This window comes from Leekyejoonella antrihumi (assembly GCF_007845645.1).
In the GTDB taxonomy this organism is placed as follows: Bacteria; Actinomycetota; Actinomycetes; order Actinomycetales; family Dermatophilaceae; genus Leekyejoonella; species Leekyejoonella antrihumi.
This window is the reverse complement of record NZ_VCQV01000005.1, coordinates 57,672-171,530: the sequence shown is the minus strand read 5'-3', so window position 1 is coordinate 171,530 and position 113,859 is coordinate 57,672. Positions and strand designations below refer to the sequence as shown.

105 protein-coding genes, 4 tRNA genes, 1 pseudogene and 1 riboswitch (1 of these 111 cut by a window edge) are annotated in these 113,859 nt (G+C 68.0%); of the genes and pseudogenes, 61 read left to right on the top strand and 49 right to left on the bottom strand.

Annotated elements, in window-relative coordinates; all coding sequences use genetic code 11:
• Nucleotides 1–29 precede the first annotated feature (29 nt).
• Nucleotides 30–623 (bottom strand): oligoribonuclease, encoded by a 594-nt coding sequence (orn, locus tag FGL98_RS05735; RefSeq protein ID WP_146315800.1) that lies wholly within the window; start codon nt 621–623, stop codon nt 30–32.
• A gap of 183 nt (nt 624–806) precedes the next feature.
• Between orn and FGL98_RS05730 the strand changes: the two genes are divergently transcribed.
• A complete protein-coding gene (locus tag FGL98_RS05730; protein ID WP_186526000.1) occupies nt 807–1,892 on the top strand; it encodes a PrsW family intramembrane metalloprotease in 1,086 nt (361 codons plus the stop codon).
• Nucleotides 1,893–1,908: 16 nt separating this feature from the next.
• On the opposite strand, the gene FGL98_RS05725 is transcribed toward FGL98_RS05730, so the two are convergent.
• Complete coding sequence (locus tag FGL98_RS05725) at nt 1,909–2,604, bottom strand: helix-turn-helix transcriptional regulator (RefSeq protein WP_146315763.1); 696 nt, start codon at nt 2,602–2,604, stop codon at nt 1,909–1,911.
• A gap of 114 nt (nt 2,605–2,718) precedes the next feature.
• On the opposite strand from FGL98_RS05725, the gene folE reads away from it, so the two are divergent.
• Entirely contained in the window at nt 2,719–3,363 is a 645-nt protein-coding gene (folE, locus tag FGL98_RS05720) for a GTP cyclohydrolase I FolE (protein WP_146315762.1), read from the top strand.
• Here folE and FGL98_RS05715 read toward each other — a convergent pair.
• Entirely contained in the window at nt 3,354–4,307 is a 954-nt protein-coding gene (locus tag FGL98_RS05715) for a glycosyltransferase family 2 protein (protein ID WP_186525999.1), read from the bottom strand. The two genes, folE and FGL98_RS05715, sit on opposite strands and share 10 nt — an antisense overlap.
• Here FGL98_RS05715 and FGL98_RS27055 point away from each other — a divergent pair.
• Both FGL98_RS27055 and FGL98_RS05705 read left to right on the top strand, forming a co-directional pair.
• The gene (locus FGL98_RS27055) at nt 4,218–4,712 is read left to right on the top strand and encodes a putative quinol monooxygenase (RefSeq protein WP_146315760.1); all 495 of its coding nucleotides are present in this window, start codon (nt 4,218–4,220) and stop codon (nt 4,710–4,712) included. The two genes, FGL98_RS05715 and FGL98_RS27055, sit on opposite strands and share 90 nt — an antisense overlap.
• The gene (locus tag FGL98_RS05705) at nt 4,657–5,649 is read left to right on the top strand and encodes a glycosyltransferase family 2 protein (protein WP_146315759.1); all 993 of its coding nucleotides are present in this window, start codon (nt 4,657–4,659) and stop codon (nt 5,647–5,649) included. The genes FGL98_RS27055 and FGL98_RS05705 overlap by 56 nt, the downstream gene beginning before the upstream one ends.
• 400 nt (nt 5,650–6,049) lie before the next feature.
• On the opposite strand, the gene FGL98_RS25265 is transcribed toward FGL98_RS05705, so the two are convergent.
• Nucleotides 6,050–6,126, bottom strand: a tRNA-Trp gene (locus FGL98_RS25265).
• Between FGL98_RS25265 and FGL98_RS25260 the strand changes: the two genes are divergently transcribed.
• The 3 genes from FGL98_RS25260 (at nt 6,093) to FGL98_RS05685 (ending at nt 8,679) form a co-directional block, all read left to right on the top strand.
• Entirely contained in the window at nt 6,093–6,542 is a 450-nt protein-coding gene (locus FGL98_RS25260) for an LLM class flavin-dependent oxidoreductase (protein ID WP_186525996.1), read from the top strand. The genes FGL98_RS25265 and FGL98_RS25260 overlap by 34 nt on opposite strands.
• Nucleotides 6,543–6,781: 239 nt before the next feature.
• The gene (locus FGL98_RS26200) at nt 6,782–7,471 is read left to right on the top strand and encodes a YciI family protein (RefSeq protein ID WP_246136387.1); all 690 of its coding nucleotides are present in this window, start codon (nt 6,782–6,784) and stop codon (nt 7,469–7,471) included.
• Entirely contained in the window at nt 7,468–8,679 is a 1,212-nt protein-coding gene (locus tag FGL98_RS05685; protein ID WP_222432029.1) for an RNA polymerase sigma factor, read from the top strand. The genes FGL98_RS26200 and FGL98_RS05685 overlap by 4 nt, the downstream gene beginning before the upstream one ends.
• Before the next feature lie 446 nt (nt 8,680–9,125).
• Here the strand turns inward: FGL98_RS05685 and FGL98_RS05680 are convergent.
• Nucleotides 9,126–9,199, bottom strand: a tRNA-Arg gene (locus FGL98_RS05680).
• 129 nt (nt 9,200–9,328) lie between these two features.
• Between FGL98_RS05680 and FGL98_RS05675 the strand changes: the two genes are divergently transcribed.
• The 4 genes from FGL98_RS05675 (at nt 9,329) to ettA (ending at nt 15,043) form a co-directional block, all read left to right on the top strand.
• Nucleotides 9,329–11,047: a GTPase family protein gene (locus FGL98_RS05675; protein WP_246136386.1), complete on the top strand. Its 1,719-nt coding sequence runs from the start codon at nt 9,329–9,331 to the stop codon at nt 11,045–11,047.
• The gene (locus FGL98_RS05670) at nt 11,044–12,693 is read left to right on the top strand and encodes a GTP-binding protein (RefSeq protein ID WP_146315757.1); all 1,650 of its coding nucleotides are present in this window, start codon (nt 11,044–11,046) and stop codon (nt 12,691–12,693) included. The genes FGL98_RS05675 and FGL98_RS05670 overlap by 4 nt, the downstream gene beginning before the upstream one ends.
• Before the next feature lie 143 nt (nt 12,694–12,836).
• Nucleotides 12,837–13,316: a single-stranded DNA-binding protein gene (locus FGL98_RS05665; protein ID WP_186525995.1), complete on the top strand. Its 480-nt coding sequence runs from the start codon at nt 12,837–12,839 to the stop codon at nt 13,314–13,316.
• A gap of 44 nt (nt 13,317–13,360) precedes the next feature.
• Nucleotides 13,361–15,043, top strand: a complete 1,683-nt coding sequence (gene ettA / locus FGL98_RS05660; RefSeq protein ID WP_146315755.1) for an energy-dependent translational throttle protein EttA — start codon at nt 13,361–13,363, stop codon at nt 15,041–15,043.
• 121 nt (nt 15,044–15,164) lie between these two features.
• Here ettA and FGL98_RS05655 read toward each other — a convergent pair whose 3' ends face one another.
• On the bottom strand, nt 15,165–15,758 hold the full coding sequence (locus FGL98_RS05655; protein ID WP_146315796.1) for a GNAT family N-acetyltransferase: 594 nt from the start codon (nt 15,756–15,758) through the stop codon (nt 15,165–15,167).
• Nucleotides 15,759–15,851: 93 nt separating this feature from the next.
• Between FGL98_RS05655 and pdxR the strand changes: the two genes are divergently transcribed.
• Nucleotides 15,852–17,279 carry a MocR-like pyridoxine biosynthesis transcription factor PdxR gene (gene pdxR, locus FGL98_RS05650; RefSeq protein WP_186525994.1) on the top strand — a complete coding sequence of 476 codons (1,428 nt, stop codon included), beginning with the start codon at nt 15,852–15,854 and terminating at the stop codon, nt 17,277–17,279.
• Here the strand turns inward: pdxR and FGL98_RS05645 are convergent.
• On the bottom strand, nt 17,276–18,244 hold the full coding sequence (locus tag FGL98_RS05645) for an acyl-CoA thioesterase (RefSeq protein WP_246136385.1): 969 nt from the start codon (nt 18,242–18,244) through the stop codon (nt 17,276–17,278). The genes pdxR and FGL98_RS05645 overlap by 4 nt on opposite strands.
• Nucleotides 18,245–18,293: 49 nt before the next feature.
• Between FGL98_RS05645 and FGL98_RS05640 the strand changes: the two genes are divergently transcribed.
• Nucleotides 18,294–18,752 carry an acyl-CoA thioesterase gene (locus FGL98_RS05640; protein ID WP_146315752.1) on the top strand — a complete coding sequence of 153 codons (459 nt, stop codon included), beginning with the start codon at nt 18,294–18,296 and terminating at the stop codon, nt 18,750–18,752.
• Nucleotides 18,749–19,384: a DUF8185 domain-containing protein gene (locus tag FGL98_RS05635; RefSeq protein WP_146315751.1), complete on the top strand. Its 636-nt coding sequence runs from the start codon at nt 18,749–18,751 to the stop codon at nt 19,382–19,384. Before FGL98_RS05640 ends, FGL98_RS05635 begins: the two co-directional genes overlap by 4 nt.
• A gap of 37 nt (nt 19,385–19,421) precedes the next feature.
• On the opposite strand, the gene FGL98_RS05630 is transcribed toward FGL98_RS05635, so the two are convergent.
• From FGL98_RS05630 to FGL98_RS05595, 8 genes are read right to left on the bottom strand one after another with little or no spacing between them, the layout of a single operon-like run.
• Nucleotides 19,422–21,212: a 1-deoxy-D-xylulose-5-phosphate synthase gene (locus tag FGL98_RS05630; protein WP_146315750.1), complete on the bottom strand. Its 1,791-nt coding sequence runs from the start codon at nt 21,210–21,212 to the stop codon at nt 19,422–19,424.
• Nucleotides 21,212–22,213 (bottom strand): adenosyl-hopene transferase HpnH, encoded by a 1,002-nt coding sequence (hpnH, locus tag FGL98_RS05625; protein WP_146315749.1) that lies wholly within the window; start codon nt 22,211–22,213, stop codon nt 21,212–21,214. Before hpnH ends, FGL98_RS05630 begins: the two co-directional genes overlap by 1 nt.
• Nucleotide 22,214: 1 nt before the next feature.
• Nucleotides 22,215–23,678, bottom strand: a complete 1,464-nt coding sequence (gene ispH, locus FGL98_RS05620; RefSeq protein ID WP_146315748.1) for a 4-hydroxy-3-methylbut-2-enyl diphosphate reductase — start codon at nt 23,676–23,678, stop codon at nt 22,215–22,217.
• Nucleotides 23,678–25,612 carry a squalene--hopene cyclase gene (shc, locus tag FGL98_RS05615; RefSeq protein WP_146315747.1) on the bottom strand — a complete coding sequence of 645 codons (1,935 nt, stop codon included), beginning with the start codon at nt 25,610–25,612 and terminating at the stop codon, nt 23,678–23,680. The genes ispH and shc overlap by 1 nt, the downstream gene beginning before the upstream one ends.
• Nucleotides 25,613–25,615: 3 nt before the next feature.
• Nucleotides 25,616–26,626: a polyprenyl synthetase family protein gene (locus tag FGL98_RS05610; RefSeq protein ID WP_146315746.1), complete on the bottom strand. Its 1,011-nt coding sequence runs from the start codon at nt 26,624–26,626 to the stop codon at nt 25,616–25,618.
• Nucleotides 26,623–27,969 (bottom strand): hydroxysqualene dehydroxylase HpnE, encoded by a 1,347-nt coding sequence (hpnE, locus tag FGL98_RS05605; RefSeq protein ID WP_146315745.1) that lies wholly within the window; start codon nt 27,967–27,969, stop codon nt 26,623–26,625. The genes FGL98_RS05610 and hpnE overlap by 4 nt, the downstream gene beginning before the upstream one ends.
• Nucleotide 27,970: 1 nt before the next feature.
• On the bottom strand, nt 27,971–28,834 hold the full coding sequence (gene hpnD, locus FGL98_RS05600; protein ID WP_146315744.1) for a presqualene diphosphate synthase HpnD: 864 nt from the start codon (nt 28,832–28,834) through the stop codon (nt 27,971–27,973).
• On the bottom strand, nt 28,831–29,694 hold the full coding sequence (locus FGL98_RS05595; protein WP_146315743.1) for a squalene/phytoene synthase family protein: 864 nt from the start codon (nt 29,692–29,694) through the stop codon (nt 28,831–28,833). Before FGL98_RS05595 ends, hpnD begins: the two co-directional genes overlap by 4 nt.
• Nucleotides 29,695–29,869: 175 nt before the next feature.
• Here FGL98_RS05595 and FGL98_RS05590 point away from each other — a divergent pair, with 175 nt between their 5' ends.
• On the top strand, nt 29,870–31,126 hold the full coding sequence (locus FGL98_RS05590; protein WP_146315742.1) for a PucR family transcriptional regulator: 1,257 nt from the start codon (nt 29,870–29,872) through the stop codon (nt 31,124–31,126).
• Here the strand turns inward: FGL98_RS05590 and FGL98_RS05585 are convergent.
• From FGL98_RS05585 to FGL98_RS05560, 6 genes are all read right to left on the bottom strand, one after another.
• Entirely contained in the window at nt 31,018–33,117 is a 2,100-nt protein-coding gene (locus FGL98_RS05585) for a bifunctional phosphatase PAP2/O-acyltransferase family protein (RefSeq protein WP_146315741.1), read from the bottom strand. The genes FGL98_RS05590 and FGL98_RS05585 overlap by 109 nt on opposite strands.
• A 32-nt stretch (nt 33,118–33,149) precedes the next feature.
• On the bottom strand, nt 33,150–33,815 hold the full coding sequence (locus FGL98_RS05580) for a DUF3159 domain-containing protein (protein WP_146315740.1): 666 nt from the start codon (nt 33,813–33,815) through the stop codon (nt 33,150–33,152).
• A gap of 37 nt (nt 33,816–33,852) precedes the next feature.
• Nucleotides 33,853–34,638, bottom strand: coding sequence for an SDR family NAD(P)-dependent oxidoreductase (locus FGL98_RS05575; RefSeq protein WP_146315739.1), 786 nt, complete (start codon nt 34,636–34,638; stop codon nt 33,853–33,855).
• Nucleotides 34,639–34,670: 32 nt separating this feature from the next.
• Nucleotides 34,671–36,407, bottom strand: coding sequence for a glycoside hydrolase family 13 protein (locus tag FGL98_RS05570; protein ID WP_146315738.1), 1,737 nt, complete (start codon nt 36,405–36,407; stop codon nt 34,671–34,673).
• Between the two features lie 90 nt (nt 36,408–36,497).
• Entirely contained in the window at nt 36,498–36,893 is a 396-nt protein-coding gene (locus FGL98_RS05565; protein ID WP_281289151.1) for a globin, read from the bottom strand.
• Nucleotides 36,894–36,922: 29 nt separating this feature from the next.
• The gene (locus tag FGL98_RS05560; RefSeq protein ID WP_146315737.1) at nt 36,923–37,840 is read right to left on the bottom strand and encodes a mechanosensitive ion channel family protein; all 918 of its coding nucleotides are present in this window, start codon (nt 37,838–37,840) and stop codon (nt 36,923–36,925) included.
• Between the two features lie 75 nt (nt 37,841–37,915).
• On the opposite strand from FGL98_RS05560, the gene malQ reads away from it, so the two are divergent.
• Nucleotides 37,916–40,036 carry a 4-alpha-glucanotransferase gene (malQ, locus tag FGL98_RS05555; RefSeq protein WP_146315736.1) on the top strand — a complete coding sequence of 707 codons (2,121 nt, stop codon included), beginning with the start codon at nt 37,916–37,918 and terminating at the stop codon, nt 40,034–40,036.
• 58 nt (nt 40,037–40,094) lie between these two features.
• On the opposite strand, the gene pepN is transcribed toward malQ, so the two are convergent.
• Nucleotides 40,095–42,674: an aminopeptidase N gene (pepN, locus tag FGL98_RS05550; RefSeq protein ID WP_146315735.1), complete on the bottom strand. Its 2,580-nt coding sequence runs from the start codon at nt 42,672–42,674 to the stop codon at nt 40,095–40,097.
• Between the two features lie 116 nt (nt 42,675–42,790).
• Here pepN and FGL98_RS05545 point away from each other — a divergent pair, with 116 nt between their 5' ends.
• From FGL98_RS05545 to FGL98_RS05535, 3 genes are all read left to right on the top strand, one after another.
• The gene (locus FGL98_RS05545; protein ID WP_281289153.1) at nt 42,791–43,399 is read left to right on the top strand and encodes a mycothiol-dependent nitroreductase Rv2466c family protein; all 609 of its coding nucleotides are present in this window, start codon (nt 42,791–42,793) and stop codon (nt 43,397–43,399) included.
• Between the two features lie 14 nt (nt 43,400–43,413).
• Nucleotides 43,414–43,881: a ribose-5-phosphate isomerase gene (locus tag FGL98_RS05540; RefSeq protein ID WP_146315734.1), complete on the top strand. Its 468-nt coding sequence runs from the start codon at nt 43,414–43,416 to the stop codon at nt 43,879–43,881.
• Nucleotides 43,882–44,020: 139 nt separating this feature from the next.
• Nucleotides 44,021–45,127: a PP2C family protein-serine/threonine phosphatase gene (locus FGL98_RS05535; protein WP_146315733.1), complete on the top strand. Its 1,107-nt coding sequence runs from the start codon at nt 44,021–44,023 to the stop codon at nt 45,125–45,127.
• Between the two features lie 3 nt (nt 45,128–45,130).
• Here FGL98_RS05535 and FGL98_RS05530 read toward each other — a convergent pair whose 3' ends face one another.
• Both FGL98_RS05530 and crcB read right to left on the bottom strand, forming a co-directional pair.
• Nucleotides 45,131–45,487 (bottom strand): fluoride efflux transporter FluC, encoded by a 357-nt coding sequence (locus FGL98_RS05530; protein ID WP_146315732.1) that lies wholly within the window; start codon nt 45,485–45,487, stop codon nt 45,131–45,133.
• Nucleotides 45,484–45,969 (bottom strand): fluoride efflux transporter CrcB, encoded by a 486-nt coding sequence (gene crcB, locus FGL98_RS05525; protein ID WP_222432028.1) that lies wholly within the window; start codon nt 45,967–45,969, stop codon nt 45,484–45,486. The genes FGL98_RS05530 and crcB overlap by 4 nt, the downstream gene beginning before the upstream one ends.
• A 449-nt stretch (nt 45,970–46,418) precedes the next feature.
• On the opposite strand from crcB, the gene FGL98_RS05520 reads away from it, so the two are divergent.
• Nucleotides 46,419–46,928, top strand: a complete 510-nt coding sequence (locus tag FGL98_RS05520; protein WP_186525993.1) for a universal stress protein — start codon at nt 46,419–46,421, stop codon at nt 46,926–46,928.
• A 59-nt stretch (nt 46,929–46,987) separates the two neighbouring features.
• Here FGL98_RS05520 and FGL98_RS05515 read toward each other — a convergent pair whose 3' ends face one another.
• Nucleotides 46,988–47,239 (bottom strand): antitoxin, encoded by a 252-nt coding sequence (locus FGL98_RS05515; protein WP_146315729.1) that lies wholly within the window; start codon nt 47,237–47,239, stop codon nt 46,988–46,990.
• A gap of 203 nt (nt 47,240–47,442) precedes the next feature.
• Nucleotides 47,443–47,513 (bottom strand) — tRNA-Gly (locus FGL98_RS05510).
• Nucleotides 47,514–47,631: 118 nt separating this feature from the next.
• Here FGL98_RS05510 and FGL98_RS05505 point away from each other — a divergent pair.
• The 5 genes from FGL98_RS05505 to clpX all read left to right on the top strand — a co-directional run bounded on the left by FGL98_RS05505 (nt 47,632) and on the right by clpX (nt 52,204).
• A tRNA-Pro gene (locus tag FGL98_RS05505) sits at nt 47,632–47,705 on the top strand.
• 120 nt (nt 47,706–47,825) lie between these two features.
• Nucleotides 47,826–49,241: a trigger factor gene (gene tig, locus FGL98_RS05500; RefSeq protein ID WP_146315728.1), complete on the top strand. Its 1,416-nt coding sequence runs from the start codon at nt 47,826–47,828 to the stop codon at nt 49,239–49,241.
• A 174-nt stretch (nt 49,242–49,415) separates the two neighbouring features.
• Nucleotides 49,416–50,003: an ATP-dependent Clp protease proteolytic subunit gene (locus tag FGL98_RS05495; RefSeq protein WP_146315793.1), complete on the top strand. Its 588-nt coding sequence runs from the start codon at nt 49,416–49,418 to the stop codon at nt 50,001–50,003.
• 32 nt (nt 50,004–50,035) lie between these two features.
• On the top strand, nt 50,036–50,689 hold the full coding sequence (locus tag FGL98_RS05490) for an ATP-dependent Clp protease proteolytic subunit (RefSeq protein WP_146315792.1): 654 nt from the start codon (nt 50,036–50,038) through the stop codon (nt 50,687–50,689).
• Between the two features lie 228 nt (nt 50,690–50,917).
• Nucleotides 50,918–52,204, top strand: coding sequence for an ATP-dependent Clp protease ATP-binding subunit ClpX (gene clpX, locus FGL98_RS05485; RefSeq protein ID WP_146315727.1), 1,287 nt, complete (start codon nt 50,918–50,920; stop codon nt 52,202–52,204).
• 294 nt (nt 52,205–52,498) lie between these two features.
• Here the strand turns inward: clpX and FGL98_RS05480 are convergent, their stop codons facing one another.
• Genes FGL98_RS05480 through FGL98_RS05460 form a run of 5 tightly spaced genes read right to left on the bottom strand, consistent with a single transcriptional unit; the run spans nt 52,499 to nt 56,690 of the window.
• Nucleotides 52,499–53,101, bottom strand: a complete 603-nt coding sequence (locus tag FGL98_RS05480) for a hypothetical protein (protein ID WP_146315726.1) — start codon at nt 53,099–53,101, stop codon at nt 52,499–52,501.
• On the bottom strand, nt 53,098–54,414 hold the full coding sequence (locus FGL98_RS05475) for a DUF58 domain-containing protein (protein WP_146315725.1): 1,317 nt from the start codon (nt 54,412–54,414) through the stop codon (nt 53,098–53,100). Before FGL98_RS05475 ends, FGL98_RS05480 begins: the two co-directional genes overlap by 4 nt.
• A gap of 7 nt (nt 54,415–54,421) precedes the next feature.
• The gene (locus tag FGL98_RS05470; protein WP_222432027.1) at nt 54,422–55,414 is read right to left on the bottom strand and encodes an AAA family ATPase; all 993 of its coding nucleotides are present in this window, start codon (nt 55,412–55,414) and stop codon (nt 54,422–54,424) included.
• A complete protein-coding gene (locus FGL98_RS05465; protein WP_146315724.1) occupies nt 55,411–55,932 on the bottom strand; it encodes a hypothetical protein in 522 nt (173 codons plus the stop codon). Before FGL98_RS05465 ends, FGL98_RS05470 begins: the two co-directional genes overlap by 4 nt.
• Nucleotides 55,929–56,690: a DUF4129 domain-containing protein gene (locus tag FGL98_RS05460; protein WP_146315723.1), complete on the bottom strand. Its 762-nt coding sequence runs from the start codon at nt 56,688–56,690 to the stop codon at nt 55,929–55,931. Before FGL98_RS05460 ends, FGL98_RS05465 begins: the two co-directional genes overlap by 4 nt.
• 226 nt (nt 56,691–56,916) lie before the next feature.
• Between FGL98_RS05460 and FGL98_RS05455 the strand changes: the two genes are divergently transcribed.
• A complete protein-coding gene (locus tag FGL98_RS05455) occupies nt 56,917–57,993 on the top strand; it encodes a hypothetical protein (protein WP_146315722.1) in 1,077 nt (358 codons plus the stop codon).
• Nucleotides 57,994–58,030: 37 nt separating this feature from the next.
• Here the strand turns inward: FGL98_RS05455 and valS are convergent, their stop codons facing one another.
• A complete protein-coding gene (gene valS, locus FGL98_RS05450) occupies nt 58,031–60,682 on the bottom strand; it encodes a valine--tRNA ligase (RefSeq protein ID WP_146315721.1) in 2,652 nt (883 codons plus the stop codon).
• Nucleotides 60,683–60,915: 233 nt separating this feature from the next.
• On the opposite strand from valS, the gene FGL98_RS05445 reads away from it, so the two are divergent.
• The 11 genes from FGL98_RS05445 to ndk all read left to right on the top strand — a co-directional run bounded on the left by FGL98_RS05445 (nt 60,916) and on the right by ndk (nt 74,012).
• Entirely contained in the window at nt 60,916–62,796 is a 1,881-nt protein-coding gene (locus FGL98_RS05445) for a peptide ABC transporter substrate-binding protein (protein WP_146315720.1), read from the top strand.
• A 100-nt stretch (nt 62,797–62,896) separates the two neighbouring features.
• Entirely contained in the window at nt 62,897–63,841 is a 945-nt protein-coding gene (locus FGL98_RS05440; RefSeq protein WP_146315719.1) for an ABC transporter permease, read from the top strand.
• Nucleotides 63,841–64,794 (top strand): ABC transporter permease, encoded by a 954-nt coding sequence (locus FGL98_RS05435; RefSeq protein WP_246136384.1) that lies wholly within the window; start codon nt 63,841–63,843, stop codon nt 64,792–64,794. The genes FGL98_RS05440 and FGL98_RS05435 overlap by 1 nt, the downstream gene beginning before the upstream one ends.
• Nucleotides 64,794–66,872 (top strand): ABC transporter ATP-binding protein, encoded by a 2,079-nt coding sequence (locus tag FGL98_RS05430; protein ID WP_146315718.1) that lies wholly within the window; start codon nt 64,794–64,796, stop codon nt 66,870–66,872. The genes FGL98_RS05435 and FGL98_RS05430 overlap by 1 nt, the downstream gene beginning before the upstream one ends.
• Before the next feature lie 28 nt (nt 66,873–66,900).
• Entirely contained in the window at nt 66,901–67,491 is a 591-nt protein-coding gene (locus FGL98_RS05425) for a GAD-like domain-containing protein (protein WP_146315717.1), read from the top strand.
• Between the two features lie 271 nt (nt 67,492–67,762).
• Entirely contained in the window at nt 67,763–71,056 is a 3,294-nt protein-coding gene (gene ileS, locus FGL98_RS05420) for an isoleucine--tRNA ligase (protein WP_146315716.1), read from the top strand.
• Entirely contained in the window at nt 71,053–71,565 is a 513-nt protein-coding gene (locus FGL98_RS05415) for a GNAT family N-acetyltransferase (RefSeq protein ID WP_146315715.1), read from the top strand. Before ileS ends, FGL98_RS05415 begins: the two co-directional genes overlap by 4 nt.
• A complete protein-coding gene (locus FGL98_RS05410; protein ID WP_146315714.1) occupies nt 71,562–72,950 on the top strand; it encodes a bifunctional folylpolyglutamate synthase/dihydrofolate synthase in 1,389 nt (462 codons plus the stop codon). The genes FGL98_RS05415 and FGL98_RS05410 overlap by 4 nt, the downstream gene beginning before the upstream one ends.
• Entirely contained in the window at nt 72,947–73,339 is a 393-nt protein-coding gene (locus FGL98_RS05405; protein WP_146315713.1) for a DUF4233 domain-containing protein, read from the top strand. Before FGL98_RS05410 ends, FGL98_RS05405 begins: the two co-directional genes overlap by 4 nt.
• A gap of 15 nt (nt 73,340–73,354) precedes the next feature.
• Nucleotides 73,355–73,564 carry an undecaprenyl-diphosphate phosphatase gene (locus FGL98_RS05400; protein WP_146315712.1) on the top strand — a complete coding sequence of 70 codons (210 nt, stop codon included), beginning with the start codon at nt 73,355–73,357 and terminating at the stop codon, nt 73,562–73,564.
• Nucleotides 73,565–73,598: 34 nt separating this feature from the next.
• Complete coding sequence (gene ndk, locus FGL98_RS05395) at nt 73,599–74,012, top strand: nucleoside-diphosphate kinase (protein ID WP_146315789.1); 414 nt, start codon at nt 73,599–73,601, stop codon at nt 74,010–74,012.
• A 27-nt stretch (nt 74,013–74,039) separates the two neighbouring features.
• Here the strand turns inward: ndk and FGL98_RS05390 are convergent, their stop codons facing one another.
• Nucleotides 74,040–74,552 carry a MarR family winged helix-turn-helix transcriptional regulator gene (locus FGL98_RS05390; RefSeq protein WP_146315711.1) on the bottom strand — a complete coding sequence of 171 codons (513 nt, stop codon included), beginning with the start codon at nt 74,550–74,552 and terminating at the stop codon, nt 74,040–74,042.
• Nucleotides 74,553–74,728: 176 nt separating this feature from the next.
• On the opposite strand from FGL98_RS05390, the gene rpsO reads away from it, so the two are divergent.
• From rpsO to FGL98_RS05370, 4 genes are all read left to right on the top strand, one after another.
• Entirely contained in the window at nt 74,729–74,998 is a 270-nt protein-coding gene (rpsO, locus tag FGL98_RS05385; protein ID WP_146315710.1) for a 30S ribosomal protein S15, read from the top strand.
• A 169-nt stretch (nt 74,999–75,167) separates the two neighbouring features.
• A complete protein-coding gene (locus tag FGL98_RS05380; RefSeq protein ID WP_146315709.1) occupies nt 75,168–77,579 on the top strand; it encodes a polyribonucleotide nucleotidyltransferase in 2,412 nt (803 codons plus the stop codon).
• A 140-nt stretch (nt 77,580–77,719) separates the two neighbouring features.
• On the top strand, nt 77,720–78,730 hold the full coding sequence (locus FGL98_RS05375; RefSeq protein ID WP_146315708.1) for a TRM11 family SAM-dependent methyltransferase: 1,011 nt from the start codon (nt 77,720–77,722) through the stop codon (nt 78,728–78,730).
• 434 nt (nt 78,731–79,164) lie between these two features.
• Entirely contained in the window at nt 79,165–79,989 is an 825-nt protein-coding gene (locus FGL98_RS05370; protein ID WP_146315707.1) for an Fpg/Nei family DNA glycosylase, read from the top strand.
• A gap of 86 nt (nt 79,990–80,075) precedes the next feature.
• On the opposite strand, the gene FGL98_RS05365 is transcribed toward FGL98_RS05370, so the two are convergent.
• Complete coding sequence (locus FGL98_RS05365; protein ID WP_146315706.1) at nt 80,076–80,735, bottom strand: HD domain-containing protein; 660 nt, start codon at nt 80,733–80,735, stop codon at nt 80,076–80,078.
• Complete coding sequence (locus FGL98_RS05360) at nt 80,735–81,709, bottom strand: cytochrome c oxidase assembly protein (RefSeq protein ID WP_146315705.1); 975 nt, start codon at nt 81,707–81,709, stop codon at nt 80,735–80,737. The genes FGL98_RS05365 and FGL98_RS05360 overlap by 1 nt, the downstream gene beginning before the upstream one ends.
• 95 nt (nt 81,710–81,804) lie before the next feature.
• Here FGL98_RS05360 and dapB point away from each other — a divergent pair, with 95 nt between their 5' ends.
• A complete protein-coding gene (gene dapB, locus FGL98_RS05355; protein ID WP_146315704.1) occupies nt 81,805–82,554 on the top strand; it encodes a 4-hydroxy-tetrahydrodipicolinate reductase in 750 nt (249 codons plus the stop codon).
• A gap of 54 nt (nt 82,555–82,608) precedes the next feature.
• On the opposite strand, the gene FGL98_RS05350 is transcribed toward dapB, so the two are convergent.
• The 6 genes from FGL98_RS05350 to FGL98_RS05325 form a co-directional block, all read right to left on the bottom strand.
• A complete protein-coding gene (locus FGL98_RS05350) occupies nt 82,609–82,809 on the bottom strand; it encodes a hypothetical protein (RefSeq protein WP_146315703.1) in 201 nt (66 codons plus the stop codon).
• A 325-nt stretch (nt 82,810–83,134) separates the two neighbouring features.
• The gene (locus FGL98_RS05345) at nt 83,135–83,488 is read right to left on the bottom strand and encodes a hypothetical protein (RefSeq protein WP_146315702.1); all 354 of its coding nucleotides are present in this window, start codon (nt 83,486–83,488) and stop codon (nt 83,135–83,137) included.
• Nucleotides 83,489–83,658: 170 nt separating this feature from the next.
• Entirely contained in the window at nt 83,659–84,294 is a 636-nt protein-coding gene (locus FGL98_RS05340; protein ID WP_146315701.1) for a LutC/YkgG family protein, read from the bottom strand.
• Nucleotides 84,291–85,820, bottom strand: a complete 1,530-nt coding sequence (locus FGL98_RS05335) for a lactate utilization protein B (protein WP_222432026.1) — start codon at nt 85,818–85,820, stop codon at nt 84,291–84,293. Before FGL98_RS05335 ends, FGL98_RS05340 begins: the two co-directional genes overlap by 4 nt.
• Nucleotides 85,817–86,518, bottom strand: coding sequence for a (Fe-S)-binding protein (locus tag FGL98_RS05330; RefSeq protein ID WP_146315787.1), 702 nt, complete (start codon nt 86,516–86,518; stop codon nt 85,817–85,819). The genes FGL98_RS05335 and FGL98_RS05330 overlap by 4 nt, the downstream gene beginning before the upstream one ends.
• A gap of 92 nt (nt 86,519–86,610) precedes the next feature.
• Complete coding sequence (locus FGL98_RS05325) at nt 86,611–88,257, bottom strand: L-lactate permease (RefSeq protein ID WP_146315700.1); 1,647 nt, start codon at nt 88,255–88,257, stop codon at nt 86,611–86,613.
• A gap of 154 nt (nt 88,258–88,411) precedes the next feature.
• Here FGL98_RS05325 and FGL98_RS05320 point away from each other — a divergent pair, with 154 nt between their 5' ends.
• Nucleotides 88,412–89,131, top strand: coding sequence for a FadR/GntR family transcriptional regulator (locus tag FGL98_RS05320; RefSeq protein WP_246136383.1), 720 nt, complete (start codon nt 88,412–88,414; stop codon nt 89,129–89,131).
• A gap of 316 nt (nt 89,132–89,447) precedes the next feature.
• A complete protein-coding gene (locus FGL98_RS05315) occupies nt 89,448–89,630 on the top strand; it encodes a hypothetical protein (protein ID WP_146315699.1) in 183 nt (60 codons plus the stop codon).
• A 63-nt stretch (nt 89,631–89,693) separates the two neighbouring features.
• Here the strand turns inward: FGL98_RS05315 and FGL98_RS05310 are convergent, their stop codons facing one another.
• Nucleotides 89,694–90,245 carry a GNAT family N-acetyltransferase gene (locus FGL98_RS05310; protein WP_246136382.1) on the bottom strand — a complete coding sequence of 184 codons (552 nt, stop codon included), beginning with the start codon at nt 90,243–90,245 and terminating at the stop codon, nt 89,694–89,696.
• Nucleotides 90,246–90,330: 85 nt separating this feature from the next.
• Between FGL98_RS05310 and paaA the strand changes: the two genes are divergently transcribed.
• From paaA to FGL98_RS27045, 8 genes and pseudogenes are all read left to right on the top strand, one after another.
• The gene (gene paaA, locus FGL98_RS05305) at nt 90,331–91,371 is read left to right on the top strand and encodes a 1,2-phenylacetyl-CoA epoxidase subunit PaaA (protein WP_146315697.1); all 1,041 of its coding nucleotides are present in this window, start codon (nt 90,331–90,333) and stop codon (nt 91,369–91,371) included.
• Nucleotides 91,368–91,667 carry a 1,2-phenylacetyl-CoA epoxidase subunit PaaB gene (gene paaB / locus FGL98_RS05300; RefSeq protein ID WP_146315696.1) on the top strand — a complete coding sequence of 100 codons (300 nt, stop codon included), beginning with the start codon at nt 91,368–91,370 and terminating at the stop codon, nt 91,665–91,667. The genes paaA and paaB overlap by 4 nt, the downstream gene beginning before the upstream one ends.
• A gap of 72 nt (nt 91,668–91,739) precedes the next feature.
• A complete protein-coding gene (gene paaC, locus FGL98_RS05295) occupies nt 91,740–92,522 on the top strand; it encodes a 1,2-phenylacetyl-CoA epoxidase subunit PaaC (RefSeq protein ID WP_246136381.1) in 783 nt (260 codons plus the stop codon).
• Nucleotides 92,523–92,527: 5 nt separating this feature from the next.
• Nucleotides 92,528–93,022, top strand: coding sequence for a 1,2-phenylacetyl-CoA epoxidase subunit PaaD (paaD, locus tag FGL98_RS05290; protein ID WP_342779947.1), 495 nt, complete (start codon nt 92,528–92,530; stop codon nt 93,020–93,022).
• On the top strand, nt 93,019–94,140 hold the full coding sequence (paaE, locus tag FGL98_RS05285; protein WP_146315693.1) for a 1,2-phenylacetyl-CoA epoxidase subunit PaaE: 1,122 nt from the start codon (nt 93,019–93,021) through the stop codon (nt 94,138–94,140). Before paaD ends, paaE begins: the two co-directional genes overlap by 4 nt.
• A 347-nt stretch (nt 94,141–94,487) precedes the next feature.
• Nucleotides 94,488–94,754: a type II toxin-antitoxin system Phd/YefM family antitoxin gene (locus FGL98_RS05280; RefSeq protein ID WP_146315692.1), complete on the top strand. Its 267-nt coding sequence runs from the start codon at nt 94,488–94,490 to the stop codon at nt 94,752–94,754.
• Nucleotides 94,742–95,035: pseudogene (locus FGL98_RS27050) on the top strand (PIN domain-containing protein); the annotation flags it as partial. The gene FGL98_RS05280 and the pseudogene FGL98_RS27050, both read left to right, overlap by 13 nt.
• A gap of 94 nt (nt 95,036–95,129) precedes the next feature.
• Nucleotides 95,130–95,414: a hypothetical protein gene (locus tag FGL98_RS27045; RefSeq protein ID WP_146315785.1), complete on the top strand. Its 285-nt coding sequence runs from the start codon at nt 95,130–95,132 to the stop codon at nt 95,412–95,414.
• A 254-nt stretch (nt 95,415–95,668) separates the two neighbouring features.
• On the opposite strand, the gene FGL98_RS25765 is transcribed toward FGL98_RS27045, so the two are convergent.
• Nucleotides 95,669–96,604, bottom strand: coding sequence for a dihydrofolate reductase (locus tag FGL98_RS25765; RefSeq protein WP_222432024.1), 936 nt, complete (start codon nt 96,602–96,604; stop codon nt 95,669–95,671).
• Nucleotides 96,605–96,678: 74 nt separating this feature from the next.
• Nucleotides 96,679–97,491, bottom strand: a complete 813-nt coding sequence (locus FGL98_RS05255; protein WP_146315691.1) for a thymidylate synthase — start codon at nt 97,489–97,491, stop codon at nt 96,679–96,681.
• 199 nt (nt 97,492–97,690) lie between these two features.
• Between FGL98_RS05255 and dapA the strand changes: the two genes are divergently transcribed.
• Complete coding sequence (dapA, locus tag FGL98_RS05250) at nt 97,691–98,578, top strand: 4-hydroxy-tetrahydrodipicolinate synthase (RefSeq protein WP_146315690.1); 888 nt, start codon at nt 97,691–97,693, stop codon at nt 98,576–98,578.
• Nucleotides 98,575–100,257, top strand: a complete 1,683-nt coding sequence (locus FGL98_RS05245; RefSeq protein ID WP_146315689.1) for a ribonuclease J — start codon at nt 98,575–98,577, stop codon at nt 100,255–100,257. The genes dapA and FGL98_RS05245 overlap by 4 nt, the downstream gene beginning before the upstream one ends.
• Nucleotides 100,258–100,280: 23 nt before the next feature.
• Here the strand turns inward: FGL98_RS05245 and FGL98_RS05240 are convergent, their stop codons facing one another.
• The 3 genes from FGL98_RS05240 to FGL98_RS05230 are packed head-to-tail and all read right to left on the bottom strand — an operon-like array spanning nt 100,281 to nt 103,140.
• Nucleotides 100,281–101,033: a hypothetical protein gene (locus FGL98_RS05240; protein WP_146315688.1), complete on the bottom strand. Its 753-nt coding sequence runs from the start codon at nt 101,031–101,033 to the stop codon at nt 100,281–100,283.
• Nucleotides 101,030–101,683, bottom strand: coding sequence for a SatD family protein (locus FGL98_RS05235; protein ID WP_146315687.1), 654 nt, complete (start codon nt 101,681–101,683; stop codon nt 101,030–101,032). Before FGL98_RS05235 ends, FGL98_RS05240 begins: the two co-directional genes overlap by 4 nt.
• 56 nt (nt 101,684–101,739) lie before the next feature.
• Complete coding sequence (locus FGL98_RS05230) at nt 101,740–103,140, bottom strand: aminotransferase class V-fold PLP-dependent enzyme (protein WP_146315686.1); 1,401 nt, start codon at nt 103,138–103,140, stop codon at nt 101,740–101,742.
• Between the two features lie 43 nt (nt 103,141–103,183).
• A riboswitch (SAM riboswitch) is annotated at nt 103,184–103,302 on the bottom strand.
• A gap of 357 nt (nt 103,303–103,659) precedes the next feature.
• Here FGL98_RS05230 and FGL98_RS05225 point away from each other — a divergent pair.
• Both FGL98_RS05225 and FGL98_RS05220 read left to right on the top strand, forming a co-directional pair.
• The gene (locus FGL98_RS05225; protein ID WP_146315783.1) at nt 103,660–106,176 is read left to right on the top strand and encodes a DNA translocase FtsK; all 2,517 of its coding nucleotides are present in this window, start codon (nt 103,660–103,662) and stop codon (nt 106,174–106,176) included.
• A gap of 15 nt (nt 106,177–106,191) precedes the next feature.
• Nucleotides 106,192–106,791, top strand: coding sequence for a hypothetical protein (locus FGL98_RS05220; protein ID WP_146315685.1), 600 nt, complete (start codon nt 106,192–106,194; stop codon nt 106,789–106,791).
• A 12-nt stretch (nt 106,792–106,803) separates the two neighbouring features.
• On the opposite strand, the gene FGL98_RS05215 is transcribed toward FGL98_RS05220, so the two are convergent.
• Nucleotides 106,804–107,997, bottom strand: coding sequence for a dipeptidase (locus FGL98_RS05215; protein ID WP_146315684.1), 1,194 nt, complete (start codon nt 107,995–107,997; stop codon nt 106,804–106,806).
• Nucleotides 107,998–108,058: 61 nt separating this feature from the next.
• On the opposite strand from FGL98_RS05215, the gene rimO reads away from it, so the two are divergent.
• The 5 genes from rimO (at nt 108,059) to FGL98_RS05190 (ending at nt 112,226) form a co-directional block, all read left to right on the top strand.
• Nucleotides 108,059–109,537 carry a 30S ribosomal protein S12 methylthiotransferase RimO gene (gene rimO / locus FGL98_RS05210; protein WP_146315683.1) on the top strand — a complete coding sequence of 493 codons (1,479 nt, stop codon included), beginning with the start codon at nt 108,059–108,061 and terminating at the stop codon, nt 109,535–109,537.
• Nucleotides 109,534–110,193, top strand: coding sequence for a CDP-diacylglycerol--glycerol-3-phosphate 3-phosphatidyltransferase (pgsA, locus tag FGL98_RS05205; RefSeq protein ID WP_146315682.1), 660 nt, complete (start codon nt 109,534–109,536; stop codon nt 110,191–110,193). Before rimO ends, pgsA begins: the two co-directional genes overlap by 4 nt.
• Nucleotides 110,180–110,683 (top strand): CinA family protein, encoded by a 504-nt coding sequence (locus FGL98_RS05200; RefSeq protein WP_146315681.1) that lies wholly within the window; start codon nt 110,180–110,182, stop codon nt 110,681–110,683. The genes pgsA and FGL98_RS05200 overlap by 14 nt, the downstream gene beginning before the upstream one ends.
• Before the next feature lie 149 nt (nt 110,684–110,832).
• Nucleotides 110,833–111,129, top strand: coding sequence for a helix-turn-helix domain-containing protein (locus FGL98_RS05195; protein ID WP_146315680.1), 297 nt, complete (start codon nt 110,833–110,835; stop codon nt 111,127–111,129).
• Nucleotides 111,130–111,260: 131 nt separating this feature from the next.
• Complete coding sequence (locus tag FGL98_RS05190) at nt 111,261–112,226, top strand: SGNH/GDSL hydrolase family protein (RefSeq protein WP_146315679.1); 966 nt, start codon at nt 111,261–111,263, stop codon at nt 112,224–112,226.
• Nucleotides 112,227–112,281: 55 nt separating this feature from the next.
• Here the strand turns inward: FGL98_RS05190 and FGL98_RS05185 are convergent, their stop codons facing one another.
• On the bottom strand, nt 112,282–113,859 hold the 3' end of the coding sequence (locus tag FGL98_RS05185; protein ID WP_146315678.1) for an ATP-dependent helicase. It continues 3,114 nt past the right edge of the window; the window shows 1,578 of its 4,692 coding nt (coding positions 3,115–4,692); the start codon falls outside the window, past its right edge; it ends in the stop codon at nt 112,282–112,284.

Below are 113,859 nucleotides of genomic sequence, written 5' to 3'. Positions count from 1 at the left end.
CTGTACCCGGTTGGGCGTGACTGTCGAAATCAGGTTCCGGAGGTGGGGTTGACTGCGGTCGCGGCGCCCTCGTACTTTGCCGCAATCTTGCGGGCCTGTGAGCTGTCGGGGCCGGGTGGCGCCACGAAGACGGCCTCCCGGTAGTAGCGCAGCTCCGCGATCGACTCGCGGATGTCGGCGAGTGCGCGGTGGCCGCCGTTCTTGGCCGGGGCGTTGAAGTAGGCCCGGGGGAACCAGCGACGGGCCAGCTCCTTCACGGACGACACGTCGATGATCCGGTAGTGCAGGTGCCCTTCGAGCTCGGGCATGTCCCGCTCGAGGAACCCGCGGTCGGTGGCGACGGTGTTGCCACCGAGCGGCCAGCGCCCGGCATCCGGTGCGTGCTCACGCACATAGCTGAGCACCTGCTCTTGCGCCTGCGCCATCGTCAGACCGGAGTCGAGCTCCTCCAGGAGACCGCTCTTGGTGTGCATGTTGCGCACGAAGTCGTCCATGTGGTCCAGGCCGGTCTGCGGTGGCTTGATGATGACGTCGACGCCATCGCCCAGCTGGTTCAGATCGAAGTCCGTGACCAGGGCCGCCACCTCGACCAGAGCGTCACGCTGCAGGTCGAGGCCGGTCATCTCACAGTCGATCCACACGATGCGGTCGGAGTGCTGCTTGTTGTCGCTCACCCCAACACCATATGGGGATCGCTTATCCTCTGGCTCATGACATCGGGAACTGGTCTATCACCACGTCCCGATCCGCCGGGTCCGGCGGGCCCGATGCCCCACCGGGCAGGACGGCGACGGCGGCTGAGACGGGTGCTGCTGATCAGCGCGCTGACGGTGCTCTTCGGGTTCTCGGGCGCCGCGGTGCTGGAGATGATCGGTTCGCACGCCGGCGTCGCCGCGACGATCCTGGGGGTCGCGCTGTCGGTGGTCGTGCTCGGGATCGTCGTGCCGCTGTTCCTCTGGCTGGACCGTTACGAGCGCGAGCCGGTCGGCATGCTGCTGTTTGCCTTCGGGTGGGGAGCCTGCGTCGCCACTCTCGCCGCCGCGACCCTCAACGACGTCATTGCCCACGATCTGGGCCGAGGTTCGAGTAACTCGCTGATCGCACTCGTCACGGCACCGGTGGTGGAGGAGACCCTGAAGGGGCTGGGCCCGTTGCTGCTCTTGTGGTTCCGCCGCCGCGAGGTCGACGGCATCGTCGACGGCATCGTGTATGCCGGGCTGTGCGCGGCCGGGTTCGCGGCGGTCGAAGACGTGCTCTACCTGGCCAACGGCTATGCGAGCTCGGGTGAGCACGGGCTGCTGTCGACCGCGCTGGTGCGGGTCGTGATGTCGCCCTTCGCGCACCCGATGTTCACCGTGTGCACCGGCGTCGGGATCGGCATCGCAGCGACTCACCGACGGTGGACGCATCGCGTCGGAGCCGTGCTGCTGGGCTGGTTGTGCGCAGTCGCGCTGCACTCGCTCTGGAATGCCGGGGCGGTGCTGTCCGAACGCGGCTGGCTCGTCTTCTACGTCGGGCTGCAGGTGCCGCTCTTCATCGCGTTCCTGACGACGATCGTGCTCGCCCGGCGGCACGAGGCTCGCGCGCTCGCCGAGCATCTGCACGCCTACGTCGTCGCCGGCTGGCTGAGCGACCCCGAGGTCGGGATGCTGTGCTCGATGGAGGCGCGGCGGTATGCCCGGGCGTGGGCGAACGCTCATGGTGGCAGGGACGGCCAGCGGCAGATGCATGACCTGCAGGACTCGGCGAGCGAGCTGGCCATGCTGCGAGCACGGATCGAGCGAGGTCAGGGCGACGCGGTCGTGCTGCAGGAGGAGCAGCGGCTGCTCGCGCACATCGCGCGCCTGCGCAGGCCGTTCGTCGGCACGGCGCTCTACCGCTGGCCGATGTGAGCCGGAGTCGAGCGGGTCAGGTCGGCGGGTCGGCCGCCAGTCGCACGCAGCATCGATCCGGTGCCGGGTCGAGGCGGGCGTGCATCCCGGTGTCGCCGAGACCGCGGAGAAGTCCGCACATGAGGTCGAGGTTCATGCCGCATACCAGGTCGGTGTGCGTCTGCGCCAGGACATGGAACGGGCAGTTGCCCAGCAGCAGATCGGCGCCGTCCCGGCGCGGCTCGAACCCGTGCTCCTCGAGCACGCGCAAGAGGCGGCCCGGCTCGGCCGCAGAATTCTGGTCCGGGCCTGCTCCCTCGCCGAGCTGCACGCCGGCGTCGTAGGCCTGCTGTGCCAGGAGGCCGCGTGCGGACTGTCCGGTGCGCTCGGACTCCTCGATCGCACTGGCGAGCAACCGGCCCACCAGGTCGTAGCGTCGCTCGGGCAACGACACGGCCAGATCCCGCTTCGATCGGCGATAGAGCTTCGCCGGCCGGCCGGCGCCCGGGCCGCTGCGCCCGGTGCGCCGTGCGTAGCTGACGTCGAGCAGACCCTCGTCGACCAGCTTGTCGAGGTGGAACGCGACGGTCGCCCGCGCCACGCCGAGCTCACCGGCCACCTCGTCCCGGCTGACCGGATCGACCTGCCGGATGACGTGCTCATAGAGCCGTCGTCGGGTCGGCTCGTCGAGCACGGCGAGGGCCGCAACCTGACTGAGCTGAGGTTCACGCATACCAACATTCTAAAACAGATCAGAGTTGACGAAAACCGCGAACCCTTCTAAATTTGTCTTGCGTTGACTTTAGAGGTCACCGGGTGCCGAACATCACTTTCCAGGAGGACGAGGATGAGCCTGAACGAGCTGAGCGAGGTGGACCTCGACGGTCAACGGCGGGCCCCGTCCGGACGCCATCTCGAAGTGGTCCATGACCGCGACGCGGTCGACCTGCCCGCCGCGGCGCGGGCCGTGTCCGACCTGCTGGTGGCGCTCGGCAGGGACCCGTCGTCGGCGCACCTACAAGACACGCCCCGAAGGGTGGCGCAGTCCTACGCCGAACTGCTCACGCCGCGGAAGTTCGCGCTGACGACCTTCCCCAACGACGAGGCATACTCCGAGCTCGTGCTCGTCAAGGACATTCCGGTGCAGTCGCTGTGCGAGCACCACCTGCTGCCGTTCCAGGGTGTCGCGCACGTGGGTTATGTGCCGGGGGAGCGGATCCTCGGGCTGTCCAAGCTCGCCCGAGTGGTTGAGCTGTTTGCCCGTGACCTGCAGGTGCAGGAGCGTCTGACCGAGCAGGTCGCCGACTGGCTGCAGGACAATCTCGCACCTCAGGGCGTGGGTGTGGTCATCGAGGCGGAGCACCTGTGCATGTCGCTGCGGGGCGTGCGCGCGACGGGTGCGCATACGGTTACCTCAGCCACCCGGGGAAGCCTGCACGATGACAAGGATGCGCGCCACGAGTTCCTCGCGCGCAGCGGGATCTACAGCTGACGAGCAGGTTCGTCGGATCGATTCAGATCCTTGTTCGTCTCGTGCGCGTCGACGTGGTCCACCTCGAGGCGGACCATCGTGCGCTGGACCGGCCAGGAGGTGGGTTGACCCGTCCAGCTCGCCGCGCTGAGCAGTCGGCCGCGTTCGTAGGTGATGTGACGAACCAGCGGTTCGAGGTCGGCGAAGCCGACCTGCGTGGTCATCTGCTCGGGGTGCGCGCGGTAGGTGTACACCACCTGGTCGAGCATCATGCCGGCAGCACGGCCGGTCACTGCCAGGACCATGCCGAGGTCCTCTGCCTGCGGTAGTCCCTGCCACCCGCCGACGCTGCGAAGCAATCCGGCTTCGATCAGCATCGTCGTCGGGCCGATGGGGAAGTCGAGGCATGGGCAGGCCCATGCCCGCCAGACACTGCCGGCAGGGCTGGGGCCGGCGGGCACAGGTGAGGCATACACGACGACCTCGCCGTCACGCAGGTGGGCCAGACGGCCCGCAACCCAGCCCACCCCGTTCGCCGCCGCGGCGGTCAGACGGCACTCCAGCGATCCGATCGGTAGGTGGTCGTCATCGTCGGCCGAGGTCACGTATACACCGCGCGCCATGCCCAGTGCAAGGTTGCGTGCGCTTGCGGTGCCGACGGGTTGCCCGATCTGAAAGCTGTGCACCCGCTCGTCGGCGAGGAGAGCGGGTGGTACGCGTCGGTCGTGTTCGCCGTCCACCGCGACAATCCACTCCCAGTCCACCTCGGAGGCACACAAGTCGGTGTGTAGCTGCTGCAGGAAGTCGATGCGCTGCGGGAGCAATCTGGTGGGGGTCAACACGCTGACCAGGGGCCGAGCGGGCTGGCTGGAACAATGGACGGCGGCCGGGCGCAACGCACGATGTGGCCGCTGCATCGGGAGATCCGATTCCGAGTGCGCTTCGAGGGCGCGTGGCCTGCTCACACCTCCCATTCTACGGTTTGGGGCGATTGCCCTCGGCTCACCCGCCCCGATTGTCCGGGTCGTAGGGTGGAACCGGGCTCGGAAGCGAGGGGTGAGATGGACCGGTGCGCAGGCCTTGTGCGGGTCAGCACATTTTGTGCCAGGCCCGGCCAGACGGCAGCGCTGCTTGCTGCGGCAGCGGACAACGTGCGGGCCGCTCGACAGGCTTCGGGGTGTCTGTCCGCCCAGGTGTGCACCGCGCCAGGCGACCCACGAACCGTGCTCGTGATCTCACGATGGGAGTCGGAGTCCGCTGTTCGAGCCTTCCTCAACTGGCACGAGCGACTGGCTCACGGCGCAGTCTCACCGTATGCGGTGGGCCGGCCGCAATCCGTGCATTACCCAGTGGTGGCCTGCGACGAGTAGCCCCGCGGCTGGACAGCGACGGGCGGCTCCCGCGGACTCCGCTCCGCCGGTCAGCGTCATTGTCCCGGCGTACAACGCGCAGTCGTTCCTGCCCGAGCAGCTCGCTGCACTGATGAGCCAGGACGCCGCAGTGGTTCGTGAGATCGTCGTTGCCGACAACGGGTCGACCGACCGGACCCACGATGTGGCGGTGCACGTGGCCCTGCAAGATCGGCGAATCCGAGTGGTGGACGCATCCGGCCGGCGGGGCGCGGCGCACGCCCGTAACGTTGGAGCAGCGGCTGCTAGCGGTGATTTCTTCGCGTTCTGCGACGCCGACGATGTGGTGGCGCCCGGCTGGGCCGCAGCGCTCTACGCCTGCGCGCGACGGACCGGCGCACAGTTCATCGCGGGGGTCAACGATCACGACACGCTCTACCCGTACCCGGTGCGACGCTGGCGTCCAGCCATCCACCCATCCCGCCCGTCGAATGACACTGACGGGAACGGCTTCGCCGAGGCCTGCAACCTCGGGGTGTCCCGGGCCGCGTTCGATTCCGTCGACGGCTTCGACGAATCGCTGGCCTTCGCGGCTGAGGACGTTGAGCTGTCCTGGCAGCTGCAGCGGGCGGGCTTTCGGCTGGAGCGCTGCACCGACGCCGTCGTCTACTACCGGGACCGGGTCACCGCGTCGGCGGCGGCCGGTCAGGCCTACCGCTACGGGCGCGGCAACACGGTTTTCCTGCGCGCCCGGGACACCGCCGTCTCACCGTGGTGGCGACTGATCACCGCGGCGCTGCCGTTGATGGCGCGGACACCCGCGCTGTTCGGCTCCCGGCGTGCCCGAGTGACCTGGCTTCGTCAGGCTGCATTCTGGGCGGGCGGCGTGCGTGGCCTGTTCGACACCGAACCGCCGCACACACGGCACGGGGTCTCCGGCCAGGCGGGCCTCCGGTGACATCCCCACCATTGTTCGGGCTGTGGCTGAATGCTGCGTCCGCGGATCTGGTGGCCTGGGCCACGGCGGCCGAGGAGCACGGTTATGACCTGGTTGCGGTGATGGACGACCCGTATGACGTCGACCTGTTCGAGGCGTACACGGCACTGACCGTCGCGCTGGCCCGCACCACTCGAGTCCTTGGCTATGTCGGGGTGACCAACTTGCCGCTACGTCCGGCCCCGGTCCTCGCGCGCATCGTGTCGACCCTGTCCGCGCTCTGTGACGGACGCGTCGTGCTCGGGCTCGGCGCGGGCGGCGACCTCGACCGCGCAGCCGCCTTTGGTGGGCCAATACTCACCCCGGGGCAGGCGGTCGACGCGCTCGAGGAGGCGATCCGCCTCGTGCACGCCCTCACCGGTGGCGGGATCGAGCCGGTCCGATTCACTGGCCGGCACTACCGCGTGGACGGCGCGCTACCGGCTGCGCAACCACCCCCGCCGGTCTGGACCGGCGCCGGCGGGCCGAGAGCGCTGCGGATCACCGGTCGGCTCGCCGACGGGTGGATCCCGCAATACGGTGACGACTGGCGATCCGCGGCGGTGCGCGAAGCCCGGGCAGTGATCGACGACGCTGCCCTCCGGGCCGGCCGTGACCCGGCCGAGGTCGGCACCTGCTACAACATCTCCGCCACCCTCACCAGCCGCGATCTCGCTCGCACCCGTGACGAGGATGGCCGTTGGATCGGAGGGTCGGCACGCCAGTGGGTCGATGAACTCGTCACAGCGGTGACCGACTACGACGCGGGCGGGTTCACCACCACCATCACCGACCGGTCCGGGCAGGCGACGCTCGACCTGGCAACCCGCTTCGCCCAGGACGTCATCGGCCCGGTGCGCGACGCTACTCGGTGAGCCGGGCCCGACTTTGTGCCCCGTGCGGGACGATGGTGGGGCACACAGCGAAGCGGGGAGACGTCTGCATTGACTGCCTGACCACCCCAACGAGGAGAACGCAGCTAGCCGCCGGCATCCTGCACCGAGACCTGAGCCGGAAGCGACGCCGAGCTGGAGCTGTCCTGGTGGGCAGATTCCGTTCGTCCCCTGGGTGTGACGGCCTACGGTAGGTCGTGCGGTGAGAGCTGGAGGAGAAGATGAAGTTCATGCTGATGTACCTGGCCGACCAGGTAGGAGACCCGTGCCCGGTCGACCAGGAGCCGTTGAGGTCGTGGCTGGAGGAGATGGACACCCGCGGGGTGCTGCTTGACGGCGGCCCGCTGCGCGGCCCGGAAACCTCGACCACCGTGCGGAATCAGGACGGCACCGTGACGGTGCTGGACGGCCCTTTCGCGGAGACCAAGGAGCAGATCGCCGGCTTTGACCTGATCGAGGCCAGGGATCTCGACGAGGCGATCGCGGTAGCAGGCGCCCACCCCGCGGGCGACGTTGAGGTGCGTCCGCTTGCGCCGGGTATGCCGACGCCCGCATCATCCGAGCAGAAACCGGGGACGCAGCGCTATCTGATGTTCGTCTGCTGGGACCAAACCGGTGAGGGTGAGATCCGCGAGACCCGCGCGACCGATGCCGACGACCCGATCAACGGATGGATCGAGGAGGCCGGCCCTCGCAGGCTGCACGGGTGGCAGCTGCAGCCACCGTCGCTGGCCCGCACCGTCCGCAACGTCGACGGCACTGTCACGGTGACGGACGGGCCGTTCGCGGAGACCAAGGAGCAAATCGGCGGCTACGACATGCTTGAGTGCGCCGACCTGGACGAAGCCATCGGGATCGCCGCCCGGCACGGTGCCCCGGTGCTCGACCTGAGGCCGATCCCCGCCGGGTGAGTGAGCAGTCCGACCCGGTCGCCCCCGTATTCCACGCGCAGTGGGGGCGGCTGGTCGCCGGCCTGATCGGCTGGTGTGGCGACTTCGACCTGGCCGAGGAGGGTGCTGCGGACGCCTTCGAGGCAGCCGTCGTCGCCTGGCGGCGAGATGGCCCACCGGAGCGACCGCTGGCGTGGCTGACCACGGTCGCTCGCAACCGGGTGCGGGACCGACTGCGCCGCCGTACCACCGAGTTGGCGAAGCTGGCGATCTTGGAGGCGACGCCAACCGACGAGGTGGCGGGGCCGGATGGGTTCCCCGACGAGAGGCTCCGGCTGATCTTCACGTGCTGCCATCCGGCCCTGCCGATGCCGGCCAGGGTGGCACTGACCCTACGCACCCTGTGCGGACTGACCAGCGCCGAGATCGGGCGGGCGTTCCTCGTGACCGGGCCGACCATGGAGAAGCGGCTGGTCCGGGCCCGGGCGAAGGTCCGGGACGGCCGGATCCCCTACCGCGTGCCTCCGCCGCAGTTGCTGCCCGAGCGGCTGAACGGAGTTCTGGCGGTGCTCTACCTGATGTTCAACGAGGGCTACGCGGCGTCCTCGGGCGACTCGCTGGTGCGGACGGACATCACCGCGGAGGCGGTCCGGCTGGCGCGTCTGCTTCACCGGCTGCTGCCCGACGACGAGGTGACCGGCCTGCTGGCACTCATGTTGCTCACCGACGCCCGTCGCGCCGCCCGGATGCGCGATGGAGAAGTGGTGCGTCTTGCCGAACAGGACCGCACACGATGGGACCGGGCGCAGATCACCGAGGGCGCGACCCTCCTGGCGGGGCTCGACGGCCGACCCGTTGGCGCCTACCAGGCCCAGGCCCGGATCGCGCTCGAGCACGACTCGGCGGCAACCCCAGAGGCGACCGACTGGGCCGGCGTCGCGGCGCTGTACGGGCTACTGCCCGCCACCCCGGTGACACAACTCAACCAGGCGGTGGCCATCTCGATGGTGGATGGACCAGCCGCCGCGTTGGCCCACATCGAGCCGCTCACCGACAGCCTGTCCGGCTACCACCTCTACCCCGCCACCCGAGCCGACTTCCTCGCCCGGCTCGGCCGGGTCCAGGAGGCCATCACCGCACTGGACCAGGCCATCGCACTCGCTCCCACCGGCCCCGAGAGACGACTGCTCGTCCGACGCCGCGGCGAGTTGAGGAACGGGCCACAGTAAGCCCGGGCTGCGGGAGCTTGACCGCGCCTACGGAGTCGCGCATGTCACTGACCGGCTCACCCCGGAAGGATGGCAAGTAGGCGATGGACAATCGACGCACGACCCCCGTCCCGCGTTCGTCGACCCGAGTTGCGTGCTCGTTCTGCATCCGGCGACATGGTCACCGCAGCCGGTTCGATGAACGGGTGCGTCTGAACAGGACATGCCACAGATCACCGACTCCGGTGTTGTCGCCAGGGCGCCGCGGCGACGCCTCGCGGCATGCTGCAGTGGCGACCTCACGAGGCTCAGGACCCAGGACGACCACCGCACGACAGCCCGCCCCGTGCCATTCATGGGCGATCGACCGTTGGCCAGGTTCTCGACAACAAGCGTCAAACGCGCGTCAAGCGCGATTTTCGAGTGCCTCCGACCCGACATGATGCCTGGCCAGGCGGCAATTCTCGCGCCCCCGGCAGGACTCGAACCTGCGACCTAGAGATTAGAAGGCTCTTGCTCTATCCAGCTGAGCTACGGGGGCAATGGCGTGACAAGTGTATGAGGCGTGGACGATGCTGCGAGCGCACCCCATCGGCCGTGGGCGCGGCGAGATCCGCGACATGGTGGACCCGAGGTTGAGTCCGTCGCGCAGACAGGGGATGCTGTGCCAGTGACTGGTGGCGATCAGGGGACCGAGCTGCTGGCCGCGCTGCATACGTTGCGGGACACCGCGGGCGTCACCTCGTTGCCGCTGGACATTCCGGGCGTCGAACGTGCCCGCCGCGGTCAACGGGAGATGCTGGCGCAACTGGACGACTACATCATCCCGCGAGTCAGCTCGTTGGATGCGCCGCTGCTGGCGGTCGTCGGTGGTTCGACGGGTGCCGGCAAGTCCACGCTGGTCAACTCGGTGGTCGGGGAGACCGTCACCCGCAGCGGCGTGCTTCGCCCGACCACCCGCGGGTCGACCCTGATCCACAATCCGGCCGATGCCCGGTGGTTCACCGGCACCCGGGTGCTGCCGGGCCTCGCCCGTCAGACCGGGACGACGGCGCCGGCGAACGATCCGGACACCCTGCGACTCGTCTCGTGCAACGCTGTGCCAGTCGGCATCGCGCTCCTGGATGCTCCCGACATCGACTCGGTGGTCTCGGCCAACCGCGATCTTGCGCGGCAACTGTTGTCCGCAGCGGACCTGTGGATCTTCGTCACGACGGCCTCGAGGTATGCCGATGCCGTCCCGTGGGAGCTGCTGCACCAGGCGATCGGGCGCGGCACCTCGGTCGCCGTCGTGCTCAACCGCGTCCCCATGGATGCCATGCAGGAGGTCCGAGCCGACCTCGCCGGCATGCTGATGGAGCAGGGGCTGGGCCAGTCGCCGGTCTTTGCCATCGCCGAGACCTCCCTGTCCCGCGACGGACTGCTTCCGGTGACCGAGATGGGTCGCGTTCGCAGCTGGTTGAGGTCGCTGGCCTCCGACGCGCACGCCAGGGGGCTGGTGATCCGCCGCACCCTGGACGGGGCCCTGGACTCGTTGGCCGCCCGCACGGCCGAGCTGCGGGCTGCACACGAGGCCCAGGTGCGCGGCGCCGGCGACCTCACGGGCCAGGCGGCCGCGGCATACGACCGCGCCGTCGGCGGTGTGCAAGAGGGGATGCGGGACGGCTCCCTCCTACGAGGTGAGGTCCTGGCCCGCTGGCAGGAGTTCGTGGGCACCGGCGAGCTGCTTCGACAGCTCGATGCCGGCGTGGGCCGGATGCGCGACAGGGTCACCGCATTCATCAGTGGCCGCGGCAAGGCACAGCCGGCGGATGACCTCGGGCACGCTCTTCAGACCGGCGTGGCCGCCCTGCTTCAGGCGCACGCCGAAAGTGCCGCCATTGCCGTGAGTCGCGGCTGGCGCAACACGCCCGGAGGCGCCCCGCTCGTGGATGCACATCGCGAGCTTGCCTCTGTCTCACCGGATTTCACTCAGAAGGCCGAGAAGCTGGTCCGCAGCTGGCAGGATGATGTGCTGCAAATGGTTCGAGAAGAGGCCGGTGGGAAGCGCGCGACAGCCCGCTTCCTCGCGTTCGGCGTCAATGGAATCGCGGTGATGCTGATGCTGCTGGTCTTCTCGGCGACGGCAGGGCTGAGCGGCGCCGAGATCGGCATTGCCGGAGGTTCGGCGATCCTTGCCCAGCGGCTGCTGGAGGCGGTCTTCGGGGATCAGGCGGTGCGCACCCTCTCCGCGCGTGCCCGCACCAGGCTCCTGGAGCTGACGACGGAGCTCTACGACGGGGAGCGGCAGCGCTTCGACGACGTGCTCGACGAGGCCGTCGGCGGTCAGGACGGGCTCGGCTCGGGAGCGCTGGACGCTGCAGTGTCGGCAATTGAGCAGGCCCGATGAGCCGCAACACCTTCCGCAGCAAGGTGCCCGACACCGTCTCCCGGCAGGACCTTTCCGCGCGCACCCAGGCCATTCGGACGGCGTTGGAGCACGCCGGAGACCGCCTCCCGGCCGACCAGGTCCGAGCCGCGCGGGAGCTCGAGACGAAGATCGGCGGGCGCACCAGGGTCGCCGGCACCCGCACCGTGGTGTCGCTGGCCGGCGCAACAGGAAGCGGCAAGTCGAGTCTGTTCAACGCGCTGGTGACTGAACCGGTTTCACGGATCGGAGCTCGCCGGCCGACGACGTCGGCGCCGGCGGCCGCGATCTGGGGCGAGGAGCCGAGCGGGGAGCTGCTCGACTGGCTCAAAGTGGGGGCGCGCCACCACGTGCCGGCGTCCGCGAAGGACGCGGACCATCTCGACGGGCTGGTGCTGCTCGATCTGCCCGACTTCGACTCTCGGGTCGCGGCGCACCGGGCGGAGGCCGACCGTGTGTTGGAGCTGTCGGACGTGTTCGTCTGGGTCACCGATCCGCAGAAGTACGCCGACGCGGTCCTGCACGACCAGTATGTCCACCGGATGGCGTCGCACTCGGCGGTCACGATCGTCGTCCTCAACCAGATCGACCGGCTGGGCCGCGGTGAAGTGGCCGAGTGCGCCGAGGACCTGCAGCGGCTGCTGACGCAGGACGGCCTCGACGCGGTGAAGGTGATATCGGCCTCCGCCCTGCGAGGCGAAGGCGTCGCGGACCTGCTCCAGGCGATCTCGCAGGCGGTGCAGACCAAGAATGCCGCGGAGCGACGGCTGATGGCAGATCTTCGAGCTCAGGCAGCGAGGCTGCGCGCCGGTGTCGCCGACGGTGAGCCGCCGGTGGATGAGCGGGCAGCACCACAGCTGGTGGAGGCCCTGAGCACGGCCGCCGGTGTGCCGATCGTCGAGGACGCGGTGGCGCGCGACTACCGAATGCAGGCCGCCGCTCGCGGCGGCTGGCCCTTCGTGCGGTGGATCCACCGGCTGCGGCCGGCACCATTGCGGCGGGTGGGTCTGGACCGCGTGACGGGAGGTTTGTTGAGCCGCAAGGACGCACGGATCGCCCTCGGGCGATCGTCACTGCCTACGCCCACGCCGGCGGCACGTGCCGCGGTGGATGTGGCAACCAGACGTCTGGGCCAGGCAGCGGCGGAGGGGCTGCCGCAGCGGTGGGCGGACAGCGTCTACGACGCCGCCTCGCCCGATGACGGCAGTCTCTACGACCAGCTCGACCAAGCCATCCTGGCCACGGCTCTGCGCGAGCGCGATCCGTGGTGGTGGATGCTCGTCTGGGTGCTGCAGTGGATGTTCGCGGCAGTCGCGATCGCCGGGCTGGTCTGGCTACTGGTCCTCGCGGGACTGGGGTTTGCACAGATCAGCGCGAGCGCGCCGACGTGGGGCATCTTGCCGGTGCCGCTGCTGATGCTCGTCGGTGGGGCGATCCTCGGGCTGCTGCTCGCGCTGCTTGCCCGATGGTTCGCGGCCCGAGGAGCGCGGCACCAGGCGCGGATCGTCGGCAAGCGGTTGCGCAAGTCGGTGGCAGCGGTCAGCGGTGAGCAGATCGTGGCCCCCGTGCACAAAGTGCTGCGGGATCATGCGCTGACGCGAAAGTCCCTCGATGAGGCGATGCACTGACCCCGTCGTGGTCCCCACCCCGTCACCGTATGCGGCGTTGTCCACACCCGGTGACGGACGTCCTGCCGAGTCCCTCCGTGGGAGGCAGTCTGGTCAGCACACGTGATGCGGGTGAGACCGCACCGGCTGATGGGAGTGGATCCATGAACGAGATCACCGTGTCGTTGGCGGGCAACCTGGCGACCGAGCCGGAGCCTCGGACGACCAAGACCGGTGAGCCGGTCGTGAGCTTTCGCATCGTCGTCAACGAGCAGCGTTACGACGCCTCGCAAGGCACCTACACCGATTCGGCCAGCACCTTCATGACGGTGACGGCCTGGCGCAGCCTTGCCGTGAATGTCGCGGCCAGCCTGCACAAGGGGGAACCGGTCGTGGTCACCGGCCGACTGCGCGTGAACAAGTGGACCACGCAGGAGGGGGAGGCGCGCTCGACCGCCGAGGTGACGGCATACCACGTGGGTCACGACCTGAAGTTCGGCCGAAGCAGCTTCAGCAGACCGCAGCGGGCGGCCGGCTGGGGTGGACCGGTGCCGGCGGCCTCGCCGCCTGCGGAACCAGGACCGGGCGAGGGTTTCAATGCCGGACCGCTCACCCCTGCGGCAGAGCCGGCGCAGACCGGATGATGCCGATTCGGTGAACGGCGGTCGCCACAGATAGCCTTCGCACTATGGCCGAGTTCATCTACACCATGACCAAGGCACGCAAGGCGGTCGGGGACAAGCTCATCCTCGACGACGTCAGCATGTCCTTCTACCCAGGCGCCAAGATCGGCGTCGTCGGACCCAACGGTGCCGGAAAGTCCACGATCTTGAAGATCATGGCCGGACTGGACCAACCCTCCAACGGCGAGGCTCGTCTCTCGCCCGGCTTCAGCGTCGGCATCCTGCTGCAGGAGCCGCCGTTGAACGAGGAGAAGGACGTCCGCGGCAACGTCGAGGAGGGGCTCGGCCAGAGCAAGGCCGACCTGGACCGGTTCAACGCCATCTCGGAGGAGATGTCGTCGCCGGATGCCGACTTCGATGCGCTGATGGACGAGATGGGCAAGCTCCAGGAGAAGATCGACCACGCCGACGCGTGGGATCTCGACTCCCAGCTCGAGCAGGCGATGGACGCGCTGCGGTGCCCGCCAGGTGATGCGGACGTCACGGTGCTCTCCGGCGGTGAGCGCCGCCGGGTCGCGCTGTGCAAGCTGCTGCTGTCCAAGCCGGACCTGCTGCTGCTCGACGAGCCCACCAACCACCTGGACGCCGAGTCGGTGACCTGGCTGGAGCAGCACCTCGCGGCCTACTCCGGCACCGTCCTCGCCGTGACCCACGACCGGTACTTCCTGGACAACGTCGCGCAGTGGATCGCCGAGGTCGATCGCGGGCGGCTGTACCCCTACGAGGGCAACTACTCGACCTACCTGCAGAAGAAGAGCGAACGTCTCCAGGTGCAGGGCAAGAAGGATGTCAAGCTCGCCAAGCGGCTGAGCTCCGAGCTCGAGTGGGTTCGCTCCAACGCGAAGGCGCGCCAGACCAAGAGCAAGTCCCGGCTGGCCCGATACGAGGAGATGGCCGCCGAGGCCGACCGCACTCGCAAGCTGGACTTCGAGGAGATCGCGATCCCGCCGGGTCCGCGGCTGGGTTCGCAGGTCATCGAGGTCAACGACCTCAACAAGGGTTTCGACGACCGGGTCCTGATCGACGGACTGTCCTTCACCCTTCCGCGCAACGGCATCGTGGGCGTCATCGGCCCGAACGGTGTCGGCAAGACGACCCTCTTCAAGACCATCGTCGGGCTCGAGGAGCCCGACGCCGGCAGCGTCAAGGTGGGCGACACGGTCTCGATCAGCTATGTCGACCAGAGCCGCGGGGGACTGGATCCGAACAAGTCGCTGTGGGAGGTCGTGTCTGACGGGCTCGACTACATCCAGGTCGGCAAGGTCGAGATCCCTTCTCGCGCCTACGTTTCCCAGTTCGGGTTCAAGGGTCCGGACCAGCAGAAGAAGGCCGGGGTGCTCTCCGGTGGTGAGCGCAACCGCCTCAACCTGGCGCTGACCTTGAAGCAGGGCGGCAACCTGCTGCTGCTCGACGAGCCGACCAACGACTTGGACGTGGAGACGCTTGGCTCCCTGGAGAACGCGCTGCTGGACTTCCCCGGCTGCGTCGTGGTCACCAGCCACGACCGGTGGTTCCTCGACCGCGTGGTCACCCACATCCTCGCGTGGGAGGGCACCGACGAGAACCCGGGGAGCTGGTACTGGTTCGAGGGCAACTTCGCGTCCTACGAGCAGAACAAGATCGAACGACTCGGCCCGGAGGCCGCCCGCCCGCACCGCGTCACCCACCGCAAGCTGACCCGCGACTGAGCGCAACCACCACCGAGCAACCATCACCGGTGATGCGGACGCACGGCGAGTTGTGCACGTTCTCGCCAAGGGCGCAGCCACAGCTGCACCCTTGGCGCGAAAGCGCACATTTGGGTGGGGCTCAGTGGCGGTGGCGTAGGCGGTGCTCCAGGCCGGCCTTGACCATCGGCCACTCCCGGGCCACGACGGAGTAGACCACCGTGTCGCGCAGGCGACCGGCGGCATCGATGCTGTCGCAACGCAGCACACCGTCGAGATGCGCGCCCAGCCGTTCGATCGCGGCGCGGGACTGCTGGTTCATCCAGTGGGTCTGGAACTTCACGCACTCGCAGCCGAGGGCCTCGAAGGCGTGCGTCATCAGCAGCAGCTTGCTCTCCGCGTTCGTGCCCGTGCCGTGCACGGACTCTCGGTTCCAGGTGTAGCCGATCTCCACTCTCGGCACGCTCGGTTCGATGTCACAGAACGTCGTGGCACCGATCACCGTGTTGTCGGACTGGCGAACCGTCGTGAACGGCAGCATCCAGCCGGTCTTCTGCAGGCGCAGGCGTTCCTCGATCTGGTCGGTCATGTCCTCGGGGGAGGCCACGCCCGTGTACCAGCGGTCCCACAGCTGACCGTCCCGGGCGGCCGCCACGAGCCCGTCGAGATGATCCTGGTGCAGTGGCTCGAGGCGAACCAGTCGACCGGTCAGGGTGAGCGGGCGAAGCGGCGTCATCATCGTCATACGCCCATCTCACTGCATTTCTGGTCCGACTTCTAGGTCCAGAATGGCCTTATTCCGCAGTCCGGTATGGGTTACGGTGGACCGGTGCCTCGCTCTCGCCGCATCAGCAACCTGTGCCTCGACAAGAGTGAGGCGCGCAGCGTGGCCGGTCTGTCCGCCGCCATCGCCGCGCAGATCGGACCCGGGCGCCTCGGCAGGGGAGACGCCTTGCCGTCCACCCGCACGCTCGCCGCCGATCTCGGTGTTGCGCGATCACGCGTCGTGATGGCGTATGACGAACTCATCGCTGCGGGGCTCGTCGAGACCCGTGGCGGATCCGGCGCAGTGGTGGCGGTGGATGACGCCGAGGTCGTGCCAGACGATTCGCGGATCGCGGCCGGTCGGCCGCGGCTGGCACCAAGGCATTTCCGCGACGACCGTCCCGGCCCCGAGCGGGTTCGATTCAACCTGGCGCCGGGCGCTCCGGACGTCTCGCTGATCGACCGGCGGGACTGGCGACGGGCCTGGCGGGCGGCGTCTGCCACGGTGCCGGAGGTGGACTGGTATCGGCCGTTGCACCACCCCGAGCTCCAGGCTGCGCTCGTCACCTACCTCCGCCGGGCCCGCGGGATCACGGCCGCCGCGGAGGATGTGGTGATCTTCCCCGGGGTGTCCGCGGCCATCTCCGCCGTCGCAGACGCGCTCGGTGTCAGACGGGCTGCGATGGAGGACCCGGGCTATCCGATGGCACGGATTCCATTGCAGGAGAGCGCAGCACACCTTGATCTGCTCGCAGTGGATGAAGATGGGCTCCGCGTGGATCAGCTGACGGCGGAGCACGACCTCGCGTATGTGACTCCTGCTCACCAGTACCCCCTTGGCGGTCGCATGCCGGCCGGCCGCCGCCAACGACTGCTCGAGTGGTCGCACGACGCCGACGCGGTGATCATCGAAGACGACTTCGACGGGGAGTTTCGGCACGAGGCCGGGCCGCTCGGACCGTTGCGGGCGATGAAGGGCGGCGCCCAGCGGGTCGTCTATCTCGGCACGGCGTCCAAGATCCTGACACCCGACCTGCGGATCGCCTGGGCAGTGGTCCCGAGCTGGATGTCCGATGCGGTGCGGGTCTCCGGCGCGCGTCGGCGCACGGATGGCAGCCGGGTCGCCTCCCGGGCGATGTCGCGAATGATGGAGGACGGCAGCCTGACCCGGCATCTCACCCGCGCGCAGCGCACCTACTCTGCGAGGCGGACCCGCCTGGTGACCGCTCTGTCCGAGCGGTGTCCGGACATCGAGGTGCTCGGCGTGGCCACCGGCATCCATGTGGCCATTCGTTGGGGCTGCGGGGCCAGAGACACCGATGTCGTCGACCGCTGCGCCGAACGGGGACTGGTGGTCTCCGCCCTGTCGTCGTATGCCGTGGCGCATCCGGTCAACGGCCTCCTGCTCGGCTATGCGCAGTTGCCTGAGACGGCGGCGCGGCCGGTCGTGGACGAGATAGCCTGCGTGCTGGAGCAGCTCGGATGGTCCTAGTCCTGCTTGACGCGGACCATTCCCTCCTGTGCGACCGAGCAGATCAGGGTGCCGTCGATCGAGAAGATCTTGCCGAGCCCGAGTCCGCGACCGCCCGACGCGGACGGCGACTCCTGCTCGTAGAGCACCCAGTCGTCGATGCGCCCCGGCCGGTGAAACCACATCGCGTGATCCAGGCTCGCCGGACGCAGCCTGCGGTCGCCCCACACGAGCCCGTGGCGACGCAGGATCGACTCCAGGAGCGAGTAGTCCGAGCTGTAGGCGAGTACGGCGGCGTGCAACAGCGGGTCGTCGGGGAGCTGTTCGATCGCCTTCATCCAGACGTTCTGATGAGCCGAGTGCTGGCGTCCGGGCACGAGGTACAGCGCACCCTCGACGGTCCGCACATCCATCGCCCGACGCAGCCAGTGCCGCACCGCCGGGTGGTCGACCCCGGCGAGCTCCTCGGCGGCCGTGCGCACCCGGTCGGGGTCGGGCACGGAGTTCATGGCCGCCTGGTGGTCGAGCCCGTCGGCAGGAGTCTGGAAGGACAGCGTGGCAGACAAGATCGTGTGGCCGTACTGCATCGCGTGGACGCGCCGGACGGAGAACGACCTGCCGTCGCGCAGGTTCTCGACGGCGAACCGGATGGGATGGCTGGAGTCGCCGGGGCGAATGAAGTAGGCGTGCAGGGAATGGATCGGACGCTCACCCAGGCCCTCCACGGATCGCACGGTCCGTCCCCCCGCCATGACGGACTGGGCCAGCACCTGACCACCGAAGACCCTGCCGTGCGGGGTCACCTGGCTCCGACCGACGAACACGTCCAGGTTGCGCTCCGAGACGTCCGCATCCGTCGCGTCGCCCGTGACCTCGGGGCTGACCTGGGCACGCCCGGCCGGCTGCAGGTCGAGCACGTCCAGCAGGTCACGGACCGGGTTGTCCAGGGCGTCGGCGGTCGGGTCAGTGCTGTTGTCATCGCTCACCTGGCAGACTCTATCGAGTCCGTTCACGAAGACTTGCGAGGATGTGCCCATGCAGAACGAGCGACCGTACTCTGTCGACATCCCGTTGCGCTGGTCGGACATGGATGCGCTGCGGCACATCAACAACGTGCAGGTGGCACGGTTGCTGGAGGAGGCTCGTGTGCTCGGCCTCGCGGAGTGGTTCGGGTTCGACGCCGAGGGGTCGCGGGTCCCGCGGCTGCTGATCGCTCGCACCGAGATCGACTACCGCCGTCAGCTGCACTACCGACATCAGCCCGTGACCATCACCATGTGGGTCAGCAAGATCTCGGGCGCGTCGTTCGACCTGGACTACGAGGTGTTGTCGTCGAACGACCAGGACGCGCACGTCTGCTGCACGGCGCAGACCACCGTGGTCCACTTCGACATGGAGACCCAGCGACCGCAGCGGATCGACCCGGACACGAAGGCGGTGCTGGAGAAGTTTCAGGGTGAGCCGGTCGAGATGCGGCGGCGGGCGCGGCAATGAGCTCACTCAAGCTGGCGGACGACGAGTCCAGGTCCGACCTGACGACGTATGTGGCTCGGGCGCGTCAGGCGCGTCCCGACGGTGCCATCCGGTTGCAGGCCGTGGGAACGACCCTGGCCGCCTGGGTCGGGGTCCTGGACGGTCGCGGTCTCCTGGGCGAGGGCACCACCATAGGCCTGCGCACGCTGGCACTGCGGGAGGAGTCGACCGTCGACGTGACGGTGCCCCTGGCGGCGGTAGCCGACCGGTTGGCACGTGCCGACGTCGAGCCGGACCTCGACATCCCACCCCAGACGGTGGCCGCCGCCTGGGCCGCGCTGACCCCGCCGCGCACCGGGTGGCAGTCCGTCACGCAGGTGTCGATCGAAGCGCTCCGAAGCGCCGCCAGTCAAGGCATTGAGGAGATCACCCAGGGCGCGCCGGAAGGCTCGGGATCGGCCGCGGTCGCCACCCTGCGCTGGCGAGTGTGGACACGGCCACTGCCGACCTCGCTGGGCGCGGAAGGACTGCCGAGCAGCGTGGCGTTCGCGGTGCACGCCCTGGGGTTCGGCGTAGGCACAGTGGCGCAGGTGCATCGTGCCGCCTCCTGGCACCGCGTGAGCACACCCGCGGGCTTCGTGCTCGCGCGTTGAGACGCGGGTCGCCTTCTCGGACGCCTCGAACGGCGGACTAGCCAGGTAGTGAGCGCAGACTGCCCACCAGCGACGGTGATGGCCAGTGCACCGCCTGAACGGTCTCCGCGATCCCTCGCGGGTCCAGCCCGGCGGCAGCCAGGATGTCCTCGCGTGAGCCGGCCGCAATGTATCCCGGCTCCAGGCCGAGCGGCACGACCCGGGTCGTGATCCCGGCCCGTTGCGCGCTGTGACTGAGTGTCTCGCCGAAGCCACCCGGTAGGGCGTTGTCCTCCACCGTGACGGCGACGCGGTGATCTGCCACGATATTGAGCAGCTCGGGTGAGATGGGGAAGACCCAGCGAGGATCCACGACGGTCACCGAGACCCCGTGGGCGCGCATCAGGTTCGCCGCCGCGACGGCGGGCGCTGCCATGGCGCCGGTGGCGACCAGCAGGAGGTCGGCCCGGGTGGGTCGTGGTGTCAGCACGTCGACCGTGCCGATGCGCGCCCGTGCTCCCACCGGTGCCGGGCACTCTCCCGTGGGGAAGCGGATCGCGGTCGGCCCCGCGTCGTAGCCGATGGCCTCCCGAAGCAGATCCCGTAGCCGGACCGCGTCGCGTGGAGCCGCCACCCGCATACCGGGCACCAGACTGAAGAGGGAGATATCCCAGATGCCGTGGTGCGACGGCCCGTCCGGCCCGGTGACCCCAGACCGGTCGAGCACGAACGTGACTGGAGCAGAATGGAGCCCGACATCCATGAGGACCTGATCGAAGGCGCGATTCATGAACGTCGAGTAGATCGCCACCACCGGGTGCAGGCCGGCGGCCGCCAGACCCGCCGCGGAGGCAACGGCGTGCTGCTCGGCGATGCCGACGTCGTAGGCACGGTGCGGGAATCGCTCGGAGAACGGCAGCAGGCCGGTCGGCCGGCGCATCGCCGCGGTGACGGCGACCACATCGGCTCGATCCTCGCCGATCGCGACGAGCTCACTGCCGAAGATGTGGGTCCACTTCGGACGTCCCGACGCCGGACGGACGGGCCGGGCGCTCACCGTGTGCATGCGGTCGTCGACATCGGCCTCGGCGGCACGATATCCAGCACCCTTCCGGGTGACGACGTGCAGCACGCAGGGGCCCTTGCATCGGCGTGCCCTCGTCAGAGCCCGCTGAAGCCCCTTCAGATCATGCCCGTCCGTCGGGCCGAGATAGCTGAATCCGAGCACCTCGAAGAGGTTTGACGTCGCCGTCCCATCCCGCAGCTGCGACAGATGCTTGGGCAGCGCCCCCACCGTTGGTTCGTAGGACCGGCCGTTGTCGTTCAGCACGATGATGACATCTCGGTCGCAGGCGCCGAGATTGTTCATCGCCTCCCACGCCATGCCCCCGGTGAGAGCGCCATCGCCGATGACCGCAACGACCCGACGTCGCTGCCCGGCCAGCTGGTAGGCCTTGGCAAGCCCATCGGCATACGCCAAGGAGGTTGAGGCGTGAGAGTTCTCGACGATGTCGTGGTTGCTCTCACGCCGGGACGGATACCCGGACAGGCCACCCGCAGTGCGCAAGGAGCCGAGACAGTCGTGCCGGCCGGTGAGCATCTTGTGCACGTAGGCCTGGTGCCCGGTGTCCCAGATGATGGAGTCCCGGGGAGAGTCGAACGCCCGGTGCAGCGCGATCGAGAGCTCGACTACGCCGAGGTTCGGCCCCAGATGACCACCGGTCGCGCAGACCTTGTCGATCAGCTCGGCACGAATCTCCTTGGCCAGCAGCGGAAGCTGGGACTGCGCGAGAGCCTTCACGTCGTCCGGGCCGTTGATCCTGGGAAGCAGGGCCATGTCGGCGGTCATCAGGCCACCGCCGCTCGGATCGTCTCCCGGAGCGATCCCGTCGTGGCGACGACGGCGGTGGGCTCGTAGCCGCAGTGGGCCATGCAGTTGGCGCAGCGCGGGTCCTTGCCGCGGCCGAAGGCATCCCAGTCGGTGTCCTCGATCAGCTCCCGGTACGTGGAGACGTAGCCGTCGTCGAGCAGGTAGCACGGACGCTGCCAGCCCTTCAGGGAGTAGGACGGGATCGCCCACGGGGTGCACTCGAAGTCGACCTTGCCTTCGAGGAAGTCGAGGAAGAGCGGCGAGTGGTTGAGCCGCCACTTCTTGCGCCGACCGTCGGCGAAGGCCTCCTTGAAGAGCGCGCGCGTCTCTTCGACGCCGAGGAACCCGTTCTGGTCCGGTGCCTTCCAGTAGGCGTAGCCCGGGGCGATCTGCATGTTGTCCACGTGCAGGTCGTCGTTGAGGTAGTTCAGCACATCGATGACGTCCTGCGGTGAGTCGCTGTTGAAGACCGTGGTGTTGGTCATGACACGGAATCCACGCTCCTTGACGAGCTTGATCGCCTCGACCGCGCCCTCGAATCCTCCCTCGTGACAGACCGACTCATCGTGCCTCTGCTTCATCCCATCGAGGTGGATCATCCACGAGAAGTTCGGGTGCGGCGTGAACTTGTCGATGTGCCGTGGCATCAGCAGGGCATTCGTGCACAAGAAGACGATCTTGTCCCGGTCGAGCAGCTGACGCACGATCTCGTCGATCTGCGGGTGCATCAGGGGTTCACCACCGGCGAGCGAGACCATCGGTGCGCCACACTCCTCGATGGCAGCGATGGCCTGCTCGACCGGCATCCGCTGCCTGAGCATGGCCGCCGGCTCCTCGACCTTGCCGCACCCGGCGCAGTGCAGGTTGCAGGCAAAGAGGGGCTCGAGCTCGACAATGAGCGGGAACTTGTCCCTCCGCAGCAGCTTCTGCTTGGCCAGGTAGCGACCCAGTCGGAGTGTTTGACGCAGTGGCATAGCCATTTCAGCTGACCTCCCGTGGAAGTGAGAACCGCACATCCTCTTGGGTGACGGGTGATTCGGCGACGGTCAGGTCGCCCAAGGCGGAGAGCGACTGCAACAGCTCCTCGACGAGGTGTGCCGGAGCGGATGCGCCGGCGGTGACACCGACTCTGCGGGTCCGCGCCAGCCACGCGAGATCGACGGCGCCGACGTCGTCGACCAGATGTGCCGTGGCTCCGGCCGCTTGCGCCACCTCGACCAGTCGGCGCGAGTTGGACGAGTTGCCCGACCCGACGACGAGCACGAGATCGCACTGAGCGGCGACCTCGGCGACCGCCTGCTGTCGGTTGCTCGTGGCGTAGCAGATGTCCTCGTGGCGTGGGCCGGACAGCAGCGGATACCTGGCGCGCAGGACCGCCGCGGACCGTTCGGCCTCGGACACCGCAAGGGTCGTCTGCATGACGTAGGACACGTGCTCCGGGTCGGGTGCCTCGACCAACGCGGCCTCTTCCGGGTTGTCCACGACCACAACATGATCCGGTGCCTCACCACGTGTGCCGACGACCTCCTCGTGCTCCGCGTGACCGATGAGGAAGATCGTGTTGCCACGCGAGGCATACCGCTGCACCTCGTGGTGCACCTTCGCGACCAGGGGGCAGGTGGCATCGATGACCTGAAGCTCGCGCTCACTCGCCTGCCGGCGCACCGAAGGTGCCACGCCGTGCGCCGCGAGCACTGCGACGGATCCTCGGGGCACCTCGTCGAGCTCCTCGACGAACACCGCACCCAGCCGTTCCAGGCGTGACACGACATGGGTGTTGTGCACGATCTGCCGTCGCACGTAGACGGGTGCACCATTCATCTGCAAGGCGCGCTCCACGATCTCGATGGCCCGTTCGACGCCTGCGCAGAACGAGCGAGGGCTGGCCAGGCAGACGTCACGGGCCAGGACGGCCTCGGCCCACTGCTCGAGTGTCGGCGCTGTGGCGGACAGCGTGTGCAGGGCGCGTATCCCGCGTCTCAGCGTGCCGGCGCGGCGCAGCGGGTTGTCGGCGGTGTCGACAATCGTGCGGACCACTGCCAGCTGCCCGTCCGGCACCTGGGTGGCGACATAGCCGGACTCCGTGTCCACCGCGAGCGCGCCCGATCTCGCGAGCTCCAGCCGGTCTGAGCCGTCGACGACGCGTGGCGTGGTCTCGATCGCGCCGACATGGACGGTCAGGCCGGCGGCTCGTAGGGCGCGGGCGAGCATGGGCGCGGCGGGGCAGAGCGTCTCCGTGTCGCCCAGCCGCACGCGGTCGGCAACCACCACGTCGCCCGGCCGCACGCCGGGTGCCAGACCGCCGGCGACGCCGGCGAGCAGCGTCGGGCGGCCGCCGAGGACATGGGTCGACCGGCCCCGACCGGCGAGGTTCACCGGCACCGAGAGTCGGTGCGCCAGCGCTTGTTGCTCGATCCGCAGCGGCGTATAGATGGCTCCACTCATCACGTGCCCCCTTGCAGGTAGCGGCCGAGCGCCCAGATGGGGAACACCAGCCGGTAGAGGTGGTAGCTGATGTAGAAGTCACCGGGGAATCCGGTGCCGGTGAACAGGTGCTCGTCCCAGCCGCCGTCCTCTCGCTGGGTGTTCGCGAGATGGGCGATCCCACGCTCAACGGCGGTTTCGGTGAGTTCCCCCGCACGTGCAGCAGAGCCCTCGCCGGCCGCCACCAGCGCCATGAGCGCCCAGCCGGTCTGGGACGGGGTCGATTCACCACGGCCTATCCAGGCGGGAGCATCGTAGGAGCGCAGATCCTCGCCCCAGCCGCCGTCGGTGTTCTGATGCGCCTCCAGCCAGCGCACCGCCGCGCGGATGGCCTGGTGATCGGTGGGTATTCCGGCGGCGATGAGGGCGGGCACCACCGCTCCGGTGCCGTAGACGTGGTTTGCGCCCCACCGTCCGAACCAGGAGCCGTCGTCCTCCTGGTGCTCGAGCAGCCAGCGCACTCCGCGCTTGCAGCGTTCACCACGGGCCCGGCCCTCTGCAGCGAGCATTTCCACGACGTGTGCGGTGACATCGGCCGATGGTGGGTCGATCACGGCGCCGAAGTCGCAGAAGGGCAGCTCATTGGCCAGGGTGTGTGTGTTGTTGGCGTCGAAGGCGCCCCAGCCGCCGTCCCGCGACTGCATGCCGGCGGTCCAGGCGATGCCGCGGTCTACGGCCTTTCGCAGCAGTGTCGGCCGGTTGCTCCCGACCCGGCGCAGCGCCATGACAATGATGGCGCTGTCGTCGGTGTCTGGATAGTTGTCGTTGGCGAACTCGAACGCCCAACCTCCGGACGGCAGGTGCGGGGTGCGCCCACTCCAGTCGCCGTCGACGGTGATCTGCTCGTCCACGAGCCACTCGCTCGCCTTGCGGATGGCCGGGTCGTCCGCGTCCACACCGGAGTCCAGCATGGCATTCAGTGCCAGGGCGGTGTCCCACACGGGGGACTGGCAGGCCTCCAGCTGACGCATCGGGCCGTCAGGTGTCTCCTTGGTGAGCACAAAGCCGTCGAGCCCCTCGACGCCGGCCTTCATCGCCGGATGGTCGAGTGGATATCCGAGGAGATGCAGTGCGAGCAGGGAGTAGACCCAGGGCGGCTGGATCCCGCCCCAGCCGCCATCTGCCTCCTGCCGTGCCAGGATCCACTCGGCGGCCAGGCGCATGGCGCCCTGCCGCACGGGCATCAGCGGATGCTTGGCGTAGGCGTGCAGTGCGACGTCGAGTCGCTGGAATGCGCCACCGATGCTGCGCCAGGACTGCTTGGCCGGCCCCGCTGCGCCAGTGCGGAGCTCGTCGATCTTGAAGGGGAGCGGTCGTCGCGGTCGCAGGGTGCAGACCACGGTCAACGGGACGATGGTCTGGCGTGCCCAGCATCCCCAGTTGTAGATGTTGAGCGGGAACCACTTCGGCAGCAGCATCAGCTCGGGAGGCATGTTGGGCAGGTCGTCCCAGTCCCAGAGCCCGAAGAGCGCCAGCCAGATCCTGGTGAAGACTCGTGATCGCTCGACGCCGCCCTGCTGCTGGACGAAGTCCGCCGCGCGGCGCATGTGCTCCGCGGCCGGCTTGTCGCCGGCGATTCGCAGAGCGACCCACGCCTCGGTCGTCGTCGACAGGTCACCGGGACCGCCGGCGAACGTCGCCCACGTCCCGTCGTCTCGCTGCTGGGACCGGATCCAGCGAGCGCTCTGCTCTCGTGTCTCTGCCGTTGCGATGTGCAAGAACTCCCGCAGCATCATGTCCTCGGCATCCATCGTCACATTGGTCTCGAGATCGCCCTTCCACCAGCCGCCCTCGTCCTGGAGAGACCGAAGGTAGGTGAGGGCGGCGTTCAGCGTGTGCTGAGCGGCGCTGCCCGAAGAGGCGTGCGTCGAGGTGTCGGTTGCGGTATCTGTCATGTTTCAGGCCTTCCTGGCGCAGATGAAGTCGGCCAGCTCGCACAGCTCGTCGACGGCATCGCGGACGAGCGCGGTGCCGTCCAGGTCGTTCTTGGCTGCATCGACCAGATCGGCGGCGCGATGCTCCGCCCAGTCCTTCGCGCGCAGACGATCGAGTGCATCGACCGCGGAGGCGATCTCGCTCTCGGTTGTGCCACCGGTCGTCAACCAGGCCCGCAGCCGATCGGCGTCGGCGCTGCCCTGCTCGAGCGCCCAGGTCATCGGAAGCGACTTCTTCTTGGCGCGCAGATCCGAGTGGTTGGACTTGCCGGTGACCTTGGGATCGCCCCAGATGCCGAGCACGTCATCGATCAGCTGGAAGGCCAGGCCGACATGAATGCCATAGGACCACAGGGGCCGGACCAGATCCCGGTCGGCATCGGCGAGCAGCGCGCCGATGACGGTGCTGGCCGCGAGGAGCGACGACGTCTTGCGTGTCGACATGGCTTCGCACTCGGCCAGCGGAACGGTGCCGCGTTCCTCGAACTCCATGTCCTGGACCTGCCCATGGATGAGGGTGCGGGTCGCGCGTTCCAACATCAGGGCGGCCCGGGGGGCACCGGTGCCGGTGTCCTCCAGCACGACCTCGCGTGCCAGAGAGGCCATCGCGTCCCCGGCGAGGATCGCCGTGGGCTCACCCCAGATCGACCAGACCGTGGGGCGGTGCCTCCGGGTCACATCTCGGTCCATGATGTCGTCGTGCACGAGAGAGAAGTTGTGCACGAGCTCGACCGCGACCGCCCCGGCCACAACGGCCGACGGATCTGCCCCGACGGCTCGCGCTCCGGCGAGCGCCAGCGTCGGTCGGACCGCCTTGCCGCCGTCCTCGACGGTCGGATCACCATGCTCGTCGACCCATCCCAGGTGATACGCGACGACCTTCCGCAACTGGGGGTCCAGCCGGTCGACGGCCTTCCGTAGTGCCGGTACGACCAGAGATCTGGTCTCGTCGAGCGCCCGGTCCGGTCCGTTCATGCTGCCACCTCGTCTCGTCGCGCCGGCGTGTGTTCCTGCAGTGCGCTCGCCGCCGCATGGCCGCTGCGCACAGCACCCTCCATCGTTGCCGGCCAGCCCGTCGCGGTCCACGCGCCGGCGACTGCGAGGCCGGGCAAAGCAGTTCGGGCTGCGGGCCGGGACAGTGCGGTTCCTGGGGCGGGCCGGAACGTCGCGTGTGGCTCCCGGGTGACGAAGAAGTCCTGGACCGTGGCATCCGTCATACGGGGGAGTATGCGCACGAACTCGGGCAGGAGCGTCGTCCGCAGCTCGGCGACGGTGCAGCCGATCAGGTCGTCCGCCGCGGACAGGCTGGCCACGAGATACTGCCCGCAGGGGAGTCCCGAGGATGTGGTCCGGTCGAAGAGCCACTGCAGCGGACTGTCGACCGCGGCGAGGAACGGTTCACTCATGACCTGCCGGTCGATGACCACATGGAGGTTGACGATGGGCGAGCGGCCGAGTCGGTTGACGAAGTCGGCCGGCACTCGCAGCGCTGCGGACCCGACGAGCCCGTCGGCAATGTCCGGCGGGACAGCCACAACGAGGCGATCGAAGGTGCGGTGGGTGTCATCCAGGTCGACGCGCCACCCACTCGTGGTGCGGGTCACTGCCCGCACACGGGAACGCGTGCACACCTCGGCCCCGGCTACGTCGAGGGCCCGTAGGGCAGCAGCGCCGTGCAGCTGCTGAAGTGGCACGGTGGCCCAGCCGATGTCGGCGCCACCCTTGTCGCCGAGCAGCCCGAGCTGGAACACCGTCGCAGCGAGGGCCAGCGAGGCCTGATCGGCATGGGCGTTCAACGTTGCGAGGCCGACGAGATCCCAAAGGGTCTCGACTGCGCGCGGGCTGCAACCCTGCTGCCGCAACCAGTCGCCGAAGCTGACGTCATCGGTCTCCGAGGCGTCGCGGTCTACCCTGCCGAGGGCAAGGGCGACGCGTGCCGCCTGAAGCCGTTCGCGTAAGGGGATCCATCGGTGTGCGAGGAGTGCTCCCCCTAGATGGAGGGGAGACGGCAGCGACGTGCGGTGAATGCGGGTGCCCCGGCCACTCGAACCGCTGCGCATCGTGATCGTCAGCTGTGGTTGCAGCTGGACCTGATGCTCCACGCCGAGCCGCTCGAGGAGCTGCCGATAGCTGGTGCAGCAGCGAAGGAACACATGCTGGCCGTTGTCGACCCAGAGACCCTCTCGCTGGAAGGAGTTGGTGAGTCCGCCGAGCCGTGACCGGGATTCAAGCAGTATGACGTGGTGGCCCGCGTCGGCGAGGTCGAGCGCAGCGGTGATACCGGCGAGCCCCCCTCCGATCACACCGACGGTTGCCATGTCAGATCACGGTCCTGCTCAGCGCGGCCACGGCGACGCGCCCCTTTTCCCAGGTCGGCAGCGAGACACGGTGGTCGTAGACCGAGGTGGGGTGCTGCCGAATGCGTTGCAGCAGATGATGGTAGATGCCGGCCATGGCGGCGCAGCAGGCGGCGCTGCGGCCGTCCAGCTCCGGTAGCAGCCGCATTCCGAGGTCGTACCACTGTTCCGCGCGGGCCGCGGCGAAGTCGATGTAGCCGGCGAGGTGTGCCTCCGGATCGCTGAGGGAGCCGCGCTCGTCCAGCTCGAGGGTGACGCCGAACTGCTCGAGCTCACGGGCCGGCAGGTACACACGACCCACGAGCAGGTCCTCGCGGATGTCGCGCAGGATGTTTGTCTGCTGCAGTGCTATTCCCAGCTGGTCGGCGAAGCGCGGTGCGCGCGGGTCGGACCCGGTGCCGAAGATGGCAAGGCACAGACGGCCGACGGACCCGGCCACCCGCCGGCAGTAGATCGTGAGGTCGTGAAAGTCGTCGTATCGAACTCCCGCGAGATCCATCTCGACCCCGTCGACGAGCTCGTAGAACGCATCGAGGGGGACGGGGAAGTCGCGCGCCGTCTGAGCAACCGCCGCAAGCACCGGTTCGGTCGCGTTGTCGATGTCGGCGAGGGACTTGCGCAGGGAGGCCAGCCGATCGGCACGCTGGGCGACCGGTGCGTCACAGTCACCGATGTCGTCGATGCGACGGGCCAGCGCATACAGGGAGCAGAGGGCCGCACGTTTGGTCGAGGGCAGCAGGCGGATGCCGTAATAGAAGTTCTTCGCCTCGCTGCGCGTGATGCTCTCGCACGTCAGGTAGGCCTGCTCGGTCGTCGTGGTGCTCATGCGGAGCCCCGCCGGGTCATCAGGAGCACCAGTACGTGTCGCAGTAGGTCGACCCGTCGGGGTCGCGGCGTAGACCGCGTCACGTCACCGCGGGCGTGCTCCAGGGCGTCTGCCGTTGCCATGCCGCCGGCCAGGTAGCCGGCCACGGCGATCCGGGCCCACCCGTGCAGCTCGCCGATCAGGGGTTGCCCCGTCTGCATCAGATGTCGTGCTCGCCGCACCTGGACGAGGACCACCGCGCGCAGGGCGCCCGCCTGGCGAGGATTCAGGATGTCGGCGCTCGGGCATCCCGCATGGGACAGGTCGACCTGCGGCAGGTAGAGGCGGCCCTGGTGGAAGTCCTCCACCACGTCCTGACAGTGCTCCAGCACCTGAAGCGCGCTGCAGATCCGATCGGAGAGCTCCTGCCGCTCCGTAGTCGACTGCCCGAAGGCCGCCAGCACCATGCGACCGATCGGGTCGGCGGACAGTCGGCAGTATCCCAGCAGGTCCTCGAAGGTGGCGTACTCGTGCACCTGCTGGTCCTGCAGGTTCGCGTCAACCAGCCGCTGGAGGGCCTCCCTCTGCAGGTCACCTGCGCGGGGGGTCGGTATGAACTGACGCAGGCAGGGGTCGCGTGGTGTGCCACCGTCGAAGAGGGTGTCCAGGTCCTTCCGGAACTCGGCGAGGAGGCGACCGCGATCCCCCGGCGCCTCATCGCCCAGGTCGTCGATGTGCCGGGCGACGACGTAGATCTGTCGCAGTTGCCGGCGAACCGCGGGTGGCAGCAACCGCATCGCGACCGGGAAGTTCTCAGTCCGCTCGCGAGGGTCGTACAGAGCCGGCCCCTCGAGCTCCGCTGCCGGCGACGTCGCTGTCATACCTCCAAGCGTGCTCGAAGGCGGCGTCAAGAGTCTCGACTCAGAGGTGTGGCAATTACTGCGATCGGTTGTCACTTGGTGATAGACAAGAGGTGCTGGTGCAGGTACGCGGTCACCGGACGGTATACCTGAGAGTTTTCTGTGAGTCGACGGGCCAGGAAGAGGTGCGGTGACGATGCGCGAACAGCCGGCTGCGGACGGGGCACCGGAGGGGGTCGGCGTCGAGGCGCTCAGAACGGCGCTGGTAGAGGGGTTCCCGCAGCTGCTCGTGCGCGTGGGCGATGCTCTTGCCGGCAGCTGGCCGGACTATGCGGAGTACATCGAGGAGCATCTGGACCAGCTGTCCTCGGCGGCCGACCTGGTGGTCCCGCGCCTGTTGTCCGGTATGCCCGCATCCGCGGCCGGCGCCCCCAGCGGCGAGCGCCTGGTGCCCATAGGCGGCGACGGGGCCGACGTGGTCGACCGGGATCCGATGATCGCCAACCTGTTTGAGCAGGTCGGTCGTATGCACTTCCTGCGTGGGCAGGACCTCACAAGTCTGCTTACGGCATACCAGAGTGGAGCCCAGGTGGCCTGGGACCACATTGCGCGGGCGGCCATGTCGGCGGGCCTGGGGACCCAGCACGTGAGTGATCTCGCCGAGACGCTGTTCCTGCTCGTCCACGACATCTCCGTCTGCACGTCCCGGGGTTTCGTGAGTGAGCAGTCGGACTCCGCCATGGCCACTCAGCGTGCGCGCGCGGAGCTGACCGGCGCGCTGATGTCGACCGTGGCCGACTCGTTCAGCATCCAACAGGCGGCGGAGCGCGCATCGTGGGCGGTGCCCGAGTCGGCGGCCTTCGTGATCGTCGGCCTGGAGAGCGACGATCATGTGGGCCACGGCATGCGCAGCGACCCGGAGTGGCTGTTTGTCCGTGTCGAGGGTGTGGTCGGCCTGATCGTGCCATGGGTGGCCGGAGTTCGCGCACGGCTTGCCCGGGTGCTGGAGGGCCAAGGCGTCGTGGTGGGACCGCCAGTTCCGGTCGTGCGGCTGCGCGGCAGCTTCAGCGTGGCGCGAAGCGTGCTGCGACTCAAGCGCGCCGGGCTCATCGAGGGCGACGTGACCTTCGCCGACGACCACCTCGACGTGCTGTTGATCCACCGTCAGCCGCAGGTGCTCGAGGCGCTTCGTCGACGGGTGCTGGCGCCGATGGACGACCTCCCCGAGGCGACGCGTGACCGGTTGCTGGACACCTTGACCGCATGGCTCTTGCACCTCGGATCGCGTGCGGCGGTTGCGGACGAGCTGCACATCCATCCGCAGACCGTGCGCTATCGGCTGGATCAGCTGCGCGAGGTGTTCGGCGACGCCCTCGACTCTCCCCGTGAGCGGGCCAAGCTCTTCCTGGTCCTTGCCTGGGGCGCGCCTCGAGAGTTCGAGGAGGACGGCTGACCGGGCGCCGTGGGTCGGGCCGCCGGCGTGTCCTGCGGCCTCGGGGTGCGGGCGAGTGCAGTGCGGAAACCGGTGCGCAACCCGTCGGCGACGTCGTGCGCGTCGAGCACGTCCGGATCGGTGGTGATGCCGATCCCGAGCTTTCGGCCCCACGTCAGTGCACCGACCGTGACAGGTGCGCCTGGCGCGGGCGGAAGCAATGGGTAGACCTCTGCCATGGTCGCGTTCGCGAGGGTGAACATGTCGCCGGGTGGTCCAGGGATGTTCGACACGATGCCATTGAAGAAGCGGCGTCCGTACACCGTGTGCGCGAACGCCCGCCGCCCCGCCGCCGGCACCATGCGTAGCGCCGAGGACATGACCCACCGGGAGGCGAGCGCGCGAGTAGGCGAGCGTAGGGCGCGCGAGAAGGTGGTGACCTCTGGCAGGAGGTCGGTCGGGTTCGCAGCTCGGGCGGGTGCGTTGATGATGACGGCAGCAGTCGAGTTGGCCGCATCGCACGCGCCCGGCGCTTGAAGCAGGACCGGCACCGAGACGCGTAGACGGTTTCGACAACGCTCTGTCAGCTGCGGACTCGCCGCGGCAACGGCAGATCCCACGAGGGCCAGGAGCAGCTGGGTGACGGTTACCTCGTGCTCGTGCGCCAGCCGACGCACCTCATCGAACTCGAGCTGGACGGTGCCGAGTGAGGTTCGGCCCGCCCCCACATCGAGGACGACGGAGGGTTTGCCATCCGTCGCGAGCTGACCCAGGCCTGCGGCGATGGCCAGGACGGACTGCAGCCGCCCCGGTGGTCGGTGCTGGGTGGCTCCCGGATCGACGGTCGGCCGGACCAGGGCGAGCACTTGGTCGACCCCGCCGACGCCATCGGCCATGCAGTGGTGCATCAGCACCACGAAGGCCGCTCGGCCGTGGGGAAGCCCGTAGATCATCGCGATGCGCCACAACGGCCGGTCCCTGGGGAGGCGCTGGGCATGGAGGTGCGCAACGACGCCATCCAGCGCCTCCTGATCGCTGCCGGGCGGCAGGTCGATCTGGGTGATGTGCAGATCCCAGTCCATTGTGTCGAGCCCGGCCCAGCGAGGGCGCCGACCGCTCGTGTCCAAGGCGGAGACGAAACGTGGGTGTGCGGACAGGTTGTCGCGCGCGAGATCGCGGATGTCGTCCCGGGACGGACAGGTGCCTCCGCCAGGATCGAGAATGACGTAGCCGCCGACGTTCTGCGCGTTGGGCCCGTCCTCCACGTTGAGAAAGAACTCGTCCGCGGTGGCCAGTTGACCCGGCTCCGCGGTCCACGCCTCGGCGGCCAGGACGGCGACCGCGACGACTGCTGCCGCGCCGACGGCATCGAGGAGGTAGTGGTTTGCCGTGGCCAGCACAACGACCACGGTCACGGCGACGTGGATGGCGCTGACCAGCTGAAGCCAGTGAGCGTGCGACAGGCGCGCGAGCATCACGCTGACCCACAGAGCCCAGGCGATGTGTAGCGACGGCATCGCCGCGAGCTGGTTGGCATGGGCGACCAGCGGCGACCCCCATGAGCCGACGGTGGCATCCTGCGCGACCGTGTCGACGAATCCCGACCGGAGCATCCGCGGCGGCATCAACGGGAACGACACGAAACACCCGAATGCCAGCAGGTTGAGGATGACGAAGCTGTTGCGCGCCAGTCGATAGACCGCCGGTGTCTTCCAGTAGGCGAGCACCAGCATGAGCAGCGCACTGATGACGTAGGTTGTCGCGTACTCGTAGTTGGCCGCGACGGTCAGGGTGTGATGCGGCACGATCGCGCCGTTGAGCCAGCGCTCGACGTCGAGGTGCAGCCGGGTCTCGACCCGGCTGATCCACTGGGCGTTGCGCTCCGCGGCGTGGGTGCGTCCCGAACCACCGAGGCTGTCGACGACCAGGTAGAGCGCGAACAGGCCGAGTCCCAGCAGCAGCTCCCGCCATACCGGCGGGCGTCGCGGGCAGGAGGTGGTCGTCGGCTCCACCCCCTCGTCCTAGCACACGGGCAGCGGCACCGTCAGGAGGTGGCGATGGTGAAGTTCGGCATTCGGCGGATCCTGGACCAGCCCCATGCGGTGCACACGGCAATCGAGGCCACCGTCAGCGTCGAGCTGAGCAGCCCCCGCGACAGCAGGCCGGCGCCGAGGCCGAGCCGAAGAAATCCGACGCTCATCGCGGCATCGATGAGTCTGGAGACACCCCACAGCACGCACACCTGGGTGAACATCCGCCGTGCGAGGCGATCGTGGAAGAGCGCCTGTGGCAAGGCGATGAAGTCGCGTGCGAGATGCATGGTGATCGGTCGCCCGATCGCCGCGCTGCCGAGGAAGAGCACAGCCATGAACAAGGAGCCTGCGATGGGCTGCAGCAGGAACACGTAGACGCTGGACAGCGCCAGCGCGATGGTGGTCCGCCCAACAAGCATGCCCACGGCGAGCAGGAGGGTCCGTGGCACCCGCGCCGAGTGATGCAGGCGCAGCCCGACCGTGAACGCACACCAGCAGAGGACCGCCGCCAGACCCCAGATCTTGCCGAGCGTCATGATGCCGCCGTAGAGCAACAGCGATGGCACCATCACCGTCTCGACGAGCAGCCGTCCGCCACGCACCGCAGAGTCTCGAACGAAGGCGCGATCGATAACCAGGCGCGCAGGGTCGGGCCCGGTGCGCTCGGTCCGCTGCATGGGCCGTATGATGCCAGGCTTGCCTGTGAACAGAATGTCAACGTGGGTCCGGCGGAGCGACCCGGATCTGTTCGCCGAATCGGGCGGCGAGGCCGCGGTAGGCCCGTGGTGCGGTGTGGCGTGCCACGCCGACCGCGCGCAACCAGCGAGGTGTCCAGATCTCTGCTGCATCCTGCTCGATCATGTGGACGACGGCGCTCGCGACCTGCGTCGCCGGAACCGGGCGCGGTCGCCCGCGGTTGTAGGCCTGCCCGCGCCGGGCGAAGAACGGGGTGTCGATCACCGCGGGCACAGCGACGCTCACACCGACTCCAGTGCCGATGGTCTCCAGGCGGAGCGAGTCGGCGAAGCCGTCCAACCCCGCCTTCGTGGCGGCATACACCGACTCTCCGGCCACGCTCGTGCGACCCGTCACCGAGCTGATGAAGCAGACATGCCCGGTCTGGCGACACAGCATCTGCGGGAGGAGAGCCTGCGTCAGCAGGATGGGTGCGGTCAGGTTCAGCGCGACCAGGCGGTCGATGTCGAGGTTCGTCATCTCGGTGAACGGGCCGGCCCACCCCTGCCCCGCGTTGTTCACCAGCAGGTCGACGTGGCCGTCGACCGCGAGTGCCTGGCGGGCGATGTCGTCGATCTGGTCGGGACGGGTCAGGTCACCCAGCACGACCGTGCCCTCGATCGCTCCGGCAACACCGTTCGCGCGGGCGGAGTCGCGGCCATGGACGAGGACCTGGGCGCCGGCGGAGGCCAGAGCGCGGGCGACCGAGGCACCCAGGCCCGAGGAACTGCCGGTGACGAGTGCGACCACGCCGGTCAGCTGCATGTCGACTCCTCACGAGTGGGGCTGCAGTCAGCCTACTGATGACCTCCGGCGGTGAACCAGACCGTGGTGTCGACGGGTACGACGCCTTCGTCGACGGGGCCGCTCGCGGCCAGCAGCACGGCGTCATCAGGCAGGGGGAGGGGCGCCCCGCCGAGGTTGAGCAGCACGCGCACTCGGCCCTGCACCGTGGCGTTCTCGAACGAGACAACGTCCTGACCGGCATCCAGCCAGATGAGTGAGCCCTCGCCGAGGTGGTGCTCGGCCCGGGTTCGCAGCAACAGCCTGTAGAGCTCGAGGGTCGACCCCTCGCGGCCGTCCTGCTGGTCGACGGCGAGCTCACCGTAGACCTCAGGTTGAGGCAGCCACGAACGGCCTGTCGGACCGAATCCATAGGTGGGTGCGGCTTCTTCCCAGGGGATCGGCACCCGGGCGCCGTCCCGCCCGCGCTCCGCGTGCCGGGTGCGCTCCCAGGTCGGGTCCTGCCGCGCAGCGTCGGGCATCGTGGTGTGCTCGGGCAGGCCGAGCTCCTCGCCCTGATAGAGGTAGGCGCCGCCGGGCAGGGCCAGCATGAGGGTCGTGGCCGCGCGGGCCCGCCGCAGACCGAGGACCGGGTCCGGCTGGGGATCACCGACACCGATGCCGTTGGGGCGGGGTGTGCCGATCGGCAGGCCGAGGCGACTGGCGTGCCGGACGACGTCGTGGTTGGACAGGACCCAGGTGGTGGGCGCGCCGACGCCGTCATTGGCCTCCAGTGAGCGGGTGATGTTGCGATGCAGGCTCCGCGCGGTCCAGTCCGACTGGAGGAAGTCGAAGTTGAAGGCCTGATGGAACTCGCCGTCCCGGACGTAGAGCGCGGCGCGCTCGGGCGGGTCGACCCAGGCCTCCGCGCACATCACCCGGTCCTGCGCCGCGTCATGGTCGACGGCGGATGGAGGGTTGTAGGAGTCGAGGATCTTCCGCCAGGACCGGTAGATCTCGTGCACCGGGTCCTGGTCCCACATCGGCGGACGGTCGAGGTCCTTGTCGACCAGGTCGAGCATGTTCATCGGGCCGCTCCAGTCCGGCAGGCCGGGCGCCTTGACCAGGCCGTGTGCGACGTCGACTCGGAAGCCGTCGACGCCGCGGTCCAGCCAGAAGCGCAGCACGTCCTCGAACTCGTGGCGCACGTCGGCGTTCTGCCAGTTGAAGTCGGGCTGCTTGGCGTCGAAGAGGTGCAGATACCACTGTCCGGGGGTACCGGGCTCGGCGGCCCGGCTCCAGGCCGGCCCACCGAATACGCTCTGCCAGTTGTTCGGAGGCTCGCCGCCCCCCGGTCCCGAGCCGTCGCGGAACATGTAGCGGTCGCGTTCGGGGGAGCCTGGGGCGGACGCCAGCGCGGTCTGGAACCAGGGGTGCTCGTCGGAGGAGTGGTTCGGGACCAGGTCGACGATGACCTTCAGCGCAAGGTCGTGGGCGCTCTTGATCAGCAGGTCTGCGTCGGCGAGGCTCCCGAAGAGCGGGTCGATGTCCCGGTAGTCCGCGACGTCATACCCGGCATCGGCCTGCGGAGAGGTGTAGAAGGGCGACAACCAGATGGCGTCGACGCCGAGCGCGCGGAGGTAGGGCAGGCGCGTCGTGATGCCCGCGAGGTCGCCGATGCCATCGCCGTTCGCGTCGGCGAACGAGCGCGGATAGATCTGGTAGATCACCGCGCTGCGCCACCAGGCGCCGCCCTGATGCGCGGTGTGCAACACGTGATCGGCACGGTCGGAGAACGTCGAAGAAGTCACGGGAGACCAGTCTGAGACTCCGGGCGGGGTGCTGTCCAGCCGGGTACGCGTGCCCGACAGGTTGTCACGGATTCGGCGGTGCCGTGCCGGTCACTCGTCGGGCGCGTTCACCAGCGAGTAGGCCGCGCGGGTGAAGTAGTCGCGCATCATCGAGTCGTGCAGCTCGTCCAGGTCGAGCGTGTCGACGGCGTGCAGCATATGGGTCAGCCAGCGGTCGCGCTGGGCGGTCGTCACGGCATACGGCACATGGCGCATCCGCAGGCGGGGATGCCCACGCTGCTGACTGTAGGTGGTGGGCCCGCCGAAATACTGCTCGAGGAACATCCGCAGCCGCACCTCGGCCGGACCGAGGTCCGCCTCGGGATACAGGGCGCGCAGCTCCGGGTCATCGGCCACCCCGAGATAGAACTCGTGCACCAGCCGGTGGAAGGTCTCCGGACCGCCCACCTGGTCATAGAACGTCTCTGCCGGCAGCTGCGCACTCACGCGCACAGTGTGCCAGCCCGCGTCCGCCGTCAGGTTGCTGGGCCCTTGGCGTAGGGCGGCAGCTCGGGACCCTTGACTCCGGCGGCGTCGAAGGCCTCCTTGGCTCGCCGACGCAGCTCACGGGTGACGCCATACTGCTGCATGGGCACGCACTTGGCGGTCATCCGGAGGTTGATCTCACCGGCGGCAACGGACTGCACTCCATTGACGGTGGGCGTCTCGAGCAGCAGCTGGTGCCACTCCGGCGCGTCGTCGAGGTCCTGGGCGATCTGCTCCAGTGCACGGGTCGCGATGTCGACCGGTTGGTCGTAGCCGATCGGGATGTCGATCAGCGCGGTGGACCAGCCCTGGGACCGGTTGCCGATTCGCAGGATCTCGCCGTTGCGCAGATACCAGACAGCGCCTTCGAAGTCGCGGATTCGGGTGATGCGGAGGGTGACCTCCTCGACCGTGCCCATGAGATCGCCGGTGTCGATGACATCACCGACGCCGTACTGGTCCTCGACGATCATGAAGATGCCGGAGAGGAAGTCCTTCACGAGGCTCTGCGCCCCGAAGCCCAGAGCCACACCGCCCACGCCGGCGGAGGCCAGCAATGGGCCGAGAGGCACCCCGACCTCGGCCATGATCGTCAGTGCGGCGATGCCGAAGACAACCAACGAGGTGACCGAGCGCAGCACGGACCCGGTGGTCTCCGCGCGCTGGGCTCGACGTTCGTTGTCCAGCCCGGCGGCCTGGCGCAGCACCCGCGCGGCACGCGGCGACTCGGACGGGGGACGCCTGGGGCCGTGCGAGATCATCGACTTGACGACTCGGGAAATGGCGCGATGGATCAGCCACCGGAGGACCACGGCGCACACGATGATCGCGATGACCATCAACGGTGTTCCGATGAGCCAACCGGTGACGCTGTCCGGGGAGTTGTCGACCAGGTGCAGATGCGGCATGCGCCCCATCCTCCCAACTCGCGACGAGCCTGCCTGCATGTCGCACGATGCGAGACGCTCTGCCAGACTGCGGGCATGCCCGACGCCGCACCATCCGCCCTTGCCCAGCTCGCTCGCGCACATGGTGTCGCAACGGACTACTGGGACTGGCAGGGCAGCCGCATCATGGTGTCCGACGACACCATCGTGTCGGTGCTTGCCGCGCTCGGGGTCGACGCCTCGAACGACGCAGCGGTGCTGGCCGCACTCGAGGGCTTCGCCGAGAGCGCCTGGCGCCGGGTGCTGCCACGGGTGGTGATCTTGCGGGAGGGATGGACCCCATGGGTTCCCGTGCATGTGCCGGACGGCAGTGAGCTGCTGGCTCGGATGCACCTGGAGGATGGTGACCTGCGCGACCTTGCGCAGGTCGAGCACTGGGTCGAGCCGCGCACCGTCGACGGGGTGCTGATGGGCGAGGCGACGCTCGAGCTGCCGGGCGACCTTCCACTTGGATATCACCGACTCGAGATCGACTACGGCGACCAGTCCGCGTCGACGACGGTCATCGTCACGCCCCCGCACCTGGAGCTTCCCGGGACGCTCAAACGAGACCGGGCGTGGGGACTGCTGACGCAACTGTATGCCGTGCGTTCCGACCGCTCGTGGGGCATCGGCGACGCGGCCGACCTGGCCGAGCTGGGGACGTGGGGTGCGCGCCAGGGCGCGGACTTCGTGCTGGTCAATCCGGTGCACGCGGCAGAGCCCGTCCCGGCCATGGAGCCGTCGCCCTACCTGCCCACCTCGCGGCGCTTCGTCAACCCGATGTACATCCGCGTCGAGGAGGTGCCGGAGGTCGGCTACCTGTCGGCTGCCGAGCACCAGCTCGTCGAATGGCACAGCGACGACGCCCGGCGCCTGAACCACCTCGATCGACTGGACCGCGACAGCAGCTGGCAGGCAAAACAGGCCGCGCTGCGAATGATCTTCCGCACGGAGCGAACCCACCGCAGGCGCCGCGACTTCGAGGTGTTCTGCGAGCGGGAGGGGCAGGGACTGGTCGACTACGCCACCTGGTGCGCCATCGTCATGGACCGCGGGCTGCCTTGGGAGGACTGGCCGAAGGAGCTGCAGGACCCGCGGAGCGACGCCGTGACTGCGGAGCGCGAGCGACTGGCCGGCGACATCGAGTTCCATTGCTGGCTGCAGTGGGTCGTCCAGGCCCAGCTTGCCGAGGCACAGCGAGAGCTGCGTGCGGCGGGTATGCGGCTCGGCGTCATCCACGACCTGGCCGTCGGCGTGCACCCCGACGGCTCGGACGCGTGGGCACTGGGCGATGTGCTGGCGCGGGACATCAGTGTCGGTGCACCGCCGGACGACTACAACCAGCTCGGGCAGGACTGGAGCCAGCCACCATGGCGACCGGACCGGCTCGCCGAGCTGGGCTACGCGCCCTACCGCGAGATGCTGCGGACGATCATGGCGATGGCCGGGGGGGTGCGGGTGGACCACATCATCGGCCTCTTCCGCCTGTGGTGGGTGCCGCGTGGACGACCGGCCACCGAAGGCACCTACGTGCAGTACGACCACGAGGCGCTGATCGGCATACTTGCCCTCGAGGCGCATCGAGCCGGTGCGCTGGTGATCGGGGAAGACCTTGGCACGGTGGAAGACTGGGTCCGAGACTACCTGGCCGAGCGCGGGGTGCTGGGCACCTCGATCCTGTGGTTCGAGCGTAAGGACGGCGTCGCACCGCGAGCGCCGGAGACCTATCGGGAGCTGTGCCTCGCGAGCGTGACGACGCACGACCTGCCGCCGACCGCGGGATACCTGCAGGGTGAGCACATCGCGGTCCGTCACGAGCTCGGACTGCTGACGCGTCCGCTGGAGGAGGAGATTCGCGCCGATGACGCTCAGCGCGAGGCCGTGCTGGCCGAGCTGCGCAGGCGTGGTCTGCTCGGCGAGAAGTCGACCATCGAGGACCAGGTCGGTGCACTGCACCGCTACCTCACCTGGTCGCCCAGCCGGCTGATCGGGGTGTCCGTGGCCGACCTGGTGGGGGACGAACGGACGATCAACCAGCCGGGCACCGATGAGGAGTACCCGAACTGGCGGCTGCCCATCGCCGGTCCGGACAAAGTGGCGCTGACGCTGGACGAGTTGATGGTGTCGCGGCGCGCCAAACGGCTCATCCGCTGCGTCACCCGCAGGGGCCGCTGAACCTCAGGCGAGCGGTGTTGGCGGAAAGTGATGCTGTAGCAGCACTTTCCGCCAACACTCAGGCCTGTGCATCGCGTGCCTGAGCTCGTAGCGCCCGGGCCACCCCATCGCGGTTCTCGGCGACGATGCGCGCCAGGCCGTGCGGCGCGTCGGCGTTCTGCGCGAGCCAGGCATTCGATGCATCGAGCAGCTCTCGGCTGGCAAGCGCCGACGGATAGGCGAAGGTCGCCACCCCCGACGCGATCGCGAACGTGCGGTGCTCCCAGAGGTGCGTGAGCATCGCGTGGTACTTCTCGACATACGGTGCCAGCAGCTGCGGGTCGTGCACGTGACCGAAACCCGCTGCGATCGCCATGACCGTCTGGTTGGGCACGCCCTCCACCTCGACGAGCTGGCGCCAGGCCTCCGCCTTCGCCTCGGCTGTCGGGTATGCCGCGCGCACCTGGGCCGCACGCTCCTTGCCGGTGGACGTCGGGTCGGCTCGCAGCTCCGCGTCGACCTCGCGATCATCGAGGGCACCCGCTGCAGCGAGCGACCGCAGGAGGGTCCACCGCATCTCGGAGTCGATCTCGAGGCCGGCCAGCTTGGCGGTACCCTCGAGCAGCCCGCGCACATACGCGACGTCGTCGTGTCGGTGTGCCAGGGTTGCGAAAGCCTGGCACACCTGCAGCTGCGCGTCGCTGCCCGGTGTCGCCGCCACCAAGGAGCTGCGCAGTGCCTTGGTCACGTCGTCGATCGCCTCCTTCCGGTGCTCCGGCGCCGTGTAGGCCGAGGCGGCAGTCCGCGCCTGCGTCAGCCACATCCGGCGGACGGCGGATCCCGTCTCCCCCGGGAGGGCGGCGAGTGCGAGGTGGAGGAACTGCCGGGCGCCCATCTCGGCGTCACGAGTCATGTCCCACACCGCGCCTTGCGCAAGTGCGCGCGCCAGGGGGTCGCTGAGCGCGTCCGGGTGGTCGAGCAGAGTCTGCAGGGAGCGCGGATCGAGCCTGATCTTCGTGTAGGAGAGGTCGTCGTCATTGACCAGGATCAGGTCCGGCGCCTGCTTGCCCACCAGGGCGTCGAGAGTGGTACTCGCGCCTTCGACGTCGAGCTCGAGGTGCTCCGTGCGTTGCAACGCATGCCCCTGCAGCGTGTAAAGGCCGACGACCAGTCGGTGCGGGCGCAGCGTGGGGTGATCGGCGCTCGCAGTCTGCTCGATCACGGCCCGCGTGATGGCGCCGTCATCATCGGTCTGGATCACCGGGCGGAGCGTGTTGACGCCGGCGGTCTGCAGCCAGGTCTTCGACCAGCCGCCCAGGTCGCGTCCGGAAGTGGCCTCGAGCTCGGTCAACAGGTCTTCGAAGACCGTGTTGCCCCACTGGTGTTTTGCGAAGTAGGCACGGAGGCCGCCGATGAACGGCGTGCGCCCGACGTAGGCGACGAGCTGCTTGAGGACGGACGCCCCCTTGGCGTAGGTGATCCCGTCGAAGTTGTTGTCGACATCGTCAAGCGTTGCCATGTCCGCGTAGACCGGGTGTGTCGATGAGAGCTGGTCCTGGTTGTACGCCCACGTCTTCTCCATGCTGCTGAACGTGGTCCATGCCCCCGTCCAGTGCGTCGCCTCGGCCTGACAGATGTTGGCCGCCCACTCGGCGAACGACTCGTTGAGCCACAGGTCGTCCCACCAGGTCATCGTCACCAGGTTGCCGAACCACATGTGCGCCAGCTCGTGCAGGATGGTCAGCGCGCGACGCTCGATGAGCGCCTCGGAGACCTTTGCGCGGAAGATGTAGGTCTCGGTGATCGTGACGGCGCCGGCGTTCTCCATCGCACCCATGTTGTACTCGGGAGTGAAGATCTGGTCGTACTTGCTGAAGGGGTACGGCTGATCGAACTGCTCCTCGAAGTAGGCGAATCCGCGCTTGGTGCAGTCGAAGATGTGCTCGGCATCCAGGTGGGGAGACAGCGACCTGCGGCAGTAGATGCCGAGCGGGATCGTCCCACCCCTGGATGCGACGGAGTCGCGAACGACGTCGTACGGGCCCGCGATGAGCGCCGTGATGTAGCAGCTGATCCGTTCGGTCGGCTCGAACGTCCAGGTGGCCGAAGGCTCCTGCTCACCCTTGGGGTTGGTGTAGACGGCGGCGCTCGGTGTCGCGTCGGGCGTCGGCTGGTTGGAGATGATCGCCCACCGCTTCGGTGCCCTGACGGTGAAGGCGAAGGTCGCCTTGAGGTCGGGCTGTTCGAAGACAGGGAACATCCTGCGGGAGTCGGCGACCTCGAACTGGCTGTAGAGGTAGACCTCGTCGTCGGTAGGGTCGACGAACCGGTGCAGTCCCTCTCCGGTGTTCATATAGGTCCCGGTGGCCTCGATGACCAGCTCGTTGCGCGCGGCCAGTCCCGGCACCGACACTCGCGCGCCGTCATAGTGGGTCTTCGGGTCCAAGGCGACGCCGTTCAGGGTGATCGTCTGGACCGAGTCGCCGAGGAAGTCGACGAACGTGTCGGCGCCTGGGGTGGCGGCGCTGAAGGCGATCGTCGATCGGGTGCCGAAGGTGGTCGGACCGGAGGTCAGGTCGAGCGACACGGCATACGAGTCGACGTCGACGAGCAAGGCGCGGTCCCGCGCCTCCTGACGGGTGAGGTTCTTGCCAGGCACGAACAGGCTCCACAGGGTGTTGGGGGCTGGGTCCTGCTCATCCTTGCACGGCGGTGCGGTGGCAGGATGAGGGTGTGAGTATCGCTAACCGCAGCACGCAGCCGTCGTCCGCCGAGATGTTTTTCGATCCCCTGTGCCCGTGGGCCTGGATGACCTCACGCTGGCTCATGGAGGTCGCCGAGGTGCGCAACCTCGACATCACCTGGTCGGTCATGAGTCTGTCGGCGCTGAACGAGGGGCGCGATGGGCTGTCCGAGAGCTACCGAGGCATGCTCGACAGCGGCTGGGGCCCGGTCCGTGTGGTGATCGCCGCCGCACGAGATCACGGTGACAAGGTCAAGAAGCAGCTGTATGACGCGATGGGGGCCAGGTTGCATCCGGGCGGGCGCGGTGACACACCGGACGACCTGCGCCAGGTCATCGTCGAGGCGCTGGAGGACGTCGGTCTGCCACCGGAGCTGATCGACTGTGCGGCCAACGTGCCCGGCGACGAGATCGACATCGAGCTGCGCGCATCCCACCAGCGGGCCATGGACCTGGTCGGTGACGAGGTCGGCACACCCGTCGTGTCCGTCGGCGATGTGGCATTCTTCGGTCCGGTGGTGACACCCGCACCCAAGGGCGAGGCCGCGGGGCAGCTGTGGGACGGCTGCCTCCTGGTCGCCGGTACCCCGGGCTTCTATGAGATCAAGCGGACCCGCGTCAAGGGCCCCGACTTCAGCTGAGAGGACACGAGCACATGCGCGTACACGTCGGAGGGGATCACGCTGCCTACGAGCTGCAGCGTGCGCTGGTGACCTGGTTGGAGCAGGAGGGTCATGACGTGGTGGACCATGGGCCGGCGACCTACGACGAGCTGGACGACTATCCGGTGTGCGTGCTGCGCGCGGCGCAGGGCGTGGCCGCGGACGCGGGATCCCTCGGTGTGGTGCTCGGTGGGTCCGGCAATGGTGAGCAGATGGCCGCCAACAAGGTGCGCGGAGTTCGCGCCGCACTGTGCTACAACGCCGAGCTGGCCCAGCTGGCCCGCCAGCACAACGACGCCCAGGTGGTCTCCCTCGGCGGGCGCTTCACCGCCGTCGAAGAGGCGAAGGCCATCGTGAAGGTGTTCCTGGACACCCCCTTCTCCGGCGTGCAACGCCACCAGCGACGCATCGACATGGTCAACGCGTATGAGGCGGACGGCACCCTGCCCGCTCGAGGCTGACCCTCTCGGCGCCGAAATATTCGTAAAAGGCACCTCGCAAACCCCAAATCCGACGCGGACTTTGCGAAAATGTCCTGCAATCGGTATGGACTTGGTAAAGGCACGCGTTTTTGAGCGATCGTCGGCCTAACGTGCCCACATGGTGATTGACGTCTCTCTAGCGCCTCGGCGGCTGACCCGTCCCGCGCTGCGGGCCGTCGACGCCTCACCCGACCGTCGACCCGCGGTCACCTCCCTGCTCGTCGTCGCGACCATCCTGGCGCTCCTGGCGGGGGTGGCCCTGCCCAGCCCGGCCCTGAGCGTGGCGTACGCCTCGCTCGTCCCCATCGTGGTGACGGCCGGGCTCTTTCTCTCGGCGCGACAGATGGCGGGCGTCTTCGGTGCGGTTCTGATGGCGGCGCTCGCTCTGTCGGTGGTGGGTGACCATGCCATGCGGGACAACTATGTGGGCGGCCTTCTGGTGACCATGACGCTGCTCATGCTCGTCGACCACCGGCGGTCGCGCGCCGGGGTGCCCCAGGCGGTCGGCAGCTCGATGCTGGTCGACCTGCGCGAGCGACTGCGCATCCAGGGGCGGCTGCCCATGCTTCCTTCCGGCTGGAGCGTCGAGTCCAGCGTGCAGGCCGCCCACGGTGACTCGTTCTCGGGGGACTTCGTCGTCGGGAACACCCCGACGCCCGACCGCTTCGAGGTCGCGCTGGTCGATGTCTCAGGCAAGGGCACGGCCGCGGGCACCAGGTCGCTGCTGGTTCGAGGAGCGTTCGCGGGGCTGCTCGGTGCGTTGGAGCCGGACCGCTTCCTGCCGGCGGCCAACGACTACCTCGTGCGGCAGGGCTGGCCGGAGGGATTTGCGACGGCGATTCATGCCTCCATCGACCTGGTCACCGGCGACTACACGGTCGGCTCGGCAGGGCATCCGGCCGCGGTGCACTTCCAGGCCGGGTGCGGTCAGTGGACGCCGGTGCGCGGCACCTCCGGAGTGCTGCTGGGCGTCCTCGAGGGCCAGGGGAGCGAGGACTTCCCCCGCACCAGTGGCCGTCTCGAGCGCGGGGATGCGCTGCTGCTGTACAGCGACGGAGTGATCGAGATGCCGGGTGTCGACATCATGCAGGGACTGGATCGAATGCTCGGGTATGCCGATCGTGCCGTCGCGACGGGGCTGCCCGGCGCTGCCGCCCGGATCTGCGCCTCGGCGCGGGCGGGCGAGACCGATGACCGTGCGGTCGTGCTGATCTCGCGAGGGTGAGATCTAGCGCAGCAGTGTGCCTACTGCCGCGCCGCAGAACGCCGCTGCCAGCCCGACGGCCACGCTGAGCGCGGCGTTGCCGACTGCCAGTCGCGGCGCGCGGCCGTCGGCGAGGCGCACGATCTCGTAGGCGAAGGTCGAGTACGTGGACAGCGCGCCGCAGAAGCCGGTGCCGACAGCCAGTCTCACGGGTGTGCTGCCCACCGCCATGACGACGCCGAGGACGAAGGACGCAATCACGTTCACCGTCAACGTGCCCCACGGGAAGTCGGCCCGGTGCCGTGACTGCACATAGCGGTCCGTCAGGTAACGGGTCGGCGCGCCGACCATGCCGCCGACAATCACAAAGACCCACGTCATGCCGCACCCGTAGAGTCCAGGACGACCAGTCGAGTGACGGTCTCGGCCGCCCACACCGCGAAGACGGCCGCGGCCAGCGTCGCGACGAGATAGGCAAGTGCGGTGACCCAGTGGCCGCCCTGGAGGAGGTGCTGAGCGTCGACCTCGTAGGTCGAGAAGGTGGTGAAGCCGCCGAGGACCCCGGTGCCGAAGAACGGCCGCACCAGGGGGTGGACCTGCCACTTCTGGGTGATGAGCACCATGAAGACACCCATGATGGCGCACCCGATCACGTTGATCAGCAAGGTGGAGACAGGGAAGTGGCCGGCCGTCGTCGGCCACGCCAGGCCGACCGCATACCGGGAGACCGCGCCGACTGCGCCACCACAGGCGATGACGGCGACCGGGAGCGCCTGGTGATGCAGGAGACGTTCGCGGCGGGTTGGGGGCGCCCCATCGGGGTCCACCCTGCCTGCGGCCGTGAAGGGGGATGGGTCGTTCACTGATCTCCTACTCGTCATCGGCCGGGGCCGCAGGGAAGTTTATCCACGCCGGCCCACTGGGCGCTGAGCTCGTCGTCACGAGCGGGAAACGCGTCGGGTCGGCATCCGACGGTCAGGCTCGGCACGGGGTTCGGAAGATCCTCGCGAGGTCGTCCGGAGGATGCTCCGAGGCGGCGGCGGTGATGATCTCGTTCGCCCGGAGGTCGTAGGGCGCGGTAAGGCGTTCACGGCATGGAGCCTCTCTGTCAGAGGTGCCATCAGCTCGGTGCGGTTCGGACATCGATGTCCGGGCGGGCTCCATCGCCTACCTACTCATTCAATCAAGGCTCCTGAGCTGCGGCAACCTCGGGCTCGGCCGGCCACTGCGGTTGTGACGGGGTCCACCGGCGTCAATAATGAGACGGCAGCTGTGCCCGGGACGACGGCCCCGGACGTCGAAGGTAGGTCCCATGAGCACCGATCGCACGGGTGAGCCGACCCGCACCGGACCGGTCGTGGTCGGCTATGACGACCAGCCTGCCGGGCGGCACGCGCTGACGTATGCGGTGGACCTGGCGACCAGGCTCGACGTCATCCTGCGCGTCGTGCACGTGATCGAGTTGGGTGACTTCCCGGTGGATCCGGACTCCAGCTCATGGGACGTGCAGATGCACGAGCACGAGCGACTCCTGGCCGACGAGGTGCACCGTGCGGTGTCCTTGCCGGACGTGCAATGGGCGTACGAAACGGTGCGCGGCGACCCCTGGTACGCGCTGATGGCGGAGGCGGACCGCTTCGACGCCTGGCTGGTTGTGGTCGGACAGCACACGCATGCGCACGCGATCGGGACGGTCATCGGACGGGTGCTCGGCAGTGGCAGGTCGGCCACGGTGGGGTCCAGCCTGGTCCGCCACAGTCGGCATCCGGTGCTGGTGGTGCCATCACCGCCTGGCCACGACGCCATCGGCCGGCATGAGTGAACGGTGAGAGCAACAGGCCCGGGAGCAACTGCTCCCGGGCCGGTCAAACCTGCGAGGTCTTACTGGCCGGCGTTGCCACCGTCGGCGTTGCCACCGTCCGCGTTGCCACCGTCCGCGTTGCCACCGTCGGCGTTGCCACCGCCGAACTTGTCCGAAGCGAACTCCTGGCCCTTGTCGATCTGGTCGGAGTACTTGCCCCCGGTCTTGTCATCGGCGAAGTCGCCGGCCTTGTCGATGCCCTCGCCGACCTTGTCGGGGTTGTCGCTGGCGAACTCGGAGGCCTTGTCCTTGGCGCTGTCAAACAGACCCATGAATTGCTCCTTCTCTCGGGTCGCACCAGCTTTTGTCCGGTGCGGTTGGTTCCCACCATAGAGGCACGAGACGCCAGGTCAAGCCCTGCAGGGTCAGCAGATTACTCGCGAGTTCGTCAGCATCCGGCACGTCTCGGCGGCCGGATCCGGTCGGCGAGAACCGGCGCGGCCGGGGCCGGCGAAGTGCCGACCCCGGCCAGGGGAGCGGGTGACGAGAATCGAACTCGCGTAGCCAGTTTGGAAGACTGGGGCTCTACCATTGAGCTACACCCGCGGGAGCACAGAACCTACCCTGCCGGACCCGTCCGAGCGAGGCCGGGGGAGAGGCTGTGCCAACGAGGCGCTAGCCTACTGCTCCAGGTCACGCCCCCCAAACCGGTGGTGTGTTCCTACGGGGTATGGCGCAGCTTGGTAGCGCGTCCGCTTTGGGAGCGGAAGGCCGCCGGTTCGAATCCGGCTACCCCGACCGTTACGATGGTCGCAAAGTAGCGATGTACCTGTGCGCTGCCGTGCGGCTTATCGGCCGTGGCAAGACCACGATGGGCCACCATCGAGACATTTCCGACAACACCTTGGAGTACGTGCAGTGAAGAGCGCCGTCGAGACCCTCAACCCGACCCGGGTCAAGCTGACCGTCGAGGTCCCCTACGAGGAGCTCAAGCCGAGCATCGATGCGGCCTACACCTCGATCGGCAGTCAGGTCCAGGTCCCCGGATTCCGCAAGGGCAAGGTTCCCGCCCGGATCATCGACCAGCGCGTCGGGCGCGGCGCGGTGCTGCAGGAGGCCATCAACGAGGCGCTGCCCGGGTTCTACGGGCAGGCGCTGCAGGAGAACGACGTACAGCCGATGGGCCAGCCCGAGGTCGACGTGACCCAGGTGCCGGCCGATGACAAGCAGGACTTCACGTTCACCGCCGAGGTGGACGTCGTCCCCGAGTTCGAGCTGCCGGCCTTCGAGACCATCAAGGTCGAGGTCGACCCGCTGGAGGTCACCGATGAGGACGTCGAGGCCGAGATGCAGACCCTGCGAGAGCGCTTCGGCACCCTCGTGGCCGCAGACCGGCCCGCCGCCACCGGGGACTCCGTGACAGTCGACCTGATCGCCACCATCAACGACGAGCCGATCGACGACGTCACCGGCGTTGCGTACGAGGTGGGTTCGGGCAACATGCTCGACGGGATGGACGCGGCGATCGCCGGCATGTCGGTCGGTGAGTCCAAGACGTTCACCACGGCGCTCGCCGGTGGCGAGCATGAGGGTGAGGACGCCGAGGTGACCGTCACGGTCCAGGCCGTCAAGGAGCGCGTCCTGCCCGAGCTCGACGACGAGTTCGCCCAGCTGGCGTCCTCGCACGACACCTTCGCCGAGCTCAAGGGCGAGATCAGCGAGCAGGCCGAGTCGACCAAGCGCTTCGAGCAGGGTGTGCAGGCTCGGGACAAGGTGCTCGACTACCTGCTGGAGAACGTCGAGATCCCGCTGCCCGAGTCCGTCATCGAGGCCGAGGTGCACCAGCACCTCGAGGGTGAGGACCGGCTGGAGGACGACGAGCACCGCGCCGAGGTCGACGAGCAGGCCCGCAAGTCCCTCAAGACCCAGCTGATGCTCGACAAGATCGTGCGCCAGGACGAGATTCAGGTCTCGCAGGAGGAGCTGATCGAGTACCTCATCATGTCCGCGCAGCAGTACGGCATGGACCCCAACCAGTTCGCTCAGGCGCTCGACCAGCAGGGTCAGGTGCCGGCCGTGATGGGTGAGGTTGCCCGCCGCAAGGCACTCGCCACCGTGCTGGAGACCGCCAAGGTCGTCGACACCAATGGCGCCGAGGTCGACCTGAAGGCCCTCGAGATCGAGGTCGACGACGCCGACGACGCCGCCGCCGCCGACGACGCCGCCGACGACGACGCCGCCGACGACGACGCCGCCGACGACGACGCCGATGACGTCACGCCGGAGTCCGATGCGGATGCCGCGCAGCGCGAGACGGTCGCCGACAAAGCCTGACGCAGTCGCACCGGAACCTCCCTCACCAGTGGTGGGGGAGGTTCTTGCGCTCAGGGCGAACACCGCCCCGACCGGGGACGAAGTCCGAGCGGCGTGACGTTAGGGTCCAGTGAAGGAAGCACGCACGACCTACACAGATGGAGACACACGGTGCCGAACACCAAGGAGCCGTCGATGGCGACCGAGCGCCCGGTCGCCGGTCTCGACGACCAGATCTACAACCGCCTGCTCAAGGAGCGCATCATCTTCTTGGGCTCGGATGTGCGCGACGACAACGCGAACGCGATCTGCGCGCAGCTGCTGCTACTGGCTGCCGAGGACCGCGAGAAGGACATCTGGCTCTACATCAACAGTCCAGGCGGATCGATCTCGGCCGGGATGGCGATCTTCGACACGATGAACTGGATCCCCAACGACGTCGCGACCGTGGCCATGGGTATGGCCGCGAGCATGGGTCAGTTCCTGTTGTCGGCGGGCACTCGTGGCAAGCGCTATGCCACCCCGCACGCCCGGGTGATGATGCACCAGCCGTCCGGCGGTATCGGGGGCACGGCCTCCGACATCAAGATCCAGGCGGAGCAGCTCATCTTCATCAAGAAGCAGATGGCCGAGCTGATTGCCGAGCACACCGGTCAGAGTGTCGAGCAGATCTCCACGGACTCGGACCGCGACCGCTGGTTCTCCGCCGAGGAGGCCAAGGACTACGGCTTCGTCGACCACGTCTTCGAGAGCCAGGCCGACGCACCAGGAAGGAGCAGCTGATGAGCCCGTCGATCTACCCCTACGGAGCCCCGATGAACACGTCACAGATGCACGGCGGGATGCAGGTCCCCGTGCCGTCGAGCCGCTACATCCTGCCTCAGTTCGAGGAGCGCACCTCCTACGGGATGAAGCGTTCCGACCCCTACAACAAGCTCTTCGAGGACCGCATCATCTTCCTCGGGGTGCAGGTCGACGACGCGTCGGCCGATGACCTGATCGCCCAGCTGATCGTGCTGGAGAGCCAGGACCCGGACCGCGACATCACCATGTACATCAACAGCCCCGGTGGATCGTTCACCGCGCTGACCGCGATCTACGACACGATGCAGTACATCCGCCCGGACGTGCAGACGTTCGTGGTCGGGCAGGCCGCGTCCGCCGCGGCCGTGCTGCTGGGTGCCGGCGCTCCCGGCAAGCGGTTCGCGCTGCCCAACGCGCGGATCCTCATCCACCAGCCCGCGATGGAGGGCACCGGCGGGATGGCCTCCGACCTGGAGATCACCGCCAACGAGGTCTTCCGGATGCGGGAGTGGCTGGAGGAGACCCTGGCCATGCACACCGGCCGCAGCGCGGAGCAGGTGCGCACCGACATCGAGCGCGACAAGATCCTGACCGCCGCGCAGGCCAAGGACTATGGTCTGATCGATCAAGTGCTGGACAGCCGCAAGGCGTCCGACGAGGACTGAGGAGATCGGCAAAATGCCGTGCGCGTCCGGGCCTTCGGTTCGGGCGCGCACGGCATTTCTGCGCGCTCGGCAGCCACGCGGTGGTCGCGAGTTTGCGCCATCAGCGGACAGCCGTGACCTTTGGGTCGACACCGGGATTCAATAAGGCCAGAACGTCATCTTGCAAGGTAGCGTCGGGCAGGACATTGAGGGCGTCAGTCGACGTCCGTGGGCAGGAAGGAAGCGCACGTGGCACGGATCGGAGAAGGCGGCGACCTGCTGAAGTGCTCGTTCTGCGGAAAGAGCCAGAAGCAGGTCAAGAAGCTCATCGCTGGGCCAGGGGTGTACATCTGCGATGAGTGCATCGACCTGTGCAACGAGATCATCGAGGAAGAGCTGAGCGAGACCTCGGAGCTGGGCCTGGAGCACCTGCCGAAGCCGCGCGAGATCTTCGACTTCCTGGAGAACTACGTGGTCGGCCAGAACCCGGCCAAGCGGGCGCTCGCGGTGGCCGTCTACAACCACTACAAGCGGGTGCAGGCAGCGGAGCAGGCGGTGGGCAAGAAGGACGGGCAGGCGATCGAGATCGCCAAGTCCAACATCCTGCTGATCGGCCCGACGGGCTGCGGCAAGACCTACCTGGCACAGACGCTCGCCCGCATGCTGAACGTCCCGTTCGCCATTGCTGACGCGACTGCTCTCACCGAGGCGGGATATGTCGGCGAGGACGTCGAGAACATCCTGCTGAAGCTGATCCAGGCCGCGGACTTCGACGTCAAGAAGGCCGAGACCGGCATCATCTACATCGACGAGGTCGATAAGGTCGCCCGCAAGAGCGAGAACCCGTCGATCACCCGCGACGTGTCCGGAGAGGGCGTGCAGCAGGCCCTGCTGAAGATCCTGGAGGGCACCACGGCCTCCGTGCCGCCGCAGGGTGGTCGCAAGCACCCGCATCAGGAGTTCATCCAGATCGACACGAGCAATGTGCTGTTCATCGTCGGTGGGGCATTCGCCGGTCTGGAGAAGATCATCGAGGCACGGGCCGGCAAGCAGGGACTCGGTTTCGGATCCGAGTTGCGCAAAGCCAAGAACACGATGCAGAGCTACAGCGACGTGCTGCCGGAGGACCTGATGAAGTTCGGGCTGATTCCCGAGTTCATCGGACGGCTGCCGGTCATCACCACGGTCGAACCGCTGGACAGCGCGGGCCTGGTGTCGATTCTCACCGAGCCGCGCAACGCCCTGGTCAAGCAGTACCAGCGGATGTTCGAGATCGACGGCGTCGAGCTCGAGTTCACCCCGGATGCCCTCGAGGCGGTCGCCGAGCAGGCGATGCTGCGTCGCACCGGTGCCCGCGGGCTGCGCGCGATCGTGGAGGAGGTGCTGCTACCGGTGATGTTCGATGTCCCCAGTGACGACGACATCGCCCGGGTGGTGGTCACTCGTGAGGTCGTGCTGGACAACGTCAACCCGACGATCGTGCGCCGCGAGACTGCTCCCAAGCGCAAGCGTGAGACGCGCCGCGAGTCGGCCTGACCACTTTTGTAGAAGTTTCAGCGCAGGTTGCACGTGGCGCGCGACGAGGATTGCCCGCGACCGGGCCAGACGCACGACAAGTGGACTCGCGGTCGACGTATGGCGCGTCGGCGATCGCTGGCAGCCGATTGGCGTTCCGGTTGCATCGAGATCGCAATTTTCGGCGCTACCCGTCATCCAGATCGCAATTCTCCGTCCTTCCACCCTGTTGAAGGGCGGAGAACTGCGATCTCGACGAGGCAGGTCGCACCCCTGGATGGCCGAGGCCGGTTGGACAGACATCTTTTGTCCGCTCTACTCGGGGTCGCCGTCGTCCGGTGCGAACAGGCGCGGTAGCAGGGCTGCGCCCACCATGAGGGCGATCACCAGGGCCGCGGCGACATAGACGGTCCCACGGGGTGGCTCGCTCGAGATGGCTACGCCGGCCGCCCCGATCAGTGCCGTGCCGGCGGCGACCCACAGGGTGCGCCGCAGCCAGGTGACCAGGACCCGCCGGGGCACGGGCGCCTCGGCGGGTCCGAGCGTGGCCAGGGTCAGCGCGGACTGGACAGCGAACAGCTCCACCGCGATGGGCACGCACCATCCGCTGGAGGGTGATGCGCCGCTGACCAGCCACAGCAGGACCGTGCAACCGACGAACACCAGCATGGAGAACAGGTCATTCACCGTCGTCAGCACCGCCAGCCCGGCCACGATGACGGCGATCAGCACGACGACGTTCACCTGACCCGCCAGGGCGACCGTGCCGACCAAGAAGGCGGTCATCCCGACGGCGAACAGCCGCAGCCCGGTCCGATGCGGGTGCGGCGGCGGTCCGCCCCGGCCGCGCCCGACCCAGCCGAACAGGGCCGCGAGGTACCGGCCGATCGTGCTTCCGCCAGGTGCGGAGCCCTTCACCGCCGCACCGCCCGTGGGGGCCGGCGAGACAGCTGCAGCAGGACGTGGTCGAGGCTCCCGGGGCCACGCCAGGAGACGACAGGTGCTCCGTGCTGCTGCAGCGCGCGGATCTCCTGCGCGCGTTCCATCAGGCGTAGGCGTAGTGCCAGGTCGGTCAGGACGTCGGAGTCCGCCCCGACGTCGACGTTGTCCGGCAGAGCGTCGACCACGACCAGCGGGCGCCCTCGTTGGGCCACCTCGGCGGCAATCGCCAGCATCTCCGGGTTCATCAGCGGTGAGATCAGGATGATCAGTGCGCCGGCGGCGGAGTTCAGGTGCAGCCCGTGGCGTGGAAGAGCGCGCACGCCGGCGCTTTCGACGGTCATCAGCGTGTCGGCTATGCGCTGGTACTGAGCGGCGCCGGCCGCGGGTCGGATCCGCTCGCTGCGGACCGTGCCCAGGGCACGGACACCCACGCGTTCACCTCGGGTGAGGAAGTGGCCGGCGACGGCGAGCGCACAACGCATACCCAGGTCCAAGGAGCTGTCCACGCCGGAGTCTGCACGCGACTGCCCGAAGTCGGAGGAGGCGTCCAGGAGGATGAGCACCTCGGTGTCCTGTTCGGCGTACGACGTGCGGACGTGCAGCTGGCCCGTGCGGGCGGTGATCGGCCAGCTGATGCGGCGTAGCCGGTCACCCGTGCGAAACTCTCGGATCTCGGCGAACTCACTGCCGTCACCCATGCGCCGGCTGCGATTCTGCCCGACGAGGCCGATGGGGTGCGGTAGGGCTGCCTTGCCGGTGAAGGCCTGCGGTGCCGGCCGCACGGTCAGGGGGGTGCCCGCCGTGTCGAACGGTCCGGCGATGAACCCGCCCCACGGACTGAGAAAGTGCGTGCGGGCGGGGAAGATGGTGCGTCGACCCCAACGGGCCGGAAGCCAGCGGACCGACGCCGTGGCGCACCCACCGGTGGGCAGGTCGATCAGGACGCCGTTCGCCGGATCGGTGCGCACGCAGTCGTCCGCGCCCAGCGTGGTGATCATCTGCTCGGCGCTCTCGTCGACGTCGTCGAACGTCCAGTCCCAGCGCTGGGCGACTCCTTCGACCGGGGTCTTGCTGGTCACCGATTCGGGCCTCGGGCGGGGGACCTGGGAGGGGCGGGTGGCCAGGCACCAGCCGGTGACGATGGCGAAGGGGGTGCCGATCACCAGCAGGTCCAGCCGGTGCAGCACCAGCGCCGCGCCGATCAGCACGCCCGCCAGCAGACTGACCTGCAGAAAGGCGAAGGTGGGGGTCCAGCGCCCCGGCGGGCGCTCGGTGGACAGGGCAGGCACGAGGGTCTCAGCGCACCGGGGCGGCGTGCGACGCCGGCGCGGGCACACTGTCCAGTAGCGTCTGGATGATGCTGCTGCCGGTCAGCTCACTCATCCACAGCTCGGGTCGCAACGACACGCGATGGGCCAGCACGCTCACGGCCACACTCTTGATGTCCTCCGGCACCACGTAGTCGCGACCACGGATCACCGCCACCGCGCGTCCGACCAGCAGCAGAGCCAGCGATCCGCGGGGGGACGCCCCGATCTGCAGCTGCGGATGCGCACGGGTGGCGCCGGCCAGTCGCACGCAGTACGCCGCCACGGTGGGCTCGACCTCGATCCGTTCCACGGCGGCCTGCATACCCAGCAGCCCGGTCGTGTCCGTCACCGGGTCGAGCATGATCTCCTCGCGCTGCCGGGCCACCCGCCGCTGCAGCACGTCCAGCTCCTCCTCCTGCGTCGGATAGCCGAAGCTGACGCGGGTGAGGAACCGGTCCAGCTGTGCTTCCGGCAGCGGGTAGGTGCCCTCGTACTCGACCGGGTTGGCCGTGGCGATCACGTGGAACGGGTGCGGCAAGGCGAAGGTGGTGCCCTCGATGGTGACCTGGTGCTCCTGCATCGCCTCCAGCAGGGCCGCCTGGGTCTTGGGTGGTGTCCGGTTGATCTCGTCGGCGAGGAGCAGTCCGGTGAACAGGGGGCCCTCTCGGAAGGTGAACTCCCCGGTGCCCTGGTGATAGATGAACGAGCCGGTCAGGTCGGAGGGCAGCAGGTCCGGGGTGAACTGGGCGCGGGCGAAGGACAGGCCCAAGGTCTGCGCCAGGCTGCGGGCCGCCAGGGTCTTGCCCAGTCCGGGGTTGTCCTCCAGCAGGACGTTTCCGCCGGCCAGGATGGTGGCGAGCACCACCTCCAGTGGTCGGCGCTTGCCGACGACTGCGAGGTCGACGCGGTCGAGGATCTCCGTGGCGAGACTGGTCGTCTGCGCGGCGGACAGGTGCGGGACTTCGGGGCTGTCGGTCACAGGTGCTCGATTCGTTCGACGAGGTCTTGAAGCTGGCGGAGTCTCAGGTGCGGGGCGGGGTCGGCAAACAGGTAGGCGCGCAGATCGGTCGCTCGTCCGTCGAGGGTGGACCGCAACTCGGCAAGGGTGTTGACCTGTCGGCCCGGGCTCGCCTGCAGCTGATCGCGGGTGACCTCACGCATCAGCTCCTGCAGACGGCGCGCATTCAGGTCGGCGTTGGGCTTGTCCTGGGTGTCCACGGCACTCTCGAGGTTGCGCCGGATGAAGCGCAGCCGCCCGTCGGTGCGGTTCGGTTGCCGCGTGCTCATGCTGGGGCGATGCCATACCGGCGCAGGCCACGGGGACTGCGGTGACGTGTAGGCGGAGTACGCCAGCATGACGAATCCGACGATGCCGAAGAGCCCGAGCGGTTGCGGGTGCAGGCCCAACCAGAGGAACAGGAGGTATAGGAACGCCCAGGTTGCCACGAGGGTGAGGATGCGTCGCGTGGTGAGGGTGCCGCGGAACCAGGTCGTCACGTCGTCACCCTGCCGCTGCCGCGCGCACGAGAGGCCGCCTGCAGAGACGACTCGAGCGCCTCCAGTGCGTCCCGCGCCGCCGCGCGGTCGTCTTCGGTGATCTCGTGGCTGGAGTATCGAGCACGACGGTAGACGCGGCCCAACCGTGCCAGCGCGTCAGAGTCGGCATCCAGCTCGTCGATCACCCGGATCACCAGCTCGGCGGACGTCTCGCTGGCCCGCAGCGGAACACCAGCCTCCTCGACACTCTGTTCGAGGCTGATCCAGGCGTCGATGATCGCGTTCCGTGGTGTGCCCACCGTGAGCGACGACCGCTGTGTCGACACGGCCTGGGTCACCTCGTCGAGAACGTCTGGAATCGGGCCTTCATCCGGCCGGCGTCGCTGGAAGTGACTGAAGGGGTTGTGGAACCGGCGGACGGCGCGAGCCGCGACTCCCGCCAGCAGGATCACCAGCAGCAGCGCCACCACTCCCATAATCGCGGAGAAGGTGTAGGAGACCAGGTGGGAGGCGTGCCCGTTCGGCCGTGCCGAGAACGGGCTGCCGGGCCCGCCGCTGGCGGGTCGGATCGGATGGATGGTCTTCAGATGAATGGCCGGTCCCGGTGGGTTGTGGGTCGGGGCCACGAAGAACGGTTCGTAGTGCGAGCTGACGGTGAGCACACACAGGATCAGGAACAGTGCACTTGCGATGCCGACCACGGCACCCCGCCGGCCCAGGATCGAGCCGGCCCGCGCGTGACGTTCCGAACTCCCCACGGCTGCCAACCTAGTACGGATAGAGAACCTTCGGGGTCGGGGGAGGTCACGCGGGCATCACGAAGGGCGTCGATGGGGTGCGAGCAGCCGGCTACGGTGTCAGCCGAAGTCGTATGCCGCACTCGTCCGTCGTCTCATTGTCCTTCGCCTCGCGAGTTGCCACGCTGCAAGCACGCCGCACAATCCCCGGGAGGCGGGGACAGCGACCAGACAGAGGGGAAGCATCATGCGAGCTCAGCAGATAGCAGTCGTGATTGCAGCAGCAGTGGCTGCGGTCACGGCGGGGACGACGGCCGCTCAGGCATCCGGTTTGCACACCGATGTGCAGCGCGCCACGACGCCGGCCGCCGTCATCAGCGGCACCGGATACGGCGCGGCCATTCGACATGTGGTCAGCGATCACGATGACCAGGGAACACTCGTGCTCGTGAAGCCGCAGGGCGGCATCACGACGCTCGGCCAGGTCTCGGACGATGCTGACATCGAGGACGTGTCCAACGATGCACGTGAAGTTGTCACCGCACGGTCCCAGACTGGTCAGACGCGAGTCACGGTGTGGGACACAAAGACCCACACGCCGCACTACTTTCGGATCAAGGGTGAGTACACAGCGTTGAAGTTTGCCGGGCATCGATTGATCGCGAGCAGCACGACGGCGACAACGCTGCGGACGACCACCGGGTCCGTTGTGCGTAGCTATCGCGCAGTGACCGGCGACGATGGCTGGTGGTCGCCCGTCATCTCACCGACGGGCGCCTACTTCGCACTGTCCACGAGTGGCGGCATCGACGTGGTGCGGGTCTCCGACGGATCATTGGTCCGCAAGGTGGCCGTGCCGAAGGGCTACGCGACCTGTGACCCGATGCACGGCTGGGACAGTTCATCGTTTGTGATGACCTGTACCGCCAACACTGGCTACGCCGGCGACAACCAGCCGTTCCGGGCGGGGTACACGTCGACGGCGAAGTCAGCGGCGCTCGCCCCGTCGAGCGCCGGTGACGTGCGGAACACGTCGCCGGTGCGGGTCAACCAGAGCTTCAGCGGTGGGTGCGTCGCTCCTGCCGGCTACTACACCGGATCGACCTGGCACCAGCTGCCGCTGAGCAAGACCGACGGAACCGGACCGTCTGTCGTCGGTGGGGTCGGGAGCAGCCTCTATCTCCTGCAGTCCAGCTGCAGCTCGGCGAAGCCCGGTTTCGTGCAGCGCTATGACCTCAAGACGAAGCGGTTCACCAACCTTGCCGGGACGGCAAAAACGGGTGGCGGCATCATCACTCAGGCTGTGATGGTCGACGGTCGCTGACGCACCCGCTGCGGGCCGAAGCCGTCGTCCGCGCAGGCTACTTCTGCCGCGGCGGCGGCGGCACGAGCGTCACGTCGCGGACCTCGATCTCCGCCCCGTCGGCATACGTCAGGCCGGTCACCTTGCCGGCGGACCGCAGGTCGGCCTCGGCCAGCTGGATCAGCTTGATCCGATCCGCGGGGCCGACGAGTGTCATGGCCGTCACCTCGGCCCGCATGCCCAGCTTGGCGTCGGACTTCGCGCGGCGGATACCGGCAAGCGCCTCGCCCACGGCAACAAGGATGTCGGGGTCACTGTCGAAGGTGCCGCACTCGTTCGCCGTCGGCCACGGCGCCCGGTGCACCGACCCCTCCTGCCACCAGGACCAGACCTCCTCGGTCGCGTAGGGTAGAAACGGTGCGAGCAGCCGCAGCTGGACGGCCAGCGCGATCCGCAACGCGGCACGCGCGCTCGCGGCGGCTTCCTCGCCCTGCCCGCCGTAGGCGCGGTCCTTGACCAGCTCGACGTAGTCGTCGCAGAAGGTCCAGAAGAACGTCTCGGTCAGCTCGAGGGAGCGGGTGTAGTCCCAGTCCTCGAAGCCTCGGGTCGCATCCTCGACGACCTTTCGGAGGGCAGCCAGCATGGCCCGGTCCAGGGAATGGGTGACCTGGGCGGTCAGGTCCGATCCATCGCCGCGCACCTCACCGAAGGACAGCGCGAACTTGCTCGCGTTGAGCAGCTTCATGGCAAGCCGCCGGCCGACCTTCATCTGGCCGGTGTCGTAGGCCGTGTCGGCGCCGAGGCGGCTGGAGGCGGCCCAGTAGCGCACGGCATCCGCGCCGAACTGCTCGACGATGCCGTCCGGCGTCTCGGCGTTGCCCTTGGACTTGCTCATCTTCTTGCGGTCCGGGTCCAGGATCCAGCCGCTGATGCCCGCGCCGGTCCACGGCACCGTGTCGTGCTCGAGGTGGCTGCGCACGACCGTCGCGAACAACCAGGTGCGGATGATGTCATGTGCCTGTGGGCGCAGGTCCATCGGAAAGATCTTGTCGAACAGCTGCGCGTCGTTGCGCCCCTCCGGATCGCTCGCGACCGGCCAGCCGGCGGCGATCTGCGGGCTGAGCGACGAGGTCGCCCAGGTGTCCATGACATCCGGGTCGCCGATGAACCCGCCTGGCACCCCGCGCTGCTCGGCAGAGTAGCCGTCAGGCATGTCGGACTGCGGGTCGATCGGCAGGCTCTCGGCCGGCGCCAGGATGGGGTGCGCGTGATCCGGTTGACCGTCGGCATCGAGCGGGTACCACACGGGGAAAGGCACACCGAAGAACCGCTGCCGGCTGACCAGCCAGTCGCCGTTGAGGCCGTCCACCCAGTTGGTGTAGCGGCTGCGCATGAAGGCCGGGTGGAAGGCGATCTCGCCGCCCCGCTTGACCAGTGCGTCACGCAGGTCGGCGTCGCGGCCGCCGTTGCGGATGTACCACTGCCGGCTGGTCACGATCTCCAGCGGCTTGTCACCCTTCTCGAAGAAGTTGGCCTTGCGCTGCGTTTTCACCGGCTCACCGATCAGGTCGCCGGACTCGCGCAGAGCCGCGACGACATGCTCGCGCGCCGTGAACACGGTCTTGGTGGCCAGTTCGTCGGCATAGAGCCGCTCGCCGGGCCCGCCGATGATCCAGTCCGGTGTCTCGGCCTGCAGCCGTCCGTTTCGAGTCAGGACCGCCCGGATCGGCAGCCGCAGCTCGCGCCACCACACCACGTCGGTCAGGTCACCGAACGTGCAGCACATGGCGATGCCGGCGCCCTTGTCCGGCTCGGCGGCCCGGTGTGCAACGACGGGGATCTCGACCCCGAAGAGCGGTGACGTGACGGTCGTCCCGAACAGGTCGGCATACCGCTCGTCCTCCGGGTGGGCGATCAGCGCGACCACGGCGGGGATCAGCTCGGGGCGGGTGGTCTCAATCTCGACCGTGCCGCCGTCGGCCCGGCGAAAGGCGATGCGGTGGAAGGCACCCGGATAGTCGCGGGCCTCGAGCTCGGCCTGGGCGACGGCGGACTGGAAGGTGACGTCCCACAGGCCCGGTGCCTCCGCCTGGTAGGCCTCGCCACGCTCCACGTTGTGCAGGAACGCCTCCTGCGCCACGGCACGGGAGCGGGCATCGATGGTGCGGTAGCTCTGGTCCCAGTCCATCGAGAACCCGAGCCTGCGGAAGAGGCTCTCGAATGCCTCCTCGTCCTGGATCGTGAGCTCCTCGCACAACGGGATGAAGTTTGCGCGGCTGACCGGCACCTGGTCGGCAGCCTTGACCGACTTGCCCTCGGCGCCCCGCAGCGGCGGAGTGAAGTCGGGGTCGTAGGCCGCGGCGTGGTCCCCGCGCACGCCGTAGTAGTTCTGCACCCTCCGCTCGGTGGGAAGACCGTTGTCGTCCCAGCCGATCGGGTAGAACACCTCGCGGCCCTGCATCCGCTGGTAGCGCGCCATGCAGTCGGTGTGGGTGTAGGAGAAGACGTGCCCGACATGCAGTGAGCCGGAGGCGGTCGGCGGTGGCGTGTCGATCGAGAACACCTGGTCGCGGGGCAGTGACACGGCCCGTTCGCGGTCGAACCGGTAGGTGCCCTGCTCCTGCCATACCTTGCCCCACCGATCCTCGAGCCCGTCGACGGTCGGCTTGTCGGGGAGCTGCGCCTCGGGCAGCTGGGATGGCGAAGTCATGTGCACATGCTCCCAGATGGATGGTGACGGTTTCATCTCGGATATCGGGTGATCGGAGGCTGCGTGCATCAAATTGCAACCGAATGTGCAGCGGTATTCCAGAAACTACTCTTATCGGTCTCAGAAAAAAGTGACCAAATGGTGGATAGGTGCACCACACCACCACCTATCGATCAGTCGGACGGACTCAGCCGGCACATGGCCGAGTCCACGTGTCCGAAGAAGGACTTCTGATGTCCAAATCACATATCAAGGGCCCAGCCATGGCCGCGGCGCTCGCATTCGTGAGCGCAGTCACGCTGGCGGCATGCAGTTCCAGCAGTACCGGCGCGGCTTCGAGCCCGTCGGGATCGACAAGTTCAGGTGCCGGCGCCGCGACGCCCACCGGGCAGAAGGTCAAGGGCGGCAGTGTCAGTGTTGCCTTGCCTGCGGCGGTGACCGCGAACTGGATCTTCCCGTTCTCGTCGGGGGCGTTCTTCAGCGTCTACAACATCTCGGACCTGCAGCAGCCGATGTACCGGCCGTTGTACTGGTTCGGCGGCGAGAACAACCAGCCCACCTTGGACCTGGGCCTCTCCGCCGCCACGGCGCCGGTCTACTCCAACGGTGGCAAGACGGTTACCGTCAGCCTGAAGAACTGGAAGTGGTCCAACGGGGAGACCGTCGACGCGAGCGACGTCGTGTTCTGGATGAACATGATGAAGGCCGAGAAGACCAACTGGGCCGGCTACACCCCGGGGTTGTTCCCGGACAATGTCAAGTCGGTGACCAAGGTCAACGCGCAGACGGTCAGGTTCGATCTGACGCAGGGGTATTCGGACAACTGGTTCACCTACAACGAGCTGTCCCAGATCACCCCGATGCCGATGGCGTGGGACGTCACCAAGGCCGGGGCGAAGCCGGGCAGCGGTGGGTGCGCCGTCGCGGTGGTCAAGTGTAAGGCGGTGTACAACTTCCTGACCACCCAGTCGAAGAACCTGACGGGTTACGCATCCAGCCCGGTCTGGGGCGTAGTCGACGGGCCATGGAGGCTCGGCGCCTTCAGCTCGGGCGGGCAGTACACCCTGGTGCCGAACCCGAAGTGGTCCGGCAACCCCAAGCCGCAGCTGGCCTCAGTGAAGTTCCTTCCGTTCACCACCGACGCCGCGGAGTTCAACGAGCTGAAGTCCTCCAGCAACATCGACCTGGGATACATCCCGTCGGCTGACCTGTCGCCCAAGCCGGCGAGCCAGCTGCTGCCCAAGACCAACCCGGCGGGCAGCAACTACAACCTGAAGCCGAACTACACCTGGTCGGTGAACTACTTCCCGGAGAACTTCAACAGCGCGAAGCTGGGCACGGTCTTCAAGCAGCTCTACTTCCGCAAGGCCTTCCAGATGGTGATGGACCAGGAGGTGGATGCGAACAAGGCTTACCGGGGGTACGGCTACGCCAACTTCGGTCCCGTACCGGTCAACCCGCCGAGCAAGTGGCTGTCGCCACAAGCCAAGACGAACAAGGCGGTGTACCCGTTCAACCCGGCCAAGGCGAAGAAGCTGCTGACCAGTCACGGCTGGACGGAGCAGGGCGGCGTGATGACCTGCACGAAGCCGGGCGCGGGAAGCAACCAGTGCGGAGTCGGCGTCAAGGCGGGGACGAAGTTGAACATCAAGCTGAACTACGCCTCCGGCGCTGCCGCGTTGACGCTGACCATGGAGCAGCTGAAGTCGGACGCATCCAAGGCCGGGATCGATGTGACCGAGTCGGAGGAACCGTTCAACTCGGTGATCGCCAGCGCCAGCCCAACCAGCAAGTCCTGGGAGATGGCGGACTGGGGCGGCGGCTGGATCTATGCACCCGACTACCTGCCCACCGGTGAGTCGCTGTTCCAGACCGGGGCCGGATCCAACTACGGCAGCTACTCGTCGAAGGCGATGGATGCCGCCATCAAGGCGACGACTACCGCGAACGGCACCGGGCCACTGTTCACGTATCAGGACCTGGTGGCCCAGCAGCTGCCGGTGGTGTTCCAGGCGAACTCGTATGGCATCAGTGCGATCAGCAAGCATGTCGGCGGAGTGATCCTGAACCCGCTCGGCGCCTTGAATGCGGAGTACTGGTACCAAACCAAGTAGCAACTCCCTGCCCACACGTCCGCCCCCGTGAGGCAGCGGGAGGCTCAACCTGCTGTCTCACAGGGCCTGCGGACCGCCTCGGAAAACTAGGTCCACAACCATGATCGGATTTCTGATTCGTCGTGTGCTGCAGGCGATCGTCGTGCTGTTCGTGGTGTCGGTCATCACGTTCATCCTGTTGCACATGCTGCCCGGCGGGGAGGCACGGGCGGTTTTGGGGGTCAAGGCGACCCCGGTGCAGATCGCGGCATTCAACCACACCAACGGGCTGGACAAGTCCTTGCCGGTGCAGTACGTCGAGTGGCTGGGTCAGGTGCTGCAAGGCCACCTCGGCTACTCCTACCACCTGAACCAGACCGTCGCCTCTCTGATCGCGGAGAAGCTGCCGAAGACCATCGTGCTCAACGCGATCGCGTTGATCATCTCGGTCGGGCTGGCGATCCCGATCGGGATCCGTCAGGCGGTCAAGCGCAACAAGGCGTTCGACTACGCGGCCACCGGGCTCAGCTTCATCTTCTACTCGTCGCCGATCTTCTTCCTCGCCCTCGTGCTGGTGCTGTGGTTCTCGCTCGACCTCGGCTGGCTGCCGTCGGAGGCACCCCAGTCGGGCAGCGTGGTCGGGATCCTCTCCCAGCCGACCGAACTGGTGCTGCCGGTACTGACGCTGGTGCTTGCGCAGATTGCCCTCTTCAGCAGATACATGCGCTCGTCCTTCATGGATGGGCTGGTGCAGGACTACGTGCGCACCGCCAAGGCCAAGGGAGCCAGTGACCTGCGCGTGCAGTACCTACACATCCTGCGCAACTCACTGATCCCGATGGCCACCTTGATCGGCCTGTCCCTGCCCGGCATTCTCGGCGGCGCCCTCATCGTGGAGCAGGTGTTCAACTATCCCGGCATGGGTCTGCTGTTCTGGCAGGAGGCCCAGGTGAACGACTACCCGGTCCTGCTCGGAGTCACGCTGATCGGCGGCGCCGCCACTGTGGTCGGCAACCTGATCGCCGACGTCCTGTATGGGGTCCTCGACCCGAGAGTGAGGTACTGATGCCCGATTCGATGGGCCCGAACCCCGGACCCGTCCCCGGCGATGCACCGGTCATCGCCGGTGCGGCCGTCGACGAGCCGACGGGCGGGCCAGTGGACGGCGAGGCGCGCAGCATGTTCCGTCTCGGCCTTGAGGTGTTCGTGCAGAACCGGCTCGCCGTCGTCGGCGCCGGGGTGATCGTGTTCTTCCTGCTCTTCTGCTTCGTCGGCCCGCTGATTTACCACACCGACCAGGTGCACACCAACCTGATGCTGTCCAACGGCGCCCCGGGCGGTGCGCATCCGTTCGGCACCGACGCGTCCGGATACGACGAGCTCGGCCGACTGATGTACGGGGGCCAGGCATCCTTGGAGGTCGGCCTGGCGGCCGCCGTGCTGGCCAGCGTGGTCGGCACGCTCTACGGCGCGATCGCCGGCTACCTCGGGGGCTGGGTCGACTCGGTGATGATGCGCCTGGTCGACGGGGGGTTCGCGATCCCGCCGCTGTTCCTGCTGCTGGTGCTCTCGGCGATCTTCCACCCGAACAGGTGGGAGATGATCGTCATCATCGCCGCCCTCAGTTGGCTCGGCGCAGCGCGCCTGGTGCGTGGTGAGGCGTTGAGCCTGCGGGTGCGCGAGTACGTGCAGGCGGTGCGGGTGATGGGCGGTAGCAGCATGCGGGCCGTGCTGAAACACGTGGCGCCGAACGCTATCGGCACCGTGGTGGTCTTCGCCAGCTTCGCGGTCGCCGATGCGATTCTGCTGCTGGCGTTCCTGGGCTACCTGGGCCTGGGTCTGCAGCCGCCGCAGACCGACTGGGGCGGCATGCTGTCCGACGCGATCAACTACATCAACTCCGGGTACTGGTGGCTGCTGTACCCACCGGGCATCGCGATCATCCTGGTGGCGATCTCCTTCAACTTCCTCGGCGACGCGTTGCGTGACGCGTTCGAGGTTCGACTGAGAGGACGCTGATGAGCGTCGGGCTGCACAGTGTTCAAGAGCCGGAACCCGAGATGGTCCTGGAAGTAGAGGATCTGTACACCGAGATCTACCTGCGCCGTAGGGTGGTGCACGCAGTGGACGGGGTGTCGCTGTCGATCCGTGCGGGAGAGACCCTCGGCATCGTCGGCGAGTCCGGCTGCGGCAAGTCGATGACCGCAATGTCGATCATGCAGCTGCTGCCGCCGGGAGGCCACATCACCGGCGGTTCGGTGCGGCTCGGAGGCGTCGATCTGCTGTCGCTGCCGGAGAGCGAGATGCGCAAGCGGCGCGGTAGCGACATCGGGATGATCTTCCAGGATCCGCTGACCTCGCTGAACCCGACGATGACGATCGGAGCGCAGATCGCTGAGGCGGTGCACCTGCACCGGGACGTCAGCCGGGCCAAGGCGATGGACCGTGCCGTCGAGGTGCTTGACATGGTCGGCATCGCACAGGCCCGCAAGCGGATCGAGGACTACCCGCACCAGTTCTCCGGCGGGATGCGCCAGCGCGTCGTGATCGCGATCGCGCTGGCCTGTGAGCCCCGCCTGCTGATCGCGGACGAGCCGACCACGGCGCTGGATGTGACGATCCAGGCGCAGATCCTGGACTTGATCGAGCGACTTCGCCGCGAGCTGGGGATGGCGGTCATGCTGGTGACTCACGATCTGGGCGTGATCGCGGGCCACGCGGACCGGGTCAGTGTGGTGTATGCCGGGCGGGTGGTGGAGAACGCCGGCACCGATGACCTGTTCGCGAGGCCGCAGCATCGGTACACCCAGGCCCTGTTCAATGCGATGCCGGAGCGCGCCGGCGACTCCGGTGAGTCGCTGCTGAACATCCCCGGGCTGCCCCCGGACCTGTCGCTGCCGCAGACCGGCTGCCGGTTTGCCGCGCGGTGTCAGTTCGCGCAGTCGGACTGCCGAGCGAGTTACCCGCCGCTGGAGGAGGTGGCCGGCTCCCGGTCGCCCGGTCACCGGTTCGCGTGCTTCCATCCCGTCGGCAAGACGGCGCCGATAGAGCTGGTGCGGACCCGGTTCGCGGAGCGCAACAATGTCGAACCGGTGACGCTGCTGCAGGTGGAGCACCTGGAGAAGGACTTCCCGATCACTCACGGGGTGCTGCAGCGCAAGATCGGTGCAGTCTCCGCCGTCGCGGATGTCAGCTTCGGGGTGTCTCGCGGCCGGACGTTCGGCCTGGTGGGCGAGTCCGGGTGCGGAAAGACGACCACCGGGCGGCTGCTGTGCGGCCTGGACCTACCCACCAACGGGGTGGTGCGGGTCGAGGGTGCGGATGTTGCCCGCTGGAAGGGCAAGGAGGGCCGGCGTCGTCGCAGGAGCGTGCAGTTCATGTTCCAGGACTCGTACGCCTCGCTCGACCCGCGGATGCGTATCGGTTCGATCCTTCGGGAGCCGTTGGAGATCCAGGGAATCGGGAACCGGAGAAGTCAGGAGAAGACCGTCCGGGAGCTGCTCGGTAGCGTCGGCCTGCCGTACGGGGCTCGTGAACGGTATGCCCACGAGCTCTCCGGTGGACAGCGCCAGCGCGTGGGACTCGCCAGGGCGCTGGCCCTGGAGCCGAGCCTGATCGTTGCGGACGAGCCGGTCTCGGCCCTGGACGTGTCGGTGCAGGCGCAGATCTTGAACCTGATGCGCGAGTTGCAGAACACCCGGGATGTCACCTACGTGCTGATCTCGCACGACCTGGGTGTCGTGCGGTACCTGTCCGACACCATTGGGGTGATGTATCTCGGCAAGCTCGTCGAGATCGGGCCCGCCGACGACGTGTATCTGCATCCGGCGCACCCCTACACGCATGGTCTGATCGAGGCGATCCCCGGTGTGGACCCGAGTCGTGAACGCCAGGCGGTCCCGGTGCTCGGTGAGCTGCCGAGCGCGGCGAACCCACCGTCGGGCTGTCGGTTCCGGACGCGGTGCCCGTTCGCTCAGGAAATCTGTGCGCTGGAGGAACCGGTGCTCGAGCCCACCGGGACAGCTGGACACCGGGTCGCCTGCCACTTTCCACTCAAGACCGGTGGGCCGAGCCCGATCCGATACCGTCGCACGTGACAACTGTTCAGGATGTGATGGAGGCACGATGACCCAGCCAGGCGGCATCGCGGTGCAGCGGTTTGTCGACACCTACCGGCCGGACGCCGATACTCGGGCACCGTTCGACGCATTCCTCGGCTACGCCGATCGGGTGGCGCCCAGGGCACTGGTCGAGCTGTGGCGGGCGCACGGAGTCGGCTTCTACGGCGATCAGCGCATCGCCCTGGTCGATCCCGGTGAGTGGATGAGCGTGCTGCAGACCTGGCTCGGAGGCGACGTCACCAGCTTCCCGTTCGCGGTGACCAGCTTCGGTCACGTCTATCACTACGACCGGGTCGACGGGCGTGACCGGATTCAGTGTCTGGACCCACACTTCCAGGCCAACGGCGTGATCCCGGGTGACCTCGTCTCGTTCTTCAACCAGCACCTGCCCGGCCCTTCATCGCACCTCAAGGACCTCGAGGGGCCCCGCGGTGGTGCCCGCGGCAAGCTGGGGGACCTGAAGCGGGGCGAGATCTACTACTTCGAGCCGATTTTGGCACTGGGCGGTCAGGTGCGCCCGGAGGCCATGGTCAAGGGCGACGGCGTGCCGCATCTGCGAGACATCCATCGTCAGGTCGCGCCCCAGCGACACTGAACCGATTCGTGGCCGTGGCGCGATCGCCGTACACTGGTGCCACTGGCATTTGAACCGTCATCAGCGGTAAGCCTCCGGAAGAACCGGGTCCGCGAGGACTCCCAGTAGAACCGGACGGGACGAGCCCGTCACAGCTCATGATCGAGCGGTCGCATGCCGTGTGCCCCTGGCACACGACGTGCGGCAAGCGAGGTGGTACCGCGATGCCGCCCGGCAGGTCCGGGTGCTCCGCCCTCGCAGGAAGGCCGACGACCGCGAAAGAGACGAACCGATGATCTACCCGAAGGTCGACCTCACCTCCGCCGACGACAACCCGTCGCGGGGTGTCGTCGCCAGCCCGAGCTTCCCGGCGATCGAGGAGGCGGTGCTGAAGTACTGGGACACCGATGACACCTTCCGCGCCTCCGTCGAGCAGCGCGATGCGGGAGAGAACGGCGAGGGCGAGTTCGTCTTCTACGACGGACCTCCCTTCGCCAATGGCCTGCCGCACTACGGTCACCTGCTGACCGGATACGCCAAGGACCTCATCCCGCGCTACCAGACCATGCGTGGCAAGCGGGTGGAGCGCCGATTCGGCTGGGACACGCACGGGCTGCCCGCCGAGCTGGAGGCCATGCGGCAGCTGGGCCTGAAGACCAAGGATGAGATCGTGTCGATGGGCGTCGACAAGTTCAACGCCGCGGCCAGGGAGTCGGTGCTGCGCTACACGAAGGACTGGGAAGCCTACGTCCACCGCATGGGCCGGTGGGTCGACTTCGAGAACGACTACAAGACGCTCAACCCCGACTACATGGAGTCGGTCATCTGGGCGTTCAAGCAGCTCTACGACAAGGGCCTGGTCTACGAGGGCTTCCGCGTGCTGCCCTACTGCTGGAACGACGAGACCCCGCTGTCCAACCACGAGCTGCGGATGGACGAGGACGTCTACCAGATGCGCCAGGACCCGGCCGTGACGGTCGGCCTGCGGCTGGAGACGGGTGAGCTGGCCCTGATCTGGACGACGACGCCGTGGACCCTGCCGTCGAACCTCGCCATCATGGTCCGCTCGGACATCGACTACCTCGTCGTCGAGAGCGAACTGCCGACCGGCACCGTCGAGCGGTACGTCATCGCGGAGGCGCGCGTCGCGTCGTACGCGAAGGATCTCTTCGGCGACGCGAAGGCCGACTGGCAGGAGCACGTCGTCGAGCGGCTGACCGGTGCCGACCTGATCGGCCGCACCTACACGCCGCCGTTCAGCTATTTCACCGGCCACGAGAACGCGTTCAAGGTCGTCGAGGCCGACTTCGTGACCACTACCGACGGTACCGGCCTGGTGCACAGCGCCGGCGCCTTCGGTGAGGAGGACATGCTGGTGACCGACGCCAACGGCATCGAGCCGGTGGTGCCGGTCGGGGCGGACGGGCGGTTCACCCACCCGGTCGACGAGTACGAAGGGATGCTGGTATTCGACGCCAACCCGCACATCATCGACCACCTCAAGGCCGCCACCAGGCGTGATGGGGAAGCGGGTGCGGTCAATGCCGGCACGGTCCTGCTGCGACGGGAGACCTACGAGCACTCCTACCCGCACTGCTGGCGGTGTCGGAACCCGCTGATCTACATGGCGGTCAGCTCCTGGTTCGTGGAGGTCACCAAGATCAAGGACCGGATGCTGGAGAACAACCAGCAGATCAACTGGGTGCCCGGCAACGTGCGGGACGGTCAGTTCGGCAAGTGGCTGGCCAACGCGCGCGACTGGTCGATCACGCGCAACCGGTTCTGGGGGTCTCCCGTCCCGGTCTGGCGCAGCGACGACCCGCGCCATCCTCGGATCGACGTCTACGGCAGCTTCGAGGAGCTGGAGCGTGACTTCGGTGTCAAGGTGACCGACCTGCACCGCCCCTACGTCGACGAGCTGACGAGGCCGAATCCCGATGACCCGACAGGGAAGTCGCTGATGCGGCGGGTGCCGGACGTGCTCGATGTGTGGTTCGACTCCGGGTCGATGCCCTACGGCCAGGTGCACTACCCGTTCGAGAACTCGGACTGGTTCGAGCATCACTTTCCGGCGGACTTCATCGTCGAGTACATCGGCCAGACCCGCGGCTGGTTCTACATGCTGCACATCCTGTCGACCGCGCTGTTCGACCGCCCGGCGTTCTCCAACGTCATGTGTCACGGCATCGTGCTCGGTTCGGACGGGCAGAAGATGAGCAAGTCGCTGCGCAACTACCCGGATGTGAACGAGGTGTTCGACCGGGACGGGGCGGACGCGATGCGCTGGTTCCTGATGCAGAGCCCGATCCTGCGCGGCGGCAACCTGAGCGTGACCGAGCAAGGCATCCGGGACGGCGTGCGTCAGGTCCTCATGCCGCTGTGGAGCAGTTGGTACTTCTTCGGCCTCTACGCGAATGCGGCCGGATACCAGGCTAGGTGGAGCACCGAGTCCACCGACGTGCTGGACCGATACATCCTTGCCAAGCTGCACGACCTGGTCGTCGATGTGCAGGGGCGGCTGGACACCTACGACGTGGCCGGAGCCTGTGACGGCGTCCAGGCGTTCTTGGACGTGCTCACGAACTGGTACATCCGCCGGTCCCGCGAACGCTTCTGGGGTACGGGCTCGGACGGCGAAGAGGCAGGCGCGCGCGCCGCATTCGACACGCTCTACACCGTGCTCGAGGTGGTGAGCCGAGTGGCAGCGCCGCTTCTGCCCTTCACGACCGAGCAGGTATGGCGGGGGCTCACCGGGGGTCGGTCGGTGCACCTGACGGACTGGCCGGAAGCATCGGACCTGCCCGCCGACGAGGAGTTGGTGGCGGCGATGGACCGCGCCCGGGCAATCTGCTCGACGACCCTTGGTCTGCGCAAGGCCAACCATCTGAGGGTGCGCCTGCCGCTGCCCGAAGTGACTGCCGTGACCGCGGATCCGCAGGCGCTGGAGCAGTTCTCCGACATCATCGCCGATGAGATCAACGTGCAGGCAGTGACGCTCGTCGACATTGCAGACGCCAGCGAGTCGGACTTCGGCGTGGAGCAGCGACTCGTGGTCAACGCGCGTGCCGCCGGCCCACGTCTGGGCAAGGAGGTGCAGCAGGTCATCAAGGCGAGCAAGTCGGGCGACTGGTCGATCGCGGTGGACGGAGCTGTCGCAAGCGGTGGAATCCAGCTGCAGCAGGGCGAGTTCACCCTGGAGACGGTGGTGTCCGACGTTGCCGGTCCGAACAGTGTCCCGGCGATGCTGCCCGGAGGAGGTTTCGTGGTGCTCAACACGGCGGTGACCCCCGAGCTGCAGCAGGAGGGCCTGGCGCGCGACGTCGTGCGTGCCGTCCAGCAGGAACGTCGCGCCGCCGGCCTGGACGTCAGTGACCGCATCAGTCTGACGGTCGTCGGCGACGACGACGTCTGGCAGGCCGTGCTCGCGCACCAGGGCCTGATCATGCGGGAGACCTTGGCGGTCCAGCTCGGCGCAGCCGGCGCGGGACAGTCGGTGCCGGGCGGCAGCGTGGCCGATCTTGCGGACGGCAAGAAGGTCACCATCGTCGTCAAGAAGGTCGGCGACGACGTGGCGGTCACCTCGTGAGCGGCGACCAGACGCCGAGCGTTGTGACGACCCGCACGGCGACCGGGGACGACCTGCATGCCGTCCTCGAGGTCGGCCATCGGACCTGGCCGCCGACCTACGTGCCGATTGCGGGCAAGGACTACGTCGCCATGGGCCTGGCCAAGTGGTGGACCGCCGATGCGACGATTCCGCCGATCCGCGCCGGGCGGGTGACGGTCGCCGAGCTCGAGGGAGACGTGGTCGGCGTCGCGGTCGTCGGCCCGCTCGACGGTGCCTTGGCGCTCTGGAAGCTCTACGTCATGCCGGAGTGCCAAGGGCATGGCGTCGGGGCCCGGCTGATGCGCGCGGTCATCGACAAGGCGCTCGCAGACGGCTATGACCAGGTGGTCCTCTCTCACCTGGCAGGCAACGTCGGCGCGGCGGCGTTCTACAAGAAGTTCGGTTTCGAGTTCGTCCGACAGGAAGAAGGTGGGTCCGGTATGCCGGACAACGTCTGGTTGCGGCTGCAGTTGGGAGGCAAGAAGTGAGCGGGCGTCCGGACGCGCAGTCGGTCGAGGCAGCGCGCAAGCTGGAGGTGCGCAAGCGCCTGCGCGAGGTGGAGGAGGCCATTCTTGCGCGCGCGCCAGAGCACACGCCGGAGCCGTCGCTCGAACGTGTAGCTCAGGTGATGGAGCTGCTGGGAGACCCTCAGGCGACCTTCCCCGTCGTCCACCTGACCGGCACGAACGGCAAGACCACCACCACACGCGTCATCGAACGAGTGCTGCGCGAGATGGGGCTGTCCACCGGACGCTTCACCTCACCGCACCTGCACGACATCCGTGAGCGGATCGCGTTGAACGGCAAGTCGATCGACCCCGAGCGATTCATCCAGACCTACGATGACGTGCTGCCGTACGTGCAGATGGTCGATGATCGGTCGCAGCAGCAGGGCGAACCCCGGATGACCTACTTCGAGCTGCTCGTGGTGATGGCGTATGCCGCGTTCTCCGACGCTCCGGTCGACGTCGCCGTCGTCGAGGTGGGCCTGGGTGGCACCTGGGATGCAACGAACGTGGCCGATGGCAAGGTCGCAGTGATCACGCCGATCTCCATCGATCATCAGCGCCTGCTCGGCGACACGATCGGTGAGATTGCCATGGAGAAGCGCGACATCATCAAGCCCGGAGCCATCGCGGTCGTCGGTCGGCAGGATCCCGCGGTCGACGAGCTGATCGCCGAGAAGGCGCTCGAGGTCGAGGCGACCGTGGTGCGCGAGGACACGCAGTTCGAGGTGACGGCGCTGGACACCGCGGTCGGCGGGCAGCAGATCTCGGTGCGCGGGTTGGCGGGGGAGTACACCGACCTGTTCGTGCCCCTCTTCGGGCAGCATCAGGCGCACAACGTCGCGACGGGGATTGCCGCGGTCGAGGCCTTCGTCGGCGGCGGTGAGCAGCCGCTGGACAAGCAGGTGCTGCAGGCCGCCCTGGCCGAGCTGACCTCGCCCGGACGCCTGGAGATCGTGCGAAGGTCACCCACCGTGCTGGTCGACGCCGCGCACAACCCGGCCGGGGTGCAGGCGCTGCGCGACGCGATGAACGACTCCTTCACCTTCGGCCGCCTCATCGGAGTGCTCTCGATCTTCAAGGACAAGGACGTGCTCGCGATGCTCGAAGCGCTCGAACCGGTCTTCGATGAGGTGGTCATCACGCGCAACTCGTCGCACCGCGCGATGAACCCGACCGAGTTGGGCGCACTGGCCGCCGAGGTCTTCGGCGAGGATCGCGTCACGGTCCAGCCCGACCTGCTGGAGGCGATCGACCGTGCGGCCGAGCTGGCCGACGAGGGCGGGGTCTCCGGCGGTGTGCTCGCGACCGGTTCGGTCGTGACGGCGGCCGACGTCCGCAAGCTGCTCGGAAAGACCGATACATGATCGGGTCATTGCTGCTCTACGGCGTGGGGGAGCGGATGACCCGCCGGTTCGCCGCCCTGGTGATCGGCAGCCAGTCACTGGTGGTGTTCTTCGGTGCCCTGGTGGCCTACGCGCTCGCCAAGGCGCAGGGCCAGGCCGCGCACACGGCATACCTCACGGTCGGGATCGTGCTCGCGCTGCTGTGCATCATGGCGGCGGGGACCTTGCGCCGTCCGTGGGGTGTCGCCCTCGGATGGAGCATCGAGATCGCCACCCTGATCAGCGCTGTGGTAGTCCCGATGATGTTCGTGGTTGGCCTGATCTTCATCGCGCTGTGGGCCACGGCCCTCGTGCAGGGCCGCAAGATGGACGATATGACCAAGAACTTCACCGCGCACGACCCCGGGTGAGCTTGACCCCTCGAAGTGACTCGCTGCGCTCGCTACTTCGAGGGGACCCCGTGGGGCGAGATCGCCGTGGCAACTGTGCTGGCCTGCGCCATCGGGTATGCCGTGATCGCGCGGTTCCTGCGCTACATCTCCACGCACGATTTCCGACCGTTCGTCTACTACCGGATCGGGCTCGCGCTCGCCGTCTTCGGGATGCGGGGGACGGGCGTCGTCACCGCGTCCTGACGCGGTCGTTAGGGTGTGCGTCGTGACTGCGCACATGGAACGGACCCTCGTCATCGTCAAGCCGGACGGCTACCGCCGCGGACTCACCGGCGAGGTTCTCCGCCGGATCGAGGCCAAGGGCTACACCCTGGCAGCGCTGAAGGTGGAGACCCCGGACCGGGAGCGCCTGGCCGCGCACTACGCCGAGCACCAGGGCAAGCCGTTCTACGAGCCGCTGATCGATTTCATGTCGAGCGGACCGGCGACCTTCGCCGTGGTGGAAGGGCACCGCTGCATCGAGGGCTTCCGCAGCCTCGCCGGTGCCACCGACCCGACCGCGGCCCTGCCGGGCACGATCCGCGGCGACCTCGGTCGGGAATGGGGCGAGAAGGTCCAGGCCAACATCGTGCACGGCTCGGACTCGCCCGAGTCCGCCGAGCGCGAGATCGGCATCTGGTTCAAGGCCTGACCTCAGTTCCGCAGGGTTAGTCGAGGCCTAGTCCATCTCCTGGTCGATGCCCGCGATCGCCCGCTCCAGCAGGGTCGCCAGCTGCTCCCGCTGACGATCGGTGAGCGGACGCAGCACGTCCGACTCGAGCGCCTCGGAGTCGCGCACCACCTGGGTGAACATTGCCCAGCCCGCGTCCGTCAGTCCCACGATGATGCGGGTGCGATTGGACTCGTCCGGCTCGCGCGTGATCAGGGCGCGCTGCGCCATCCGGTCCAACCGGTGCGTCATCGAGGACGGAGCGATTGCCGCGGACGCCGCCAGCGCCGACGGTGTGACGACCTCGTCGGGCTGTGCGGTCGCGATCTGGGAGATCACGGCCCACTCACCCGAGGTCAGGTCGAGGTCCTGCAGCTGGACTGTGTACCACTGCTCGAGCATCCGGTGCAGTCCGTGCACAGCGGTCACGACCCGCTGGATCTGCTCATTGCCGCCGGCGGCCACGTAGGCGGCGACCTCGGTCTGGTAGCGGTCCCGTTCCGCTGATCCCCTGGGCTTCATGTCGGCCAAGTCTGCCAGGGCCGAGCGGTGCGAGGGTGCCCACATCGGCTGATTAGGGCACCGGCCACGTGACTGCTAGCCTTGAGGTGCCGTAGAACGGCCGCGGATCCAGAGCGCTCTGGTGAACATGCCCAGGAGCACCGCGCAACGATGAGAGAACAGGAAGTCGCCGACTTATGCCTTTGGAAAGTGCAGTCAAGCAGCAGATCATCTCCGAGTACGCCACTACGGAGGGCGACACCGGTTCCCCCGAGGTCCAGGTGGCGATGCTCACCCAGCGCATCCGGGATCTCACCGAGCACGCCCGCCAGCACCCGCACGACCACCACAGCCGTCGTGGTCTGCTGCTGCTCGTGGGTCAGCGCAAGCGGATGCTGCGCTACCTCGAGTCGGTCGACGTGGAGCGCTACCGCTCCTTGATCAAGCGACTGGGCCTGCGCCGATAACACCACAGACCTATACGTTCAAGGCGACTGCCGACCGGCAGTCGCCTTGACGTGTATGCAGGGGGACGTACCGCCGACGCTCAACTGAGCACCCGGCATACCCTCTGGCAGAACGAAGCCCGCGCACAACGACGATGCGCGGACGAAGCAACAAGAAGAGGAGGGCCCAATGGAGGGTCCAGAAATCACGTTCGCCGAAGCCGTCATCGATAACGGTTCATTCGGCACCCGCACCGTCCGGTTCGAGACGGGTCGGCTGGCCAAGCAGGCCGGCGGCGCCGTCCTCGCCTACCTGGACGACGAGACCGCACTGCTGTCGACCACCGCGTCCGGCAAGCACCCCAAGGAGCAGTTCGACTTCTTCCCGCTGACGGTGGACGTCGAGGAGCGGATGTATGCCGCGGGCAAGATCCCGGGCAGCTTCTTCCGCCGTGAGGGTCGTCCGTCCACGGACGCGATCCTCACCTGCCGACTGATCGACCGCCCGCTGCGCCCCGCGTTCGTCAAGGGTCTGCGCAACGAGGTCCAGGTCGTCATCACCGTGCTCTCGCTCAACCCCGAGCACCAGTACGACGTGGTGGCCATCAATGCCGCCTCGGCGTCGACGCAGATCTCCGGCCTGCCCTTCAGCGGCCCGATCGGCGCCACCCGGCTGTCCCTGATCGACGGCCAGTGGGTCGCGTTCCCGAACTTCTCGGATGCCGAGCGCTCAACCTTCGACATGGTCGTCGCCGGCCGCATCATGGACGACGATGTCGCCATCATGATGGTCGAGGCAGAGTCCACCGTTGCCACCTGGGACCTGGTCAAGAACCAGGGCAAGGCGGCTCCCACCGAGGAGTCGGTTGCCGAGGGCCTGGAGGCCGCCAAGAAGTTCATCCGCGTGCTGTGCGAGGCGCAGTCCGAGCTGGCGAGCAAGGCCGCCAGGCCGGTGCAGGACTTCCCGCTGTTCCTGGACTACCAGGACGACGTCTTCGAGGCCGTCGAGAAGGACACCACCGAGCAGCAGCGTGCCGCGCTGACCATTGCCGGCAAGCAGGACCGCGAAGAGAAGCTGGACGAGCTCAAGAGCGCACTCAAGGAGGAGCTGGCCGGAGAGGGCAAGCGCTTCGAGGGTCGCGAGAAGGAGGTCTCGGCAGCGTTCAAGGCGGTCCAGAAGAAGCTCGTGCGTGAGCGGATCCTGACCGAGAAGGTCCGCATCGACGGTCGCGGTCTGGCCGACATCCGCGCGCTGTCCGCAGAGGTCGAGGTGCTCCCGCGGGTGCACGGCTCGGCGATCTTCGAGCGCGGCGAGACCCAGATCATGGGTGTCACCACACTGAACATGCTGCGCATGGAGCAGATGCTCGACACGCTGTCGCCGGAGAAGCGCAAGCGCTACATGCACAACTACAACTTCCCGCCCTACAGCACCGGTGAGACCGGTCGCGTCGGCTCCCCGAAGCGTCGCGAGATCGGTCACGGTGCGCTTGCCGAGCGCGCCCTGATGCCGGTGCTGCCGACGCGCGAGGAGTTCCCCTACGCGATCCGCCAGGTGTCGGAGGCTCTCAGCTCCAACGGCTCCACCTCGATGGGTTCGGTCTGCGCCTCGACGCTGGCCCTGCTCAACGCCGGTGTGCCGCTGCGTGCACCGGTCGCCGGCATCGCGATGGGTCTGGTGTCGGCGCAGGTCGACGGCAAGACGCAGTATGCCGCGATGACCGACATCCTCGGTGCCGAGGACGCCTTCGGCGACATGGACTTCAAGGTCGCCGGCACGCGGGAGTTCGTCACCGCCATTCAGCTGGACACCAAGCTCGCCGGCATCCCCGCCGACGTGCTGGCCGGCGCGCTGACCCAGGCCCGCGAGGCACGTCTGCACATCCTGGATGTCATGAACGAGGCCATCGACGGTCCGGACGAGATGAGCCCGTTCGCTCCTCGCGTCATCAGCGTCAAGGTCCCGGTGGACAAGATCGGTGAGGTCATCGGCCCGAAGGGCAAGATGATCAACCAGATCCAGGAGGACACCGGCGCCGACATCTCGATCGAGGACGACGGCACGGTCTACATCGGTGCGGTCGATGGTCCGTCCGCGGAGGCCGCGCGTGCCGCGGTCAACGCGATCGCGAACCCGCAGATGCCGGAGATCGGTGAGCGCTTCCTCGGCACGGTCGTCAAGACCGTGACGTTCGGTGCGTTCGTCTCCCTGCTCCCGGGCAAGGACGGCCTGCTGCACATCTCCGAGGTGCGCAAGCTGGTCGGCGGCAAGCGGATCGACAATGTGGAGGACGTCCTCAAGGTCGGTCAGAAGGTGCAGGTCGAGCTCAAGGAGATCGACCCGCGCGGCAAGCTGTCCCTCGGGGTCGTGGAGGAGAAGGACGCCGCCGGGGATGCTCCCGCCGACGCTGCTCCTGACGAGTCGGCTCCGGTGGAGTCGGCACCCGCCGCCGATGCGGCACCGGAGGCCAACGACTCCGAGTCCGCCGACGACGACGCGACCGCCGAGGGCGGCGAGCGCCGTCCGCGCGGCCGTCGCCGTCGTGGCCGTGGTCGTGGAGACGCCGGTGACAAGGCCCCTGAGGCCGAAGCCACCGACTGATCGATCGATCGGCTTTAACCGCCGAGTGGAGCACGTAACCCTCGAGTGGAGTACATATAGGCACTCCACTCGAGGGTTTTCTACTCCACTCGGCGGAAGTCGTTCGTGGGGCGGGCAGGCAGAGCCCGTAGTCTGACCGGGTGAGCAGCCGGCGCCTCGTCCTGACCTGCCCGGTGGGCTTCGAGGATCTCGTGCGCGGGGACCTGCTGGAGGACGACGGGGTCCGCGCGCGGCAGATCGACCCAGGACTGCTGCTGGTGGAGAGCATCGGCGACCTGACCTTCCTCGAGCACGCGACCGCGATCGACCAGGTGTCGGTGCCGTTGGACCTGTCCACCGGAGTCGCCATCTCGTTGCGGGAGGCGGCGGTCGGGAGGCTGTGCGAACGGGTCGGTGTCGACCGGATCGTCCACTACCGAGTCCACTCGCCCGGCGATCCCGTGCAGCGGGATGCGGTGATCGCGGAGGTAGATCGTGCACTCGGCTGGATCAACTCACCGGGCGACTGGGATGTGAACCTCGACCTGGCCACCTCGCGCGCCGACATCGGGCCGCTGCGCTGGGCCGCCCGGTTCGGCCGGCTCGACCGGCTGCCTGCGGCGACGCCGGTGGCGGTCGCAGCGTGCGCCGTGCGACTGGCGAAGGTGCCGGCCGAGGGCGTGCTGCTCGACCCGTGCGGGGGGGTGGGTTCCGTGCCGATCGTGGACGCCCTGGTGCGGCCCACCGGCGACGGCCTTGTTGTCGATGCGCTCGCAGAGGCAGTCGACTTGGCAGCCGGCAACCTTCGTAGGCTCGGGCTGACCGAGCGAGTCTCGGTCCGGCAGGGGGACGCGACTGCGCTCGAGGTCGCGGATCACAGCGTCGACCGGGTGGTCACGGATCTGCCGTTCGGCAAGCGCATCGGTTCGAACGAGGCGAATCGCACGCTCTACCCCGCTGCACTTCGAGAGATCGAACGTGTCCTGACCTCGGATGGTCGCTGCGTTCTGCTCAGCGACGACAAGCGACTGCTCAAGGACGCCGTCGCGCGCACGCACGGCCTGAAGATCGTGCGAGAGCGAGTCGTGCGCTACAACGGGGTGACGCCCACGGCATACACCCTGGCGCGCAGTCGCAGGCTGCGCGAGAGGCGCACAGCGGACGCGTCGTGAGCTGGCCTGTGGGCAACTGATTTCGGCATCCTGTTGTCGGGCTGACCAGACGATCACGGCGCTGTGGGTGGTCGAACGTCGCAGACGCGCCACCGACTGGACGCTTGCCGACCAAGTGACGCTGGACGGCGTGTCACTGCCGGAGGCCGTCGCATCCGGATCCCTTCCCTCGCCTGCGGCGTCGCAGCGCGCACAGGCAGCGGTGCCGCCCATCATCGCCGGGTTCACTGGGATCGGCTCAGCGGCCTGCCGCGGACAACGAAGCGCTTTGGCGAAGGCCATGCGATGACTGTGCTCGCGTCGGCCCCGTCCAAGGGGCTGCCCGCAGTCCTGGCCGTAACCACCACCCCCTGTCCTGCGCAAGGGCGTGCCGCATCCGCCGACTGCTGCAGCCCGCCCCTCCTGACCGTCTCGGTCTGCGCCAGACTGTGCGCATGCCCGAAGGCCACACCCTGCGACGACTCGCGACGGCGCTGGACGATGCGTTCGCCGGCAGCGACCCCCGGGTCAGCAGTCCGCAGGGACGCTTCGCCGACGGCGCCGCGCTGCTGGACGGCCTGCGGCTGCTGCACGCAGACTCCGTCGGCAAGCAGCTGTTCGTGGAGTTCGGCCGGGAACGCTACCTGCATGTGCACCTCGGCCTGATCGGCAAGTTCTCGGTCGTCCCGTATGCCGGAGCCCTGCCGCCACCGGTCGGTCAGGTGCGCCTGCGAATCAGCTCCGACAGCGCGGTGGCCGACCTGCGTGGACCGACACTGTGCGCCGTCCGCACGCCCGAGGAGGTTGCTGCGGTCATTGCCCGGCTCGGTCCGGATCCGCTGCATCCGCAGTCAGATCCGGAGCGGGCATGGACGCGGTTACACCGCAGCGGGCGCAGCATCGCGGAGCTGCTGATGGACCAGTCGGTCCTTGCGGGTGTGGGCAACCTCTACCGCTGTGAGGTGCTGTTTCGCCACCGAGTCGACCCGTTCCGGGCCGGACGTCAGATCCGGCGGCCGACCTGGGACGCGATCTGGACCGACCTGGTGCGGCTGCTTGCCGTCGGCGTCATCACCGGGCGGATCGTCACCGACGAGGACGAGCTGCTCGACCTGGAAGAGCGGGCGGCGCGCACCGGTGCTGCATCGATCAGCGACCCGACGTATGCCGTGTACAAGCGCGCGGGGCAGGCATGCCACGTCTGCGGCAGCCGGATTCACACCAAGGTCGTGGCCGGACGCAACCTCTTCTGGTGCGGCCGCTGCCAGCGCCGCCGCTGAGAGTCAAGCCCCCAGTTGTGCACTTTGGGTCCAAAGTGCACAACTCGGCGGTGTTGGTCGGGTCAAGGGGGGTGGGCAGCGGGTGGTCAGGGGGTGCTCAAGGTCGTGGTGGCGAGGCGGTCGAGCTCGCGCGTGAGGTTGCGCCTGGCCGCGTCCGTCCATGTCGTCTGCGCATGCGATGTGCGATAGAGCTGATCGCGCTGGAGCAGCGGTTGCAGGATCGCACCGCGTCCCTGGGCGTAGGACGTGTCCGGCACCTGCGCATACTCCGCACGGACCTGGTCGCAGTACTCGTCGAACCGCAGGGGCGGGGCGCTGAGGATCCACAGGTCCGCGTCATGGAAGGCATCGCCGAGGCTTGAGCCGGCGGCCGGGTCATGATCGGCGGTCATCTCGACCAGCTCGCCAACCGTCTGGACCGTGGCGGAGTCTATGCCGAGCGGCGGCAGCAGATCGCGCGCCAGCTCGGCGCTGAGCCGCTCGTTCGCACCGGCGGCCGGGCCGACGGCGTACACCGCGTCGTGCAGCCAGCCCGCGAGTCGGCCCACCCGGGCAAGCGGCTCGTCGTCGAGCACCTCCTCCAGCGCCCAGAAGACCTCCGCCAGGTGCTGGGTGGTGTGGTAGTGGCGATGCGGCTGCGTCCACCGGCGCAGCAGGTCGGCGCCGGTGTCAAGCACCCGATCGGGGTCTGCGCCCGGCGACAGGGCGGTCACGTCGTTGGACCACCGCGCGATCAGTGCCGGCACTAGTCGTCGTCTCCGGGACGATGGAACCGGCCGGCCATGCGCGGGTCGCTCAGCCACCAGGGCTGGTCGGACGGCGCCGGATCGGCGTCATGGTCCGCGACGCGGCTCGCCACGGCTGTCGCCTGCTCGTCCAGGCGGGCGTCTGCCTCGCGCGCCTCGGCGTCGTCGGACCGCATCCAGTCCACGAAGACGGCACCCATCAGGGGTATGCCGATCACCTCGGCGATCGCCAGCAGGGCCCCACCGGTGTACTTCTGGTCGAGCAGATGAGTCATTCCGTCGCGCAGTGGTGCCGCCGACGCCTCGAACCCCGGAAAGCGCGGAGCCAGAATGCTGAACGAGGTCATCACGAGGATCCCCGGGATCGCGTCGAGCAGGCCGTCGATGATGGACAAGAACGTGCGCACGCCCGGACCGGCCCACGCCGGCAGCAGATCCTCGGTGATCAGGGGGAGCACGACCAGCATCCCGATGATCAGGACCTGCAGGTCGGCGAGGACACCGATCGGTGCACTTCGGGTGGCGGCCTGGGCGTACCCGGTGAAGAAGATGAGCATGATGCTCGCGACGGCCATCAGGGATCCGACCATGGGGAACATCAGGACGCGCGAGGCCCTGCTGTGCAGAGCTCGGTGCACCCAGGTGTCCGGACCCGTGACATGGGTCAGCAAGCCGATGGGATCGCCGAGCGCCAGGCCGGTCGGCGTCACGGCGGACAGCACCGCGATCTGCGCGCCGAACATCCAGAAGAAGGTCGTGCGATACACCCCGATCGCGCCGCAGGTGACATAGAGCAGCGGGGCGACCCCGAGCAGCAGGAAGGCCAGCGTCTTCCACAGCGGCCAGCGGACGCCGCGGCGGCGCGCGGCGCGCCACAGCACGGCATACCCGCCGATCAGCAGCAGGGCCAGAATCACGCCGAACGGCGAAAAGGTCCAGGCCGTGGCCCAGGAGGATGCAGTGAAACGGCTCACCCGCGCATTGTCTCAGTGGCGGCTGGGCGCGGGTTGCCGGCATCCGTCGGACGGCGTGTGCCCGGGCGCCGGGGGTGTTCCGTAGGCTGTCCCTCGTGAGTGAGCGCATCTTGGTGGCAGTGATCGGCGCAACGGGTCGGATGGGCGGCGAGGCGGCGAAGGCGGTCGAGGCTGCGGACGACCTGCAGCTGGTCGGCCGGTTCGACGACGGTGACGACCTCGGCAACCTGGGTGGTGCGCAGGTGGCCGTGGAGTTCACGGTGCCCGATGCATCGCCGGCGAACGTGGCGCACTGTGTCGCCCGGGGCGTGCACGTGGTCGTCGGCACCACCGGCTGGAGTGACGAGCGGCTCGAGACGTTGCGCACGCAGCTGCAGGAGTCGTCGGACACCGGTGTGCTGATCGCGCCGAACTTCGCGATCGGTGCGCTGCTGATGATGTCGTTCGCCCAGCAGGCCGCCAAGTTCTACGAGTCCGTGGAGATCGTCGAGACCCATCATCCGGACAAGGTGGATGCTCCTTCGGGCACCGCGGCCCGCACGGCGGACCTCATCGGGACCGCACGGGAGGACGCGGGGCTGGATCCGGTACCCGACGCCACCACGAGCGACCCCGGCGGTGCCCGCGGTGCCCGGGTGCACGGCATACCGGTGCATGCGATGCGACTGCGTGGGCGGGTGGCGCATCAGGAGGTGTCGTTCGGCGGTGTCGGCGAGGCGCTCACGATCCGGCACGACTCGTTCGATCGCGTCAGCTTCATGCCGGGCGTGCTGACCGGGGTGCGCAAGGTCGCGGCGCATCCGGGGCTCACCGTCGGGCTGGAGCACTTCCTCGGCATCGACTGAGCCCTGGATATCGGCGAAAGGTCGTCCTATTGCGAGGGATCTCACCAACTTCGCTCATCGGCGGATGCGTGAGCCCAGATGGACGTGGGCTCGCTCGACCTGGTCGATGAACGCATCCGGGTCGAGACGAAATCCCAGCAGAGATACGTGGAGCACGGTGTCGCTGCGCAAGGTCACCCCGTTCTGGTGCAAGGCGTCGTCGATGGGTGCAAGCCCCTGTGAGTGCTGCACCCGCCAGGCGTCTGGCAGGACCACCTGCCGATCGGGTTCCGGTAGTCCGCGAGCGCGGCACAGCGCGGTGAAGTCGAGCTCGCCGAGCGCGTGCGCGCCATTGACGATGTCCTGAACAAGCTGCCGGATGAGTGCTCGACGACTGCGAATGCCGACCCGGGACGGATGTCGTGGTCAGCAGGGCCAGCGGCACGATGCGCTGCTGCACCGGCATCACGAGCAGGAGGGCCGCCTGCCGGTCGGAGCGGGCCCAGGCCCGCCCCGCGCACGCCGGCGACTGCCGGGTGCACGGTGGGAATGCTGCGCTGCTGGATCTCGTCCGGCAACCGATCGTGCACATAGTGATGGATCACGCCGGGCACGTGCGGTCGATGCCGGCCGCGAGGGAGCGAGACGTGGATCTGCTCCTCGGTGAATCCTGCAGATCGTGGGCTTGAAGCGCGCCGGCACCATCGAGAGCAGCAGCGCAGCCGCTCTCCCACACGGCATACCGCCACAGCGCCCGTTGGCTCAGATCGCCGGTGTGCGTGCACAACGTGTGTATGCCGAGACGCCGCCAGCGTCCCGCGTCGACCTCGGCCGTAATCGCGCTCTCGCTGACGCCGAGCTTCATCAGCTGTGTGCGCGTGACGATGAGGTCCTGCCGCAGTGCGATCTCATGGACTGCAGCGCGCCGCTCACGCCGTTCGGTAGCAGTGGTCACGCATCGATCATGTGGTCGTGACGTGTGAAGTGCCAGATCGAATCCGCGCGCCTGTGGACACGCTGACGGCCTGCTGACCAGCGGTGGACAACGCGGGTGTTGGCGAGAAGTCATGCTCTTGCGGGGGATCTCGCCGACGCCGTTGGTGCGGGATCGAGCAAGCGGCGGCGTCAGGCGCCGGCCACCAGGATGACGTGCAGGGTCCGCGGACCGTGCACGCCCTCGACCCGACTCAGCTCGATGTCACTGGTGGCGCTCGGACCGCTGATCCAGGTCAGGGCACGATGCGCGTCGACGGAGGGTCGCAGACCCCGCACCGCGGTCGGCACGTCGGCAACGACCTGACTCTCGAGCACCACGCACACGTGCATGTCGGGCACCAGCGACAGGGCACGGCGGCCCTGGTTGCCGGAGTGGTCGAGCACGATCGTGCCGGTGTCGGCAATGCCGACGGTGGCGCCGGTCACGACCGCATCGATGGTGTCCAGCTCCGCAGTGCTGAGGCCGTCATCCACAACCACAGTGCCCGCAATCTCGGCGGTCCATCGCTCATCCAGGTCCGGCGGTATGCCGATGCGCGCTGCCTTCGCGGTCTCGACCGTCCGGGCGATGTGGCCGGGGAGCTCCTCCTGCGTGCAGCGTTCGACGACGGCGCGGTAGTCCTCCGTCATCCGTACGAAGACGTCCAGCACCTCCGCGCGATCGCGCTCTGTGGCGGGCGCACTCCGTCGGATCGGCTCGGGTGCCCCGGCAGCGGTGTGAGCGGTGCGAATCCGTTGCAGGATCTCATCACGCGCGCTGCTCATGACGGGCTCCCCTCGGCCGATGAGGCGCCGGAGTCGTCGATGTGCGTGCGAGACCACCACTGCCGGAACGTCTCTCGAGGTGGTGCGGGTGAGTCGCGCGCGTCGCTCCAGGCCGATGCCGGCCAGGGCAGTCGCCCGATCGTGGGCCGCCCCTTGAGGAGTCGTGCCGACGCCGTGACACCCTGCTGTGCCGCGACCAGCCGCTTGTGGTCTCCAAAGACCCACGAGGCTGCCTTCATCGCGGCCGCCTCGCCGGTCGGGAGCCCCCCACGCTTCTCGTCGACGACCTGCGTCCGCAGCGCGACCAGCAGCTTGGGAATGTCGATGCGCACCGGACACACCTCGAAGCAGGCGCCGCACAGGCTCGAGGCGAAGGGCAACGACTTGTCGATCGGGGTGCTCGTCCCGCGTAGCTGCGGCGTGAGCACAGCACCGATCGGACCGGGATAGACCGAACCGTAGGCGTGTCCGCCAGCGCGCTCGTAGACCGGGCACACATTCAGGCAGGCCGAGCACCGTATGCAGCGCAGTGCCTGCCGGCCGAGATCGTCCGCCAGCACGTGGGTGCGGCCATTGTCCAGCAGGATCACGTGCACGTCCTGCGGTCCGTCGCCCGGAGTCACTCCGGTCCAGGTGGAGGTGTACGGGTTCATCCGCTCTCCGGTGCTCGACCGGGGGAGCAGCTGCATGAAGGTGCCCAGGTCGTCCCAGGTTGGCAGCACCTTCTCGATGCCCACGACCGAGATGAGCGTCTCGGGCAGGGTCAGGCACATTCGTCCGTTGCCCTCGGACTCGAGGACGACCAGTGTCCCGGTGTCGGCGATCGCGAAGTTGGTCCCGGAGATCGCCACCTTGGCGCGAAGGAACTTCTCGCGCAGGTGCGCGCGTGCGGCCTCTGCAAGATCGGCGGGCTCATCCGTCAGTCCTTCTGGTGCCGCACGACCTACTCGACTCATCTCGTCGAGGAAGATCTCTCGAACTTCACTGCGGTTGCGATGGATTGCAGGCACCAGGATGTGTGAGGGTCGGTCGTGCCCGAGCTGCACGATGAGCTCGGCGAGGTCGGTCTCCCAGGCGCTGACGCCCGCTGCCTCGAGGGCCTCGTTGAGCTCGATCTCCTGGGTGGCCATCGACTTGACCTTGACGACCTCGCTGGCGCCGGTGGCCTGCACTAGGTCGACGGCGATGCGGCACGCCTCGTCGGCGTTGCGCGCCCAGTGCACGGTGGCGCCCGCGGCCGTGAGGTTGTCCTCGAGCTGCACGAGGTAGTCGGCCAGGTGGTCCAGCGCCTGGTCCTTGGTGGCCGCCCCGTCCAGCCTCAGGGCCTCCCAGTCGGAGACCTCATGGACGACCGCCGCTCGCTTAGCCCGGATCGTATGCGTTGCGTGCTGCAGGTTGCGCCGTTGCACCGTGTTGTCCAGGCCCGCTCGCGCCATCGTGGGAAACTTCGGCATACCGATGAAGGTGGACGAAGTTGCTGCCAATGGCAGGTCGTTCTGGTGAAGGTCTTGTGGGGCAACTTTCATGCGGGCTCCTCCTGGGTGGAGGCGAGGACCTCCGCGAGATGCATGGTGCGCACGCCGGCGCGCTGCCGCTCAAGCAGACCTCCGATGTGGGCCAGACACGAGTTGTCACCGGCCACAACGACTTCCGCCTCGGTGTCACGGATGTGCCGGGCCTTGTCCGACCCCATGGCCACCGAGACGTCCGCGTTCTTCATCGCGAAGGTGCCGCCGAATCCGCAGCATTCCTCGGCCTCGGGCAGGTCGACCAGGTCGATGCTGTGCACCGCGCGCAGCAGCCGGAGCGGCCGGTCGCCCACATGCAGCATGCGCAGAGAGTGGCAGGTCGGGTGGTAGGTCACCCGGTGCGGGAAGTAGGCGCCGACATCCGTGACGCCCAGCACGTCGACCAGGTACTCGGACAGCTCGTGCACGCGCGGTGTGATGGCCTCGACCTCCCGGACCAGCCCGGGGTCACCGGAGCGTTGCGCCAGGGTGAGGTGCTGCTCGCGCACGGACCCGGTGCAGGACCCGGACGGCGCGACGATGTGGTCGTAGGACCCGAAGACGTCGATAAAGGCGCGGACCAGCGGCACAGCCTCATCGGCATACCCGGTGTTGGTGAAGATCTGCCCGCAGCAGGTCTGGGCGGCGGGAAAGTCCACCTGCACGCCGAGCCGCTCCAGCAACCGGGTCGTGGCGATGGGCGTGCCGGGAAACATGGTGTCGTTGAAGCAGGTCGCGAAGAGTGCGACGGGTGGTGGTGAACTCAATGCGTACTCCGGAAGAGATGGAGATGGAGATGGCAGGTGTCTCAGAGCTTCATGGCCGCAGGGAACACGAAGTAGTAGAGGCAACCGATCAGGATCAGGTAGGCCAACATCACCAGGGTCCAGGCCATGTTGTAGCGGATGACCTGGCCCTCGCTGCGCACGAACTTCGTGGTGGCGACGCCGACGCTCGCGGTCTGTGGCGCGACCGGCTTGCCGACCTCGGCACCGATGGAGTTCAACGACGGGAACAGCAGCACTGGTGCTCCGAGTAGCTTGCCGACAGTGTACTGAAAGTGCCCGAAGACAGCATTCGAGGAGGTGTTGCTGCCGGACAGCGCGACGGCGATCCAGCCGAGGACGGGCGCAAGAATGATGAAGACGGTGCCGACCTTGGCGAACCCGTTCGCCATGGAGTTGGCCATGCCGCTGGAGTTGAAGACGTAGGCGAGACCGAAGATGAACGGACCGACCAGCAGCGCACCCCACATCTGGTGGAACGACTCGCGAAAGACCCAGCCCAGGTGGCTCATGGTCGGCCGAAGATAGGCCATGATCAGCAGCCAGGACACCAGGATTGCTGTGCCCGCGACAGCAGGGGCAAACTTCCAGGCCTCGGAGCCGACCTGTCCGGACAGGGATCCGACGAAGCTCACCTCTGGCTTGAACGGCACCCATTTCGTCAGCGGCGACCACGGGCCGGTCCACGCGATCACCACGACCACCAAGATGCCGAACGGGATCAGCGAGCGGACCACCCGGGCAGGCCCTGCGGGCCCCGCGAGGGCGTGCGGATCATCAGCGGCCGCCGACGTGCCGGTCTCGTGGTCGCGGATCTCCGCCTCGGTGAGCGGCCTGCCGCCAAAGCCCAGAATCTCCTTGGGGCGCCACACCTTCAGCAGGAGGAAGATCGCGGCGAAAGAGACGATGGCGCCCGTGATGTCGGGCAGGTAAGGCCCAACCCACTCGGCGACGGGGAACTGTCCGGCGATGTATCCCAGCGATCCGACGATCGCCAGGGGCCAGCCGGTCCTGATGCCGCGCTTGCCGCTCACGAGGTAGATGAGCAGCCATGGTGGGGCGAGCGCAAGGATGGCCACGATGCGACCGATCGACTGTGACAGAGCCATCAATGGCAAGCCGGTGACGGCGGCCAGCCCGATGATCGGCGCACCCAGTGCGCCGAAGGACACCGGCGCGTTGTTGGCGAGAGCGGCCACGCGAATCGCGGCCAGGTCGGCGACGCCGAGGGCGATCAGGATCGGTGCGACGACGGCCCATGGGTAGCCGAAGCCGACGAGTCCCTCCATGAGCGCTCCGAACGACCAGGCCATCAGTAGGGTCTGCACCCGGATGTCGGCCGTGGCCTGGCGCACCAACCATCCTTTGAAGTCGGAGAAGGCACCGGTGGCGACCAGAGTGTTGTAGATGATGACGCCCCAGAACACGATCCAGTCAACCGACCAGATGCCGGTGGCGGCGCCAAGGCCGTAGGAGGCAAACGTGTCGCCGACCGGTGCCTTCCAGATCAGGATGCCGAGAGCGATCGTCACTGCGGAGCCGATAATGACGGCGAGCCAGGCGGACATTCGTAGGACGGCGAGCAGAAAGAGCAGGACAGCGACGGGGACGAGGGCGACGAGGGTGTCACCTGCGATGGAACCGAGCGGGTCGAGGATCTGGTGGAACATCGGCGGCATCTCCACGGGGCGTGTGCGAAAGCGGTGGACACACTGGACAGGGCGTAGACCGCATCGTGAATGGTAATACCAATAGGGTGATCTGTACGCTACCAGGGGTTCGGGGCAGATGTGTGGAATGAAGGCGGCCGGATACGCTCAGGTGATGTCCAGCGAGGTGACCTCCAAGAAGGCCTGGGAGCAAGTCGTGGATTGGGTCGAGCAGCGCGTCCTCAGCGGTGAGCTGGTGGTCGGCTCCACCCTTCCTGCTGAGCGCGACCTTGCGCTGCGTGTCGGCGTCAGTCGTCCCGCCGTGCGCGAGGCGGTGCGCACACTGCAGGCTTCGGGCGTGCTGCGGTCGTCGGTCGGCGCCGGTGGCTCGGGAGGTACGACGGTCACGGGGGTGCCGCATCAGGCTCTGACCAAGTTGCTGCGAATGCACGTCGCGCTCGCCAGCTTTCCCGCCACCGACGTCACGCAGGTGCGCGTCGTGCTCGAACGGCTGTCGACCAGCCTTGCAACGCAGCGTGCGGACTCAGAGCAGCTCGCCGGGATGCGCGCCCAGGTCGAGCTGATGGACGACGACGGGCTGAGCATCGAGGAGTTCAACGGCCACGACACGCAGTTCCACGTCGCCATCGCGGAGGCCGCCGGCAATCGGCTGGCCACCGACCTGACGGTGGCCATCCGGGAATCGATGCGTGACCCGATCCTGGAGGGGCTGTATGCCCTCGACGACTGGAAGCGCGTGCGGGGGCTGCTTCGCACCGAGCACCATGCGGTCCTCTCGGCCATCGAGGGGCGCCGGGCGGATGAGGCCGCCGATCTCGTCGAGGAGCACATCCGGGCGGCCTTCGCCCGGATGTCGTGGTTGCACGACCGCTGACGGAGGTAGGTGCACCACCGGATGGGCGAGTGCGGGTTTTTTTTGTAGCCGGCCACCCGGCTGAATTACTTCATTGACCGGTGATCGGTGCGGAGCACGCTCGACACAGTCCGCAATCGGGCGTCGAGCGGAAGGGTCCGGAAGTGTTCAGCCGGCCGGCGTTGCGGCACGACAGCGAAGTGGTCTACGTACGTTTCTCTCGGTGATCGATAGAGAGTACATACGAGACGTCGATTGATGAGCATGAGAATTCGTTCGAAGATGTTGGGAGTCGTCGCTGTCGCGGGGACAATGATGTTCTCGGCGGGGCCGGCGCTTGCCGCGCCAGACCGGCGGGGAGGCGTTCCATGAGTGCACCGTCGACTCGACGGGGAGCTCCACGATCACCGTGGGCGGCAACGTCACGGCGCTGGACTCGGCCACGGTGCTGCTGAACGGGATGACGGTCGGCGGTCGGGCCCCGGGCCAGTGCGCCGCGCTGGCCCAGCCCCGGACCTGAGCTGCACATCGCCGACCATCCCGGCTTCGGCCGGGGTGGCGGGCGGAGCGCTCGCGACCCCAACTACAACGGCTGCACTGCGTCCGGCTCCTGCGGATCGCTGATCTGCGCCTGCAGCCGCACCTCGCGCGCCGTGCCGCCATGCTCGTCGATGACCCTGTCCCGCCAGGCGCCGTCCGGGTGAAGTCCGGCCTTCTCCAAGAAGGCCCGGCTGAGCTCGTCCGAGACGAGGAGCCACAGCTCGACCTGCGTGAAGTCGCCGACACGCAGCGTGTCGACAGTGGCATTGAGCAGTCGCGACCCGTGACCGAGCCGCTGATGCTCGGGGTGCACGCCCATGGCGAGAATCTCTGCGACGCCGCTCTCGTCGGTCGGCGCAAACGCGGCGAACCCGACGACCTGGTTCACCTCGGTGGCGACCATGAGTCGGTGCCAGCTCGACGGCGGAGTACGCAGTGACTGCTCCCACGCCGCCGCGAACGCGTGGGGCTCGAAGGCGGCGATGATCTCGGGAGCCAGCACATCGGCATACGCCTCACGCCAGACGGCGGCCTGGACCTCACCGACTGCCGCAACATCGGCGGTGCGGGCGGTCCGAACGCTGGCGTCACTCATCGGGCCAGTCTCGCAACCCACTGAGTGTTGTGACACTTTGGATGCAGAATTGCATCCACCTGTAATAAGCGGGCATACTGAAGTCATGTACGGCACCGACTTCGTGGACCCGAATGAGCCGCTGAACGCCGCCGAGGGGGGTGCCCTCGATGCCGTCGTGGATCAGGCAACCACGCGTGGCAAAGGCGGAGACTTCGACGAGCTGATCGCGACCGACAAGCGCATCGAGCCTCGCGACGCGATGCCGGACGACTACCGCAAGACGCTGATCCGCCAGATCGCGCAGCACGCGCACTCCGAGATCATCGGTATGCAGCCGGAAGGCAACTGGATCACGCGCGCCCCATCGCTGCGTCGCAAGGCGATCCTGATGGCCAAGGTCCAGGACGAGGCGGGCCACGGGCTCTACCTCTACTCCGCGGCCGAGACGCTGGGCGTGGACCGCGCCGAGCTGCTCGACAAGCTGCACTCCGGTCGGCAGCGGTACTCCTCGATCTTCAACTACCCGACCTTGACCTGGGCCGACGCGGGCGCGATCGGCTGGTTGGTCGACGGTGCCGCCATCATGAACCAGGTTCCGCTCTGCCGCTGCTCCTACGGCCCGTATGCGCGTGCAATGATCCGGGTCTGCAAGGAGGAGTCCTTCCACCAACGCCAGGGCTTCGACATCCTGTGGACCCTGGTGCGCGGCACCGACGGACAGCAGGCGATGGCACAAGATGCGGCCAACCGTTGGTGGTGGCCGTCGTTGATGATGTTCGGCCCACCGGACACCGGCGAAGCCGCCAAGGGCGGACACACCGAGCAGTCGATGGCCTGGGGCATCAAACGATTCAGTAACGACGAGTTGCGGCAGAAGTTCATCGACATGACTGTGCCGCAGGCGCAGAAGCTTGGTCTCACGCTGCCGGACCCGGACCTGCGGTGGAACGAGGAGCGCGGACACTGGGACTTCGGTGAGATCGACTGGGATGAGTTCAAGGCCGTCCTGCGCGGCGACGGCGCCTGCAACGACCAGCGCATCGCGCACCGCCTCGCTGCGCACAACGATGGCGCATGGGTCCGCGAGGCCGCCACGGCATATGCCGACAAGTCGTCGGCACGTGAAGAAGGAGCCGTGGCATGAGCACCAAGCAGGGTGAACGCAGCTGGCCGCTCTGGGAGGTCTTCGTCCGTGGCAAGCGCGGCCTGTCGCACGTCCACGCCGGCTCGTTGCACGCGCCCGACGCGCAGATGGCGCTGCGCAATGCGCGTGACCTCTACACCCGGCGTCAGGAGGGTGTCTCGCTCTGGGTGGTCAAGGCAGACAACATCACCGCCAGCAGCCCGGACGAGCGCGAGTCCTTCTTCGACCCGGCCGGTGACAAGGTCTATCGCCACCCGACGTTCTACGACGTCCCCGACGACGTGGAATACCTCTAACCCCACGAAGTTCTCCGCTTCGCTCCGATGCTTCGCGGGAACCCCGATCTGATGAGAGAGGTGCAGAAAGAGATGACGGAACCAACTGGGCTCCAAGTTGATTCTGTCCTGGCGCGCTACGTGCTCGGTCTTGGCGACGACGCGCTGATCTATGCGCAGCGGCTGGGGGAGTGGATCTCGCGCGCTCCGCAGATCGAGGAGGACATGGCCCTGGGCAACATCGGTCTCGACCTGCTCGGTCAGGCGCGGGCGTTGCTGACCCGCGCCGGCGAGCTGGACGGCACCGGACGCAATGAGGACCAGCTGGCCTACTTCCGGGACGAGCGAGAGTTTCGCAACGTCCACCTGGTCGAGCAGGACTGGGGCGACTTCGGCGACGAGATGGCGCGGCTCCTGTGGTTCTCGGCCTACGCGGCAGAGCTGTATGCGCGCCTGGTCGCCTCGACCGACGAAACCGTTGCAGGAGTGGCGCACAAGGCGGTCAAGGAGGTCGCCTATCACCGCGACCATGCGCGCCAGTGGGTGGTGCGGCTCGGTGACGGCACCCAGGTCTCGCATGAACGCATGCAGTCGGCGCTCGAGCGAGTCGCTCCCTTCGTTGACGAGCTTTTTGTCGAGGACCCGGCGAGCACCGCTGCGGCGCAGGCCGGTGTCGGCGTGCGACCCAGCGAACTGCGCGAGGCGGCGACGAAGTTCGTGACAGACACCGTCTCCGAGGCGACCCTGACGATGCCAGACGAGCCAAAGCGTCACGCCCGAGGCGGCCGTGACGGCATCCACTCGTCGATCATGGGATACCTGCTGGCCGAGATGCAGCACATTGCCCGCTCGCACCCGGATGCCAAGACATGGTGACCGACGTGGCCACGAAACGCGCTGTGGTGGAACGGATCAGGGCCGTTCCCGACCCAGAGATCCCTGTGCTGTCCATCGATGACCTCGGCATCGTTCGCGGGCTGGTGGTCGATGAGGCTCAACGTCGGGTGCACGTGACGATCACGCCGACCTACAGCGGATGCCCGGCGATGAAGTCGATCGAGCAGGGGATTCAGCACGCGGCACGGCAGGCCGGCTACACCGCCGAGGTGGAGACCAGGTTGACGCCCGCGTGGACCACGGACTGGATGAGCGAGAGCGGCAAGCTGGCGCTTGAGCGGTTCGGGATCGCGCCGCCCTCAACGACATCGTCCCCCAGTGGGCCGGTGGCGGTGTCGCTCGGGCGTCGCGTGGTGACCTGCCCGGTATGTGGTTCGAGCGACACCGAGGAGCTGTCCCACTTCGGTGCCACCGCGTGCAAGGCACTGCGCCGGTGCCGTTCGTGCCGTGAGCCATTCGAGGAGTTCAAGTCACTATGAGTGCAAGTCTGCTGTCGACCCCGACCAAGCGCCGTCGGCCCCAGTTCCACGAGCTCACCGTGTCGCGGGTGCAGCGCCTGACCGATCGGGCCGTGGCGGTCTCCTTTGCCGTGCCGCCGGAACTTGCCGATACGTTCGCCTACGAGCCGGGGCAGCACCTCACGCTGCGCGCCGACATCGACGGCGAGGACGTGCGACGCTCTTACTCGATCTGCCTACCGCGCTCGGAAGCGTTGGCACGACATGAAGTTCGGGTCGGCTCTTCGCAGGTGCAAGGCGGGGCGATGTCCGTCTGGCTCAACCATGAGGTCAAGGTCGGCGACCGCATCGAGGTCATGTCACCGCTCGGCGGTTTCATCTGCCCGACCGACCGGACGGCCCAGCGTCACCACGTGGCCATCGCCGCGGGGTCGGGCATCACCCCGGTGCTGTCGCTGCTGGCCACCGCACTGGAGGAGGAGCCGGCATCGCGTGCCACGCTGATCTTCGGCAACCGGCGCACCGACAGTGTGATGTTCCTCGAGGAGCTCGAGGACCTCAAGAACACCTACCCGGGGCGCTTCCACCTGATCCACGTGCTGTCCAGAGAGCCGCAGGACGTCGAGCTGTTCACCGGTCGCATCGACCGCGACAAGCTCGAGACGTTCTTCACCGCACTCGTGCCGGTCGACACCGTCGACGAGTGGTATCTGTGCGGCCCCTTCGGCATGGTCGAGACGGCTCGCGAGATGCTCGATGAGCGCGGGGTCGACGCGCACCACGTGCACCATGAGGTCTTCCATGTGGACGAGGTCGGTCAACCCGCCCCAGTCATCCTGGACGGGCCCGGCGCGCCTGCCGAGGCCGTTGTCACCGTCAACCTGGATGGCCGCACCACACGCGTCGAGATGCCGAGCAAGCAGGAGACCATTCTGGCGGCCACCCTCCGGGAGCGCCCGGACGCACCCTTCAGCTGCACCGGCGGTGTCTGCGGCACCTGTCGAGCACGCGTGGTCACCGGAGAGGTCCGCATGGACCGCAACTACGCCCTGGAGCCGGAGGAGGTCGCGGCCGGCATCGTGCTGGCGTGCCAGTCGCATCCAGTCACCGATGAGGTCACGCTCGACTACGACGCCTGAGCCAAGCCACGAAGGTCTCCGCCGGCGAGCCTGCTCCGGCTCTTCGCCGGAGACCCGAGGGTTGCGATCCACGCCGGGCACAGTCCGCATACGATGACTGATCATCGAGACGTCACCGTTTCCGCCCAGCTCAGAGCGAGGGCTTCGCATCAGCCCAGCCCATTTGTCGAACGGTCGTCACCGACGACGGCTCGACGGCCTCGGAGCGGATGGGGAGCATCGGCGGCCGACATTCCGCCGGGGGTGGGCTATGCGGAACGCCGGCCACCGGCCCGGGTCACCGGCCGATCCATTGTCGGAGCATCTCTCACCAAGATCTGAACGACCGACTCTAATAGTCTGAGACTATGCGGGAGATGACGGCCTCGGAGGCATCGCGGAGCTTTTCGGCAGTGCTCGACTCGGCGGAGCGCGGCGAGACCATTGTGGTTACCCGTGCCGGTCGACGCGTAGCGACGATCGCCCCCGCACCGCGAGCCAACGGGGCCGCGCTTCGAGCCGTATTCGAGCGCTGGCACAGCAACCCCGCCCTGGACGACACCCTGGCCGTCCGCGTAGCTGCCGCACCCGAGGCTGCCTCGGAGGAGCTGGACGCCAACCCGTGGGCAGGCTGATCCTCGACACCGGTGTAATCATCACCGGCGTGCGAGGAAACCTCGACGTCGCCGCGCTGGGCGACAGCCACGATGTGGCCATACCAGCGGTTGCCGTGGCTGAGTACCTCGCAGGAACTGACCCCGACCCCGGCCGCTCGTCGGCTCAGCGTGCGTTCCTCGACGAGGTCCTACAGATCCTTCCCGTCCACGAGTATGACCGGGATGTCGCCGAACACCACGCCGCGCTCTTGGCCTATGTGCAACGCACCGGCAGCAGCGGGTGCGGCGCGCACGACCTGATCATCGCCGCTACCGCCCGTGCCGCCGACCAAATCGTCTTGACCACCGACAAACGGGCCCGCTTCGGAAAGCTACCCGACCACTGTCCCTTGCCTGCACCTGATCGCCGAATTTACCCCTGGCACGGGCAGCCTGGCCGACGGCGCGCTGAACACGGGCGCTGCCGGCGTCGAGTTCCTCCCGAGTCATCGTGGCGTCTCCGGATACGTGGGCCCGCGTCCATTGCCCGGTCATGGTGCGCATCATTACGTGTTCCACCTGTTGCCCTCGATACACGACTCCATCTCGCCGCGATCGATGGCAGAGCCAACCTCCCGGCCACCCTCGCCGGCCATGTACTCGCTTCCGCCAACCCCCATCGGCACGCGGACCTCCTGAGAACGACAACCCGCCAACGAAGGAGATCCTCTTGTGGCGCTGGAACTGCCCCTCATCGATCCTGGACGCTCAACCGTCGAGATCGCAGTTCTTTGCCTTAAAACTGGGTGGAAGGGCGGGGAATTGCGATCTCGTTGACCGGTAGAGCCCAAAATTGCAGCCCTGTGCGTGACGACTTCCAATACGGACGGCCGGTGATCGGCCGATCAGGGAGACGACCGCATCCTGCGAATCACTTTCGGGCAGCGAAGTGTTCAGACGAACGTGGTGGGAGCGTCCGGTGCCTCGAACGCCTGGGGCACCAGATCCCGGTGCAACGGGACGATCGGCAGGCCCGCGGCCTCGTCCTTGGTGACCCAGCGGACCTCGGTCACCTCGTCGGAGAGCCCGGCTGTGCCGTCGCGCACCTGCGCGCGGAAGCAGACCCCGAAGATCTGCCTCCTGCGCCCGTCCGCGTAGACGACGACCTGGCCGGGGTTGGTGTAGACACCGAGCACACTCGTCACCTCGATGTCGAGGCCGGTCTCCTCGCGCACCTCCCGCACGGCGGCCTCGGCCCAGCTCTCACCGGCGTCGACACCACCACCGGGCAGGCACCAGAGACCGTTGTCCTCCCGACGGGTCAGGAGCAGCAGATTGTCGCGCCGCACTGCGGCGATGGCGCCGAGCTTCAGCGTGGCCCCGCGGGCGATCCGAGGTCCGAGCTCCACCTGAGTGCGCGGACGAGCTCGCTCCCAGCCGACGACCTGCCAGCCGTCATGTGCTTCCCGGCTCGTCTCCCGCCAGGTGGTGGATTTCGCGAACGGCCAGTCGGGGAAGGTTGTGTCGCCTTTGGCGTCGAGCGGGATCTCCGATATCAGAAGTCGGTCGGCGTAGGGCAGGAACAGCCGGTAGATCTCGGCGCCGCCGGTGACGTAGACGTCGTCGTCGCCGACCAGGTGCAGCGCCTCGTCGAGGCAGTGTGCGACCTCGACGTCCCCGCTGGACCAGCCCGGGTCGCGGGTGAGCACGATGCTGCGACGCCCCGGCAGTGCACCCATCGACTCGAAAGTCTTGCGGCCCATGATCATCGGGTGACCCATCGTCGCGGCCTTGAATCCCTTCTGCTCACCTGGTACGCGCCAGGGCATCATGCCGTCGCGTCCGATGACTCCGTTTCGGGCGACCGCCGCGATCAGGGTGATGGTCATGCTGGGGCACCCGCAAAGCATCGGAGCGAGCTTGCGAGCGTAGAACTTTGTGGGGTGGCGTTCATTGCGTCCTCTCAGACGGCGATGGGTGCCTTGATCGACGGATCGGCGACGTAGTTCTCGAGCGTGATGTCATCGAGGTCGAACCCGTCGATCTGCCGGATCTGTGGGTTAAGTCGCAGGGTGGGCAGCGCCTTCGGGGTGCGGGTCAGCTGCTCATGTGCCTGATCCAGGTGGTTCAGGTAGAGATGTGCATCGCCGAGGGTGTGCACGAACTCGCCCGGGGCCAGACCGGTGACCTGCGCGACCATCGAGGTGAGCAGGGCATACGAGGCGATGTTGAACGGTACGCCGAGGAAGATGTCGGCGGACCGCTGGTAGAGCTGACAGGAGAGCCGGCGCGTCCCTTGCTCGTCCGCGGGCGTCACATAGAACTGGAACATCGTGTGGCACGGAGGCAGCGCCATGTCGTCGACATCGGCGACATTCCACGCCGAGACGATGTGCCGCCGGGAGTCGGGATTCTGCGCAAGCGCGGTGATCACCTTCGCCAGCTGATCGACGGCACGACCGTCCGGGGTCGGCCACGACCGCCACTGGTGGCCGTAGATCGGCCCGAGGTCGCCGTGCTCGTCGGCCCATTCATCCCAGATGCTGATGCGCCGGTCATGCAGCCACTGCACGTTGGTGTCGCCGCGCAGGAACCACAAGAGCTCACCGAAGATGGACCGCAGGTGCAGCTTCTTGGTGGTCAGCACCGGAAAGCCGTCGGCCAGGTCGAACCGCATCTGGTGGCCAAAGACCGACAGAGTGCCCGTGCCGGTGCGGTCGTCCTTACGGCCTCCCTCATCGATCACGCGCCGCAGCAGATCGAGGTATTGCTCCATGGCAGTGAAGGTATCAGCGGCCCGGGACAGTCGTTCGCACCGGCAATCCGGACAACCGTCCATGTTGTGACCTAGATCACATGTTGAATCTGTAACGACCTTTTACGGTGGTGCGATGTAGCCAGTGATCGCGTCGCCACCCGGACCCCCGAGCGGGTGGCGACGCGATTCTCATGCGGCCTGCCGATAACCTGGATCCATGACGACAAACCCGTTCGGTCGAATGGTCACGGCCATGGTGACACCGATGCATGAGGACGGCTCGCTCGACTTCGACGGCCTGCAGAAGCTTGCGACCCACCTTGCGGACAACGGCCACGACGGGCTCGTCGTCAACGGCACGACCGGTGAGTCGGCCACGACGACCGATCAGGAGAACTTCGACACCGTGCGAGCCGTTGTCGAGGCCGTCGGTGACCGGGTCAAGGTCACGGCCGGCGTCGGGACCAACGACACCGCGCACTCGGTCTTTGCGGCGTCCGAGATGGTCAAGGTGGGCGCCACCGGCGTGCTCATCGTGACGCCGTACTACAACAAGCCGACGCAGGACGGCATCGTCGAGCACTTCAGGCGGGTCAGCGCCGCCACCGGACTACCGGCGATGGCCTATGACATCCCGGGGCGCACCGGCACGGCATTGGCGAGCGACACCATTCGCCGGCTCGCCGAGATCCCGGAGGTGAAGGCGGTCAAGGACGCCAAGGGAGACGTCTTCGCCGCCGCCGAGCTGATGGCAGAGACCGGCTTGTTGTGGTACTCCGGCGACGACCCGATGAACCTTGCGTGGCTGGCCCACGGCGCCGTCGGTGTTGTCAGTGTGGTCGGTCACGTGGCCGGCCCGCAGTACGCGCAAATGATCGACGCCGTGGACAGCGGCGACCTCGGACGTGCCAGGGAGATCTACACGAAGTTGATCCCTCTGGTGGACGTCCTCATGCACACCAGTCAGGGAGCAATCATGGCGAAGGCCGCGATGAAGGAGCTCGGAGTCATCGGCTCCGACTTCATCCGGCTGCCGTTGCTGCCTGCATCCGACGAGCACCGTGCCAAGCTGCGCACCGCGCTGAACCAATCAGGAGTGATGTGAGTCATCCCCATCCCGAACTTGCAACCCCACCGGCCCTGCCCAAGGGCGGCGTACGTGTCGTAGCCCTCGGTGGGCTCGGCGAGGTCGGACGCAACATGACTGTCATCGAGTATGACGGTCGCCTGCTCATCGTCGACTGCGGCGTCCTCTTCCCCGAGGACCATCCCGGCGTCGACCTGATCCTGCCCGACTTCGAGTACATCGCCGACCGTCTCGACGACGTCGAGGCGATCGTGCTCACCCACGGACACGAGGACCACATCGGCGCCGTGCCCTACCTGCTGCGTCTCAAGCCCGACCTTCCGCTGGTCGGTTCGACCCTGACGCTTGCGCTGATCGAGGCCAAGCTCAAGGAGCACCGGATCACGCCGTACACCCTTGGGGTGAAGGAGGGTGGCAGGGAGGTGCTTGGTGCCTTCGACTGCGAGTTCGTGGCGGTCAACCACTCGATTCCCGATGCGCTCGCGGTCTTCATTCGTACCCCCGGCGGCACCCTCCTGCACACCGGCGACTTCAAGATGGACCAGTTGCCGCTGGACGGTCGCATCACCGACCTGCGCGCGTTCGGACGGCTCGGTGAAGAGGGCGTCGACCTCTTCCTCACCGACTCGACCAACGCCGAGGTGCCCGGGTTCACCACACCCGAGCGCGATATCGCCCCCGCGATCGAGCGCGTGTTTGCGAAGGCCGAGCGGCGGATCATCGTCGCCTGCTTCTCCTCCCACGTGCACCGGGTGCAGCAGGTGCTCGACGCCGCCGAGGCCAATGGTCGGAAGGTGGCGATGGTCGGCCGCTCCATGGTGCGCAACATGGGGATTGCCGCCGACCTGGGCTACCTGCACGTGCCGGACGGCGTCCTGGTCGACGTCAAGAAGCTCGGCGACCTGGAGGACAACAAGGTTGTGCTGGTCTGCACCGGCTCCCAGGGTGAGCCGATGGCGGCCCTGTCCCGGATGGCCAACCGCGACCACCGCATCGATGTGGGTGAGGGCGACACGGTGCTCATGGCCTCGTCCCTCATTCCCGGCAACGAGAACGCCGTCTACCGCGTCATCAACGGGCTCATGCACCTGGGCGCGAAGGTGGTGCACAAGGGCAACGCGATGGTGCACGTCTCCGGTCACGCCAGCGCCGGTGAGCTGCTCTACTGCTACAACATCGTCAAACCCCGCAACGTCATGCCGGTGCACGGCGAGTGGCGGCACCTCATTGCCAATGCCGACCTGGCCGTGGCCACCGGTGTGCCTCGTGAACGGGTGGTCCTGGCCGAGGACGGAGTCGTGGTCGATCTGATCGACGGGAAGGCAGCAATCACCGGCGCCGTGCCGTGCGGCTACGTCTATGTCGACGGTTCGCTGGTAGGCACCACCGACGAGACCATGCTGAAGGACCGGCGGATCCTGCGTGACGAGGGCTTCGTGACGATCATCGTCGTGCGCGACGCGGACACCGGCAAGATCGCCGCCGGACCCGAGATTCAGACTCGCGGGTTCGCCGAGGACGAGGCCATCTTCGACAAGGTCGTTCCCAAGATCGAGTCGGCTCTCGAGGAGGCTCGGGCCAAGGGCATCAACGACACCTACCAGCTGCAGCAGGTGATCCGTCGAGCGGTCGGCGGCTTCATGGGCGGCAAGCTGCGGCGTCGGCCGATGATCATCCCCATCGTCATCGACGCCTAGGTCAGTCTTCGCTCGCCCCTCGCTCAGGCCAGGTAGGCCAGCCCAAGGGCGGACAGCGCCACCAGCCAGCTGACGAAGCTGCCGACCAAGAAGTATTCGGTGACCTCGTCGATGCCGACACCGCTCACCTGCTGGGTCGCCGAGCGACGTGCGCTGAGCTCGGGAAAGCGGATCAGGCCCTTCGCAGCGATGACCAGTGCGGCGGCGGTGATCGCGCCGGTCAGGCCAAGTCCGAGGATGAAGACACGTTCCATCGGGCCGAGCAGCCGGCCACCCCGCAGCCGATCCGACGGCTGCGGCTGGCCGGCCGGCTTGATCGCTCCGACAACGGCCAGCACCAGGCGAACCAGCTCGTTGCCGGTGCCGAGCTGGACGAGGAAGAGCCCGACGACCAGCAGGAAACGGTCTGCGGACAGGCCTTGCAGATGAGCAAGGTCGCTGCTCTCGAGCCATTGCCGGAGCACTCCTTCCGCCCGGCTGGTCGCACCGGCGCAGGCCAGGACGACGAGCAGCCCGGCCCCGAGCGAGGCAACCGCTGCTCGTTCGCCGTGGCCGGTGCGGATCGCGCGGCCGCTGAGCATGATCCACGCCACCGTGGTCGCGGCGGTGAGAGCCAGCAGCAGGATGTCCGCCCAGGTGTGCAGATCGGCGAGGACGGCGAGAAGCACGATGGTGGCGACGGCGACTGCATACGCCACCGCCGGCCGGCCGAGGTCACGGCTGCGGGCAAGGTCGCCGAGCCCGAGCGACACCAGCAGGATCGCCACAACGCTCATCGCACCGACCGCAGCGCCTCGCAGGCCGTCAGGATCACCTCGAGGCCGTCGCGCACGGCACGCTGCGAGACGGCTGACGCGCTGATGCCCTCGCGCTGGGCGAGCTCGGCGCGGGTCGTGCCGTCCATCAGGCCCGCCAGGATGCGTAGGGATCGTTCATCCAACAATCCAAGCAGGTGGTCCCGACACACCAGGGCAGCATTGATCGGCTCCGGCGCCGGGCCGCCGGCGACTGCCCGCCGGTACACCGTGCGGACGGCCCGCAGTCCGGGGCGCTCCTCGTTGGCCTGGGCCGACTCGATGGCGTCACGGGCCGACCACCACGCCGGACCGTCCTGGGTGTTCCTCGCGGAGTCGAGCATGGTCACCGGACCCCAACCGAGGCCGAAGCGCATGTCGATCCGGCTGGGCAGCAGGTGGACTCGCAACCAGAGCGCCGTGTGCAGAGCGTCGCCGAGTGCGTCATAGGTGCCCTGGAACTCGTCCCCGGCGGTGATGGCCAGGGGAGTGGCGGGTGGCACGAGGTCGGATGCGCCCTGGAGGGCAGCGGTCACCTCGCGATGTAGCGCGTGCCGATCGGGCGCCGTCCGGGAGCCGACCAGGTCGCCGATGAGCGTGGCGCAGCAAGGGGAGGTCTTCGGATGCGACATAGTGAAGATAATACCTTCAGTGTCATCAGAATGAAGGGTATTGCTTCACTCGACTGCTACCAGGGTCGCGGCTCGGACAGATCGCGCGGATCGCCAACGGCGGACCATCCCACGCCGTCCGTGTGCGCGTAGTCGAGCCACGGGCCGTCCTCGACCAGCGTCCGGACGCCGTCGACCAGACGGTCGACATGATGGGTCTGCGTGGACAGCCCGATGCTTGCCCGGATCGCGCCGCGCCCCTCACCGATCACCGCGTCACACAGCAGGTGGGCGCAGAACCGACCATCCCGGACGGCGATCCCGTGCTCGTCCGACAGCACCTGTGACACGAGGGAGGTGTCGTAGCCGTCGACGGTGAACGTCACTACGCCGACGTTGGGCCGGTCGGCGCCGAGCGCATGCACCAGCTGCACGCCCGGGATTCGACCGAGTCCGCGGCGCAGGCGTGCGTGCAGGGCAGCCTCGTGCGCCTCGATGGACCTCCCATGGCCGGCGAGGGTGGCGCACGCACTGGCCAGGGCGATGGCGCCCACCGCATTCGGCGTGCCGCCCTCGTGACGTGCCGGCCCGACCTGCCAGTGGGTATGCCGAGCGGTCACCGCCGCGGTGGCCCCGCCGGCGGGCAGGTAGGGGCTCGCCGCGTCGAGCCAGTCGCGGCGGCCGACGAGGGCGCCCGCGCCATACGGTGCGTAGGCCTTGTGGCCGGAGAAGGCGATCCAGTCCGCGCCGAGATCATCAAGGTCAACGTGACGGTGAGGGACCAGCTGGGCGCCATCCACGACCACTCGGGCGCCGAGATCATGCGCGACCGTGGCCAGTTCGCGAATCGGCCAGATCTCGCCGGTCACGTTGCAGGCTCCCGTCAGGACGACCAGCCGATGGGTGGCGGGGCTGGCCTCCAGTGCGTCGCGCAGCAACCGGGCCGCGTCGACGGCGCTCTTCGGCACGGGAAGACGCACCGTGTCACGATCGGGCCAGGCCAGCAGGGCCGCGTGGTGGGCCGACGCCCAGGTGAAGACGAGCGTGTCGGCCGGCAGGCAGTGCGCCAGCAGGGCGAGGGAGTCCGTGGTGTTGCGCGTGAAGATGACCTCGTCGTCGGCGCGGGCGCCGACGAAGCGCCCGACCTCGTCGCGGGCCTGCTCGAACCAGCCCGTGGTGAGGCGACTGGCATACCCGGCACCGCGGTGCACGGAGCCGTATGTGGACTGGATCCGCCGCACGGTTTCGTGCACGGTCCGCAGCGCCGGGGTCGTGGCGGCGTGATCGAAGTTGGCTGCATCGACCACCGTGCGGTGAACAGTCGGCACCCCGAGGTCGTCAGCTTCGGTCTGGGGGAGGCCCTGGACGACGAAGGGTGCGGCTTGGCGCGTCTCGGACAGGATGGTCAGCCGTGGCTGCGAGCCGGCCGGCTCGCGGTCGTGGCAGGAGAGGGATGTCAGGGTGGGTGCGGTGCTCATCGCTTCCTCGTCGGGTCATGGACCAGACGCCGAAAGGTGACATGGTCCGCGCTTGCCGCAGCATCTGGCTGACGATGCGGCCCGGTCGTCACCTGGAGCACCCCACCGCGGTTGGAGGGTTGCCGCTCAGCTAGCCAGGGCTTGACGCTGAGACTCTTGACCTGGTGCCGACCATAGCCGCAGGGATCTCCCGTGTCCACCTGTTGGATGGTGCGTCTTGCCCTGCGAGACGCACCATCGGCAACGGGGGAATGCCCGACAATGCGTCGGCGTGTGACGGGTGAGGTTGCTGGGAATCTCCCGTAACCTGCATAGGTGGCAACCCGTCAGTCATCCTCCACGTCGAGCGCCCGCGCAACCCGCAGCACGAGCGGCGCGGGCGCTCGATCGCGGCCCGTCTCCGGTCGGTCCTCGACCCGCCCGCCGGCCAAGAAGCCGTCCGGTGCATCCACCAAGGGCAAGGGTCGTCCGCAGAGCGGCGGGCTGCCGCTGCCGCTGCGCGCCGTGCGAGGAACCTGGATGGGTGTCGCGCACGTCGCGGGAGGCGCCGTGCGCAAGGTCGGACACGCCACCTCGGACGTCGAGCCGGAGCTGCGGCGGGACGGGGTCGGCTTCACCCTGATCGCCGCGGCGATCGTGGTTGCCGCCCGCGAGTGGTGGGGTCTGTCCGGTGAGTTCGGCAAGATTGTGCACGCCGTGGTGGCCGGCACCTTCGGGGTGGTCGGTCTCGCGCTTCCCCTGGTGCTCCTGCTGCTCGGCGTCCACATGTTGCGCTCGCCCCAGGGTCATCAGGCGACCAACCGGGTGCTGGTCGGACTGGCACTCATGGCGTTCTCCGCCTGTGGCCTGGCCAGCATCGCGAACGGCTTGCCGGCGCCGGCCGGACAGAAGGCGATCCAGGAAGCCGGCGGCATGATCGGATTCCTGGCCTCCAGCCCACTCGTGGCGGCGATCCGCACCTGGGGCACGGTGCCCCTGCTGGCGATCGTCGGCGTCTTCGGGGTGCTCGTGCTCACCGCGACGCCAGTGCACCAGGTCCCCGCCCGCATTCGTCAGCTGACCGACCGCCTCTTCTACCACGACGGGGTGCATGGCCCAGGCGACGACCGGGTCGACGCGGTGGCCCAGGACCTGCACGGAGACAACATCGACGGGCCCGGCAAGAAGCAGCGCAAGCCCTCTCGTCGCCGCAAGGGCGACGAGACCGACGAGCGAGACGGCGATCAGGCCTTCGAGCAGGCCGCGACCGTCGCGCGCACCGACACCCCGAAGGACGCCCGGACCACCAAGGACGGCCGCGTACTGCGGCCCGGAGAAAAGGCGCCGAAGGAGAACAAGGGCACCGACACGGTCTTTGACGGCGCCGGCACGGCCGTGCCCCCCGGCGAGCCGACCTTCGACGAAGCCGGAACGCCCGGACTCAAACGGCCGTTGGAGGCACCCGCCACCCACCAGCTGCCCCCACGGGTGGAGCAGCTCGCACTCGCCGGGGACGTCACCTACACCCTGCCCGGCAGTGATCTGTTGGAGACCGGACCGCCGCACAAGGAGCGGTCCGCCGTCAACGACCAGGTCGTCGAGTCCCTCACCGGCGTGCTGGACCAGTTCGGCGTGGACGCCCGGGTCAGCGGGTTCACCCGTGGACCGACCGTCACCCGCTACGAGGTCGAGCTCGGGACGGGCACCAAGGTGGAGCGGGTCACCGCCTTGTCCAAGAACATCGCGTATGCCGTCGCCTCGGCCGACGTGCGCATCCTCAGCCCGATCCCCGGCAAGTCGGCCATCGGGATCGAGATCCCGAACGCGGACCGCGAGAAGGTCAGCCTCGGAGACGTGCTGCGCAGCCGCGCGGCGCGATCAAACGACCACCCGATGGTCATGGGTGTCGGCAAGGACGTCGAGGGCGGCTACGTCGTGGCCAACCTCGCGAAGATGCCGCACCTGCTGGTGGCGGGTGCGACCGGCGCCGGCAAGTCCAGTTTCGTCAACTCGATGATCACCTCGATCCTGATGCGGTCGACACCCGATGAGGTGCGCATGGTGCTGGTGGACCCCAAGCGGGTCGAGCTGACCGGGTACGAGGGAATTCCGCACCTGATCACCCCGATCATCACCAGTCCGAAGAAGGCCGCCGAGGCCCTTCAATGGGTGGTCCGCGAGATGGACACGCGGTACGACGACCTGGCTGCCTTCGGCTTCAAGCATCTGGATGACTTCAACAAGGCGGTGCGATCGGGCAAGGTCACGCCGCCGCCGGGTTCCGAGCGGGTGCTGCAGCCCTACCCCTACCTGCTGGTGATCGTCGACGAGCTGGCCGACCTGATGATGGTGGCACCACGAGACGTGGAAGAGTCGATCGTTCGCATCACCCAGCTCGCCCGGGCCGCCGGTATCCACCTGGTGCTGGCCACGCAGCGCCCGTCGGTCGATGTGGTCACGGGCCTGATCAAGGCGAACGTGCCGTCCCGGCTCGCCTTCGCGACCTCGTCCCTGGCCGACTCCCGGGTGGTGCTCGACCAGCCCGGCGCGGAGAAGCTGATTGGTCAGGGCGACGCGCTCTTCCTGCCGATGGGCGCCTCCAAGCCGATGCGCGTCCAGGGCGCCTGGATCACCGAGACGGAGATCCAGGAAGTCGTGGCGCACGTCAAGGGACAGCTGCAGCCGCACTACCGCGATGACGTCACGGTCGTCGCGCCCAAGAAGCAGATCGACGACGACATCGGCGACGATCTCGACATCCTGCTGCAGGCCGCCGAGCTGATCATCACCACTCAGTTCGGGTCGACCTCGATGCTGCAGCGCAAGCTGCGGGTCGGGTTCGCCAAGGCCGGGCGGTTGATGGACCTGCTGGAGTCCCGCGGCATCGTCGGGCCGTCCGAGGGCTCGAAGGCCAGGGACGTCATGGTCAAGCCGGACGACCTTCCGATGACCCTGTCGCTGCTGAGAGGCGAGGATCCTCCCCCGCAGGACGTGCCCTACGACGACGAGGCACCCAGCGAGGACGCCTGGGACCTGACCGAGAACGGTCGCGCATGAGCACCGGAACCGTCGGTGTCAGGTAACGACCCGACCGTGCCGATCCGGCCCGGTGGCTACGATGGTCAGCCCCCGGGTGGCGTTCCGGCGCCGGACGAATACCCGTCCTACCCGCCCGGCCCGGGGCGGCGGCATACCGGCGCCGGTTTTGTCGGTGTGGCGACGGTCGGTGCGCTGGTCGCAGGAGCCGTCGCGTGCCTCGGCAGCTACGTCGAGACGGTGCTGAACCCGAGCAATCCGTTCCTCCGGTCGCTCGGATTGTCGACCTGGCCGTGGTACGCGCACAACGCCGTGCCGGAGACCTATCGGCTGTTCGGCATCGACGTCATCGGTGTCATCGTGATCACCTTCCTGCTCCTGCTGCTGGTCGCCCGGCCGGCGCCGGGCGGCAGGTCCTGGTTCACGGTCTTCTTCGCCACCTGGGCGGTCGTCCTGGTCGCCGCGGTGATCGCGCACGTGGCGAGCGTGCAGGTCGCCTCGCCGGGTGGCCACTCCCAGGCCGGCTACTTCCAGATACTGAACCTGGCGGTGATGTGGGGATTCATCACTGGCTGGCTGCCGGCCGCGTTCGCCGCAACCGCCAACGCCGTGCGCAGGGGTGCAGGGGTCGCCTGACCGGCAACCGGGTCAGCCGATGCCGTCGAGCTGTTCGATCGTCGCCAGCGACGGGGGCGTGGTCTGCTGCAGCTCACGCGCGACGTCCTCGACGGCGCGCATCACCCTGAGCACGTTGCCCCCGGCAGCCTTGGCAAGGTCGTCGTCCGACCAGCCCAGGTCGGCCAGCTCCGCGAAAAGCCTCGGGTAGCACGACACGTCCTCCAGGCCGTTCGGGAGCCGGTCGACACCGTCGTAGTCGCCGCCTACCCCGAGGTGATCGACGCCCACGACCTGGCGCAGGTATTCGAAGTGAGTGACGGCGTCCTTGATCGTCGCCACCGGCTTCGGGTGCTGCCGCTGGCGGGTCGTGGTGAACGCGGTGAACTTCACGTGGTCCTTCGGGTCGACCCCAGCACTCAGGGCGGCCGCACGCGCCTCGTCGCGCCAGTCCGCGCACGCCTGCGACACGAAGTCTGGCACGAACGTCGACATGATCACGCCGTCGTTCGCCTGCAACGTCGCCAGCACGTCATCGGGGGCGTTGCGGGGGGAGGAGCACACCGCACGCGCGCTGGAGTGGGAGAAGATCGCCGGGGCGGTGGTCGCGGCGAGCGCATCGCGCATCGTGTCGGCCGAAACGTGCGACAGGTCGACCAGCATGCCGACCCGGTTCATCTCACCGACGACCTCGCGTCCGAACGCGCTCAGTCCGTTGTGCACCGGGACATCGGTGGCCGAGTCGGCCCAGGGGTTGTTGTCGTTGTGGGTGAGCGTCATGTACCGCACGCCGAGCACGTACAGCATCCGCAGTGCCGCGAGGGAGCTGTCGATCGACTGTCCGCCCTCCGCGCCCAGCAGCGAGGCAATCCGGCCGGAGGCGAACACCGCCTCCACCTCGTCGGCCGTGCGCGCGAGAGCGAAGTCGTCGCTGTATCGCCCGATCATCTGGTGCACGGCATCGATCTGCTCGAGCGTGGCGGTCACCGCCGTGCCGTCCGGCAGGTTGGACGGCACGAAGACCGACCAGAACTGCGCCCCGACCTGGCCCTTGCGCAGCCGGGGTATGTCGGTGTGGTTGCGGTCGCTGGTGTCGCCCGCGATGTCGAGCCGGTCGAAGTCGTACCCGACGGTCTCCCTGGCACACCACGGCAGGTCGTTGTGGCCGTCGATGAGAGGGTGTTGCGCGAGCAGCGAGGTGACATGGTCCAGCGTCGGCGAGGTCATGGCTTCATCAGATCACGAGCCGTGGACGGACCATGCACCCTATCCCTTTAGAGTTGTAGGCATGACGACGGCTACCTCACGCAGTGTTGCGATCGTGACCCTCGGGTGCGCCCGCAACGAAGTCGACTCCGAGGAGCTCGCGGGACGCCTCGCCTCGGAAGGCTGGACTCTGGTCGACAACGCCGAGGATGCGGACGTGGCCGTCGTCAACACCTGCGGCTTCGTCGAGCAGGCCAAAAAGGACTCGATCGACGCGCTGCTGGAGGCCAACGACCTGAAGGAACGTGGCAAGACGGCGGCGGTCGTCGCCGTCGGATGCCTGGCCGAGCGGTATGGCAAGCAGCTGGCCGACCAGCTGCCGGAGGCCGACGCGGTGCTCGGCTTCGACTCCTACCAGGACATGTCCGGTCACCTCACGGCGATCTTGAACGGTCACCCGCCGCGGGCCCACACTCCGGGCGATCGGCGCAAGCTGCTGCCGGTCTCGCCGGTGGAACGGCAGTCCTCCGCCTCCGGCGTGGCAGTGCCCGGGCACGGCGATGTGCGTCCGCCGGCCGGCGATGTCGCGATCGAGTCGCCGGCTGCGACCCCCCGCATCATCCGGGCTCGGCTCGACGGGCGACCGTGGGCGCCATTGAAGATTGCCAGTGGGTGCGACCGTCGCTGCGCGTTCTGCGCCATCCCGATGTTCCGTGGAGCGTTCGTCTCCCGGCGGCCGAACGACGTCCTTGCCGAGGCTCGCTGGCTGGCCGAGCATGATGTCAAGGAGCTCTTCCTCGTCAGCGAGAACTCCACGTCCTACGGCAAGGACCTGGGCGACCTCCGGCTGCTGGACACGATGCTGCCCGAGCTGACCCGAATCGACGGCATCGAGCGCGTCCGGGTGTCCTATCTGCAGCCGGCCGAGGTGCGACCCGACCTGCTCGATGTGATGACGCAGACACCGGGGGTGGTGCCCTACTTCGACATCTCCTTCCAGCACGCGAGCGGGCCACTGCTTCGCCGGATGCGGCGCTTCGGCAACCGGGAGTCGTTCCTTCAGCTGCTTGAGCAGGTGCGGGAGCGAGCACCACGGGCCGGCATCCGCTCGAACGTCATTGTCGGTTTTCCGGGGGAGACGGATGAGGACCTTGCCGAGCTGGAGGAGTTCCTGACGCACGCCCGGCTCGATGTGACGGGGGTGTTCGGCTACTCCGACGAGGACGGAACGGAGGCGGAGACCTACGGCACCAAGATTTCCGCCGACGAGATTGCGGCTCGCGTCGACCACTTCCACACCCTCATCGAGGAACTGACCAACGAGCGGGCGGCCGAGCGGGTCGGTGAGACACTCGAGGTGTTGGTCGAGCAGGTCGACCCGGACGGGGACGACCCGGACGACCGGGTGCGCGGTCGAGCGGGCCAGCAGGGCCCGGACGTCGACGGGGAGACGGTCCTTCTACTGGAGGACGGCGCCCCCGCCCCCTCCGTGGGTGACATTGTGCAGGTCGAGGTGGTGGACACGATCGGTATCGACCTCGTCGCCCGGCCGCGCGGATGACGGGAGAGCGCCCCGGCCCACCCGGGCTGGTGCCCGACCCGGCCGGCGAGCCGAGCAGCGACGTCAGCAACTGGAACATCGCCAATGGCCTGACGATGCTGCGCCTGGCCATGGTGCCGATCTTCGGGTGGCTCCTGCTCTACCAGGACGGCGAGAGCACCGGCTATCGGGTCGCAGCCTTCGGGGTCTTTGTCGTCGCGTCCATCACGGATCGCATCGACGGAGACCTCGCGCGTTCGCGGGGGCTGGTGACCGACTTCGGCAAGATGGTCGACCCAATTGCCGACAAGGCGCTCATGGGGATGGCCCTGGTCGGCCTGTCGATCATCAACGCGCTGCCCTGGTGGATCACCGTCGTCGTCCTGGTGCGAGAGCTGGGCATCACTCTGTTGAGGTTGCTGGTCATCCGGCACGGAGTCCTGCCCGCCAGTCGTGGCGGCAAGGTGAAGACCGCCCTGCAGGCGCTCGCGATCGCCTTGTTCGTGCTGCCGCTGGGTGGTGCCTGGCACTTCGTCGCGTGGGTGATCATGATTGCCGCGGTGGTGGTCACTCTGGTGACCGGCGTCGACTACGTCTTCCGCGCGGCGAAGCTGCGCAAGACGAGCCCCCGGGCGATGGCACGTCGGGCAGCCAGGCGACGTCGTGCCGGCGAGTGAGCTGATTGCGCGGCTGGCGGATCGCGGCCTGACCGTGGGGTGCGCGGAGTCTTTGACCGGGGGACTGGTGAGCGCTGCGCTGACCGCGGTGCCGGGCGCGAGCGCGGTGGTGCGCGGGGGCGTCGTGTCCTATGCGACCCAGGTGAAGGCGGACGTCCTCGGCGTGGACGACTTTCTGTTGCGAAACGGCGGCGCAGTCCAGGCGCAGGTGGCCCGAGAGATGGCCCACGGTGCGCGCAGTGTGCTGGGCGCGGCGCTTGGTCTTGCCACCACGGGCGTAGCCGGCCCGCAGCCGCAGGATGGTCAGCCCGTGGGTCGGGTCTTCATAGCGGCGGGTTGGGTGGACCGCGCGGGTGCGCCACAGGACGAGGTACGGCGGCTGGACCTGGCCGGAGATCGGGCAGCCATCCGGGCTGCCACGGTCGCCCGGATCATTGAGCTCGCGCTGAGTGTCCTTCCCGCCGTGCCGGATCGGCCGCCTGCGGACTAACCCGTGAGGTGCCGGTGTTGCAGTCCCTATGCGCTGTGTGCAGGAGTTGCTGCCCTTTCCTCGTGGTCCGCAGGGTCGGACGTCGGTCCGGCGGGTTATCGTGGAGACAGTCAGATGAACCCGTTGGCCGATGAGCTCCAGGAGGCGCGATGATCTTGCTTCGACGCGAACTGGGCGATGTGCTGCGCGAGCAGCGCCAGGAGCAGGGGCGCACCTTGCGTGAGGTCTCGGCCGCCGCCAAGGTCTCACTGGGCTATCTGAGCGAGATCGAGCGAGGCGAGAAGGAAGCCTCCTCGGAACTGCTGGCCTCGGTGTGTGTTGCCCTGGGTCTGCGACTTTCGCAGGCCCTGCTGCTGGTGTCCGAACGGGTGGCGCTTGCCGAGGAGCTTGCCGTGCCGGTCCGGCTGCCGGTGGCCGCGGCGCGGCCCGTGGTCTCTGCCGCCTGACCTCACCTCATACGGTGGTCGGTCCGCGCATGCTGGGCCAGTTGACCGGCGACTGGGGATGATTGACCGCACTTCGGGTCAGGACTATTGTTCGATCTGCCTCGGGGCCAGTTTTACGGAAGCAGGCAGTCATGCGCGTTCCCCACCCTCGGCGTACGCGCCGGACCGTCCTTGCCGTGGTCAGTGCGGGGGCGCTCGTCCTGGGCGCCTCGGCGCCCTCCCTGGCGGCCACGACACACCACAGCTCCCCGCCCCAGCACCAGGGCTCCAACGCTCAACGGCCGGTCGTTCCCGGCTCGGACTATCTCGCCCTCGGCGACTCGGTGGCGTTCGGCTACCGCGAGGCCACCACGTTCCCACCGCCGAACTACACGGACCCCACGAGCTTCGTCGGCTACCCGGCAGAGATCGGCTCGGCGTTCGGTCTGCACGTCACGAACGCATCGTGCCCGGGCGAGACGTCCGGCAGCTTCGTCAGTACGGCCAACCCCAGCTATGCCTGTGAGACACCCGCGGGGTACCGCACCAACCTTCCCCTGCATGTGACGTACCGCAACAGCAGCGAGAGCCAATTGACCTTCGCTGTCGACTACCTGAAGCGGCACCACAACACTCGGCTGATCACCCTCGGCATCGGAGCCAACGACGGGTTCCTCTGCGATGCGAACAACGGTGGCACCTGCACCGGCCCGGCACTGGCCGCGACCCTCAAGGGGATCACGACGAACGTGCGCACGATCCTGTTCAACCTGCGCTACCGGGCGCACTACTTCGGCCAGATCGTGATCGTCGACTACTACTCGCTGGACTACGCCTCGGCCGCCGCCAACGCCAACAGCCAGGGACTGAATCAGGCGATGGCCAGTGCCGCCAAGCCCTTCGGCGTCAAGATTGCCGATGAGTACGCCGCCTACCAAAACGCCGCACTGCACTCCGGTGGTGACAGTTGCGCCGCCGGGCTGCTGACCCAGCTCTTCCCGAATCAGACCTCGACCGCCAGCGGAGCCCAGGACGGCTGTGGGGTGCACCCCACCGTCGCGGGCCAGGACGTGCTGGCGCACACCATCGAGGCGACGGTCCGGAAGGCGCACTCCTGACAGGCCACAGACCGCCTCGTCCCGAAACCCGGCAGCCCTCGCGGCGTGCTGTTGGCTACCTGATCCGCAGCCCTCGCGGCGTGCTGTGGAACCCTGCCTGCCGCAGCGCCGTGGGTAGCGGTTGGTCCGAGCCGAGCACCGGAGCCCCGTCCACCGTCACCACGGTGAGCTGGTCGAGCACGCCATCGCGCACCGTCAGTGCCAGCGCGTCCGCCGCCGACTGAAGCCTGCGCGGATCCCGGGTCCAGGACAGGATCGTGCGACCGCCGCGCTCGACGTAGACCGCGAGCACGCCGTCGACCAGGACGACCAGGGCACCCGCCTTGCGACCGGGGCGATGACCGGTGCCGTGCCCATCGGCGCAGAGTTCCGGGCCCTCCTCTCGGCGCGGCCAGGGGAGGGCGGCGCCGTAGGGGTTTGCCGGGTCGCAGGCCGCCAGGACGAGGGTGGCGGTCGCCGCGGCCTGCTGGGTGCTCCACGGGTCCACCTGCCCAGCGACAGGATGGCTCTCGGCGCGAAGCCGATCGATCGCGCCGGACGTCGCGAACTGCGCCGCGCCGAGCCCTTCCACGAAATAGCCGCGCCGGACCCGACCGGCCTCCTCGGCCGAGGCAAGCACGCGGTAGACGGCGGCAAAGCCTCCCGGCACGCCCTCGCTCACGACGGCGCCGCGGGTGAGGACGCCGTATCGGTCCAGGAGCACCTCGGCGGTGGCCAGGGACCGAATGGTCGAGTCCGCCTCCACCGCCGGCAGCAGCGACCACCGTCCCGCGCCCAGCGGCGGACCCACCCGCCCCGGTGTCGCGCGACTCGAGCCCGGCTGAAGGCGCTGGTGCGTCGACAAGCCGCCGTAACGGGCGCGTCGGGGGCCACCCGGTCGGCGTCGGTGTGCCCCGCGACCACCCGACAGCAACGCGCGAAGCGGGGCCATGGTGTCCCCGCTGACCCGTCCGCCCCAGACCAGGTCCCACAGTGCGCTCAGGATGAGACTCTCGTCGTGGCCACCGACCGACTCGCTGAGGGCGCGGAAGAAGAATGCGCCACCGCCCGACAGCGCGTCGAGCACGCCGTGGTGGTGCTCGTCCAGCTGCAGGTGCTCGTCCGGTGGGGCCAGGGTGAGGTGCGCGGTCTCGGCAAGATGCAGTGAGATCCACCCGTCGCGACCGGGCAGCGATCCGTGCCCTTGCCAGAGCACCTCGCCGCTCGCCATGAGCTCGTCCAGGAGTGCCGGTGAGTAGTCGCCGACGCGAGCCGGCAGCACGAGCGTCTCCAGCGCACTGGCCGGCACCGACGCGCCCGCCAGCTGCTCGATGGCGCGGACCAGTCCGTCGGCCCCTCTGCTGCCCGCGCCGATGCCTTGCCAGGCGGGCAGGAACGTGGCGAGGTCGGTTTGGCCGACTGGCTCCACCTCGGCCCGAAGCGCGGCGAGCGACCGTCGCTTGAGGAGGCGCAGCACCTGGGCGTCGCAGTAGTCGAGGCCGCGTCCACCGCCCTGTTCGATCGGGCGCAGCTCGCCCTCGACGACCCGGCCGTCGGTGGTCAGGCGGGTCAGTGTGCCCTGGACGACGGCCCGGCCGAGCCCGAATGCGGTGGCAGCATCCGACACGGTGAAGGGTGTGTGGGTGCGTGCGTA

Bases quoted from the DNA above. Each gene is read 5' to 3' on its own strand.
- pgsA (WP_146315682.1), top strand. From the start codon at position 109,534: ATGACGGGAGAGCGCCCCGGCCCACCCGGGCTGGTGCCCGACCCGGCC.
- FGL98_RS05595 (WP_146315743.1), bottom strand. From the start codon at position 29,694: ATGACAGCGACGTCGCCGGCAGCGGAGCTCGAGGGGCCGGCTCTGTAC.
- FGL98_RS05725 (WP_146315763.1), bottom strand. From the start codon at position 2,604: ATGCGTGAACCTCAGCTCAGTCAGGTTGCGGCCCTCGCCGTGCTCGAC.
- FGL98_RS05670 (WP_146315757.1), top strand. From the start codon at position 11,044: ATGAGCCGCAACACCTTCCGCAGCAAGGTGCCCGACACCGTCTCCCGG.
- FGL98_RS05225 (WP_146315783.1), top strand. From the start codon at position 103,660: ATGGGTGTCGCGCACGTCGCGGGAGGCGCCGTGCGCAAGGTCGGACAC.
- FGL98_RS05545 (WP_281289153.1), top strand. From the start codon at position 42,791: ATGTTTTTCGATCCCCTGTGCCCGTGGGCCTGGATGACCTCACGCTGG.
- ndk (WP_146315789.1), top strand. From the start codon at position 73,599: ATGGAACGGACCCTCGTCATCGTCAAGCCGGACGGCTACCGCCGCGGA.
- FGL98_RS05340 (WP_146315701.1), bottom strand. From the start codon at position 84,294: ATGAGCAGCGCGCGTGATGAGATCCTGCAACGGATTCGCACCGCTCAC.
- dapA (WP_146315690.1), top strand. From the start codon at position 97,691: ATGACGACAAACCCGTTCGGTCGAATGGTCACGGCCATGGTGACACCG.
- FGL98_RS05390 (WP_146315711.1), bottom strand. From the start codon at position 74,552: ATGAAGCCCAGGGGATCAGCGGAACGGGACCGCTACCAGACCGAGGTC.
- FGL98_RS05215 (WP_146315684.1), bottom strand. From the start codon at position 107,997: ATGACCTCGCCGACGCTGGACCATGTCACCTCGCTGCTCGCGCAACAC.
- FGL98_RS25765 (WP_222432024.1), bottom strand. From the start codon at position 96,604: ATGACCATCACCCTGATCGCGGCGGTCGCCCGAAACGGAGTCATCGGA.
- FGL98_RS05235 (WP_146315687.1), bottom strand. From the start codon at position 101,683: ATGTCGCATCCGAAGACCTCCCCTTGCTGCGCCACGCTCATCGGCGAC.
- FGL98_RS05280 (WP_146315692.1), top strand. From the start codon at position 94,488: ATGCGGGAGATGACGGCCTCGGAGGCATCGCGGAGCTTTTCGGCAGTG.
- FGL98_RS05535 (WP_146315733.1), top strand. From the start codon at position 44,021: ATGGTGATTGACGTCTCTCTAGCGCCTCGGCGGCTGACCCGTCCCGCG.
- FGL98_RS05705 (WP_146315759.1), top strand. From the start codon at position 4,657: ATGCGGTGGGCCGGCCGCAATCCGTGCATTACCCAGTGGTGGCCTGCG.
- FGL98_RS05575 (WP_146315739.1), bottom strand. From the start codon at position 34,638: ATGCAGCTGACCGGCGTGGTCGCACTCGTCACCGGCAGTTCCTCGGGC.
- FGL98_RS05665 (WP_186525995.1), top strand. From the start codon at position 12,837: ATGAACGAGATCACCGTGTCGTTGGCGGGCAACCTGGCGACCGAGCCG.
- FGL98_RS05530 (WP_146315732.1), bottom strand. From the start codon at position 45,487: ATGACGTGGGTCTTTGTGATTGTCGGCGGCATGGTCGGCGCGCCGACC.
- FGL98_RS05425 (WP_146315717.1), top strand. From the start codon at position 66,901: ATGACCCAGCCAGGCGGCATCGCGGTGCAGCGGTTTGTCGACACCTAC.
- FGL98_RS05255 (WP_146315691.1), bottom strand. From the start codon at position 97,491: ATGGAGCAATACCTCGATCTGCTGCGGCGCGTGATCGATGAGGGAGGC.
- ispH (WP_146315748.1), bottom strand. From the start codon at position 23,678: ATGAGTGGAGCCATCTATACGCCGCTGCGGATCGAGCAACAAGCGCTG.
- rimO (WP_146315683.1), top strand. From the start codon at position 108,059: ATGACGACGGCTACCTCACGCAGTGTTGCGATCGTGACCCTCGGGTGC.
- FGL98_RS05435 (WP_246136384.1), top strand. From the start codon at position 63,841: ATGCCCGATTCGATGGGCCCGAACCCCGGACCCGTCCCCGGCGATGCA.
- FGL98_RS05310 (WP_246136382.1), bottom strand. From the start codon at position 90,245: ATGAGTGACGCCAGCGTTCGGACCGCCCGCACCGCCGATGTTGCGGCA.
- rpsO (WP_146315710.1), top strand. From the start codon at position 74,729: ATGCCTTTGGAAAGTGCAGTCAAGCAGCAGATCATCTCCGAGTACGCC.
- FGL98_RS05240 (WP_146315688.1), bottom strand. From the start codon at position 101,033: ATGAGCGTTGTGGCGATCCTGCTGGTGTCGCTCGGGCTCGGCGACCTT.
- FGL98_RS05590 (WP_146315742.1), top strand. From the start codon at position 29,870: ATGCGCGAACAGCCGGCTGCGGACGGGGCACCGGAGGGGGTCGGCGTC.
- FGL98_RS05515 (WP_146315729.1), bottom strand. From the start codon at position 47,239: ATGGGTCTGTTTGACAGCGCCAAGGACAAGGCCTCCGAGTTCGCCAGC.
- FGL98_RS05430 (WP_146315718.1), top strand. From the start codon at position 64,794: ATGAGCGTCGGGCTGCACAGTGTTCAAGAGCCGGAACCCGAGATGGTC.
- FGL98_RS05560 (WP_146315737.1), bottom strand. From the start codon at position 37,840: ATGCCGCATCTGCACCTGGTCGACAACTCCCCGGACAGCGTCACCGGT.
- FGL98_RS05490 (WP_146315792.1), top strand. From the start codon at position 50,036: ATGAACACGTCACAGATGCACGGCGGGATGCAGGTCCCCGTGCCGTCG.
- FGL98_RS05380 (WP_146315709.1), top strand. From the start codon at position 75,168: ATGGAGGGTCCAGAAATCACGTTCGCCGAAGCCGTCATCGATAACGGT.
- ettA (WP_146315755.1), top strand. From the start codon at position 13,361: ATGGCCGAGTTCATCTACACCATGACCAAGGCACGCAAGGCGGTCGGG.
- FGL98_RS05190 (WP_146315679.1), top strand. From the start codon at position 111,261: ATGCGCGTTCCCCACCCTCGGCGTACGCGCCGGACCGTCCTTGCCGTG.
- hpnH (WP_146315749.1), bottom strand. From the start codon at position 22,213: ATGGCTATGCCACTGCGTCAAACACTCCGACTGGGTCGCTACCTGGCC.
- FGL98_RS05195 (WP_146315680.1), top strand. From the start codon at position 110,833: ATGATCTTGCTTCGACGCGAACTGGGCGATGTGCTGCGCGAGCAGCGC.
- FGL98_RS05580 (WP_146315740.1), bottom strand. From the start codon at position 33,815: ATGCAGCGGACCGAGCGCACCGGGCCCGACCCTGCGCGCCTGGTTATC.
- shc (WP_146315747.1), bottom strand. From the start codon at position 25,612: ATGACAGATACCGCAACCGACACCTCGACGCACGCCTCTTCGGGCAGC.
- FGL98_RS05540 (WP_146315734.1), top strand. From the start codon at position 43,414: ATGCGCGTACACGTCGGAGGGGATCACGCTGCCTACGAGCTGCAGCGT.
- ileS (WP_146315716.1), top strand. From the start codon at position 67,763: ATGATCTACCCGAAGGTCGACCTCACCTCCGCCGACGACAACCCGTCG.
- paaE (WP_146315693.1), top strand. From the start codon at position 93,019: ATGAGTGCAAGTCTGCTGTCGACCCCGACCAAGCGCCGTCGGCCCCAG.
- FGL98_RS27055 (WP_146315760.1), top strand. From the start codon at position 4,218: ATGGACGGCGGCCGGGCGCAACGCACGATGTGGCCGCTGCATCGGGAG.
- hpnE (WP_146315745.1), bottom strand. From the start codon at position 27,969: ATGGCAACCGTCGGTGTGATCGGAGGGGGGCTCGCCGGTATCACCGCT.
- valS (WP_146315721.1), bottom strand. From the start codon at position 60,682: ATGACTTCGCCATCCCAGCTGCCCGAGGCGCAGCTCCCCGACAAGCCG.
- FGL98_RS05445 (WP_146315720.1), top strand. From the start codon at position 60,916: ATGTCCAAATCACATATCAAGGGCCCAGCCATGGCCGCGGCGCTCGCA.
- FGL98_RS05520 (WP_186525993.1), top strand. From the start codon at position 46,419: ATGAGCACCGATCGCACGGGTGAGCCGACCCGCACCGGACCGGTCGTG.
- FGL98_RS05325 (WP_146315700.1), bottom strand. From the start codon at position 88,257: ATGTTCCACCAGATCCTCGACCCGCTCGGTTCCATCGCAGGTGACACC.
- FGL98_RS05320 (WP_246136383.1), top strand. From the start codon at position 88,412: ATGTCCAGCGAGGTGACCTCCAAGAAGGCCTGGGAGCAAGTCGTGGAT.
- FGL98_RS05370 (WP_146315707.1), top strand. From the start codon at position 79,165: ATGCCCGAAGGCCACACCCTGCGACGACTCGCGACGGCGCTGGACGAT.
- FGL98_RS05495 (WP_146315793.1), top strand. From the start codon at position 49,416: ATGGCGACCGAGCGCCCGGTCGCCGGTCTCGACGACCAGATCTACAAC.
- FGL98_RS05630 (WP_146315750.1), bottom strand. From the start codon at position 21,212: ATGACCGCCGACATGGCCCTGCTTCCCAGGATCAACGGCCCGGACGAC.
- FGL98_RS05455 (WP_146315722.1), top strand. From the start codon at position 56,917: ATGCGAGCTCAGCAGATAGCAGTCGTGATTGCAGCAGCAGTGGCTGCG.
- FGL98_RS05640 (WP_146315752.1), top strand. From the start codon at position 18,294: ATGCAGAACGAGCGACCGTACTCTGTCGACATCCCGTTGCGCTGGTCG.
- FGL98_RS05440 (WP_146315719.1), top strand. From the start codon at position 62,897: ATGATCGGATTTCTGATTCGTCGTGTGCTGCAGGCGATCGTCGTGCTG.
- FGL98_RS05655 (WP_146315796.1), bottom strand. From the start codon at position 15,758: ATGACGCCGCTTCGCCCGCTCACCCTGACCGGTCGACTGGTTCGCCTC.
- paaC (WP_246136381.1), top strand. From the start codon at position 91,740: ATGACGGAACCAACTGGGCTCCAAGTTGATTCTGTCCTGGCGCGCTAC.
- FGL98_RS05405 (WP_146315713.1), top strand. From the start codon at position 72,947: ATGATCGGGTCATTGCTGCTCTACGGCGTGGGGGAGCGGATGACCCGC.
- FGL98_RS05635 (WP_146315751.1), top strand. From the start codon at position 18,749: ATGAGCTCACTCAAGCTGGCGGACGACGAGTCCAGGTCCGACCTGACG.
- malQ (WP_146315736.1), top strand. From the start codon at position 37,916: ATGCCCGACGCCGCACCATCCGCCCTTGCCCAGCTCGCTCGCGCACAT.
- FGL98_RS26200 (WP_246136387.1), top strand. From the start codon at position 6,782: ATGAAGTTCATGCTGATGTACCTGGCCGACCAGGTAGGAGACCCGTGC.
- paaB (WP_146315696.1), top strand. From the start codon at position 91,368: ATGAGCACCAAGCAGGGTGAACGCAGCTGGCCGCTCTGGGAGGTCTTC.
- FGL98_RS05610 (WP_146315746.1), bottom strand. From the start codon at position 26,626: ATGAACGGACCGGACCGGGCGCTCGACGAGACCAGATCTCTGGTCGTA.
- FGL98_RS05230 (WP_146315686.1), bottom strand. From the start codon at position 103,140: ATGAGCACCGCACCCACCCTGACATCCCTCTCCTGCCACGACCGCGAG.
- paaA (WP_146315697.1), top strand. From the start codon at position 90,331: ATGTACGGCACCGACTTCGTGGACCCGAATGAGCCGCTGAACGCCGCC.
- hpnD (WP_146315744.1), bottom strand. From the start codon at position 28,834: ATGAGCACCACGACGACCGAGCAGGCCTACCTGACGTGCGAGAGCATC.
- orn (WP_146315800.1), bottom strand. From the start codon at position 623: ATGACCGGCCTCGACCTGCAGCGTGACGCTCTGGTCGAGGTGGCGGCC.
- FGL98_RS05335 (WP_222432026.1), bottom strand. From the start codon at position 85,820: ATGAAAGTTGCCCCACAAGACCTTCACCAGAACGACCTGCCATTGGCA.
- folE (WP_146315762.1), top strand. From the start codon at position 2,719: ATGAGCCTGAACGAGCTGAGCGAGGTGGACCTCGACGGTCAACGGCGG.
- FGL98_RS05330 (WP_146315787.1), bottom strand. From the start codon at position 86,518: ATGTTTCCCGGCACGCCCATCGCCACGACCCGGTTGCTGGAGCGGCTC.